Source organism: Xanthomonas sp. 60, assembly GCF_011761925.1.
Genome location: NZ_JAASQW010000001.1, coordinates 171,701 through 287,043, shown reverse-complemented (window position 1 = coordinate 287,043; position 115,343 = coordinate 171,701). Strand labels below are relative to the sequence as shown.

The window sequence follows — 115,343 nt, the reverse complement described above, 5'->3', positions numbered from 1 at the left end:
GATGGTGCCGAGCACGGCGCCCAGCGCCAGCGCGCCGATGTCACCCATGAACACCATCGCCGGGTACGTGTTGAACCACAAAAAGCCCAGCCCTGCACCGGCGATGGCCGCGCAGATGATGACCAGCTCGCCCGCGCCCGGAATCTGGGGGATCTGCAGGTAGTTGGCGAACACTGCATTGCCCGAGGCATAGGCGAACACGCCCAGGCCGCAGGCCACCAGCACGGTGGGCATGATGGCCAGGCCATCCAGGCCGTCGGTCAGGTTGACGGCGTTGGAGAAGCCCACGATCCAGAAATAGGCGATGGCCACGAAACTGATGCCGGCCAGCGGCAGCGCCACCGATTTGAACATCGGGATGTAGAAGGTGACCGCGGCGGGCACGTCGGCGGTGTAGAGCAGGAACAGGCCGGCGGCCAGGCCGAAGATCGACTGCAGCAGGTACTTCCAGCGCGACTTCAGGCCGTTCGGGTCGCGCCGCACGATCTTGATCCAGTCGTCGTACCAGCCGATGGCGCCGAAGCACAGCATGACCGCCAGCACCAGCCACACGTAGCGGTTCCCCAGATCGGCCCAGAGCAGCACCGAAAGGGTCACTGCCAGCAGGATCAGCGAGCCGCCCATGGTCGGCGTGCCGGCCTTGGCGAAGTGGGTCTGCGGACCGTCGGTACGGATCGGCTGGCCGCCCTTGAACTGGGCCAGCCGGCGGATCACCGCCGGCCCCATCCACAGCGACAGGAACAGCGCCGTCAGCGCCGCCAGGATCGCGCGGAACGTCTGGTAGTTGAAGAGGCCGAAGGCGCTCTCCAGCTGCTGCAACCATCGCGCCAGTTCATACAACATGCGGGGATTCCTCTCCTTGCGCGAGCAGCGCTTTCACGATCTTGTCCATGGCGCTGCCACGGGAACCCTTGACCAGGCAGCGCACACCGGCATGCAGGTCGGCCTGCAGTGCCTGCGCAAGCGCGTCATGGTCGGAAAAATGCCGGCCACCCTCGCCGAATGCCGCCGCTGCGGCGGCGCTGAGCGGCCCCAGCGCGTACAGCCGCTTGATGCCTGCCGCGCGCGCACGACGTCCGGCCTCGGCATGCAGCGCCTGGCCACCGTCGCCGAGTTCGCGCATGTCACCCAGGACCAGCCAGCCTTCGCCGGCGGCGGCCAGGGTGTCGATGGCCGACGCCAGCGAGCCCGGATTGGCGTTGTAGCTGTCGTCCACCAGCACCGCGCCATTGGGCAGGCGATGGGCGATCTGCCGACCCGGCACCGGCACCGCGGCACCAAGCCCGGCGACCACATGCGCCAGCGCGATGCCGGCAGCCAGCGCCAGCGCCGTGGCCGCCAGCGCATTGGCCACGTTGTGCCGGCCTGGCAGCGGCAACGACACGGCCGCTTCCGCGCCGGGCACGTGCAGCGTGAAATGACTGCCGCTGTCATCCAGGCGCACGTGGGTGGCGCGGATGTCGGCGCTGTGTTCAAGCCCGAAGCGGAGCACGCCACAACGCGGCGGCCGGCCGATGACATGCTGTTCGAAATAGGCCGCGAACGCATCGTCGGCGTTGATCACCGCCACCCCGTCGTGGGGCAGCGCGGCGTAGATGGCGCCCTTGGTCTCGGCCACGCCGAGCAGGCTGCCCATGCGCTCCAGGTGGGCGGCGGCGATGTTGTTCACCAGCGCCCAGCGCGGGCGCGCCACCGCCGTCAGGTACGCGATGTCGCCCGGCTTTCCAGCGCCCATCTCGTAGACCGCGAAGTCTGCATCCTCGGGCGCATCGATCACCGCCAGCGGCAGGCCGATCTCGTTGTTGCGGTTGCCCGGGTTGGCATACACCACCGCGCCGGTGGCCTGTGCGTGCTGCTGCAGGATGCCCAGCAGCAGCGCCTTGACGCTGGTCTTGCCGTTGCTGCCGGTGAGCGCGAACACGCCGGTACGGCGGTCGCGCTGCATGCCCGCCGCGATGCGCGACAGCGCCAGTTCGGCGTCGGCCACCAGGACCTGCGGCAGCTCCAGCGGCAGCAGCCGTTCCACCAGCAGCGCGCAGGCGCCACGGGCCTGTGCGTCGGCCGCGAAGTCATGACCGTCGAAGCGCTCGCCGCGCAGCGCGACATACAGGCTGCCGGTCTCGATCTGGCGGGTGTCGTTGTGGATGGCATCGATGGCCACATCGTCGCCGTGGATCTCGCCACCGGCCCAGTGGGCGATCAGTGACAGCAGGGTGCGCTTCATCGGGCGCCCTCCGCTGCCGGCGCCTGGACCGGACGCAATGCCAGCGCGGCCTCGGCCACGGCGGTATCGTCGAAGGCATGGCGGACGCCATCGATCTCCTGGTAGGGCTCGTGACCCTTGCCTGCGATCAGCACGATGTCACCTGCGCCAGCGGCCTTGATGGCGGCTTGGATCGCCGCGGCCCGGTCACGCTGCACGTGCGCGGCGGCGGGCTGCTGCAGACCGGCCACGATGTCGGCCACGATCTGGTCGCCGTCCTCGCAGCGCGGGTTGTCATCGGTCACGATCACGCGGTCGGCCAGGCGCTCGGCGATGGCCGCCATCTGCGGGCGCTTGCCCCGGTCGCGCTCACCACCGCAGCCGAAGACACACCAGAGCGTTCCGTCCACATGCCCGCGCAGGCTGGAAAGTGCCTGCTCCAGCGCATCAGGCGTATGTGCGTAATCCACGACAACGGTGGGCTGGCCAGCGCCGCCCAGGCGGTTCATCCGCCCATGGATCGGTTGCAGGCGCGAAAGCACCTCGGCGATGGTCTGCAGCGGATGGCCCAGCGCATGCAGGGTGCCGGCCACGGCCAGCAGGTTGTCCACGTTGAAGCGGCCCAGCAGCGGCGAGCGCACGGCGATGGCCGCCTCATCGATGACCAGGGTGAAGTGGAGGCCCTGCCCGTCCAGCACGATATCGCGGGCCTGTACGCGTGCCGCGGGGTTGCCGCGCGAGCTGACGCCCACCGCCAGCTGGCGCGCCGGCAGCCGGGCCAGCAGTTCGCGACCGAAGGCATCGTCGAGGTTCAGCACCGAGGCCTGCAGGCCCGGACGGTGGAACAGGCGCTCCTTGGCCGCCCCATAGGCGCCCATGTCCCCGTGGTAGTCCAGGTGGTCGCGGGTGAGGTTGGTGAACACCGCCACGTCGTAGTGGACCGCGTCCACGCGGCCCTGGTCGAGGGCGTGCGAGCTCACCTCCATGGCCACTGCGCGCGCGCCTGCGTCACGCAGTTGCGCCAGCAGGGCATGCATCTGCAACACCAGCGGCGTGGTGAATCCGGTCGGCTGCACGTTTCCGGTCAATCCGGCGCCGAGCGTTCCGATGCTGCCACTGCGCAGGCCCAGCAGCTCCCAGGCCTGGGCCAGCAGCTGCACGGTGGAGGTCTTGCCGTTGGTGCCGGTCACCCCGACCATCGTCATCGCACGCGAGGGCGCGCCATGGAACTGGTCGGCCAGTGCGCCCAGGCGCGCGCGCAGCTGCGGCACCGCGATCGCGTCGGCGGGTGCGGGCAGATCCTGCGGCGCCGGTGCCTCGAACAGGACCACCGCCGCCCCGGCCGCACGCGCCTGCGGCACGAAGCCCAAGCCATGCGCACCGAACCCGGAGATCGCCACGAAGGCGTTGCCGGGCTGCACGTCGCGGCTGTCCAGCACCAGGCCGGTCACCAGCGGATCATGGCCCGCCAGGGCCACATCGGGAATCAGGCGCGAAAGTCGCATGGCCGAACTCATTGCGTGCCTCCCGCCGGCGCGGGCGGCGGCGTTGCGGCGGAAGGCGCCGGCGCGCTCGGCAGCGCGGCATCGAACTCGGCGGCCGCGTCCGTCGGCAGCACCGTGTCGGCCGGCGGCATCGGCAGCACCGAAGGGGCCACGCCGGTCTTGCCGGCCTGCTGCGCCACCAGCCACGATTGGATGTCGTCCGGCGGCACGTCCATCAGGCGCAGCGCGCCGTCCATGACGTTGTGGAAAACCGGTGCGGCCACCAGGCCGCCGTAGTATTTGCCCGCCTGCGGATCATTGATGACGATCACCGTGGCGAAGCGGGGATTGGTCGCAGGCACGACGCCGGCGAACAGCGCGTTGTAATGCCCGCGCTCGTAACCGCCCGGCCCCGCCTTGCGCGCCGTACCGGTCTTGCCCGCCACGTGGTACCCCAGCACCGCGGCCTGCTTGGCACCGCCCTGGGTCACCACCGTTTCCATCATCGCCACGACATCGGTGGCGATGTTGGGCGCGATCACCTGGCGCGCCTCGTTGTGCTGGCCCTTGATGAAGGTCGGGGGGATGAGCTTGCCGCCGTTGCCCAGCGCCGAGTACGCCGTGGCGATCTGCAGCGGCGTGACGGACAGCCCGTAGCCGTAGGACATGGTGGTCTTGGTCGAGCCGCTCCAGCGCGCCGGCGACACCAGCACGCCACCGGACTCACCGGGGAAACCGCTGCCCGGACGCGTGCCGTAACCGAAGTTGTGCACCGAATCGTAGAAGACCTGGTTGGGCATCTTCTCGGCGATCTTTGCCGCACCGATGTTCGAGCTGCGGGTGATCACTCCGGTCACGTTGAGCACGCCGTTGTTGCGCGGCACGTCCTTGATGGTGAACCGCCCCACCGACATGTAGCCGGGATTGGTGTCCACGATGGTGTCCTTGGTCACCACCCCGGCCTGCAGCGCCGAGGCGATGGTCAGCGGCTTCATCGTCGAGCCCGGCTCGACCAGGTCGGTGACCGCGCGGTTGCGCCGCGTGTCCGGTACCGCGCCGGTCAGCGAATTGGGGTTGTAGGTCGGCAGGTTGACCATGGCGAGGATCTCGCCGGTGGCCACATCCATGATCACGATCGAGCCACCGGCGGCCTTGTTGGCCACCAGCGCGTTGCGCAGCTCCTTGTAGGCCAGGAACTGGATGCGCCGATCAATGCTGAGCGTGAGGTCCTTGCCCGGCGTTGCCGCGCGCACCAGGTCACTTTCGACGGTTTCGCCCTTGCGGTTGCGGATCACGCGCTTGGCACCCGGCTCGCCCCGCAGCCACTCGTCGAAGGCCAGCTCCAGCCCCTCCTGCCCGCGGTCGTCGATGTTGGTGAAGCCGAGCACGTGTGCCATCGCCTCACCCTGCGGGTAGAAGCGGCGGAACTCGCGCTGCGAGGCCACGCCCGGAATCCTGAGCGCCACCACTTTCTCCGCATCGTCCGGATTGATGCGGCGGCGCAGGTACATGAACTCCTTGTCCGCCTTCTGCGTCAGGCGGCTGGCCAGGTCATCCACTGACAGCCCGAGGGCCGTGGCCAGTTCCGGAATGCGGTCCGGCGAGCGCAGCAGTTCCTGCGGGTTGACCCAGATCGAGGCCACCGGCGTGGACACGGCCACCGGCTCGCCATTGCGGTCGGTGATCATGCCGCGTGAGGTCTTGATCGGCAGTTCGCGCAGGTAGCGCGCCTCGCCCTGGCGCTGGTAGAACTCGGCATTGACGAGCTGCACATAGGCCGCGCGGCCAACCAGCGACACCGAGCACAGGCCAAGGGCCAGCGCGACCCAGCGCAGGCGCTGGCGCAGGTTGAAACTGTTGCGCGTGCGGTTGCGGCCGGTCTTGCTCACGGGCGCACCACCACGACATCCGCCGCTTCGGGGAACTTCATGCCCAGCTTTTCACGGGCAACGCGATCAACGCGGTTGGCTTCGGCCAGCGTGGCCTGCTCCAGCTGCAGGCGGCCGAACTCGATGTTCAGCTCATCGCGCACCCGCTCGGCACGAGCCAGTTCGATGAAGGTCTGGCGATGGCGATGACGCACGAACACGACGCCGATCGCCGAGGCGATCGTGCAGGCCAGCAGCACCACCAGGATCAACCGGCTCATCCGGCCTCTCCGCATTTTTCAGCCACGCGCAGCACCGCACTGCGGGCACGCGGGTTGACCGCCAGCTCGTCGTCCTCGGCCTTGACCGCACCGGTCACGAGGTCCAGCGTGGGGACGAACGGCTGCTGCTCGGGCAGGCGCCGATTGCCGGGAGGTGCCTTGGCCAGACGGTTCATGAACTGCTTGACGATGCGGTCCTCCAGCGAATGGAAGCTGATCACCGCCAGCCGCCCGCCCGGCCTGAGCCGCTGCACCGCCGCCTCGAGCCCGGCTTCGAGATCGGCCAGCTCGCGGTTGATGTGGATGCGGATGGCCTGGAAGCTGCGTGTCGCCGGGTGGATCCGGCTCTTGTCGGATCCGGGCTTGGCGCGCGGCATCACCGCTGCGATCAGTTCGGCCAGTTCGCCGGTGCGCGTCAGCGGCGCCTTCTCGCGGCGCGCCACGATGGCCCGCGCGATACGGCGACTCTGACGCTCGTCACCATAGGTGAACAGAACGTTGGCGATCTCGGTATCGTCGGCGCGTGCCAGCCATTGCGCCGCGCTCTCGCCACTGTCTGGATCCATGCGCATGTCCAGCGGGCCGTCCTTGCCGAAGCTGAAGCCACGCTCGGCGACGTCCAGCTGCGGCGAGGACACACCGAGATCGAGCAGGATGCCGTCCAGCCCGGAGGCCGTGGCCTCCCACTGCAGCATCTGCGCGAAGCTCCCGCGGAAGATGGAGACCCGGGCATCGGGCGCGAAATCGCGCTCGGCGACTGCGATCGCCTCCGGATCCTTGTCCATCACCAGCAGGCGCCCCTCGGCGCCGAGCTGCGACAGCACGCCGCGCGCATGGCCGCCACGGCCGAATGTACCGTCCAGATAGGTTCCGTTTTCGATCACCCTCAGGCCGTGGAGGACCTGGGTGTACAGAACCGGCAGGTGCCCCGCCGGCGACTGCGACACCGGGAGGTGACCGGCCTGCGCTTCACCGCGCACCCGGGCACCCCGGCTCACAATTTCAGGTCGAGCAACCCATCGCCCAGATCCTCGTCAGACAACGTCTGCTGGATCAGTGCGCGATGTGCCTGCTCGCTCCACAGTTCAAATTTGTCGCCCATGCCGAGCAGTACCGCCTTCTTTTCGATGCCCACCGCACCGCGATGGCTGGCGGGAATGCTGATACGGCCGTTGCCGTCGAGCTCCAGATGGGCGGCGGAGCCGACCAGCTTCTGCTGCAGCAGGCGGACCACGCGCTGGGTGTTGGGCTTGGCCATGACGTCGTCGCGGACCCGTTCCCACTCGCTCTCGGCATACAGCCACAGGCAGCCGGACTCGAACGGGTTGTAGGTCAGCACAAGGCGATTGCGACTCACGCGCGCGACAAGTTCGCGGTACGCGGTCGGAACCGCCATGCGCCCTTTGTCGTCAACTGTGATGGCTGTCTCGCCCTGGAACACGGCTTCTGCACCTTTCCTTCAGCTCGGTGAAACATTGAACCACGAAAAACCACTAAACACCCGGTTTTCCCTCTGTTGCCCACCTTAGCAGCGGGTGATGGGTTGTCAACATCTTTTCAACGCCAAAATCATGTGCGGCATCAATGGCTTGCGGCGTTCTTTAGAGACTTGTTCAAGGTTTATCCACAAGTTGCTGTTCCGTCTCAAAATTTGAGATTGAGGGGAAGTTCAGTGGCGTGTAGGCCGCGTGAAGCTTCACATCCGCATTCATGGATGTAGGGGTCATGCCTACAAGTGAGTGCGCAAAACGACACGGCCGTTCTGATGGACCTGCAGACGGTCGTCGCACCAGCAGGTGCCGAAGATCGGTTCTTGACGGCACGCGCGCCGCATGTCATGGCCGTCCTGAAAGTGAAAGGGCGCGGAGACGCCTCCGACCTGCATAGGCGGTCGTAACAGCGTGTCGGAGTTGACACGCCGGGCGGGGCTCACGCCCGGCGCCATGAACGCTCCATGACGTTTGCCAAGGCGTTCCCGACACGTTGCGTGATTGGCTCTGGGGTGCCTTCCTGAATCCCTACAGGATGGTCACAGCGCCAATCGGGCGCGCTGATGTTCCCCCGGGAAATCCATGATCCGACGAATCTTTCTTCTATTGGGCACCCACGTCCTCGTGGGCGCGCTGGGCTTCGCACTGGGCATCTACATCCTGCCCATCCTCACCGCGCCGGACTCTCCCCCTGCGGCCCAGGTCACTGCGGCGCTTGATTCGGCCACCTACACAACGACCTTCAAGCGGAACCTGAAAGGCAGCGATGCCTTCCACTGGGGCGAGGGGCGCGTGGGCGTGTCCAAGACGCAGATCGCCTTTGACGGCGAGATGGCCCCGGGCCCCAACTATCAGGTGTACCTGACCAAGGAGTTCGTCGATGACAACGCATCGTTCGAGCGCATCAAGAAAGACTCGCTGCGGGTGGGCGAGGTGAAGACCTTCGACCGCTTCCTGGTTGACCTGCCCGGCAAGGTGGATGTGGATGAATACACCACGGTGGTGGTGTGGTGCGAGCGCTTCTCGCAGTTCATCTCGGCCGGGCAGTACCGCAGCCCCGCCATGGAACAGGCCAGCCACAACTGACCCGTCTGCGCCCCTGCACCGTCATGGATGCAGGGGCGCGTTGAACAGGGGCGGAGCGGGCCGATAAGCCGGGTTCTGTCGTGGACAGTCATTCCTCTAGGCGCCACGTCACCGTGACGCTCAAGCAACCTACCCGGACCCGACGCGGGCCGCGTCATGAGGTCCCTATTTGGTCTTGCTCCAGGTGGGGTTTGCCGTACCGGTCTGTTGCCAGACTCGCGGTGCGCTCTTACCGCACCATTTCACCCTTGCCACGCGCCCGGAAGGCCGTTCGGCGGTATCTTTCTGTTGCACTTTCCGTCGGCTTGCGCCGCCCAGGCGTTACCTGGCACCTTGCCCTGTGGAGCCCGGACTTTCCTCGGCATCCCGAAGGATGACGCGACTGTCTGGCCTGCTCCGCCGCGCGCAGTCTACCACTGTCACGCCAGCGCCGGTCGGCGTGTTTCCGCTCAGGCGCCGTAGAGCGCCTTGCGCGACGCGCCGGTGAGTTCAGCGGCAAGCTTGGCCGCCGTAGAGGGTGGCAGGTGCTGGGCAAGCAACGCATAGACCCGGCGCCCCTGCGCAAGCTGCGCCTGCTCGTTGTCCCCGGCCCCCTGCACCATCACCACGAACTCGCCCTTGCGCTGGTTGTCGTCGGCCTCCACCTGCCGCAGCAGCGCCCGCAGATCACCGTCCAGCACGGTCTCGAACAGCTTGGTCAACTCGCGGGCCAGCACCGCCGGCCGGTCACCGCCAAACACCGTCGCCATGTCGGCCAGGGACTCGGCGATCCGGTGGGAGGACTCATAGAACACCATCGTGCGCACTTCGCCGGCCAGGGTCTGCAGCCGTTCGCGGCGGCCGCTGCCCTTGGCGGGCAGGAAGCCCTCGAAACTGAAACGGTCACTCGGCAGACCGGCCACGCTCAACGCGGCGATCGCGGCACAGGCGCCAGGCACCGGGCTCACCCTGATGCCCGCGGCGCGGGCCGCGCGGACGAGGCGGAAGCCGGGATCGCTGACCAGCGGCGTGCCGGCGTCGCTGACCAGCGCCATCGACTCGCCCGCCTGCAGTCGCGTGACGATGCGCTCGGCCATCGCCTCTTCATTATGGTCATGCAGCGCGATCAAGGGCCGGGAGATGCCGAAGTGCGACAGCAGTTGGCTGGTGTGACGGGTGTCCTCGGCGCAGATCGCGGCCACCGTGCGCAACACGTCCTGGCCGCGCGGGCTCAGGTCGGCCAGATTGCCGATCGGGGTGGCGACGACATAAAGCGTGGCAACGGTCATTTCAACAGCACTCCAAGGTCAAGGGTAGAATCCTAGCGTGTACCCGGCCACGGCCGTTGACCTTCCTGCCTGGATCCCTCTCATGAACAAGCCTGTCGCCCGCATCTCCGCCCTGTCGCTGTCCCTGATGCTGCTGGCCGGCTGCGCCACCACGAGCCTGGTCAGCACCCCCGACTCGCCCGCGCAGAACCAGGCGCTGCAGCTCATCGAGCAGGGCCAGCCACGTGACGCCGCCCTGCAGCTGGAGGCGCTGGCCGCGACCCTGCGCGGCGGCGCGCGTGCCAACGCGTTGGCCGACGCCGCCTTTGCCTGGCATGAGGCCGGCGATGCCACGCGCGCCCGAAGCCTGCAGGCGCAGACCACGCTGCGCCAGCTCACCGGCGCCAGCCGCATCCGTTTCCAGCTCACCAGCGCGGAGATCGCACTGGCCGACAAACAGCCGGCGCAGGCCCTGGCCGCCTTGTCCGAACCCACGCCCGAGCTGCTTCCCGCGCTGGCCCCGCGCTGGCACCTGGCGCGCGCGGCCGCGCTGCAGGCCACCGGTGACAGCTTCGCCGCTGCGCAGGAGCGGGCGCGGGCCCACGCCGCCCTGAGTGGCAAGCCGCGCAGCGACAACCAGGCCGCCATCGCCGGCCTGCTCGGCACGCTGGACGATGCAACGCTGCGCGCCCGCGCCGCCGCGCTGCCGGCCAACGACCCGCTGTACAACTTCGCCGGCCGGGCCCTGATTGCGCGCGGCATCGCGCTGCCGCGACCGTTCGACCGCGGCGAGACCACCCAGTTCGATACCAGCAAGCGCCCCCCCGCGATGAGCGATGGCTACCGCCCACCGGTGAAGCTGGCCGTACTGCTGCCGCTGACCGGTCGCCTCGCCGTGGCTGCCCAGCCGGTTCGCGACGGCCTGCTGACGGGTTACTACGGTGAGAGCCGCCGCAAGCCGGAGATCGAGTTCCTCGATACGGCCGGCACCCCGGCCGGCGCCCTGTCGGCGTATGACCGTGCGGTCAGCGCAGGGGCGGATTTCATCATCGGACCGCTGGGGCGCGATGAAGTGGACGCCGTCTACGGCCGCACGCAGCTGCCGGTACCGGTGCTGGCACTGAACCGCGGCAAGGACGCGCCGCCGGCCGGCAGCGTGGGCTTCTCGCTGGCGCCGGAGGACGACGGCATCATCGCGGCCGAGTACCTGCGCGGGCGTGAGCGCGGCAAGGTACTGGTGCTGCACAGCGGCGACGATACCGGTCGCCGTGCTGCCAGCGCGTTCAGCGCGCGCTTCGCCGAGCGCGGTGGCCAGGTGGTGGCCACGCTGCCGGTGGCCGATACGGTGGGCGACATCAGCGCGCGCCTGCGTGCGGCCGGCCCGGTGGATGCCGTGCTGCTGGCCGTGCGGGCACCGCAGGCGCGCCAGCTTGCCCCCCAGCTGGCGCTCGCCGGCCTGGGCGGCAGCACCCGCGTGGGCACCTCGCAGCTGACCATCGGCACCGGCAAGCCGGAAGAAGACATGGCCCTGGACGGCATCATCTATCCCAACGAAGCGTGGAACGTGCGCAGCGTTGCAGGACTGCCCAATGCCGCCAGCGCGGGCCAGCTGCTGCCCTCCGCACGCGGCGCGTCCGGGCGCCTGTTCGCCTTCGGCTTCGATGCCTGGAAGATCACCACGTACCTGGAACCGCTGGCGCAGCAGGGTGGCCTGTCCGGCGCCACCGGTTCGCTGTACCTGGATGGTGCCGGCAACATCCTGCGCGTACCGGCCTGGTCCACCTTCAGTGGTGGGCGCCCGCAGCCCATCGCCAGTGCCAACTGACAGGGCCACGCGCGGCGCGGCCGTGGAAGCGGCCGCCGAGCGCCTGCTGTGCGAGGCCGGGCTGCGCGTGCTCGCCCGCAACGCGCGTTACCGCGGCGGGGAGCTGGACCGGGTGATGGATGACGCCGGCACGGTGGTGTTCGTGGAGGTGCGCTATCGCGCCGGCACCCGCTTCGGCGGTGGCGCGACCTCGGTGGATGCGCGCAAACAGGCGCGCCTGGTGCTCGCCGCGCAGCTGTTCCTGCAGGCCCACGCTGAGCTTGCCGCGTGCCCCTGCCGCTTCGATGTGGTGGAGGCCAGCGGCGAGCCACCGCAGTTGAACTGGCTGCGCGACGCGTTCCGCCCGGACGTTTGAGCGCGATCACGGGCCGTTGCCCTGAAGATGGAATCACGATGAACGATGCTCTGCCCGCTGCCCTGGTTGCCGAACTGTCCGCCCTGCTGGGTCCGGAGGGTTGGCGCACGGATGAGGGCGCACTGCAGTCCCACGCGCAGGATTATTCATGGCGACGGCAGCCGCCTGCCGCCATCGCGCTGCCGGCCGATCGCACGCAGGTGCAGGCACTGGTGCGCGCCTGCGCCCAGCACTCGGTCGCGCTGGTAGCGCGCGGTGCCGGCACCGGCACCACCGGCGCGGCAGTCCCCCTGCCGGGCAGCATCGTCCTGTCATTGGCGCGCATGAATCGCCTCCTGGCCATCCGCGCCGGTGACCGCTGCGCCATCGTGGAGCCGGGCCTGCTCAATGGCGAACTGCAACAGGCATTGGCGCCACACGGGCTGTTCTGGGCGCCGGACCCGTCCAGCGCGGACATCTGCAGCATCGGTGGCAATCTGGCCTGCAATGCCGGCGGCCCGCGCGCGGTGAAGTACGGTACCAGCCGCGACAATGTCCTTGGCCTGGTCGCGGTGACCGGCACCGGCGCGCTGGTCCACTGCGGAGGCGCCTACACCAAGGACGCCACCGGCTACGACCTGACCCACCTGCTGGTGGGCAGTGAAGGCACGCTCGCGGTGATCGTGGAAGCAACCCTCAAGCTCACCCCGCTGCCGGTGGCGCAGGCCGGGCTGCGGGTGCTCTACCGGGACGCCGATGCCGCCGCGGCTGCCGTCTCACGTTTGATGTCACAGCCGGTGGTCCCGACGCGCCTGGAGTTCATGGACGCGCGCAGCCTGGACCTGCTGCGCCTCAACGGCGCCGACGTGCCGGACGCCGGCGCGATGCTGCTCATCGAAGCCGATGGTGACAATGACACGCTGCCCTACCTGCTGCAGGCCCTGGCGGCGGCAGCCGAAGGTGACGGCATGCTGGCCCTGGACGTGGCCATGGAGGGCGCGGCCCGTGAGAAGCTCTGGGCCGCCCGGCGGGCGCTGTCACCTGCGCTGCGCAGCATCGCCCCCGGCAAGATCAATGAAGATGTGGTGGTGCCGGTATCCCGCATTCCCGAGCTGGTGGCCGGCGTGCAGGCGCTGGCACGCGAGTTCGCGCTGACCATCGTGACATTCGGTCATGCCGGCAACGGCAATCTGCACGTCAACATCCTCTACCACCCGGATGACGCCGACGAGAACGCCCGCGCCCACGCGGCGCTGCCGCGGATCTTCGAACTCACCCTCGCACTCGAAGGCACGCTCTCAGGCGAGCACGGGATCGGGCTGGCCAAACGTGATTTCATGGTGCAGGCCTTCAGCGGTGACACGCTCGATACCATGCGCGCGATCAAGGCCGTGCTGGATCCCCAGGGAATCCTCAATCCCGGCAAGGTGCTGCCGCCACGCTGATGATCGGTGAGGTGTCATTGATACGTCGCCGTGATGGTGATTTCGGCGCGCAGCGCACCCGCTTTGACGCCAGCGCCGGCGGCCTTGAAGTAACCCACGCGGATGGCCTTGGTGGCACTCGCGCCTGACACCGTCACCCTGAGTGTGGACCCTTTCCTGACGAACGTTGTCCCACTTGTACCGTCCAGGATGGCAAACGCCACGCCCGTTGCCGCACCGGACGCCGCGGTGTTCTTCCATACGTCCTGGTTCCCGGGTTCCTCAGTGCCGTCAAAGTCGAGCGACGCCCGGCTGACGCCGGCGCAGGCGTCCATCCGGAGCGTCACCGTCTGCAGCTTGCTGCTGCCATCGGTGAGATCGTTGGCCTTGATATCCGGCAGTGCCGTTGCCGGAGCCGTCAGTACACAGGTGCCGGGCAGCACCCGCCCGGAAAGCGTCAGCGTCGCCTGATCCGCGTGGGCGACCGGGATGGCGACCGTCATGATCAGTACGGCAGCCGCGCAGGTTCTGCAGAGCGTCATGGTATTCCTCGATTCTGTTGGCATTTGAAGGTCAGGGCGCAGGCGCACGCGTTGCAGCAGGTGCCGCGTCCTCGTCCACCTGCAGGCTGTCGGGGAGCGGCGCAGTGCAGTGGGCCTGCGTCCAGTGCAGGCCATTGGCGTCGGCCATCTCCGGCATCTGGTAGCTCAGCCGACACAGCACACCGGGCGTGAGCTGGACATCCAGCACGCCGTCCGCTGACGCACCGCGGAGCTGGATCACGCTTCCTTGTCCGACCGCTCCCACGGAGGTGCCCTGCGGGTCCAGCACGGGGGCGGCGAACGGCAAGGGTCTGCCATGGGCATCACTGGCCTCGATGAACAGCGTGCGCTCGCGACGCACCGGGAAGGCGACCCGCACGATGCTCCCTGCCGTCGGCGCCACGCGCCGGGAGCTCTGCAGCAGCTCCACATCGATCGGCAGACCTGAGGGATCCAGTTCGATCCGGTTCCAGCGGTAGGCGCTGACATGGGGCAATACCGCGTGGCCGTTGCGGCCGATGCGGATGTCACGCCCCGCGCCAACGCGTGCTCCTTCAGCGCCGGGCGCCTGCACGAGCACGGCGCTCTCGCCCATGGGCTGTCCGAACGTCAGTCCGCCTCCGTGCAGCACGGCACTGCCGGACACGCTTGCATTGCTGGCGTGGCTGCGGGTGCTGTGCGTGTATCCGGCGGTCGCGTTGAACAGCGGTCCCTGGTAGTTGAGATAGCCGGCCTGGGTGGCGTGCGAGGAAGCCTCGCTGGCTGACAGGCTGTAACTGAGGTTGCGGCGCTCTCCCAGGCTGCCGTTGAGACCCAGTTGCCCCTGCTGGTGGCCGGCAGCCTGGCTTGCCTGCACATGCAGGCGCGCTCCGGCCACGCTGCGCCCCAGCGGGATGCTGACGTTGAGCGCGACGCGGGTGTCGGCCTTCCCATCGCCCTGCCGGTAACGTGTGGCGGACAGCCCGTAACTGGCCCGCTGCCAGCTGCTCTGGAAACTCACCTGGAGGTCGTTGCGACGACGCTGTGCGTTCCAGTAAGCCACATGACCCGCCGTCAGGGAGAGTGCGCTGCGCATGCCGAGCCGCTGTGACAGGTTCATTTCGTAGCGTTGCCGCGCCTGCCATGCGGCACTCCAGCCATCGCGCGCGGGGTGTGCGGCCTGGGCCAGGGTCAGGAAGTTGCGCGTGCTGTAGCGATAGGCCGCCAGGCCCACATGGGTGGCACTGGCGTTGAGGAAACGCTGGTAGTTCAGGCGCAGGCTGTTGCCGCTGGCGTGGCGGCCCTTGTCGAACGTGGTGCGTGCATGGGTGATATCCACACCGAAGGCACCGGCTGGCGTGTTGATCGCCGCGCCACCCAAGGTCGAGCGGTAGTGTTCGGCGATCTGGGCGCCGCCGATCAGGGTCATGAAATCGTCGAGGCCGCGGGCATAGGTCGCTTCGATGAAACGCAGAGGCAGCTGGCTGCCTTCGATGGCGTGCAATCGGCCGGCGGTGGCGCTGGAACGCGAAGCGCCGGCACGCAGCGCCTGGGGCACGGCGGAAAAGCCGAGGGTCGAGCGCCGTTCCCGGCCATCGGCCTCGGTCACCGTGATCTCCAGGTCGCCGCCGTAATTGGTGGGATACAGGTCCTCGATGAGGAACGGGCCAGGGGCAACGTTCGACTGGTGGATGATGTTGCCGTTCTGGCGCACCGTCACCACCGCATTGCTATCGGCGATACCCTGCACCCGAGGGGCATACCCGCGCAGTGAATCGGGCAGCATGCGTTCGTCCGTCTCGATGCGCAGCCCGGTGAATGCGACCGACGGGAACAGGTCGCCACGCGTATCCGCTTCGCCCAACAGCAGCTGGCTGTCCCATGCGGGGAGGTCGCGCTGCAGCAGTGTGCCGATGCGCTGGTATCGGCGTCCCTGCCCGGCATCAAGGAATGAGCCCCGGTGGCGCAGCCGCCATGCGCCCAGGTTGAGGCCCGCCGTCGCCCCGAAATAGGTGCTGCGGAGGGAAGGGAAACGCGCGTGGTTGAGCGTGTAATCCAGGAAAGCGGCGGTGATGCCGTCATCGCGCTCCGAACGCGGCACCTGTCCACGGGCGGAGGCCTGCCGCGACGCCTGCGGAATCGAGATCGCTACCCGCAGGGCGCTGGTGTCCACCTCGACCCGGGCGCCATCCACCAGCGACGGCAGATCGACGCACTCGCCGGGGCGTGCAAGCAACGCTTCCTGCAGCGCGGTCCTGAGGTCCATCAGGGGGACCAGGTCCGTGGGCAGGCACAGCACCCCCCGGTCCGGATCGGCACTCCCCTGCGCCGGCGTGAAGCGCAGGTCACGGCTGCCGATCCCTTCCCCGTTGAGCGTGATGTCAAGGGTGTGGAGCCCGGGTGCAAGGGCGCTACCGTCACCTGCGAGCGCACGTGCCATGGCGCCTGCACCGATGAGGAAGCCTTCGCTGAACTCGAGCGGGGCGGCGTCCGCCGAAGGCGTGCCCAGAGCGTCTGTGGCAGACAATGCCAGGACGATGCCCACGCCAAGACGTGCGGGGTGGACGCGGCGGCACCAGGCCACGCGGGAGCATGAAGAGCGCATGGGACGGTCTACTGGTCGACGTGATGCGCTTGCGCGCTGACGAGACTGCGCAGGCTAGGGACTTGGATGAGGTGCAGCTATGGGCGGATCTTCAATTCACCGCCTCGGCCCCTGCGCGTCCGCGGAACCTGCCGCCATGCACGTTCTTTGAAGATTTCCGCATGGCCGCGTACAGACGCGGCCTGAATAATCCGCCCCGTCACGACGCCTCCGGGCCGCGTGATTCATTCTCAGGAGAAATTGGATGCGCAACACTCGCTTTTGCGCCGCCCTGTGCGCGGCGCTCGCTTCCGGCCCCGCCCTGGCGGAGACCCTGGAAATCACCGGGGAGCTGGTCACTTCAACCTGCAATGTGGGCACCACCAGCGGCGCGGTGACGGTACCGATGGGCAAGGTCGATCTGGCGAGCGTCAACGCCGCCGAGCGCGCCGGCCAGAAGAACTTCACCATCAGCCTGGACTGCACCGGCTCGGGTGCGGCGCAGGAAGTGGGTATCCGCTTCGGTGGGGCTCCCTTCGGCAGCACCGGCTTTCTTGCCCTGAATGCTGGTTCGACCGCCGCAAACGTGGGCGTGGCGATCTACGACGCCAACGGTCGTCTGCAGAAGATCGGCGACGATCCGGCAAGCTTCGTCAACATCCCGGCCAACGGCACCGAGAGCCTCCGCTTCAGCGCGTGGTACGCCTCGCCGGGCAAGAACGCCACTGCGGGTGCCGCAAACGCCACGGGCGATTTCGTGGTCGTCTACAAGTAAATCGTTGCGGCGCGTGGCCCAGCCATGCGCCGCCTGCATCGGGGGCAACCGCATGAAACGCCATATCCTCCGCGCCGGCGTGCTCGCCTGTGCTTTGAGCAGCATGGCCGCGCAGTCCGCCGTCGTGCTGGAAGGCACGCGGATCGTGCATGACGCGGGCAAGGGCCGCGACGTCACCCTGCGTTCCACCAATCAGGGAGATCAACCTGCGCTGACACAGGTCTGGATCGATGATGGCGATGGCAACGCCCGCCCGGAAGAGGTGGTCACTCCCTTCCGGCTGACACCGTCCGAACCGCGCCTGCTCAAGCCCGGGGAGGGACAGGCCTGGCGCATCACCTACGCACCCCGACCTTCGGACGCGCCGGTGCCTCCGGATCGGGAATCGGTGTTCTACCTCAACCTGCTGGATATCCCGCCGAAACCGCGCAACGCGCAGGACAGCAACCTTCTGCAGTTCGCCGTACGCACCCGGATAAAGCTGTTCCACCGGCCTGCGGGCCTGCAGGGCAACCCTGCGCACGCCGCCCTGCAGCTTGTCTGGCGCCAGGCAGGCCATTGCCTTGACGTGGCCAACCCGAGCGCCTACCACGTGACACTGGGCTCGGTGACGTTGGGTGATGGCGTACGCGTGGACGCCGACATGGTCCCCCCCGGCGGACGCATCGAGCTGCCGCTGCCGCAGGGGCAGGCCATGCCCGCCACCGTGGCCTTCACCTGGCTCGATGACTACGGCGCGATGCGCGAAGCGCGCGCGACCGTCCAGGCGCCCACGCCGGCATCGACCGAAGGGTCCCTGCAGGCAGGGCAGTAAGCCCTCCTTACCGGCCATCACCGTCGAGCACGGCGTGCGGTCATCATCGGTGCACAGCGCCGGTACGCGCCACTGCCACGCATCTGCCGGACTACGGCGTGAAGTGCTGATAGCCGCCGCGCGCCGCGGTGCCGTCCACATGGACGCCCTGGCCGGCGGCGATGCGTCCGATGCGGGTGAGCGGCAGTTGCAGCTCGTCTGCCACCGCGTGGATCGCCTCCGTGTGCGAGGCGGGGGCGGTGAAACAGAGCTCGTAATCATCACCGCCACGCATCGCCGCCTCGCACACGAGCGCCTCGCCCAGCACCTGCCGCGCGGACGAAGAGGTCGGCAGCAGATGTGTCTCCACGTGCGCTGAAACACAGCTGCGCGTTGCGATGTGTCCCAGATCAGCCAGCAGCCCATCAGAAAGATCCACGGCGGCATGGGCGAGGCCGCGCAGCGCGATGCCCAGCGCCACCCGTGGCGTGGGACGCAGCAGCCGTTGACGGAGGAACTCATGCTCCGGATCGTGCGCTGGACGGGATACGTCCAGCCGCCCCCGCTGCCAGAGTTGCAGCGCACCCGCCGCATCGCCCAGCGTGCCACTGACCCACACCTCATCACCGACGTTCGCGCCATCGCGGCGCAGCGCCTGACCGTGCGGCACCTGTCCAAAGGCCGTCACCGAGAGCGACAGCGGCCCCCGGGTGGTGTCTCCTCCAATCAGCCGCCAGTCGTGTGCGTCGGCCAAGGCGAAGAAGCCCTCGGCGAAGCCATCGATCCACGCGGTTTCGGCCTGGGGCAGCGACAGCGCCAGCGTGCCCCAGGCCGGGGCCGCCCCCATCGCGGCGAGGTCGGACAGGTTCACTGCCAGCGTCTTCCAGCCGATATCGGCCGCGGGGGTTTCCGGCGGGAAATGCACGCCTTCGTTGAGCGTGTCCGCGGTCACCGCAAGCCAGTGGCCGGCCTGCGGTTGCAGCAGGGCGGCATCGTCGCCGATCCCCAGCACGATGTCCTCGCGGCCCCGCGTCCGGGCACGGATGCGGTCGATCAGGGCGAACTCGGCCAGTGACATTCCGTGCTCCTGCAATCAGGTGACGCCGGGCACGACCCGGCGCCCTGCGGGCTCAGTGGCCGGATTCGACCTTGCGCCATTCAACGGCGGCATGGTCCAGCACGCCGTTGACGTAGGTATGGCCGTGCTCGGAGCCGAACCGCTTGGCGGACTCGATTGCTTCGTTGATCACCACGCGGTACGGCACATCCGCGCGGAAGCGGAGCTCGTAGGCCGCCAGGCGCAGCACCGCGCGCTCAATGGCGTCCACCTCTTCGATGGGGCGATCCAGGAACGGCACCAGCGCTTCGTCCACGTCGCGGCGGTTGTCCAGCACGCCATGCACCAGGGCTTCGAAGTACGCCAGATCGGCGATCTCGCGCGCCTGCTCGTGGGCGAACTGGGCGACCAGCGACTGGCCGTTGCCACCGGAGATCTGCCACGCGTACAGCGCCTGCACGGCACGGCGCCGCGCACGCGAGCGCAGCACGGGATCCACGCCATCGCGGCGCACGGGCCGTCCGGACGGCCGGCCCTGGGGAGTCTTGTTCATGGCAGCTGCTCCAGAAGATTGATCATTTCCAATGCCGCCAGCGCGGCCTCCTCCCCCTTGTTGCCATGGCTGCCGCCGGCACGCGCTTCGGCGTCCTCGGCCCGCTCCACGGCCAGCACGCCGTTGAGCACCGGCACGCCGAAATCCAGCTGCACGCGCATCAGTCCTTCGGCGCAGCGATCGGCAACGTGCTCGTAATGGCGGGTATCGCCCCGGATCACGCAGCCCAGCGTGATGATCGCCGCGTGCTGGTGCGCGGCCGCCAGGCGGGCGGCAACCAGCGGAATCTCCCACGCGCCGGGCACGCGGACGACATCGATGGCCTCTTCGCTGATGCCGTTGCCGGCCAGGCTCGTCCGCGCGCCGGTGACCAGCGCGTCAGTGATGCGGGCGTTCCAGCGGCTGGCCACGATGGCGAAGCGCGCCGATCCGGGAGAGCGAAGATCGCCTTCGAAATGGCTCATATGCGGGGTACGGAATACGTGTGAGGGCGCCAAGTCTAACGTGCGCGGGCCCATCGCGGGCCCACGCACGGGCAATGGGGGCTCAGCAGGTCAGGGTTTCAACCACTTCCAGCCCATAACCGGCCAGCCCGACCTGGCGCCGCGGCGTGCCCAGCACGCGCAGCTTGCCCAGCCCGAGGTCGGACAGGATCTGCGCACCGGCCCCGTTGCGCCGCCACTGGCCCACGTCCTTGTCCTTGCCCGGTGGCCGCACCACCGCCTGCTGGCGCAGGCGTGCGAGCAGGGCGTCGCTGTCGCGCGGAGCGGACAGCACCACCATCACCCCACTTTCCGCAGCGGCGATGGCCCGCAGCGCATCGGTCGCGGCGACGCCGAAGTCATCGCGCCGCCAGTGCAGGAGATCGGCGAGCGGATTTTCCACCTGCACGCGCACCAGCGTGGGCACCGCCGGATCCGGGATGCCCCGCACCAGCGCGAAGTGCAGATCATGGGCGATGCGGTCACGGTAGGTGACCAGCGTGAAGGCACCGAATTCCGTATCGATGGCCCGCTCGTCCACGCGCTCCACCGTCTTCTCGGTGGCAAGGCGATAGGCGATGAGGTCGGCGATGGAGCCCATCTTCAGGCCGTGCTCGCGCGCGAATACCTCCAGCTCCGGGCGCCGCGCCATGCTGCCGTCAGGATTGAGGATTTCCACCAGCACGCCGGCCGGCTCCAGTCCGGCCAGCATTGCCAGGTCGACGCCGGCCTCGGTGTGGCCTGCACGGGTGAGCACGCCACCGGGCTGGGCGATCAGCGGGAAGATGTGGCCCGGCTGGTGCAGATCGGTGGCCTTGGCATCCGGGCGCACGGCGGTGCGGATGGTGAGCGCGCGGTCATAGGCGGAGATGCCGGTGGTCACGCCCTCGGCCGCCTCGATGCTCACCGTGAAGTTGGTCTGGAACTGTGCGGTATTGGACTGCACCATCGGCGCCAGGCCGAGCTGGGCGGCCCGTTCACGGGTCAGCGGCAGGCAGACCAGTCCTCGGCCGTGGGTGACCATGAAGTTGATGTCGCTGGGCTTGACCAGCTCGGCGGCCATGATCAGGTCGCCCTCGTTCTCGCGGTCCTCGTCGTCGACGATGACGACCATGCGGCCGAGGCGGATGTCTTCGAGGATCTCCGGGATCGGGGCGAAGTTCATGCCCGCGCTCCCTGCCCGAGCAGGCGCTCGACATAGCGCGCCACCAGGTCGATCTCCAGGTTCACCGTACTGCCCACGCCGGTGGTGGCGAACGCCGTGTGGGCGACCGTGTGCGGGATCAGGGCCACGTCGAAGCCTTCGTCATCCACGGCGTTGACCGTGAGGCTGACACCGTCGACGCAGATCGAGCCCTTCTGCGCGATGTAACGGCGCAACCCGGCCGGCGCGGCGAAGCGCCAGCGCTGCGCACGCGCGTCGTCTTGGATGGAAACGACCTGCCCCAGCCCGTCCACGTGGCCACTGACCAGATGACCGCCGAGGCGATCGGTCGGGCGCATGGCGCGCTCCAGATTGAGCATCGCACCTTCGGCCAGGCCGCCCAGCGTAGTGAGGCTCAGCGTCTCGTTGGAGGCATCGGCCTGGAAACACTGCGCATCGTAGGCGATGACCGTGAGGCAGACGCCGTTCACGGCGATGCTCTCGCCGAGCTCGACCGCTTCGAACGGCAACGTGCCGACGTTGAAGGTGAAGCGGACATCGCCGCCGATGGGTTCGCGTGCGGCCAGGTGGCCGACGCCTTCGATGATTCCAGTGAACACGAAACGTTCTCCGCGGAAAGTGAGCGAAAAACGCCGCAAGGCAAACAGGCGGGCACAGGGTCACAGGGGCCCTGCGACACCGTCTTCTTTCATCCGGACTATCACCGTCGGCTCCGGCATTGGACCGGATCTGCTGACCCCCGGCACAGGCCGGGGCGCTCGCGGGCTCATGCCTGCCTCCCTCACCGGGACGCCGCACCTACCGCCGGTGGGGAATCGCACCCCGCCCTGAAGACGTTTGTATACCGGCGAACCGGCCTGTGCAGTGTACCAGCCGGACCTGAAGACTCGCTTTTTGTGAAGAGTTCGTTAAAATGCGCGCCGAGTGCGACAACGACGTCGCCCCCGGGCGGCGCCTCCGCCGCCTGCAATGGAACGCAACTCAAGGAGTTTCCATGCGCAAGATGCTGCTCGCCACCGCCCTGCTGTCCCTGTCACCGCTGACGGCTGTCGCCGCTGACACGCTGAGCTACACCTACGTGGAAGCAGGTTGGACGCAGGTCAAGGTCAACGATGATGCACTGGACGACCCGAAGCTCGACGGGGGCTACGTGCGCGGTGCCTTCGCCATCGCCCCGCAGGTGCATCTGTTCGGTGCGTGGTCGCAGGTCTCCAAGCGCTACGGTTTCCCGGGCGGCAGCATCAAGCTGGAGCTGGCGCAGCCGGAACTCGGCATCGGTTACCACATGACCATGAGCGAGCGCGTGGACTTCACCGCCGATGTGGCCTGGACCCGCCAGAACGTGGAGCTCACGCTGAAGGAAGACGGCTACGCCGATTACCGCCAGAAGGACCACCTCAATGCCGCCCGTGGCACGCTGGGCGTGCGTGGCAAGCCCTCGCCCCGCACCGAGGCCTGGATCAAGGCCGGCTACATGGACGGCAGCGACATGGACGGTACCTGGGTCGGCAACGTCGGCGGCCAGGTCAACCTGACGCCGATGTGGGGCGTGGTGGGCGAAGTGCAGGTGATCGAGGACGTGACGCAGTACTCGGCCGGCGTTCGCCTGAGCTTCTGATCCCTGCGTTGTGCGTACCGTGGAACGGGTCCCTTCGGGGGCCCGTTTCCGTTACGGCGCCGGCCGCAGCAGCAGGCGCAGATCCTCGCCGACAACGCGCTGGTCGCGTACCTGCAGGCGGCGCTGCCCCTCCATGTGGGTGATGCCCAGGCCGGCCAGCAGCGGCATGCCGTGCTCGCCCAGCAAGGTCGGTGCCTGGTACAGCAGCAGTTCGTCAAGCAGGCCCTGGCACACGAGCGCACCGGCCAGAGTCGCGCCGGCTTCGGTATGCACCTCGTTGATGCCGCGATCCGCCAGCATTGCCAGCACGGCGTGCAGGTCCAGGTGTCGCCCGGCCACTGGCACGGCAGCGAAGGCCGCATCCGCCAGCGTCGGCGCGGTCACGTTCGGCCCGTGCAGGTACAGGGTCGGCGCGCCGCCCTGGCGGACCCGTTCGCAGTGCAGCGAACGCAGCTGCGCATCCAGCACCACGCGCAGCGGCGGCTGCACGTCCGTATCGGCCAGGCGCACGGTCAGCATCGGGTCGTCGGCGAGCACCGTACCGGCGCCGGTAAGGATCGCCCCCGCCCTTGCCCGCCAGTGCTGTACGTCTTCCCGGGCCGCGGCACCGGTGATCCACTTCGAGGTGCCATCGGGCATGCCTGTGCGTCCATCCAGGCTGGCCGCCAGCTTGACCCGCACCCACGGGCGGCCGCGCTCCATCCGCGACAGGAAACCGCGGTTGAGCTCGCGTGCCGGTGCGGCCATCAGCCCTTCGGCCACGGCGATGCCGGCCGCGCGCAGCAGATCGAAGCCGCCGCCATCGACCTGTGGGAATGGGTCGCGCATGGCGGCGACCACGCGCGCCACGCCCGCTTCGATCAGCGCCAGCGCGCACGGCGGCGTGCGCCCGAAATGCGCGCACGGCTCCAGGGTGACGTAGGCCGTGGCACCGCGTGCGGCCTCACCGGCCTCGCGCAGCGCGAACACTTCCGCATGCGGACCGCCTGCCCGCTGATGCCAGCCGCGGCCCACCACCCGATCACCGTGGGCGATGACGCAGCCCACCATGGGATTGGGGCGGGTGGTGTAGGCGGCGCGCTCGGCCAACTGCAGCGCCATCGCCATGTGCCGGTGGTCGTGTGCCGTGAATCCGCTCATGCGTACTCCGTGGGACGCTGCCGCGCCGGGCTCAGCCCTTCTGTTTCTTGGTCAGCGCCATGACACCGTCGAGCAGTTGCAGCTGGCCCGTGCTCGGCGGCAGGTCGCGTTCGAGCTTCTCGATTTCCTCGCGGAAATCGGCGACATCCTGGAAGCTGCGGTACACCGATGCGAAGCGGACGTAGCCGACATGATCAAGCTTGCGCAGTTCTTCCATGACGAACTCGCCGACACGGATCGAGGGCACTTCGCGCTCGCCGGAGATCCGCAACTGGTGCACCACCGCGCGCACGGCCGCCTCGATCTTTTCCTCCGGCACCGGACGCTTCTGCAAGGCGCGGTCGAAGCCGGCGCGCACCTTGCGGACTTCGAACGCCTCGCGGTTGCCATCGCCCTTGATGATGGCCGGCAGCTTCAGCTCGATGGTCTCCAGCGTGCTGAACCGTTCATTGCAGGCCTCGCAACCCCGCCGTCGCCGGATGGTCGCGCCGTCTTCAGAGACGCGCGAATCGATGACACGGGTGTCGGCATGTTGGCAGAACGGACAGTGCATGGAGCGCCTTGCGTCGCAGAAACGTCATGCCGTAGCCACGGCAGCGTCGCAACGGTACCTGAGCGGACGGTCTTACAGCAAATCACGGGCTCGCCGGGCACCCGCACGGGACAGGCCGCCACGCCGCCGGCGTTCCGGCGGCGCGTTCTGCATGAGCGGGTGGATCAGCCGTAGACCGGATACGCGCGGCACTGCGCGCTGACCGCGTCACGCACACGGGCGATCACCGCTTCGTCGGCGGGGGCGTCCAGCACATCGGCGATCCAGTTCGCCAGCTCGACGCAGTCCTGCTCGGTGTAGCCGCGCGTGGTCACTGCCGGGGTGCCCAGGCGCAGGCCCGACGTCACGAACGGCGAACGCGGATCGTTCGGCACCGAGTTCTTGTTGACCGTGATGTGGGCCTTGCCCAGCGCCGCTTCGGCGTCCTTGCCCGACACCTCGCGGCCGATCATGTCCACCAGCATCAGATGGTTCTGCGTGCCGCCGGAAACGATCTTGTAGCCACGGGCGATCAGCGTTTCCGCCATGGCCTGCGCATTCTTAACGACCTGCTGCTGGTAGGTCCTGAACCCCGGTTCCAGCGCCTCCTTGAAGGCCACGGCCTTGCCGGCGATGACGTGCATCAGCGGACCGCCCTGGATGCCCGGGAATACGATCGACTGCAGCTTCTTCTGCAGGTCCTCGCTGGCGCCCTTGGCAAGGATGATGCCGCCACGCGGACCGCGCAGCGTCTTGTGGGTGGTGGAGGTGACCACGTGGGCATGCGGCAGCGGGCTCGGATACACGCCGGCGGCGACCAGGCCAGCCACGTGCGCCATGTCCACGAACAGGTACGCCCCGACCTTGTCGGCGATGGCGCGGAAGCGTGCCCAGTCGACGACCTGCGAATACGCGGAGAAGCCGGCCACGACCATCTTCGGCTTGTGCTCCAGCGCCAAGCGCTCGACTTCGTCGTAATCGATCAGGCCCTGCTCGTTGACGCCGTACTGCACGGCGTTGAACAGCTTGCCGGAGGCGTTGACCTTGGCGCCGTGGGTGAGGTGGCCACCGTGGGCCAGGCTCATGCCGAGGAGGGTGTCACCCGGCTGCAGCAGCGCGAAGTACACCGCCTGGTTGGCCTGCGACCCACTGTGCGGCTGCACGTTGGCATAGTCCGCGTCGAACAGCTGCTTGAGGCGGTCGATCGCCAGCTGCTCGGCGATATCCACGTACTCGCAGCCACCGTAGTAACGCTTGCCCGGATAGCCCTCGGCGTACTTGTTGGTCAGCTGGCTGCCCTGGGCTTCCATCACCGCCGGGCTGGTGTAGTTCTCGCTGGCGATCAGCTCGACGTGGTCTTCCTGGCGCTGGGTTTCGGCGGCGATGGCCTTGGCCAGTTCGGGATCGTAGGTTTCGATGCGGACGTCACGCGGGAACATCTGGCACTCCGGCAGTCAGGAAAAGGGCGGCAGGCAGCCATTGTAGTCCCTGTGCCCGGACCTCGCCCATGACCTGCCTGCGTGCCGCCGCAGCAATGCAGGCGGCGCCGGTGAGGCGCCGCCTGCAGACCGTGGGCGGGCCTCAGCGTCCGTTGATCACGAAGTCGGCCAGGATGCCGGTGGCAATGGCCACCAGCAGCAGATTGCCGCGGTCATCGCGGACCCACTGGTGGCCGCGGGGCGGGCGGCGCACGTGGTAACGCGGATAATCATTCACGACGTAGACCGGACCCCGGTAATAATCGCGATAACGATGCCCGACCTTCCAGCCGTAACCGGGCCCGTGCGCGTAGGCGGGGCGGTAGACGACGCGGGGCGGCGGACCGGGGCGGTACGGCCCATGATGGCGACGATCGTCGTGCCAGGCACGGCGATCATGGCGGTCATGCCGCCCATGGTGGCGCGCCTCGCGTCGATCGTGGTGGCCATGGCCGCGGCGATCGTCACGCCATTCGCGACGGTCCCCGCCGCGGTGACGGTCCGGATCGGCGAAGGCCGGTGAGATGGCCCCCAGAGCAATCACCGAGGCAATGGCCCCAGCCAGAAATCGATTCATGCGCATGAGCACCTCGGCGTGATGGACAGTGACCTCATCTTGCCGATGGCAACTGAATGATTTCTCGCTGGAACCGCTTTCCGTCGACGCTTCTGCCCCGCTATTCAGCTGATGGCTGGGTAGGCCCCGCAACCGGGCTCCAGGTGGCAAGGAGATTCAACGGGTTGCCCTTGACTGTGACGACCACTTGGTAGCTGCCGGCCTCCAGCGCCGGCAGGGTGCAACGACGCCAGGCATCGCCCGCGCTTTCGCAGCGCGCCACCGGGAATCCCCCATTGGCCAAGGGAGCCGTCACCCGGAGCGTCGCCGTCGCATCGCCGCCCCACGTGATCACCTCGACATCGGACGCCTTGGTCAGTCGCAGCTCGAAGCGCTCGTTGAAGGCGTCACTGCCGCTACGGCGCGCGAACACCGGCACGACCTGCCCGGTCTTGAGCTGTGCCTGCTTCGGCAGCAGCGTCATGTTGGCCCGCATGCCGGCCGGCCCGCCTCGAAGGCTGATGCGCAGCCTCCGCTTCGTCGTCGAGGGCGCCAACGGGATCAGCCCGCCGAGCAGCGGCAGCCTCTCCAGGGACCGGTCATACAGCGGCCGCCCGTCACCGGCATCGGTGATGAGCAGGCTGCCGGACAGCAGGCTGTCGGCTTCAGCGCTCTTCAGGTCAAACGCCAGGTACTTTTCGGTGCGGGCCAGTTCGACATCGAACTCGCGCAGGCTGTTGGCCGGCACCGGCAGATTCTCGAACGAGGCAGTGGCGGGCAGCAGCGGGGGGGCATCGGCGGCGGTGGCGAGCGCCGGCAGCAGGGCCAGGGCGAGCAATGCGGTTGGAGCAGAGGTCATGGCGGATGGTCCAGGGTCTGGGTGGACCTTCATGCTGGCCGCTGGCGCGGCCCCGGACTGTCGGCGCACCACGCACCGGACGGCGTCCCCCCGACCGTTGGCACGTAAGGCGAGCCGATCCCGCTGAACCCGGCCGCGCCTGCCATGGAAGTGACCCGGCCTATGGGCGATAATGACAGGTCATCACTTCGCTTAGCGCCGGCCAGGCCTCTGGACACCGGTGGCTCGACCCTCTGGGAGACTCCATGTCCTCGCAATACATCTACACCATGAACCGCGTGTCCAAGGTGGTCCCGCCCAAGCGGCAGATCATCAAGGACATCTCGTTGTCCTTCTTCCCGGGGGCGAAGATCGGCCTGCTGGGCCTCAACGGCGCCGGCAAGTCGACCGTGCTCAAGATCATGGCCGGCGTGGACACCGATTTCGAAGGCGAAGCGCGCCCGCAGCCGGGCATCAAGGTCGGCTACCTGGCCCAGGAACCGGAACTGGACCCCACCAAGACGGTGCGTGAGGCGGTCGAGGAAGGCGTGGGCGAAGTGCTGCAGGCCCAGGCTGCGCTGGATGCGGTGTACCTGGCCTATGCCGAAGAAGGCGCCGACTTCGACAAGCTCGCCAAGGAACAGGAGCGCCTGGAGGCGATCCTCGCTGCCGGCGATGCACACACCCTGGAAAACCAGCTGGACGTGGCCGCCGATGCGCTGCGCCTGCCGCCGTGGGAGGCCATCGTGGGCACCCTGTCCGGCGGTGAGAAGCGCCGCGTCGCGCTGTGCCGCCTGCTGCTGCAGAAGCCGGACATGCTGCTGCTCGATGAGCCGACCAACCATCTCGACGCCGAGTCGGTGGAGTGGCTGGAGCAGTTCCTGGCCCGCTACACCGGCACCGTGGTGGCGGTCACCCATGACCGTTACTTCCTGGACAACGCCGCCGAGTGGATCCTGGAACTCGACCGTGGCCGCGGCATTCCGTGGAAGGGCAACTACACCGACTGGCTGACCCAGAAGGACGAGCGCCTGAAGCAGGAAGACAACCAGGAGAAGTCGCGCCAGAAGGCGATCCAGAAGGAACTGGAATGGTCGCGGCAGAATGCCAAGGGCGGCCGCACCAAGGGCAAGGCCCGTCTGGCGCGCCTGGAAGAACTGCAGTCGGTCGATTACCAGAAGCGCAACGAGACCAATGAGATCTTCATTCCGCCGGGCGAGCGCCTGGGCAATGCGGTGATGGAGTTCAAGAATGTCTCGAAGAAGTTCGGCGACCGGTTGCTGTTCGACAACCTGAATTTCCTGGTGCCCGCCGGTGCGATCGTCGGCATCATCGGCCCCAACGGCGCCGGCAAGTCGACCCTGTTCAAGATGATCACCGGCCAGGAGAAGCCCGACAGCGGCGAGATCGTGGTCGGCCCGACCGTCAAGCTCTCCTACGTGGACCAGAGCCGCGATGCGCTGGAGGGCAACCACAACGTCTTCCAGGAAATCGCCGGCGGCCTGGACATCCTCAACATCAACGGTATCGAGATCCAGTCGCGCGCCTACATCGGCCGCTTCAACTTCAAGGGCCAGGACCAGCAGAAGCTGGTCGGCTCGCTCTCCGGTGGTGAGCGTGGCCGGCTGCACATGGCCAAGACGCTGCTGCAGGGCGGCAACGTGCTGCTGCTCGATGAACCGTCCAACGATCTGGACATCGAAACCCTGCGTGCGCTGGAAGATGCGCTGCTGGAGTTCCCGGGCAACACCTTCGTCATCTCGCATGACCGCTGGTTCCTGGATCGCATCGCGACCCACATCCTGGCCTTCGAAGGTGATTCGCACGTGGAGTTCTTCCAGGGCAACTACCGCGAGTACGAGGAAGACAAGCGCCGCCGCATGGGCGACGACGCTGCGCCCAAGCGCCTGCGCTTCAAGGCGCTGAAGTAAGACCTCCGGACGGCCGCCCAGTGCGGCCGTCCTCTTTCATGCGGCAAGGGCGTGTCGTGTTCCGCCCCGTCACCAGGACCCTGACATGTCCCTGTTCGAACGTCTGTTCCAGCTGCGCGAGCACGGCACCACCGTGCGCACCGAACTGCTGGCAGGCATCACCACCTTCCTGACGATGTCCTACATCGTCTTCGTCAATCCCGAAATCCTCGGCACCACCGGCATGGACACCGGCGCGGTGTTCGTGGCCACCTGCCTGGCCGCCGCGCTGGGTTCGGTGGTGATGGCGCTGGCCGCCAATTTCCCGGTGGGCATGGCGCCCGGCATGGGCCTGAACGCCTTCTTCGCCTTCACCGTGGTGGGGGCGGCGGGGCTGCCCTGGCAACAGGCGCTGGCGGCGGTGTTCATCAGTGGCCTGGTGTTCCTGGTGCTGTCGCTGACCGGCGTGCGCGCCTGGCTGGTGGCAGGCATCCCGGCGTCGTTGCGCTCGGCGATCGTGGCCGGCATCGGCCTGTTCCTGGCGATCATCGCGCTGCAGACCTCGGGGGTGATCATCGGCAACGAGGACACACTGGTCACGCTGGGACCACTGGACACCGCGCCGCCGCTGCTGGCGCTGGCCGGATTCCTGCTGATCGCGGTGCTGGAGGCGCGGCGGGTGCGAGGGGCGATACTGATCGGCATCCTCGCCGTCACGGCGGCCGGCTGGGCACTGGGCGATGTGCAGTTCCGCGGGCTGGTCTCGCTGCCGCCGAGCCTGGCGCCGACCTTCCTGCAGCTCGACCTCCCCGGCCTGCTGCATCACGACGGCGGTGCGCCGATCGCGGTCCTGCTGCAGGTGGTGCTGGTGTTCGTGCTGGTGGAAGTCTTCGATGCCACCGGCACGCTGTACGGCGTGGTCGGCCGCGCGGGCCTGCTCACGCTGCCCGGCGCCTCGAAGCGTTTCGGCCGCGCACTGCTGGCTGACAGCACGGCCATCGTCGCCGGGTCGATGCTCGGCACCAGCAGCACCACGGCGTTCGCCGAGAGCGCCTCCGGTGTGCAGGTGGGTGGACGCACCGGTCTGACCGCGCTGGTGGTCGCCGCGCTGTTCCTGGCGGCCCTGCTGTTCTCGCCGCTGGCGGCGATGGTGCCGGCGTATGCGACCGCGCCGGCGCTGCTGTTCGTGGCCGGGCTGATGCTGCGCGAGCTGGTGGACGTGGACTGGAGCGACCTCACCGAATCGGTGCCTGCCGCGCTGTGTGCGCTGGCGATGCCGTTCACCTACTCCATCGCCAATGGCCTGGCGTTCGGGTTCATCGCCTACGCGGCGTTGAAGGCGGGCACCGGTCGCTGGCGCGAGGTGCACCCGGCCGTGTGGCTGGTGGCCGGGCTGTTCGTGCTGCGCTACGTGCTGGAATAGCGGATCAGCGAACGGCCCCGCCGCGCTCAGAACCCGCGGCTGTAGGGCGAACGCAGCACCTGCGGCGAAGTACCCAGCCCTGCCCCCAGGCGATCGAGCAGGAAGCGCAGGTACAGGCTGGTGCCGAACTGGCGGTAGTCGCGCGCGTTGTTGAACTCCATGCGTCCGCCCAGGAACAGCTGGCTGGAAAGCTGCCATTCCGCCGCCGCACTCAGGTTGTACGACACGCCGGTCTTGGTCTGGCCGTCATACACCGGCGCCACGTACTCCGGCACCAGGCCCAGCAGCGCCGCCATGGAGGCCGCCTCGTAGGCCGCCTGCTGCAGCGCCGGGTTGTCCGGGAAGTAGTCGGACGCGCGCTCCTCGAAGTGCTGCACGCCTACGCTCGCATCCACCTGCCAGGTCAGTCCGGCGCGGGTGTTGCGACCGTTCCAGTGCACCGGGAAGCCGACGTCCACGTAGCGCTGCGGACTGAAGTAACCGCCGTGCCCGTAGGTGAAACCGCTGAGATTGCGGTCGTACTGCAGCGCGGTGACATTCAGGCCCGCGGTCAGCGACTGATCGTCGTTGCGCACGGCGTGTACATAGACACCCATGCCGAGTTCCTGGCGCTCGTTGTCGGCCACGTTCTCGCCTTCCAGCCGGTGCCACGACGCGGTGGCATAGCCGCCGAGCACCCCGTTGTCGAGCGTGCCGCCAATCTTCGCACCCGTCGCGGCCACGCCGCCCCAGCGCTGGCCGGTACGGCTGTCTTCCACACCGGCGAAGGACAGCACGCTGTCGGTGACCGCACGCCGCGAGGCCTCGGCCGAGAAGCTCAGCGTGTCGCCCGCGCGGCCCTGGTAGCCGATGCCGCCCACCACCTGCGTTTCATCGAAACCCAGCGGCGAACTGCCCACGTCGACCGCGAACCCACCACGCTGGTACCCCACCGACACGCCCACGCCGCTGGCATCCTGCGGCGACATCCGTCGCGCGCCTGCCGCGTTGGCAACCATGGCGTAGAGCGTGTCCTGGAACGCCAGCGGACTCTGCCCGGCGCTGCCGCCGGTGGACAGTGCCTGCAGCTGTGCCTGTTCGGCCGGCGTCAGGCCACGCGCGAGGCTGGCATTGCCGAGCACCTGCCGCGCGATGTCGCTGATCGGCGTGTTGGCCAGATCCCGCGACAGCACGAAGCTGGGCAGCGGATCGGCGAACAGCTGCTGCAACGTGGCCGCGCGACGCTCGGCAGCGGTCAGCGAGCCGTCGGTCTGGTTGAACAGTTCCTGGTAACGGCCACTGTCCAGCGCGCGCTCTTCGATGAGGTTGCGCGTGGCGTTGGTGGCACCCCGGGTCAGCAGGGTCTGGTAGAGCGACGAACCGACCAGACTGTCGACCGGACTGCGGTCGGCCGCAAGCGCACCGGCCAGCGCCGCCTGGGGACCGCCGCCGAAGCGACTGGCCACACCATAGTCGAGCGATGGGCTGCCCGAGTCGAGCAGGGTCGGGGTCACGCCGACGATCAATTTGCCGTCGCCCACCGCGAAGCGGCCTTCCATCGGCACCTGCAGGTCGTCCAATCCGCCCTGCCCCGGCTCGCCATCGCGGCTGCGGTAGCCTGCGCCAACGGCCAGGCTGCTACTGCTTTCCGCACGGAGTTCGCGCAGCTCGCCGAGCACGCCCTGGCTGGCCGACGCCGGTCGCGCTGGTCCGTCGGCAGCGTGCGTGCTGCGCGCGACCGATGCACGGCGCGAGCCCACGGGCACCACCATCGCGCCGGCATCGCGCTCCGCGCCGACCGGCGCAGGCAGTCCGTCCTCGTCGATCAGCGGCGTCGGCGCATAGCCAGCGTAAGCCTCACTGCCGGCATTGAGGCCCACTGCATCGTCCTCGCCGGCCAATGCGGCCACGGCGGGCGGCAGGCCACGCGACGCATTGCCCAGCCCGCCCTGCGGCGCACCCCGGTTCATGCCCGCGAACGGATTGAAGGTGCCCGCGCCGGCCGCCAAGCGCGCGCCCGGCGCGGCCGGCAGGCCGTTGTCGAGATGACCGGACTGGCGCGCAGCGGCGGCCAGCGAAGCCTTGAAGTAACTTTCCGCGCGGCGGTTCTTGCCTGCCGCACGGTACACGCGGCCTGCCGCAGCCAGTACGTCCGGCGACTGCGGCGACTGCGCCAGTGCGGCCTGCAGGTAACGCTCGGCCAGATCCAGATCACGCAGGGCCGCGGCACTGCCGGCGGCGGCGACCAGCGCATCGGTGTCCCCCGGCGTGCGCTGCAGCTGCTGCTGGTACAGCGCAAGTGCCTGGCCGTGGTCACCGGCAGCGGCGTAGAGGCGCGCGAGCGCGGCGATGTTGAGCGGATCGTCGGGACGTTCGGCCAGCGTCGGGGCAAGCACCGCATAGGCGCCTTCCAGGTTGCCGCGCTCGCGCAGCGCATCGACCTGGCGCAGCACGTAGCCGCTGCGCAGGTCCTGCAGCGTGGCCTGCTGGGCCGCGCTCAGGCGTGCATCGTCGAGCTGGCGCAGCAGCGCGGCCACCTCGCCATCGCGGCCGGCACGCAGCATCACGCTGGCGTACTGCAGGCGCGCGTCCACACTCGGCGAATCTCCTTCCACCAGCTGCCGTGCCAGCACCATCGCGCGCTGCTGGCTGCCGATGTCCGCGTACGCGCCAGCGAGAGCGGAAATGGCCTGCGGATCACGCGCGCGCTCGCCCAGTCCCGCCTCGGTCCGCGCCAGCAGCAGCTGTGCTTCGCCCCCGCGCTGCTGCTGCATCAGCAGCCGTGCCTGCGTGGCCTGGGCCTGCACCCAGGCCAGGTTGCGCAGTGCCGTGATGGCCGGATCGCGCGAGCCTTCGGGGATGCGGTCCAGCAGCGCCTGCACCTGCGGCCACTGGCCACGCTCCTGCGCATACAACGCCTGTGCATGCAGCGAAGCCACCGAGGCGTCGTCCAGACCGCGCAGGTCGGCCATCACCTGGTCGGCTTCATCGGCACGGCCCATGCGCCGGTACAGCCGCGCCGCTTCCAGGCGCAGCCACGGATCGGAAGGCTGCGCCAGCAACGCGTCCTCCAGCTCCACCTGGGCCATCTGCAGGCTGCCCGACGCCAGTGCTTCCTGCGCCCGTGCGCGCGCCACGCTGGCACGCAGCGCGGACTCGCCGCCGGCGCGCTCGCGCTGCTGCGGGGTCATGCGTTCGAACATCACCGCCGCTTCCTCGGCACGTCCCTGGCGCCCGAGCAGGCCCACCAGGCCCTGCAACGCACCGGCGTTGCCAGCGTCGAGTTCAAGCGCGCGCCGGTAACCCCGCTCGGCAGCCGCCGGATCGCTGGTTTCCTGCAGCTGCGCCAGCGCGACGTGGCCGGCGGGCTCCTTCGGCAGCAGCGCGACCGCCTCCTTCAGGCGGGCCTCGGCCTCCGGCGTCGATTGGCCGCCGACCTGCTTCAGGGTCAGCCAGTAGCGCGCCGAGTTGGCGGCCGAACGCCACTTTCCATCGCGTGCCACCGCCTGCCGGAGCAGTTCGTTGGCTTCATCGAAACGCTGCTGACGCAGGCGCACCGAGCCCAGGCCACCGAGGGCTTCGGCGTCGCGCGGGCGTGCGCGCAGGACCTGCGCGAAGCGCGCTTCAGCCTGGGCGAGCTGGTTGTTGTCCAGAGCGCGGAAGCCTTCACCAAGCAGGCGCAGGTTCGGATCGGCCGCCGGTGCGGCAGCGGCAGCGGCCGCCTGCTCGCGCAGCTGCGCCTGCTTTGCGGCGATCTCGCGGTCGTTCGGCTGCGCCGCCAGGTAGGCCTGGAAGAGCGGGGCGTCGGCCGTGCTCGCTCCCAGCCACAGCAGCGCCTGTCGCCAGGCCGCGCGTGCCGGTCCTGCCGTGTCCTGGCGCTGGCTCAGCGCGCTGAGCTGGGCGATGCCCTCGCGACGGCTCGGCTCGCGGTAGGTCAGCACCTGTGCCAGGGCCAGGCGCGCGGACGGGCTGTCCTGGCGGGCGACCAGCTGGCGCAGGCCGTCGCGCGCACGCGTCCAGCCTTCCGGCGTGCCGGCCAGCACCTGGTAATACTCAAGCGCCAGGTCCGCCGGCGGACCGCCAGCGCCGAACGCTTCGTCATAGCCGCGTGCTGCTTCCACGTAGCGGCCGGCCGCCGCCGCGCGTCGGGCGCCCTGCAGTGCGGCGTTGCCACCGCCACTGCCACCGCCCGCACCGCCCAACGCCAGGCGCAGGCGCGTGGTCTGCGGCGAGGAAGGATGCCGTGCCTGCAGCGTCTGCAGGCGCTTCTGAGCGTCCGCGCGACGGCCCTGGTTGAGGTCGATCAACCCCAGCCCGAGCAGCGCGTCGGGCTGGTTGGCATCGGTGGCCAGCAACTTGCGCCAGGCATCGGCGGCAAGATCGTCACGGCCCTGGTCCTGCCAGTAGTTGCCCTGGCTGACCAGCTGCTGCACCGAAGCGCTCTGCGCCCAGGCCGGGGTGGTCAATACGCACAGGCCGGCCAGGCCGACCAGGTACAGCGGCTTCAGGTGTTTGCGGAACATGTGGAACTCCACGCGGGCAGCACGCGCCCGTCGGCAGAAAAACGATAACGGCGGTCCAGCCAGCCCTTGCCGAACAGGATCAGGACGCGGTCGTAGTAGTTGAGGTTGCCATCGGCGGGAATGCGCGCCTGTTCGGCACGCAGCAGCGCAGGCTGGTTCAGAGCGGACAGGTACGGCAGCAGCGCGCCGGCGTAGCCGACCGGCGTGGCACCGCTGCCCACGCCCTGGCGGACGTCCACCTTCTCCGACAGCCGGCCCTGCGTACGCAGCATCGACGCTGGCCCGGACAGCGCCTGCAGCAGCTCGCGACGCAACGGATCAGCGGCGTCGGTCATGCCCGCCCAGAGGTAGCAGCGGATCGCATCGTAGCTGCCCAGCGCGCCCTTCTCCGGATCGGTCACGAACGCCTTGCCGTTCCACGCGATCCAGTCCGGCGCGAAGCCGACCGGCGCGCTGTCGCGCACCATCGCCACGCTGCGCCCGGCCAGCCGCGCCCACGGGCCCTTCGGATCAACCGCGGCGAAACGACGCAGCACGAACAGCGGCAGGTAGCAGGGATTGAGCGTCCAGCGATCGGCTTTGACAAAGCCGCGCTTGCCCGGCAGCAGCATCGGCCCGAAGCCGGGCAGATCGACGATCTCTTCCTTCTGCATCATCGCCATGATCTGCCGCGCCGAGGCGACCAGCCCCGGACGCTTCCACAGGCGGCCCGCCTCAAGCAGCGCGTAGGCGATCCACAGTTCGCCATCGGAAGCGGTGTTGTCGTCCAGCACGCGCCAGTTGCCCTGCGCATCCTTGCCCCACAGCCACGCCGGCAGGTTCTGGTCCGGGCGACCGGCGCTGAGGTTGCGGCGGGTCCACGCCAGCACGCGGTCGAACAGCACCTGGTCGTTGTCGACCAGGGCGAAGAACAGCGCGTAGGACTGCGATTCGGAGGTGCTGCGCAGGTCCGTGTTGAGGAAGTCCACCGCACGTCCGTTGGATTCGATATGGCGCTGCACGAAGCTGCGCCACTCAGGCCACGGACCACCGCAGCGTGGCGTGGCGGCCAGACCAGGGGGCGGCAGTGCCGCCGACGCCATGGCGCCGGCGAGGGCCTGCAGGAAGCGGCGCCGCGCCGCACCGTTGAACGGAACCTCATGCATCGGGCGTTCCCCCTTCGATCAGGCGGCGACGGGTATGCCGGCGCAGCAGGCCGCGGGCCAGCAGCGCCAGCAGCAGGCTGCCGATGCCCACGAGCAGGCCGAGCAGCAGCGGGCTGTGCGAGAAATACCACCGCAGCATCGTCAGCGGCGGCAAGGTGCCCACGTAATAGGTCTGGTTGCCGGCCAGGCTGCGCACGCGGCCGTCCTGCAGCAGCACGACGCTGCCCTGGAACTCGCGCAGGGATTCGGGCTTGAACCACGCATCGAACAACCGGCCTACCTGCGCCGGGTCGTCGGCAAGGATCGCCACCACGCTGCGCTTGGGATCCAGCGGTGACTGGAAACCCATCATCACCACGTCGCCGGCATCGGGCCGCACGGCGACTTCGGCCGTAGTGGGCAGATCGGTACGCTGGCCTTCGCTGGAGAACAGCCGCGGCAGCTGCCGCGGCACCCAGTCCGACAGTGCGAAGCGCCGCTGCGCGCCTTCGCCGATCGGCAGGCTGGCGGCCCACTGGCCATACAGCGGCTGGTTGCGCTTGGACCCCAGCACCAGCAGATCCAGGCCCGCGTGTGCAGCGACCTCCGAGGCACGCAGCACGCGGTTTCCCAGGGCCGGGTACCCGGTGGAAGCGCCCATGCGGCCGAAGAGTGTCAGCGCGTTGCCGAGGTCATCGACGTTGGCGTTGTCCGGCAGTACCAGACCGGTTTCGGAGAGGTCGGCCATGCGCGTGAACGGGAAGCCTGCATTGCCGAACGCGGCGAGGTTGGGCATCGCCATGTAGTGGTGGAAGCCGGACAGATCGATGCTGGAGTCCTCATCGATGGCGGCCGAGACATCCGGGAAGGTGTTCTTGCACTCGCCGGCCTGCGGGCGGTCGAAGAAGAAGTGGAAGCGCAGCTGGCTGTTGGACGAAAACGGACCTGTCGGCAGCAGGATCTGCTGTTCGATGGGCATCGCACCGCGCACGCGGAACTGGTTGAACAGCATGTCCTTGGCCGTGCCGGCGCGTGGCAGGCCATTCAACGGCAGCGTGGTGACGAAGGCATCGTTGATGCTGACGTTCAGCGCCGACTTGTCCGCACCTTCCGGCAGCGTGTAGCGGTAACGCAGGTTGAGCGGGATGCCCTCCTGGTTCCAGGCGAACAGATCCGGCGGCAGCTGCAGGCCGATGCGGATGAGGTCCGGGTTGTAGCCGCGCACGGTCAGTTCACCCGGACGCTGGACCAGCTCGGAGAAACGCACCGGGCGATCGCTGGCCACCCAGTTCGGCGCATCGTACGGCTTGCGTGCCGTGCTCTGGGTGAGCGCACCGACCGTGGCCGTCGGCCCGGACAACGGAGTGCCCAGCGTCAGGGCCGTGGCCGCCGTGCGCAGTTCGGCGTCGTCGCGGCCGAGGACCAGCAGCAGCTTGCCATCAGGGTCGTTAGGATTGGTGACCACCGACAGCGTGGGGCCGCTGATCTCCGGCAGCGCCACCCCCTGCAGCACGCTGCGCGGCGTGGCCAGTACCACGGCATTGCCTTCCAGCGGCACGCCATCGGTCGCCGCGCTGAAACGCGCGCCGCGGTAGCCGGCCAGCGCGCCGAACCACGAGGAGACGATGCCCGCTGCCTCCAGCGTGCTGCCGGACGGCGACCCGGCGAACACGAACGGCAGTTCCAGCGTGCGGGTATCGCGGGCATCGAAGAACGGCACCGGCAGCAGCGACAGATCATTGTTCAGCTGCAGCGGCACCCAGCCCAGCTCCAGCGCACTGCCGCTGTCGATGTTCGCCCACAGGCTGGTGTGGTCGGGATCTTCGCACTCGCGGGTGTAGTGGCCGATCAGCTGCAGGTTGATCCGGTTGTAGTCGATGATCATGCGCGGATCGATATCGATCTCGCGCTCGATCACCTTGCCGGCGTCTTCGGTGGGCACCGGCAGCGTGGCCACGGTGACATCGTTCACGGTCACTTTGAGGTGCGACAGGTCGGGCAGCAGCGCCGGCGAGTAGCTGTACTTCAGGTGCAGCGCGGCACGGTCGACCACCTGGTCGTTGCGCACGGAAAAGGGAATGCCGGCCACGCCCTGCACGCCGCGCAGGGTGATTTCGTAATCGATGCCAAGCTCGCGCAGCGTCGTGCGGCTCTGCCGCGTGGAGGTCGGCGCCAGCGCACCGCTGGCGGGCGCCGCAGGCGCTGCCGGGTCGCCGGCCGCGCTGACTGCCGGCGCCGCGGCCGGGGGGGCCGGCTGCGCCTGCACGCTGCCCCACGCCAGGGTCAGTGCGAAGGCCAGCGTGGCGCTGCGCAGCTGCGGGCACGCCTGCAGCAGGCGGCTGCGGGGCCTTTGCGCCTGCGGACGGACGGAACGAGGGATCATGCGGATTCTCCGGAACGCGGGGCCGCGCCGCTGCTGCGGCGCCCGCCGGTGATGATGAAATGGCCGAGCACCCGGAAGCCGCGCAGGCTGGCCCGGGTGACGTCGGCGAAGGAGCGCAGGAAGGTGTCGTTGTCGTGGCGACCCCACAGCTTCACCCAGATATCGGCGCGTGCGAAGGTGGAGGTGACCAGCCAGCGTTCTTCTTCCAGCCCGAGCTCGCGGAACTGCAGGCTTACGCCCTGGCCGTCGCGGTCGTGGCGGATGGTCGCCGGCAGCCGCTTGCTGCGGTTGCGGTTGGTGAGTTCGATCTCGATCTCACTGCCCGGCTGCAGCGGCTCCGGCGTGACCAGTTGCACGGCCATGCCGCCGGTGGAGAAGTTCAAGGTCCGGCACGGCAATGCACGCCCATCGCCCAGGTGCAGGGTGGCGGGCATCGACAGCGGTACGCGGTGCGAACGACGGATCTGCCGTTGCTCGCTCGACGTAGCGATGACCGCGCCGAGCATGATCATGTTGTAGGCCGTCCATCCCAGGTTCAACCAGATCGTATTGGCCTCGCCGGTGGTGTCGGCCATCACCAGCCGCACGATGCCCGCCACCACACCGGCCACGTTCAACAGCAGCAGCAGCAGGTAGGGCCGCGCGATCTGCGCGTCGAAGTAGCTCTTTTCGACCAGGCCGCCCTTGGCGGTGACGTTGAACTTGCCCAGCTTGGGGTTGATCACCGCCATCATCGTGGGCAGCAGGATGTACCAGGCCAGGGTGGTCTCGTAGACCTCGTTCCACAGCAGGTGGCGGTGCTTGCCCTGCACGCGGATGTTGGTCAGGTTGGCCTGCAGGATGTGCGGCAGCGCGTAGGCCAGGATCATCAGCGCGGAGGCATGGATGACATGCGCGCCGAAGAACAGGAACGCCAGCGGCGCGGTGAGGAACACGATGCGCGGCAGCCCGTAGAAGAAGTGCAGCATCGCGTTGGTGTAGCACAGGCGCTGTGCCAGGCCGAGCCCCCTGGCCAGCATCGGATTGTCCACGCGCAGGATCTGCGCCATGCCCCGCGCCCAGCGGATGCGCTGGCCCACGTGCGCCGAGAGGCTTTCGGTGGCCAGTCCGGCCGCCTGCGGTACGGGAATGTAGGCGCTGCGGTAGCCGGCCTTGTGCAGCCGGATCGCAGTGTGCGCATCCTCGGTGACGGTCTCCACGGCGACGCCGCCGATCTCCTCCAGCGGCGCGCGGCGGATCACCGTGCACGAGCCACAGAAGAACGTGGCGTTCCACTGGTCGTTGCCATCCTGCAGCAGGCCGTAGAAGAGTTCGCCCTCGTTGGGCACCTTGCCGAACGTGCCGAGGTTGCGCTCGAACGGATCGGCCGAAAAGAAGTAATGGGGCGTCTGCACGACGGCCAGCTTCGGGTCCTTCAGGAAGCCGCCCACGGACATCTGCAGGAACGAGCGCGTGGGCACGTGGTCGCAGTCGAACACCGCCACGAACTCGGCGTCGGTCTTTTTCAACGCCGCGTTGATGTTGCCGGCCTTGGCGTGGTTGTTGTTGGTGCGGGTGACATAGTTCACGCCCACCGCTTCGCAGAACGCGCGGAACTCATCGCGGCGGCCGTCATCGAGCAGATGGATGCGCAGCTTGTCGGCCGGCCAGTCCAGCACGGTGGCGGCCAACACGGTGGTGCGCACCACCGCGAGCGGCTCGTTGTATGTGGGGATCAGCACATCGACGGTCGGCCACTGCGCGCGGTCCTCCGGCAGCGGCACGGGCGCGCGGTTCAGCGGCCAGGCCACCTGGAAGTAGCCCAGCACCAGCACCACGTAGGCATACACCTCGGCAGCGACCAGGCCCATGCCCAGCGCGAGATCGACGAAATTGCCGAAACCAAGGGTCTCGGTGAGGCGCCAGTACATGTAACGCGAGGACATCACCAGCGACAGGCCCATCAGGACCAACGGCACCAGACGACCTTCGCGCCGGCGCAGCAGCAACGCGATCACGAACACCACCGCAGAGAACAGCATCTGCTGGGTGACATCCAGCGGCACGGTCGCCACGAAGGCGATGAGGGCGATGGCCAGCGCCACCAGCAGGGGCAGGGCCAGGCGTGCAGGCAAGGCGGCACGCGCCGGGGTCGGGGGCTTTGTCATGGAGACTTCCGTTGCGGCCGCCGTGGCGACCAGGCACAAGGGGATGACAGCGACCGGCAGACGGTTGGGCGCACCGGAAACCGCAGCGGGTCAGCGGGCGCGCAGGCGGGCCAACGGGCTCTGCGCCGAAGCACGCAGCGGCGCCTCGAGCAGGCGCTGGAAAAGCGCCTGCAAGGACGATGCCGGTGCCGCCTGCACGGGCTGTGCGGCGGGTGCAGTGTCCAACGTCCTGGCCTCCGCTTCCCTCGCAGCCGCGACGGGCGCGGCTGCCGCAGGCATCGGCGGCGGATTCACCGTCTCCGGTGGATCCAGCGGCACGGCATCAGCTGCCTGCTTTCCGGGCAGCGCCGGCGTGCCGGAAAAATCATGGTACTGGCGGGTATCGTCGCGACGGCCCAGGCGCTTGAACAGACCGGCGACGTCATCATGGCTTTCTGCATCAGCGGACATCGTAGGGGCTCTCACGGTCGCGACCTGTTGGACGGAAGAAGGGACAACGGGGATCAGGCCATGCGGGCCAGGACATAGCGGGAAACATCGGCCGAGGCGCCCGGGAGGTGCTGCACATCCAACCCGGGGAGCATGCCGGCCGCCTGGAACCAGCCACGGTAGACACCTTCCAGGAAACCACCGGCCCAGCCCGCCCCGCCACCCAGCAGCGCCGTCAACGGCGCGCCCAGGTGGTCGATGGTCACCTCGCCGGGATGCTCGCTGAACTGGGCACTGCCCCATTCGAGGTTCCGCCAGATACCGTTGCAGGCCTCCTGCAGGACGGCCAGGTCCTGTGCCGGCGCGAGCGGATGGGCCAGGGCGAAGCGCTCGCCCATCCGTGCCATCAGCCGGGCCAGCTCGGCGTCGGGCAGCGCATCGGCGAACTCGTCGGCCATGGCCTGCAGGAAACCGCGCCACTGCCGCGAACAGGCCTGCAGCCGGTAGTGGTCCAACAGTAAGGAAGAATCCATCCCCGAATCCCTTTAAACCCCCGGCGGGCGGGTGCGCACAAGGCTCCCCGCCCCGCTCCTGGTCAGAAATGAGAACTGCGTCTCTTATAAGTGTGGCACATTCCGGCCTTTGGCGATGTTAACTGACGCCTCCGGACCACCAGACTGTGACGTACCACGCCGAGCCCCAGTGTCGGCCGTCACACCCTGGCGCAGGGCGAAACGCTCAGACCTCCGGAGCCAGCTCGAAGACCTGCCGCAGGTAGGACAGATAGCCCGGGTCGTCGCACATGCTCTTGCCCGGTGAGTCGCTCAGCTTGGCCACCGGCTGGCCGTTGCAGCGGACCATCTTGATGACGATGTTCAGCGGCGTTGGACCGAGGTCGTTGGTCAGGTGGGTGCCGACCCCGAACGCCACCTGGCAGCGCCCACGGAAATAATCGAACAGGCGCATCACCTTGGCGATGTCCAGGCCGTCGCTGAACACCAGCACCTTGCTGCGCGGGTCCACGCGGCGGTGCTGGAAATGGGCGAGCATGCGGTCGCCCCAGTCGAAGGGATCACCCGAGTCGTGGCGCACGCCATCGAACAGCTTGCAGAAGTACATGTCGAAATCGCGCAGGAAGGCCTCCAGACCCACCACGTCCGAGAGCGCGATGCCGAGATCGCCGCGGTACTCGCGCGCCCAGGATTCCAGTGCCGCCACCTGCGAATCCCGCAGCCGCGGGCCAAGCGCCTGGAATGCCTGGAGGTATTCGTGGGCCATCGTGCCGTGCGGGGTCATGCCGTACAGGCGCGCGAAATGCACGTTGCTGGTGCCGACCAGCTGGCCGCCCAGCGCATCGCGCAGCAGCGGCAACAGGCGCGCATGCCAATCCCGGGAGTAGCGGCGGCGGGTGCCATAGTCGGCGATGCGGCACTGCTCGAAGCCGGGCGTGTCACGCAGCAGGGCCGCCTTGGCCTGGAGCCGGCGCTCGCCCTCGGCGATATCGGCGGTGCCGGTGTTGCGGAACCAGACCTCGTTGATGATCGCCAGCAGCGGCACTTCGAACATGATGGTGTGCAGCCACGGCCCGGTGATGTCCAGGTCCAGTTCGCCCGGCACGGTGGCCGAAGGCTGCAGGCGGATGTACTTGCGGTCCAGATGGAACAGGCCGAGGAAATCGGCAAAATCCGGTTTGACGAAGCGCAGCGAACGCATGTAGTCCAGTTCGGCGTCGCTGAAGCGCAGTGTGCAGAGGTGATCGATCTCCGCGTTGATCTGATCGATGTAACGGGCCAGGTCGATGCCGGGCGTGCGGCACTTGAACCGGTACTGGACCTGGGCGCCGGGGTGCTGGTGCAGCACCGCCTGCATCATGGTGAATTTGTACAGGTCGGTGTCGAGCAGGGACTGGATGATCATGGGCCGATTATGCGCCCGTGCGCTGCGGTGTGGCGTGTAGCCCCGGCGCTACCTCGCGCGCAGCAGCCGCGGGAGCTGCAGCACGGCATGGGCCCAGATCGCGCCCCATACCGCCGCGCGCACCGGCAGGCTGCGCTGGCGCGCTTCGAATTTGCCGAAGTAGCGCCACAATCCACGGTGCTTGTGCCATTCCACGAAGAACGGGCGCGACCGGCTGGAGACGCCGCGCACATGCACCACCTGCAGATCATTGGCGACCGCCACGCGGCCGCCGGCCAGGCGCACGCGCCGGCACAGGTCCAGGTCTTCGGCGTGCAGACGGTAACCCGCGTCCCAGCCCCCTACCCGCTCGAACAGCGTGCGCGCCATCAGCATCACCGCCCCGGACAGCGCGGGCACCGGCTGCAATGCCTGCGAGGCATCGCGCGCGATGGCCAGTTTCGATCCCCGCCCCGGCGAACGCAGCATGGCCAGGAAATCCGGATCGCGGCGACGCACGGCCGCATCCGGCCGCCCCTGCTCATCGACCTGCTCCACCCCCAGCAGCGCTTCCCCGAGTGCGGCCGCACGCTCGCGCAGCGCCGCCAGCGTGTCCACTTCCACCATCACATCGGGATTGATGAACGCCACCCATGGGCTGGCCGACGCCCCGACGCCCTGGTTGTTGGCCGCCGCGAAACCCGGGTTGTCCGGATTGGCGATGAAGCGCACGCGCGGATCGTGGCTGGCATGGCGCTGCACCACCTCCATGGTGTCATCGTGCGAACCGTTGTCCACGACGCGGATCTCGGCGATGTCACGCGCCGCCCGCAGCCGCTGCAGGCAGGCATCGATGGTGCTCCCGCTCTGGAAGGTGACGACGACCGCGACGATATCGATATTCACGCAACAGACTCCTGCCCGGTGGCGGCACCGAACAGATCGCCCTGCGCCTGCGGCATTATCGCCCGCCGGTAGCGCGCGTGCAGGTCCTGCCGCGCACCGTGCAGCGGATCGTGCATCAGGAAATCGGCAAGCCGGGGCGCCCAGCCCGGCCAGCGGTTGGCCAGTGCCTCCAGATCGCCCGGCTGCAGCGCGGCCTCGCCCGCGCGGCCCACGAAGGCGGTCTCGCACAGCACGTTGCGCCATCCGAGGCCGGCCATGCGCAGGCTGAGGTCCACCAGCGCAGCGCTCCACGAACCGAAACTCTGCGTATCCAGTCCACCGGCGCGGCGCAACGCGTTGCCGCGGATCAGCACCGCGTGGGACACCGCCGACGGCAGCTCGGCGTGCTGCGGGGCAAGACCCGCGCAGGCCTCTGCCATCGCCTGCAACGCCGGTGGCAGCGGCGCGGTTTCACCCAGCCGCGGCCACGCGACAGTCTCGCCGGCATTGCTCCAGGGCGTGGCCGTGGCAATGGCCGCGTCACGCGCAAAGCAGGCCTGCAACTGCGCAAGCCAGCCCGGCGTCGGCACGCTGCCGGTAGCCAGGATGGCCACATCATGACCTGCGCAGGCGCGCAGCATTTCATCCAGGTGCGCGCACTCGCCCAGCGGCCGCGTGCGCCGCGTGTACTCGGCCTGCAAGCGCGTGCGGGCCAGCCAGTTGTCGATCACCCCCTGCGCCCGGGGTCCGGCCTGGGCATCATCGGCCAGCCATACCGGGGTCCCCGCCGGGGTACCTGCATCCAGGGCGGCCAGGCACTGGTCCAGCGCCACATCGTCCACGCCCAATGGCAACAGCACGATCGCCCCCATCCCGCCTCCGCTCGTGGTCGGCGCGCCGGCGCAAGCGGCCGGGCGCAGTGGCCCAAGCCTAGCAAGGTCAGCGGTCAGGAACGACCGCCGGCGACGATCAGCGCTTGGGCGCCTTGCCGTTGATCGGCTCCATCGCGCGGAAGCGACGGCTGTATTCGTCGGTGAGGTCGCGCGATTCCTGGCCGTTGCGCACGATCGTGGGGGTCAGCAGCACGATGACTTCAGACCGCGTGGTATTGCGGGACTTCCTGCCAAACAGCGCGCCGACCACCGGAATACGGCTCAGGCCGGGAATACCGTCATGGGTATCGGTGCCGCGGTCGGTGATCAGGCCGGCCAGCATGATGGTGTCCCCGCTCTGGATGGCGGCCTCGGTGGCGAGTTTGCGGGAGGAAATACGCGGGTTGCAGTTGCTTGTCTGCGCATTGCAGTTGGCCGGCACATCGCTGGCGCTGCTCACTTCCTGCACGATGTCCATGAACACCGTGCCATCGCGGGTCACCCGCGGACGCACCTTCAGGATCACGCCGGTGTCGATGTACTGCACCTGCCCATACGTGCCGCCGCCGACGCCCGTATTGACGGTGGTGGACACCACCGGGACGCGGTCGCCCACATTGAGTGTGGCCTCGGCATTGTTGCGGACGAAAATGGACGGGGTCTGCAACAGGCGCAGGTCGGTCACCTTGTCCAGCGCGCTGACCACGGCCGCCGCGTTGCGGCCGAGGAACGTCCAGCCCAGTCCGTTGGTACCGGTGATGGCGCCCGCGTAGGTACCCCAGATATCGCGCCCGGCAGCGTTCGGCAGCAGCGCCCCGCTGGCGGCACCGGGATAGCTGGCGCCCTGCACGGCGTTCTCGAAGTACCAGTTCACGCCATAGGAAAGCTCGCCCGTCAGCGCGACCTCGGCGACCTGCGCTTCGATGTGCACCTGCATCGGCATGACATCAAGCTTGTCGATCACCTCCCGGATGGAGCGCCATGCCTGCGGCGTGGCCCGCACCAGAAGCGCGTTGGTTTCCTCCACGGCCGAAACACCGACTGTGTCACCCTCCACTTCCAGGCTGACGCTGGTATTGCCTGCCTGACGCTGCGGCAGGTTGAGGCTGGGTCCGCCGGTGCCCGCAGCGCCCCCGCCCCCGCCCTGGCCTGCGTCCGTGCGATTGCCGAACTCGCCACTCGGACCGGCGTCCAGCTGCGTGGTTTCGGCACCCGGCGCCAGCGACGTGCCACCGCCGCCGCCGCCGCTGCGGCTGCTGCCGAAGGTCTCGGCCAGGCGCTCGGCCAGATCGCGTGCCTTGATGTAGCGCAGCTCGTAGGAGAACAGGCGCGGCGTGCCACCGGCCGTGTCGATGCGGTCCAGCCACTCCTGGATCTGGTCCAGGTAGCGCGCCTGCGGGGTGATCACCAGCACCGCATTGGCATTCTCCAGCGGCAGGAACCGCAGCATGCCGGCGCTGGGCGTCTTGCTGTCCTCGCCGAAGATCTTTTCCAGGTCCGCCGCCACCTGCTCGGCCTTGCCGGACTGGATGGGGAACACGCCCACGGACATGCCCGAGAGCCAGTCGACATCGAAGATCTCCACCGTGCGCAGGTAGTTCTCCAGCTCCGAACGCGTGCCGCCCAGCGTGATCACGTTGCGCCCGCTGTCCACGTTGACGATGGCGTTGGGGCGCGCGTACGGCTCGAGCACCTTCTTCATCTCGCTGGCGGAGATGAACTGCAGGGGCACCACACGCACTTCGAAGCCGCGCGCGCTGGCCGCCGGCGCGGTACTCGGTGCCACCGTGCCGGCCAGGGCCTGGTCGGCGGCGACGATGTTGTAGCGGCCGCCACTGTAGACCATGCGCGCGTTGTTCCAGCCCAGCACCATCTCCAGCAGGTTCAATGCCTGCGCCGATGACACCGGCTTGGGCGTGGCGAGGGTCACCGTGCCCTGCACGCCCGGTGCGATCACGTAGTTCTGACCCAGCATGTCACCGAGGATGGCCTTGACCACCGCGTGCACCGACTCGCCCTCGAAGTTGAACGTCGCGTTGCCGGTGCTGGCCTGTGACAGCGCCGGCGATGGCGCAGCCGCCGCGCTGCGGTTGATCACTGTGCCGCTGCCACGCCGGATGACGGCCCGCGGCGCACCGACCGCCTCGGCTTCGGCCGCCGCATCGGCGGCCACCTCACCGGCCGGGGCGCCGGACTGCGCGGTGCGTCGCACCTCGGGCGCAGGCACGGTGGTGCAGCCGACCAGCAGGGCGACGACGAAGGAGCAGGAAACAAGACGAAGGCTCATGCGGACACTCTAGTTGTTGGCAGCGCCACCGCCGGTGGGCGGGGCGGGTTGTCGCTGTTGCTGTTGCTGCTGGAGCTGCTGGCGACGGGCCCTGATGCGTTCACGGATCGCCTCCATCTGTTCCTGGCTGGGCCCGGTGGTGGCCGGCGTGCCGGCCGGTGCCTCCGCCGGCACCGGACGCGGCGGGGCGGCTTCGGCCGCCGGCGCGGCGCGTTCGGTCGTCTGGGGCGGCTGCGAAGGCGGGGCGGCCCTGCCCTGCACGCGCCCTTGCAGATCCACCGGACGCAGCTGGGTCGGCGGCTCGCCGCCCTGCCCGTCGAACACCGCCAGCTCGAGGACCTGGGCCCCCTCCGGGCCCAGCACGGTGGCGCGGCGGGGCTCCAGGGCGAGCAGCTGCCACCCGTCCACGACGTCACCGTTGAGACGCAGGCGCAGTGAACGGTTCTCGTCGCTGGTCAGCGTGGCCATGCCGAACTCACCGGCCAGGACCACGCCGGTGAGCTTCACGGTGCGGGTGGTGCTGGCCGCGCCTCCGCCCAGGCGGAAGGGATGCGGGCGACGGTCCTCGCTGAAGACGGGGCGTTCATTGATCACCGACGCGCTCCCCAGGTCACGCATCGGGTCGTCCGCCATCGCCGGCAGCACCGGCAATGGGGGGGGCGTGGCCGCTTCGGTGTCCGGCACACCGGGACGCCCGCCGAAACCAAGCAGCGCGGCCAGCCACAGCGCACCGGCGGCTCCGACCAGGCCAAGCAGCAGGCCGCTGCGCAGGTCGAGGCGTTCAAGGGCCATCGCGTACCTCCGGCGCATCCTGCGCGGGCTCTGCCGGGAGCGTCTCGACGGCCTCCACCGGCGCGGCGGCCGGCATCGCATCGGCGGATGCGTCCACAGGCGCGGCCACCTCCGGGGTGCCTGCAATGGCAGCCGCGTCCGGCAGCAGATAACCCACCAGCTCGAACGACACGTCCAGCCCCGTCCCGGTTTCGTCCGGCGACTGCTGGTAACGCTGCGCGAGCAGGTTGAGATTCTCCACGAACAGGCGGGGCGTGCCCGTCTCCAGCCCATGCAGGACCGTGGCCATCTCCTCGACACCACAGCGCAGGCGCACCTGCATCGCCACGCGTGGGTAGTCACCAGCCGCGCGGTTGTCCGGCAACGGCGTGCGGTTGCTGATGGTGCACGCGCGGTGTTCGGGGCTGGCCGCCGTGACGACCTCCTGCAGCCGGTTGCCCAGCGAGGCCGCGGCAGCTTCGGCGGTGGCGTCGGTGAGGAAACCCGGGCGCCCGGCAAGCCCTGCGCGTACCTCACGCAGTGCGGCCTCGACCTGGGGTTGCTGGGCCAGCTGCGCATCCACGCGCTGGCCGCGCTCGTGCAGTCCGGCGATGTCCTGGTTGATCACCTGCAGCGGCGCGGTGAACCAGGGATGCACCAGCAGCAGGTACACCAGCGCCACCACCGCCAGCAGCAGGGCCAGCGCGAGGGTGCGGTCACGGACGCTGGGCTGCATCGCGCACCTCCGTGGCCGAGGTTGCGGGGGTGGCCGCAGGCGTCGGCACCAGTTCGGCGGTGAGCGTGAACCGGTCGCGGCCCGACGCCGTGCCATCGGCCTGCAGCACGCCGGTCTGGTAGACCCGCCGCCACAGCGCGGACGCCTGCAGCAGCGGCACCAGCTGGTTCGCCTCGCGGCTGAGGCCGATCAACTGCAGCTGGTCGTTTTCAATGCCCAGCTTCTCCAGATAGGTGCCGTCAGGCAGCAACCGGGTGAGTTCGGCCCACACCTGCAGGGTGCCTGCGCGGCGCGCACGCTGCGCTTCCAGGAACGCCGCACCATCCACCAGGGCCTGCAGCCGCGCACGTTCGGTGGCCACGCTCCGTGCCTGGTCCGCGCGCTGCTGGACATCGGCACGCAGCACGTCGGCCGCCTGCTGCCGGTTATCGAGAATCCGGTTGCCTGCGAGCACGAGCAGCGCCAACGCCGCGGCGATCAACAGCAGATCGCGGCGCAGGCTCGATGCACCGCCGCGCCGGCGCTGTTCCAGCGGCAACAGATTGACCTGGAGCGGGCGGCCGTCCTCATCGAGCACATCGATCCCGGACATCGCATCCGCCCACGAACCCATCGCAGCGCGCCAGTCTTCCAGCTGCTTGCGCGACATCACCACCAGCTCGGCCTCTACCTGGTCACCGTCGCGGGCGCCCAGCAGGCGTGCATCCCAGGTGACCTGGTCAGCGGTGAACGGGGTCTGGCGATCGATCTCGAAACCGAGGACGTCGCGCAGGCGATCGGCCGCACGCGCTGGCAGGCGCAGCGTGCGCCGCAGCACCCCGGCCGAGGGCAGCAGCCAGCTGCGGGGCAGCTGACGCAGCCGCGGCTCGCGCAGGACGGCGTCCAGCGCGGTGACTTCGCAGGGCCAGGGCAGGCGTCCCACGTCCGTGCGTTCGCTGCCGATCTCGCGCTGCAGGATCAGCGCATCCCCGCGCTGTTGCAGCAGCAGGCGGGCCGGCGCCCAGCCCAGCGCCCAGCGCCAGCGCATCGGCAGCCACGCCAGGAGCGATTCGCGCCACCAGCGTACGAACGACGCCACGCGCGGCGCGAACTGCGCTGCCACCTGCCTGAAGCCCTGCTGCAATGCTGTCATTGCCCTGCCATGCCCTGTTCCCTCAGAAGGACGGTGTACGCCTGCCCCAGTGCCGGCGCAGGCGTGTTCCTCACGATCGTGCGAGCGGCCACGACCCGCCCCCCCGGCGCAGTGACTCGGCACTCGATACTATAGGTGCCGCTGCCGCTGGCAAGAGGCGTTTGCGCACCAAGGTCGTCCGGCTGCACCTGTTCCTGTCGCCGCTTGTCCAGGATCAGTGCCGCATCCAGCCCGAGGGCGGTGAGCACCGGCGCCTCGGCGAAACGCGGATCCGGCCGTGCCTGGCGGCTGTAGAGGGTGAGCATCGGCTGCATGCGGCGGAACAGATCGCCCCGCATGCCCAGTACGCGCTGCAGTTCACCCAGTGTCTCGAAATTCGCGTTGCGCGGCCCGTACGGACGCCCGTCAGCGGCGTAGTCCTGCGCCTCGGCGCCACCACCGGGGGGACTCAGGTCGTCGGCATCGCGCCAGTCGATGATCGCACCAGCCAGGCGGGTGGCGCTTTCCGGTGGTTCATCCAGGGCGCGCAGGAACGCGTCCAGCAACGCGAGGTCGGCCAGGTTGGGATTGATCTTGCCGCCCTCGTCATGGATGCGGATATCAGCCTGCATGCCGTCGAACTGCCATCGGTAGAGGCGTCCATCGGGCTGCCACACCGGGCGCAGGGGATCGGCCCGCAGGCGTGAAACGGTGTAGGCGGTGGCCGCACGGACCACTTCCTGCGCGCGGGCGGCATCGTCCTGCACCCGTTGCTGCAGGCGCTCCACGCGGGCAGAGAGGGCGAATGCGCCGACCAGCGCCGTCAGCAGGGCGACCAGCCACAGCACCAGCACGAGGGCTGCACCGTGCTGCGGGCATCGGGAGCGCTCATGCGAGGGGTTTGCCACGTGGCAGCGACGGCTCATGGCGGCGCCCGTGCGGGACCGCCACCGTTGTCCAGCGCCACCACCAGCTCCGGCCAGGGCGCGCCCTGCACCGGTTCCACGCGGACGGCGACCAGCACGGGCAGGCGCCGGGTGTCTTCCCAGTCCGTGGACCAGTCTCCGAGCTGGCCGGTGCTGGCGTCGATGCCGCGGTAGCGCAGTTCAACGCGCTTCAGGCCATCGACGAGCACCTCCGGCGCGCGTGGCGGACGCTCGGGCAGCTGTTCGCCGGCCTGCACCATGACCAGACCCAGCTGCAGGCGAACGCCTTCGCGCTGGGTCACTACCTCAAGCACGTGCACGTAGGGCCCGCCACGGCCAAGGTAACCGGGCACTTCGGACACGAAGCGCATGCGCTGGGGCTCGCCGACAAAATGCAGCGGCTCCTGCGTGGGATCGGGACGCTCGATCGGGCTGCGCAGCGCCTGGCCCAGCTGCCGCCGCAGCAGGTCCTGCACGGCGCGCATGCGCTCATTGGCCACGGCGATCGCCTCTCCGCGCTGGCTGATCGCCATCGCCGAACGCACGGTGGTGAAGGCAAGCGCCAGCCCGCCAGCCAGCAGCGCCGTCGCCAGCAGCACTTCGATCAGGGTGAAACCACGGCTGCGTCCGCGTGCGCCGGCAGTGATCATCCGCCACGCTCCAGCGCCGCCGGCACCAGCCGCAGCGTGCGCCACCGCAGCACATCGCGCGGCGCCTCGGACCAACGTACCTGCAGCTGCAGTTCGAGCAGGCGCGGGCCACCGACCGTGCCGGCGGACGCCGCGCCAACGGTGGCCCCGGCCCGGGGCTCGGCATAGGGCGCAACCTCCAGCGTCCAGCTGTAAGCCCCATCGTCCCAACGCCCTTCACGCGTGCCTTCCTGCAGCGGCGCTTCCACGCCCAGACCGGCCATCAGCGATTGCGCGAGCAGCACGGCGCGGGTGCGCTGATCGGCCTCGGCCACCTGCCGCGCGGCACCGGATAATGTTCCCAGCAGCAACGTCAGCGCGAGTGCCAGCAGCGCGAACGCGACCAGGACCTCAAGCAGGGTGAAGCCGCGGACAGCGCGCCTCACGGCGTCCGCTCCGGGCCGGAGACCACATCGCCGGTCAGCCAGCCCACCCGGATCGTCCAGCGCGCCTCGCCCTGGCGCAATGCGATCATGCCGCCGCTGGAGCCGCCATCCGGGTGGAACTCGATGACACCCTCGCCGGTTTTCTCCTGCAGCTGCGCGGCGCCTTCGAAGCGCACCTGCAGTTGCGGCGGCACGTTCCCCGTGCGGCCGCCGGCGCCCTGCCAGCGGTGATGCGCCGGCTCCACGATGAAGCGTTGCGGCTGACCGCTGGCGATCGCCTGCGTACGTGCGAGCCGCAGCTGGCTGGCGATCTCCTTGCCGGCCCCGCGCAGCTGCATGCCCGCCGTGCCTCGGCTGAACATGCCGACCGTGAGCAGCCCCACCAGAGCGATCAATGCCACGACCAGCAGCATTTCCAGCAACGACATTCCGGCCACGCGCGCGCCCGCACCAGGGTGCGGCCGGCGTGCAGCGTACGGAGGCGCCACGGTCACCATCGCGGCTTACTGCTCGTAGCGGATGTCCGCATCGAAACTGCTACCGCCGGCCTTGCCGTCCTTGCCGAGACTGATCAGGTCGTAGTCCTGGGTTTCGCCCGGCGCACGGTATTCCAGCGGGTGGCCCCACGGGTCGTTGAAATCGGACGCCTTGGCATAGGGACCCAGCCAGCCGTTCACGCCGGCGGGCTGGGCGACCAGGTCGTCCAGCTTGCCCGGCAGGCGGTTGGTGTCGAGCCGGTAGTTGTCCACCTTGCTCGCGACGGTCTGCACCTGGGCCTTGGCGATGTTCGCCTTGCCGCGGTCGGCGCCGCCGAGGACGCGGCTGGCCACGAGGGTCAGCACCGCGCCGATCAGCACGATCACGATGATGATTTCCAGCAGGCTCATGCCGGCCTGGCGGGCGGGGGAGCGGAAGGTCCTGCGATGACGTCGTTGCATTGAGCGGTTTCCTTTTCCGGGATGAGACACAGGTCAGCCGATGGCGTTGGTCAGGTCGTACAGGGGCACCAGCACCGCGATGATCACCACACCGACCAGCGAGGCCAGTACCAGCGTGATGGCCGGCACCATGGCCGACAACAGGCGATCGATGCTGCGTGCCGTTTCCTGCTCGAAGGTATCGGCGGTCTTCAGCAGCATGCCATCCAGCGCACCGGATTCCTCGCCCACCTGGATCATCTGAAGCGCCAGGCGGGGAAAGCGCCTGCCACGCGCGAGCGCGGTGGCCAGGCCGTTGCCGTTCTTGACCTCGTCACTGGCGACGTCGATGTCGGCGGCGAGCGCGCGGTTGCCAAGCACGTTGCGCGCGATGCCCAGCGCGGCGAGCAGCGGCACGCCATTGCGCAGCAGCGTGCCGAGCGTGCGCGCCAGGCGTGCGGTTTCGAGCTTGCCGAGCAGCGCGCCGATGCCCTTGCGCTGCAGCAGCCACGCATCGAGGGCGAGGCGGAAGGCCGGATCGCGCGCCTTGCGTTCCAGCAACCCTGCCAGCACGGCGGGCACCACGATGAAGAACACCCAGCCATCGCGCACCACGCTGCCGAGCTGCAGCACCAGCTGGGTGAACCAGGGCAGTTGCACGTCCAGGCTCTCGTACATCACGGCGAACTGCGGGACCACGTAGCCGAGCAGGAACAGCAGAGCACCGCCGACCACCAGCAGCAGGATGGCCGGATAGATCAGCGCGTTGATCACCCGCCCCTGCAGTTCACGGCTGCGCTCGAGGTAATCGGCAAGCCGCTGCAGCGTGTCGTGCAGGCTGCCACCGGCTTCACCGGCCCGCACCATGTTGATATAGAGGCGGGAGAACAGGCCGTGCTGGCGTTCCAGCGCAGAGGACAGCGACGCGCCACCGCGCACGGCATCGCGCAGCTCCTGCACCACACGCCGTGAACGGTCGTCCTCGGGCAGCGAAAGCAGGATCGACAGCGCCCGATCCAGGGGTTGCCCGGCGCCCAGCAGGGTGGCCAGCTGCTGGGTGAACTGCAGCAGCGCGGCGCCCTGCAGCGGCCGTTGCTTCAGCATCCCGCGCAGGCGCCCCGCCTCCATGCCGCCTTCGCTGGCCGGCCGGGCCTCTACCGGCAGGTGGCCCTGCTCCTGCAGGCGCATGGCGACCTCGGCTTCGCTGCCGGCCTCCATCTGCCCGTCAACCAGTTCGCCGCGACCATCGAGCGCCTTGTAGCGGTACACCGGCATGCTCAGCTGTCCTCGGTGACGCGCAGGACTTCCTCGAGCGTGGTGTGCCCGGCGAGGGCCTTGAGCAGGCCATCCTCGTACATGGTGCGCATGCCGCGGCTGCGCGCCAGCCGCTCGATGTCGGCCATGCCGTCCCGACGCATCACCGCGCGGCGAAGCTCGTCATCCATGACCAGCAGTTCCACGATGGTGGTGCGGCCCAGGTAGCCGGTCGGCGCCAGTGCCGAGGGCCGCGGGCGGAACAGGAAAATGCGGCCTTCCGGCTGCAGCCGGCGCAGCCCGAAGCGTTCGATCTCCTCGTCGGAGGCTTCATAGCGCTCGGCGTGGGTCGGCTCGAGCCTGCGCACCAGGCGCTGGCCGAGGATGCCGTTGATGGTGGAGGTCAGCAGGTAATCCTCCACGCCCATGTCGAGCAGCCGCGTGATGCCGCCCGCTGCGGTGTTGGTGTGCAGCGTGGACAGCACCAGATGGCCGGTCAGCGCGGACTGGATCGCGATGCGCGCGGTTTCCAGGTCGCGCATCTCGCCGATCATGATGACGTCTGGATCCTGGCGCACGATGCTGCGCAGCGCGTTGGCGAAATCCAGCCCGATCTGCGGCCTGGCCTGGATCTGGTTGATGCCTTCGATCTGGTACTCGACCGGATCTTCGACGGTGATGATCTTGACGTCTTCGGTGTTGAGCTGGCTCAGCGCGGTGTAAAGCGTGGTGGTCTTGCCCGAGCCGGTCGGACCGGTGACCAGCACGATGCCATGCGGCTGCTCCAGCACGCGACGGAACGCGGGCAGGAACTGGTCGGTGAAGCCCAGGTTATGGAAATCCAGCACCACGGTCTCGCGGTCCAGCAGGCGCATGACCACGCTCTCGCCGTGCGCGGTGGGCACGGTGCTCACGCGCAGGTCCAGTTCCTTGCCCTGCACGCGCAGCATGATGCGGCCGTCCTGCGGCAGGCGGCGCTCGGCGATGTTCAGCCGTGCCATGATCTTGATGCGGCTGATCACTGCGGCGGTGAGATTGGAGGGCGGACTCTCGCCCTCGATCAGCACGCCGTCCACGCGGTAACGCACCTTCAGGCGGGTTTCGAACGGCTCCACGTGGATGTCCGAGGCGCGCAGTTCCACCGCACGCTGGATCACCAGGTTCACCAGCCGGATCACCGGGGCCTCGGATGCCAGGTCACGCAGGTGTTCGATGTCATCGACCGCGACACTGTCGCCGTCGGCGGTTTCAACGATCGCGCCCATCGCGCTGCGGCCCTGGCCGAACCAGCGCTCGACGACATCATCGATCTCGGCGCGCTGGCCGATGCAGCTGCGCACCGGCAGCCCGGTGGCCAGGGCCACGGCCTGCGCTGCGTAGGGATCGTGCGCATCGGCCTGCCACAGCTGGATGCCCTGTTCATCCAGGGCGATCGGACAGACGTGGAACTGTTTGAGGAAGCGCAGCGACACCGGCAGGGTGTCGGCAAGCGCTGGCGGGGGAGCATCGGGCAGGTGGCGGGCATCCAGCAGCGGCAGGCCCAGCACATCGGCGCTCACCTGTGCCTGGTCACGCTCGGAAACCATGCCAAGGCGTACCAGCAGCGCCAGCTGGCTGCCACCGGCTTCGGCGTGCAGCGTGCGGGCGCGGGCCAGATCGGCTTCCTTGAGCCGGCCACGGGCGACGAGCGCGTCGATCAACGGCGCGTCGGTTGTCCGGTCTCCTGCTGGCTCAGCAACCGCGTTCACGCACACCCTCCTCCATTCCCGCACGACTGTAGCAGCTTGCCTGCGCGCCGCGCTGCCCGTCGCGCACCACAGCGGACGTCGTCTTTGTCCGACCTCCACGAAAACGGCCCGCCGGCCTGCGCCGACGAGCCGTATCCGTCACACCACAGGCTTACTGCGTGGCCAGCAGACTCACGCCGGAGAAGGCGGCCTCACCCACGACTTTGACGTAGTACGTGCCGGAAACCGGCGCGGTCACACGTACCGTTTCCGCATTGCCCGCGCGCGTGGACTTGCCCTTGAACGCGGTGCTGGTCGGCTCGCTGCCCTCGCCCACGTACAGTGAGATGTTGCCGGTGCCGCCGTAGGTGACGAAGCTCACTGTCTTGCCGGCCGTGGCTTCGAAGCTGTACAGCGTCTCCGTCCCCGACGCGCCGCTGATGCCGCCCACCGCGACCTTGTTGGTCAGCGGAATCGCGCTCGGGCCGCAGTCCTCGGTGCACGGCTCCTGCAGTGCCAGATCGAGCGCGGCCTTGGCATCGACGATGCCGGTGCCGATGGGCTTGGCCGGGTTGATGGCGACCGGGAAGCTCCGTGCGCTCTGCTTCAGCAGCGTTTCCATCGCCGCCGGCGCCAGCGGATCCTTGCCGGCCGTACTGAGGGCGCTCTGTACCAGCGCGGCGACGGCGGCCACGTGCGGAGCGGCCATCGAGGTACCGGCCTTGCCACCGTAGGTGTAGGTGCCGTTCGGTGCGGTGGTGCTGTTGGCGATGGCCTGCCACACGTAACCGTTCGGATTGCCATCGGTCACCCCGCCACCCGGGCCGGACAGATCGACGAGCGTGCCGAAGTTGGAGTAGTAGGCCATCTGGCCGGTGATGCCGGTAGCGCCCACCGAGACCACGTTGTTGCAGTTGGCCGGACGCGCGCCGGAGACATTGATCTCATCGTTGCCCGCCGCCACCACCACCAGCGTGCCACGCGAGACTGCACCGTTGATGGCGTCCTGGTACACGGCGTCGCAGGCACCGCCGCCGCCCAGACTCATGTTGATGATGTCGGCCGGGTTCTGGTTTGCCGGAACGCCGGCGACGGTGCCACCGGAGGCCCAGGTGATCGCATCGGCGATGTCGGACAGGGTGCCGCCGCAGCGGCCGAGCACACGGACCGGAAGCACTGTGGATTCGAACGCCAGGCCTGCCATGCCCACGCCGTTGTTGGTGGCTTCGGCCACGGTGCCGGCCACGTGCGTGCCGTGCCAGGAACTGTCGGTCTTGGGCGAACCGGTGTAGCAGAGGTTGGCGGCCTCCACCCAGTCACCCTGGTCCAGGGCGCCGGGCACACGGTCATTGGTGGGGCGGCGCGAGCGCTCGGCGTTGCTGATGAAATCGTAGCCTTCCAGCACCGTGCCCGCAGCGAAATCCGGGTGCGGCACGATGCCGGTATCCAGTACGGCCACCACCACGCCAGCACCACGCGAGACGTCCCACGCCGCCGGTGCGTTGACGCCGCCGGTCGGGCTGAAGAAGTGCCAGTTGTAGGCAGCATAGTTGGGGTCGTTCGGCACCAGGTTCGGCGCGGCATCGCCCAGGGCCGCGGCGCGGCGGCGGACCGGGTTGGCATCCACCGGGTACATCACTGCATCGGCCACGGCATATTCCACGGTGGGATCGGCCTGGAGCTCGGCCAGCACCTTGGCCAGTTCGGCGCCGCCGAGGCGGCTCTTGAGGCGGATCAGGTCCGCGCCGACGCCAAGCCGGCGTTCAACCTGCGGACCGAAGGCCGCCACGCGCGCCGCGCTGGCACCTGCAGTGGCGCCGCCCAGCGACGCGCGCGTCAGCGCCGAGTTCACCACGGCCAGCTTGGCCGTGCTGCTGCTGGCGGCCGCGCTGCCGGCGCGGTATTTGACGATGATGCCTTCCACCGCCTGCTGCTGCGCTGCGGTCGATCTCTGCGGCGCGCTGACCTTCAGGTCGGCGGCCTGCGCGATGCCCACGCTGGTGAGCGAAAGCACGGCGGCGGCGAGTACGTTGGTGCGGAGGTTCTGCTTCTTGATCACGTCGAAATCCTCTTCTGTGTCGTTGATGGAACCAAACCTGCGGCCTTCAATCCTTGCGACGACCCCCGGTCGGCCTCGCCGGGGTTGCCGTGACCCGCCCCCTCAGGCCCCACTGGCAGGCGGCGACCGCAGGGCCGCCGCCGGGTGTTCGACGCGGGCCACGGTCAGCGGCCCGCGCGTGCTGCATGCCTCACCAACCGAAGCCGGCACCGACACCGACGGAGGTGTCATCACTGCTCATGGCGCCACCGAAGGTGACCGTGGCGCGGTCGCTGAGCGCGCGCTGGTAGCCCAGCGACAGCGCCGATTCGCCGCCTTGGAAGCCGACACCGACACCGACGCGGTTCTGCGTGCGGATGCCCGCCGCGCTGGTGGCCATGTTGAGCATCGCCGAGCTCATCGCACCCTGCCGGTCGATGCGGCGATCCATGTTGCGCAGCCGGCCGTCCACCTCTCCCTTGAAGATGTCGAAGCTGTCGGCCACCGACTGGAACTTGGTGTCGGTATAGCTGTTGGCGCGGGCCACGCCGTTGTCGAGCTGGGCCACGTTGACGGCGTCGGTGGACTGGGTGCCTGCCGCGACATTGGTGACCTGGCGCTCGTTGCCGGCGCTGCCGACCGACACCGTATTGGCGCGGTTGGCGACCGAGTTCTCGCCAAGTGCCACCGAGTTCGCCGCCGTGGCCGTCGCGTTCTGGCCAAGCGCGGTGGACGCTGCGCCACTGGCCACCGCCCCTGCCCCGACCACCGCCGCCGCGCTGGCGCCCTCCGGTGCTGCGACGGCAGCCGTGCCGGCCGATGCCGCCGTGGGCGTGCCATGCAGCGCGGCCGACGCTGTACTGCTGGCCGCGGTTGCCTCGGGCGCGGCGGTTTCAGTGGCCGCCGAAGCGATTTGCGCGCTGTCCGTGGTGGCGCTGTCCGCCACGGTCCCGGCGTCAGCGGTCGGGCTGGCCATGCGCACGCTGCGGGCCGTGCTGGCCGAAGCCACCTGCGCCGTGCCTGCGGTGGCTTCGGCGGTCCCGCCACCGAGCTCGGTGACGCGACGGTCAAGGGCACCGAGTGCATCGCCCACGTTGCTGTAGCTGTTGCCCTGGATGACGTAGTTGGGCGCGACGAACACGCCCTGCAGGCCGACGCTGGCACCGCCGCCGAGGAAGCTGGCGATATCGGTCAGCGACTGGAACATCTGGCCACCGTTGATCGCCTGTCGGCTGCCGCTGGCGATGCTGCCGGACGCCACGTTGTCGATCGTGGTGCCCTCCAGTCCGGACAGGGTGAGCGTTTCCCGGTTCGCATCGTCATAGGCGACTGCACCGGCAGCGGCGGTTTCCACCGTGCCGATGCGGCTGTCGATGTCACCCACACGCGTCTCCACCGCACCCACGCGCTGGTTGGTCACGTTGAGCTGTGAGCCGGTGACCGCATCGCTGCTGCCCGCCACCAGGCGCCCATCGGCGACATTGACGATGCGGCGCGTGGCCGGCCCATTGCTGCCGTTGCCGCCGCCCACCGACACCACGTTGGCCTCCAGCGCGCGCGCGCCGGCGCCCAGGGCCACCGAACTGGCGCCGGAGACACCGGCGCCGGCGCCGATGGCGATGCTGTTGGCTCCGTTGCTGGCGAACGCACCATTGCCGATCGCCACGCCATTGACGGCGGTGGTCGCGGCCGAGCGGCCGATGGCGGTGCTGTTGCTGCCGCGCGCCGAAGCATCTGCGCCAACCGCGGTGGCGCCGGCCGTATTGGCCACGCTGTTGGCCCCCAGCGCGGTACTGCGGGCCCCGCTGGCCGACGCGCTCGAACCGGCCGCCACGGCGTCGCTGCCGGTGGCGCTGGCCTGGCCGGCACCGGTGCCGCTGAAGTACTGGCCGACCGCTTCCGCACTGGCGGCCACTTCCTTCAGCTGCGCCACGTTGGCGGCATCGGTGTCTTCGGTACCGGCTGCGACCTGGGTGATCTGCCGCTGCGTGGCGGCGTTGCCGACCGAGACCGTATTGGCACGCGACGCCTGCGAGCCGGTGCCGAGGGCCACGCTGTTGGCCGCGCTTGCCGTGGTGTTGGCGCCAAGCGCGGTGGCATCGGTGGCGTTGGCCCACGAATTCCAGCCGATGGCCGTGCCGTAGTCCTGCGTCGCCCAGGCCCCCGCACCGAGCGCGGAGCTGCCGGTGCCGCTGGCACGCGAGGCGATGATGCCGCCCGCCGCGCCGCCGACCGCCACGCTCTCCGCGCCACTGGCATCGCTGTTCAGGCCCACCGCGACGGCCGAGGTTCCCGCTGCGATGGACCCGAAGCCGACCGCCGTGGTGCTGGTGCCCGTGGCGGCGGCGCCATAGCCGAGCGCCGTGGACAGGCGTCCGCTCGCTTCGCTGTAGCCACCGTAGGCGGCCGTGCCATCGCCCGAGGCGATCGCGCGGAAGCCGGTGCTGGTGGACTGCGCGCCGCTGGCCGCCGCTTCGGCCCCGAGGGCGCTGCTGTAGACCCCGGTGGCCTGTGCGGCGGTACCGACGGCGGTGCTGCCGACCTCGCTGGCCACCGCATTGCTGCCGAGCGCCGCACTGTCGGCCCCGCCGGCCTGGCTGTTGCTGCCCAGCGCCGCGCTGTTGCTGCCGGTGGCCTGGGCGTTGGTGCCCACTGCCGCCGCTGCCGTGCCGGTCGCAACGCTGTCCAGGCCCACCGCGGTGGCCGCGTCCGCCAGCGCCGTCGCGCCGCTGCCGAGCGCGGTGGCGCCGGCACCGATCGCGTTGCTGGCTTCGCCGGCCGCCAGTGCGTTGTCACCTTCCACATAGGCGCCGGCATCGCTGTCGGCGCTGCCGCTGGCCTGGAAGTACTTGCTGGTGGCTGCCGCCGCATCAGCGACGTCGTTGAGCTGGTCCAGGTTCACCGCGTCGGTACCCTGGGTGCCGGCGGCCACGTTGGTGATCTGGCGCTGGCTGTCCGCGCTGCCGACAGACACCGTGTTGGCGCGGTCGGCGATCGAGTCCGCGCCGAGGGCCACGCTGTCCTCGGCCTCGGCCGTGGCCGCGTTGCCCAGCGCGGTGCTGTTCACCCCGGGCGACCACGCACCGCCACCGAGTGCGGTGGAGTAGTTTCCGGAGGCTTCGGTGGGCAGCAGGCCGAACAACGACCCGCCGACGGCCACGCTGTTGATGCCGGTGGCCAGGCTGCCCTGTCCGCTGGCCGTGCTGTACGCGCCGCTGGCCACTGAATCGCCACCGAGGGCCACACTGTTTGAACCGGATGCGTTGGCGAAGCTGCCCACTGCGGTGGCGTTGAACGCCGTAGCGGTGGCATAGCCGCCCAGTGCGGTGCTGTAGCCGGCCGTGGCTTCGGCGGCGAAGCCGAAGCTTGCCGCGGTCACGCCTGTGGCCACGCTTTCCCCGCCCACCGCGGTGGCGCCCTCGCCATCGGCCGTACTGAAGTAACCCACTGCCACCGATTCGGTTCCTGCCGCACTCGACAGCGCGCCGGTGGCGGTGCTGCCATCACCACTGGCCAGGCTGGCCGCACCGAAGGCGGCACTCTGCTCGCCGCTGGCCTGGCTTTCAGCACCGCTGGCCGTCGCGTACTCCGCCGTGGCCTGTGCATTGGCGCCACTTGCGGTGGCGTTGGCGGCCGACGCCAGCGCATTGAAACCGACCGCCGCCGCCTGCGTGCCCGCCGCTGTCGCGCCGCTGCCCAGGGCCACGGTGCCGTCACCGAGTGCGTTGCTGGCCTCGCCTGCGGCCAGCGCGTTGTCACCGTCCACATAGGCACCGGCATCGCTGTCGGCGCTGCCACTGGCCTGGAAGTAGGTGCTGGTGTTGGCGGCCACGTCGGCCACGGCCTGGAGCTGATCGAGGTTCACCGCATCGGTGCCTTCGGTACCGGCCGCGACGTGGGTGATCTGACGTTCCGCCCCGCTGCTGCCGACCGACACGGTGTCGGCACGGTCGGCCACCGCATTGGCACCGAGCGCAACGCTGTTGGCCGCCTCGGCACTGGAGAAATAGCCGATGGCGGTGCTGTCCTCGGCGGTGGCGAAGGCCAGCGTGCCGACGGCGCTGCTGTTGTCGCCGGTGGCGTTGGCACCGGCACCCACGGCCGTGGCGGCTTCGCCGGTGGCCTCGGTCCCGATGAAGAAGCCGAACCCCGGGATCAGGTCGACCGGCCCACCGATGGCGGTGCTGCTGGTGCCGGTGGCGACGGTCTGCGTGCCCACCGCGGTGGAGTAATCACCGAGCGCGTTGGAGACGGCACCGAACGCCGAGGACTGCGCGCCGGAGGCATACGCGCCGACGCCGTACGACGCCGCCGCGAAGCCGCTGGCCACCGCACTTGCACCGACGGCGGTACCGCCCACGCCGGCGCTGGTGGCCCCGGTGTCCACGGCCACGCCGCCGTTGGTGATGAGCGGATTGCCGTCCTCATCCACCGCAACGCCACCGACCGCAACGGCCGCAGGGCCCGTGGCCTGCGCGTTGTTGCCGAAGGCGGCGCTGTTCTGGCCACTGGCCAGGGCATTGAAGCCGACGGCCGTGGCCTGCTGCCCCACCGCTGTCGCACCGGCACCGAGCGCCGACGCGCCGTCGGCCAGGGCATTGGCCGCTTCGCCGATGGCGGTGGCGTTGGCGCCGGAGGCCAGCGCCCCGGCATCGCTGTCGTCGCTGCCGGTGGCCTGGAAGTAGGTGCTGGTCGCGGCCGCCGCATCGGCAACCTCGTTGAGCTGGTCCAGGTTCACCGCATCGGTGCCCTCGGTACCGGCCGCCACCTGGGTGATCTGGCGTTCGCTGCCCTCGCTGCCCACGGCCACGCTGCGCTCGCGCGTGGCGACCGAGCCCGCGCCCAGGGCGACGCTGTTGTCACCACTGGCACTGGCGCCGGCGCCCAGTGCGATCGAACTCTCCGCCAGGGCCTCGGAATTGGTGCCGATGGCGATGCTGTTGACCGTGTTTCCCAGCGCCTGGAAGCCCAGCGCCACGCTGTAGTCCCCATAGCCGAAGGCACCACGGCCCACTGCGGTGGAACTGGTGCCATCGGCCCAGCTGTTGTAGCCCAGCGCCGTGGCGCCACTGGCACTGGCCCAGGCGGCCGGGCCGAAGGCCGTGGCGTTGGTGGCGGTGGCCCAGGCGCCGGCGCCGAAGGCCGTCGCCCCGTCTGCCGTCGCCCAGCTGTAGCCGCCCACGGCGGTGCTGTCGGCGCTGCTGGCGAAGGCGCTGTCTCCCAGCGCGACGCTGTAGCCCCCGGTCGCGCGCGATTTCACGCCGCCGGCGAAGCTGTTGTCACCGGTCGCCTGCGCGCCGGCACCGAAGGCGTTGCTGTCCACGCCGGTGGCCTGCGCGGCGTTGCCCACCGCCGTGGCATTGGCCACTGCCGACGTACCGGTCAGCACCGGGTTGCCGTCCGCATCCACCAGCGGCTGGTTGTATTCGTCGAACGCCTGGCCCAGGCCACCGATGGCCACGCTGCCGGAACCGTCGGCGAACGTGTTGCGACCGAGTGCGATGGCATCGTTGCCCAGCGCCGAAGCGCCGGCCCCCTGGGCCAGTGCCCCCGCACCGATCGCGTTGCTGGCCGAGCCGGCGGCCAGGGCGCCTTCGCCTTCAGAATAGGCGCCGGTATCGGTGCCTGCCTCGCCCTGCGCGGAGAAATATTTCGCTGCACCTGCGGCGCTGTCGGCCACGGCATCCAGCTGTGCCTTGTTCACCGCATCGGTGGCTTCGCTGCCTGCGGCCACGCGCGTGATCTGACGCTCGGCACCGGCGCTGCCGACGGACACCGTGTTGGCGCGCACGGCTTCGGAGTTCGCGCCGATGGCCACGCTGTTGGCACCGCGCGCGGTGGCGTAATAGCCAACGGCCGTGCTCAGTTCACCGCTGGCCCAGGTCTGTGCGCCCACCGCACTGGCGCCGTCGCCGGGTGCGTAGGCGAAGTAACCGATCGCGGTGCTTTCCTCGCCCGAGGCCTCGGTCAGCGTGCCGGTCGCGGTGGCATAGGTGCCGGCGGCAATCGCGCCGGCGCCGACCGCGGTGGCGGCTTCACCGCTGGCCTGGGTCTGCACGAAGAAGCCGAGCCCCGGAATCAGGTCGGCCGGCCCGCCGATGGCGGTGCTGCTGGTGCCGGTCGCCACGGTCTGCGTGCCCACCGCCGTGGCGTAATCGCCGACCGCGTTGGACACCGCGCCGAAGGCGGAGGACTGGGCGCCACCGGCATACGCGCCGACGCCATACGACGATGCCGCGAAACCGCTGGCTTCGGCGCTGGCGCCGACGGCGGTGCCGCCCACGCCGGCGCTGGTGGCGCCGGTGTCCACGGCCACGCCCCCGTTGGTGATGAGCGGGTTGCCGGCCGCGTCCACGGCCACCCCGCCGACGGCCACCGCGGCCGGACCCGTCGCCTGTGCGTTGTTGCCGAACGCGGCACTGTTCTGGCCTGCGGCGAGGGCATTGAAGCCCACCGCGGTGGCGTTCTGGCCCGCTGCGGTGGCGCCGCTGCCGAGCGCCGAGCCGCCGTCGGCCAGCGCATTGGCGGCCTCGCCGATGGCGGTGGCATTGGCACCCGCCGCCAGCGCGCCCGCATCGCTGTCATCGCTGCCGGTGGCCTGCACGTACTTGGCGGTGGTTGCGCCGGCGTCGGCCACCGCAGCCAGCTGGCCCACGGTGGCTGCATCGGAGGCTTCCGTGCCATCGGCCACGTTGGTGATCTGCCGCGCCAGCCCGTTGTCGGCATTGCCGACCGAGACGGTATCGACGCGATCAGCGTATGACCCTGCACCAAGCGCCACGCTGCCGACGGCAACGGCGGCCGAGTTCGAGCCGATCGCGCTGCTGAAATCGGCCGTGGCGATGCTGAACGCACCGACCGCCACCGAAGCTTCGCCGCCGCTGCCGGCACCGCGTCCCACCGAGGTGCTGCCATCGGCGATCGCCAGCGCACCTGCGCCGACGGCGGTGGCGCCATCAGCGGTGGCTTCGGACAGCGCCCCCAGCGCAGTGGCTGCGCCGTTGGTGCTCTCCGCGTACGCCGAGGCGCCGACCGCTGTATCGCCCAGACCCCACGCCGAAGCGCTCTGGCCCACCGCGACGGCGGCATCGCCGAAGGCGATGGCGTTCTGGCCGAAGGCGCTCGCGCCCAGCCCTGCGGCGATCGACTGGCTGCCGACGGCGGTGGTCGCATTCGCCGTGGCCTGGGCATTGCTGCCCGCCGCCAACGCGCCCTGGCCGTCGATGCGGGCGGCATCGCTGTCATCACCCGCGCCGCCGACCTTGAAGTAGCGTTCGGCATCGGCGGCGGCCCGCGCCATCGCCTGTGCCTGCGCGGCGTTGGCCGCATCCAGCTGCGCCTTGTTGACCGCATCGGTGGCGGCCACGCCGGCGGCCACGTCGGTGATCTGGCGTTCGCTGCCCGCCCGGCCGACCGACACCGTGTTGGCCCGCGTCGCGCGCGAACCGGCACCGAGCGCCACGCTGTTGGCGGCGCTGGCGGTGCTGCCGCTGCCGATGGCTACCGCGTTGCTGCCGGTGGCTGCGGCGCTGCCATCGACAACGCACTGGTCGATCACCCCGCTGTTGAGCACGACGCAGTTCGCATTGCCGCCGATTTCCACCGATTGCGCCGCGACCGGCGATGCCGCTGCCAATCCGAGGGCCAGCAGGAGTCCGCTGCCAAGCAGGGAGGGGGCGAGCGTCTCGCCGCGCCGGCGCCGATCGATGACGTGGCCGGGCTGGTCGGACGATGCCAGCTCCGAGGCGACGACCATTTGACCGAGCGCTTTATTCCAGACCTTGCGATAAATCCGATTCATCGATACGGCTCCTGATTGGCTGGTTTTTGGGCAAAGCAACGCCATCGCCGGGTCAACGGACCCAACGTCCCCTGGGGGCGTTTTCAGTGAGATTTGCGGCAGTGCGGGGGGACGCGCGTGGTGCGGACGACGGTGCGCGGAACCCGGGGGAAACGACTGGCTGAACGATGTCCTAATGGACTTGAAGTGTTAACGTGAACGAATCATAACGTCAAGACTTTGACGAACAAAAACCCGGTGGTGTGACGTACTTCGCACTTGCGCCTGTTCATTGGGTGATCTTGTTATGTATGCGTGATGGCAGCGTTTTCACCACATGCGGCGCGCAAGTGCTTGGCAGGTAAGCTTTTCCTTAAGAGAGGCAAAGAAAAACCCGCCAACTGAGTGACGGGTTTTTGCTGAAGCCGTTACAGAAGCGAACGCGGTGTGCGCAGTATCACCCGCACCATACGCGTGCGTTCCGGAACATCCGCATCCACGGTGAGTCACCCTGCCAGTTTTCTGGCGCCCAGCTGAGGTTGAGCGCACGCGGGGTACGCTCCGGGTGCGGCATCATGATCGTCACCCGGCCATCGGTGCTGGTCAGCCCGGTGATACCGTCCGGCGACCCGTTCGGGTTCAACGGATACTGCCCGGCGGCCTGGCCGTCGCCATCGATGAAGCGCAGCGATACCCGTGCGGCCGCCTGGTCGACGGCGGTTTCAAACACCGCCCGGCCCTCGCCATGCGCCACCGCCACCGGCAGGCGTGAACCGGCCATGCCCCGCAGCAGGATCGACGGCGATTCCACCACTTCCAGCAGCGACGTACGGGCTTCGAACTGCTCGCTGGCGTTGCGGCGGAACTGCGGCCAGTGCCCGGCACCGGGGATGATGTCCTTGAGCTGGCTCATCATCTGGCAACCGTTGCACACCCCCAGAGCGAAGCTGTCCTGGCGTTCGAAGAAGGCCGCGAACGCATCCCGCAGCGCGCTGCGCTCCAGGATCGAGGTGGCCCAGCCACGTCCGGCACCCAGCACGTCGCCATAGCTGAACCCGCCGCAGGCCACCAGGCCGCGGAAGTCCGCAAGGTCCACGCGACCGTCGATGAGGTCGCTCATGTGCACGTCGAAGGCGCGGAAACCCGCACGTTCGAAGGCGTTGGCCATTTCGATCTGGCCATTGACGCCCTGTTCGCGCAGGATCGCGATCTTCGGCCGGGCACCGGTGGCGATGAACGGCGCACCGATGTCCTCATTGAGGTCGAAGGTCAGCTTCGGCTTCAGGCCCGGTGCGGTGAACGCACGGGCCACGGCGTGCTCCTGGTCGGCGTTGTCCGGGTTGTCGCGGCGCTTCTGCATGGCGTGGGTTACCGCCCACCAGGCGTCGAACAGCGCTTCCCAGCGCCACTCCACCAGGTTTTCGCCCTGCAGCGACACCCGCACCACCGGAGCCGTGGTCGGCCGCGCGATGCGCTGCGCGCACTCGGTGAGCGCATGGCGCTCCACCAGGTCGGCGAAGGCGGCACGGTCCTCGCGCGCCACCTGCACCACCGCGCCCAGCTCTTCGTTGAACAGGCTGCGGAACGGATCATCGCCCCAGGCATCGAGCAGGATGTCCAGGCCCATGCGCGAGGCGAAGGCCATCTCGCACAGCGCCGCAAAGGCGCCCCCATCGCTGCGGTCGTGGTACGCCCGCAGCAGGCCGGCCTGGCGCGCATCGCGGATCATCTCGAAGAACGCGCGCAGCCGCTGCGCATCTTCCAGGTCCGGGCTGGCGCCGCCGAACGCCGGCAGCGCGGCATGGTCGCCATGGACCTGCGCGAAGATCGAACCGCCCATGCGCTGCCTGCCACCGCCGAGCCCGATCAGCCACAGCTCGCTGTCCACGTCGCGGTCCATCAGCGGGGTCAGCTGCTGCCGCACATCGGTCACCGGCGCGAAGGCGGTGATGACCAGCGAGACCGGCGAAACACTCTTGTGCGCCACGCCATCGGCCTGCCACTGGGCCTGCATGGACAACGAATCCTTGCCCACCGGAATACTGATGTCCAGCTGCGGGCACAGCTCCATGCCCACCGCACGCACGGCGTCGTACAGCAGCGCGTCTTCGCCCGGATGACCTGCCGCGGCCATCCAGTTCGCGGAGAGCTTCACTTCCTCCAGCGAATCCACCGGCGCGGCACACAGGTTGGTGATCGCCTCACCCACCGCCATGCGCGCCGAAGCCGCTGCATCGAGCAGGGCCAGTGGCGTGCGTTCGCCGACCGACATCGCCTCCCCGGCCACGCCCTCGAACCCGGCCAGGGTGATCGCCACATCCGAGACCGGCACCTGCCACGGGCCGATCATCTGCTCGCGCGCGGTGAGCCCACCCACGCTGCGGTCGCCGATGGTGACCAGGAAGTTCTTGGAGGCCACCGTCGGGTGGGCCAGCACGCGCAGGCCCGCCTCGTGCAGGTCCAGCCCGGCCGTCTTCAGCGCCGGCCAGCGCGGTGCCGGCGGGCGCACGGCATCGCGGTGCATCTTCGGCGCCTTGCCGAACAGCACGTCCATCGGCAGGTCGATCGGCGCATCGGCCGGAATGTTGCCCGGGGTGGCACCGTAGGCCACCACCAGACGCTCCTCGGCGGTGGCCACGCCGACGGCCGCGAACGGGCAGCGCTCGCGCGCGCACAGCGCCGCGAACTCGGCCAGGCGCGCCTGCGCCACGCCGAGCACATAGCGTTCCTGGGATTCGTTGCACCACAGCTGCATCGGCGAGAGCGAGGGATCATCGGTGGGCACCTTGCCCAGGTCGATCACACCGCCCACGTCCGAATCGTGCAGCAGTTCGGGGATCGCGTTGGACAGGCCACCCGCGCCGACATCGTGGAAGAACTTGATGGGGTTGTCCGCGCCCATCGCCACGCAGCGGTCGATCACCTCCTGGCAGCGGCGTTCCATCTCGGGGTTGTCGCGCTGCACGCTGGCAAAGTCCAGGTCCTCGGCACTCTCGCCCGAAGCCACCGACGAAGCCGCGCCACCGCCCAGTCCGATCAGCATCGCCGGGCCGCCGAGCACGATCACCGCATCGCCTTCCTGCAGGCGGATCTTGTCCACCTGCACGCGGTCGATGGCACCGAGCCCGCCGGCCAGCATGATCGGCTTGTCGTAAGCGCGGGTCAGGCCACCCTCGGCCAATTCGAAACTGCGGAAGTAGCCCACCAGGTTCGGACGGCCGAATTCATTGTTGAACGCGGCGCCGCCGAGCGGGCCCTCGGTCATGATCTCCAGGGCCGGGGCCATGCGCGGGTTGAGCGCGCGCGGCGCCTCCCACGGCTGCTCCAAGCCGGGGATGCGCAGGTGCGAAACGGAAAACCCGGTCAGGCCGGCCTTCGGTTTGCCGCCGCGACCGGTTGCGCCTTCGTCGCGGATCTCCCCGCCTGCCCCGGTGGAAGCCCCCGGGAACGGCGCGATCGCCGTGGGGTGGTTATGCGTTTCCACCTTGATCTGGAAGGCACTGGGCACCACCGCCTCGCTGCGGTATTCACCCGTGGCCGGGTCCGGACGGTACCGCGCGGACGGACGGCCTTCGATCACCGCGGCATTGTCGCTGTACGCGCTGAGCGTGTTCTGCGGGGTCTGCTGGTGGGTGTTCTTGATCATGCGGAACAGCGAGCGCTCCTGCGCCTCGCCGTCCACGCTCCAGCTGGCGTTGAAGATCTTGTGCCGGCAGTGCTCGGAGTTGGCCTGCGCGAACATCATCAGTTCCACGTCCGATGGCAACCGGCCGAGCTGGCCGAAGCGCTCGCGCAGGTAGTCGATCTCATCCTGCGCCATGGCCAGGCCCAGGCGCTGGTTGGCCGCTTCCAGATCGTCCAGCGCGATGCGCTCCAGTACCCCGCGCGCCGGCGTGGCGAACAGGGCCTGGCCCTGCTGCACATCCTCCAGCACGGACTGGGTCATCGGGTCATGCAGGGCCTTGACCAGTGCCTGCACGGCCGCCGCGTCCCCGGGCCAGCCCTGGACATCCAGGCGCAGCCCCCGTTCCACCCGGCTGACCGGCTGCCCGGCGCCACGCACCAGTTCGGTGGCCTTGCTCGACCACGGTGACAACGTGCCCAGGCGCGGCACCACATAGCGCGTCACCGCGCCGGCTTCTGCGGCGCTGGACTGCGGTGCCGCTTCGAGGATGCGGCCCAGCGTGGCCAGTTCCAGATCGCCCTGCGCTTGGGGCTGCACGAAGTACACGTGCCAGGCACCGCTGATGCGCAGCGACGGCGCGATGGACTGGAGGCGGGATTCAAGACGTTCGCGGCGGAACGCCGACAGGGCGGGCGCGCCCTCGAGGACCATCATGTCCGGGGAACCGTAGGTGGGAAACGGCCCATCATTCTACCGGAAGCGGTGGCGGGGGCCGGGCAGGCGGCGAAAACCGGGCGCTGGAGTGATGCGCGAAATATTGCGGTGCGGGGGGAATCCGTACGGGAGACTGCGCTGACCCTTCTTCCTGGCGCATCTCCCATGCCCGTCATCTCTTCGCCGATCGCTACCGCCCGCCACCTGTTCATGGAGGGGATGCTGCAACCTCTCGTCGCTGGCACCAAGGCATCGGGCGAGGCCGCCCGCGCGACCGGATTCTCCTCCCTCAAGCTGGGCAACGCCCCGCGGCCCGGTCGCGTCCCCAGTGGGCCGGCGAGCCCTTCGGGCAGTGGCATCGCGGCAAGGCCTTCGGTGTGCGCGCCGACGCCGCCCCAGCCGGAGCGCATGACGCTTCCGGCGGGAGCATCGCAGACGAGCCCCATCGCCACGTACCTGCACACCGTGCGCTGCGCCCGAAAGTTCTGGCAGGCCAGAGAAGTCGAGTCGACTGTGGCGCGCCCTGCGCTGGAGTCGACGCGTGCTGACGAAATTCTCCCGGCCCTGCCTACCGGCCTGGCTGACGCGATGCGCGCAAATCGCCTTCGTACACCGGAGCCGGCACGCCTGGGGGACCTCGTGCGAGGACAACTGCCCAAGCGCGTGCCTCACTTCCAGCAATCCTACCCCCTGCCGCAGAAGAATGAGCTGCACCCCGCCGGCCTCTACCACCGGCTTGTCGCCTCCAGGGGCTGAGACGGCACGGGGACACTCACCTCGCAGAAGGAGCAGAAATGATCACCACCGGGCTTTCACACGCGACTTTCAAAGCTCGCCAAGCGTTCATCGGGGCTGCTCTCGGCGGGACGGGGCCTGCTGCTAAGCCAGCGGGTATCGCCGGCGCGCCGCGTGCTTTCCCGCTGCGAACCCTTCACAACAGCAACATGGAGGCGCGCGCCGCCACGCTGCCCCTCGAGCGCTGGAAAGATCCGACGGTCAAACGCCCGTGCGCGCTGCCTTTCCCTCCGCCCTGCCGGGTCAGCAGCCCGTCGACGTCCCGTCTGTGGCGCACCGTGCCGGCCCCGGCAATGAAGGCTCCGTTGGCGGCGCAGCTTCATCAGCGGCAGCAGGAGGCCGCGGCGCTCGAGAACATCAAGCGGCCCGGTTACTGGAACAGCGCCACCGGGGACATGTTCTCCCAGCTCATCACCCGCACCGACCTGTGGCCGGCCGATCGTTGCCTGCGCATCATCGACTGCGCGCGCGACACCATTACGCTCATCGCGCCGGACGGCACGCTGCGGACGCACCACGGTCGTTCGGCGGCGCTGCTGCCCGAGCCGGCCGCCAATGAAGTGGTGCTCATGCGCACCGGGGCGCACTACGTACGCCTGTGCCCCGATGAGGACGTCGTCGTCCGCGATGTTCCCGCAGACGGTGACTGTTTCTTTTCCTGCATCTCCGATGCGTTCGGCGTGCCGCCGGAGGGACGGCACGCCCACAACCTGCGGCTGCGCGAATCGATCGCGCGGCTTGTCGCAAGTGATCCGGCCCTTCTGATGATCGCCTGCGTCAGCGACCAACCGCTGCCGAACGACGCTCCAAGGCGGCCTTGAGCTGGGCCGGCGGCAGGTAGCCGCCAAGCTGCGTGCCGTCGGCAGCGAAGATCGCCGGTGTACCGTTCACACCCAGCTGCTGGCCAAGGGCGTACTGCATCGCCACCGGGTTGGTGCAGTTCTTGGCCGGCACGGCCTTGCCCTGCTTGGCCGCGGTCAACGCCGCACGGCGGTCGCTTGCACACCAGACCGAAATCATGTCGGTGTAATCCTTGCTGCCCAGACCCATGCGCGGGAATGCCAGGTATTCGACCGTGATGCCGTTGCGGTTGAGTTCGGCGATGTCCTGATGCAGCTTGCGGCAGTAGCCGCATTCGATGTCCGTGAACACGGTGATGGTGTGCTTGGCATTGGGCGCGGCGAACACGATGCGATCGCCATGGTTCGCCTTTTCAAGCAGGCTGCGCCGGTAGGCCAGCAGACCATCGCTGTTGACCAGCGCCTTGGCCTGGATATCGTACGGCTGGGACTGCATCAGATAGCGCCCGTCGTCTGAGACGTACATCACCTGGCCGGACACCACGACCTCGCGGAAGCCCGGGAACGGGGCCGCGCCGATGTAGTCCGGGTTGAAGTTGGGATCCAGCGTCTGCAGGGCACTGCGTACGCGCTGGTCCGCACCGCTGGCGGAGGCCGCCGGAGCCGGCGCGGGAGACGTTCCGGCCGCCTTGGGCGGCGCCGGCTGGGCACAGGCGGTCAGGCTGAGCGAAGCCAGCAGGGCAGCAGCAAGGAGACGGCGCATGGCGGATCTACTGTGGATGATCGAAGCGCCGATTCTCGCATAGTCTCCCTGAGGCGCGCGTTCGCGGATTGATCGCTACTTGCAAGCGCAATAGGAGGTGTCGATTCCATTATGCGGACCGCTCCGCATCAGCACTCTCTGCCATGTCCCTCATTTCCCAAGCGGGCCTGATGGTACGCGCCAGTCTCTTCCGCCAGACCGGCGCGAAAGTGGAACTCGCTGCACGCCACTACTCCCCTGCGCGATTTGCCTCAGCGCTGAAGGCCTTGTCCAACAAAGAGACGCGGTTTGCTGCTGCCTGCTGCTCCCGCGAAGTCTCCATCAGTGAAGCCGCTGGCTGGGCTGCACGCATGGGGAACCTGAGGCTGATGTTGAACCCGGCGATACCCCGCGCAGAGCGCGACGATCTCGACAGGCAACGCATCGACCAGGCCTGTAGAGCGCTGGCGACCATCGCCAACCTGGTGAGGGACCGGGGCCGGGTCGACAACCTCAGGCTGCTCGCAGCGCTGCGCGGGGAATGCATGGCGGTCGTGAGCGAGTCCGGAGGTTCTCCCCTGATTCGCAGAGCGCAGGTCGTCCCGAGCCCGCTCTTCCGATCATTCACCTACCCGCTTACGAACCCCTGCACCGCACGGCATCAGGACATGACGCGCGAAGCGGAGGGTGACTGGGCTGTGGCACCGCGTCGCGACCGTATCGGTTCGGTCGATTCGAACGATTCGGCGACATGGCCCGACGGCAGCGATGTCCAGGATGATGTCGTTGCAGATTCGACCGTTGCAGTAAGCGCATCGCCCGCCCTCGACCTCCGCAGGCCTGTCTGGGTCTGACCCGCCGTAGAGCCCACGCTCATCCCCGCGGATGATGCGCCGCGTGCAGCTTCTGCAGGTGCTCCCGTGCCACCAGGGTGTAGATCTGCGTGGTGGACAGCGAGCTGTGGCCCAGCAGCATCTGCAGCGCGCGCAGGTCCGCGCCGTGGTTGAGCAGGTGGGTGGCGAAACTGTGCCGCAGGCCGTGGGGGCTGATGCGCGCCGGATCGATGCCGGCCACCGCGGCGTACCGCTTGACCACATGCCAGAACGCCTGCCGGGTCAGTGGGCGCAGGCTCGGCTCGACGAACAGCGGCACCTGGCCGCTGCCATCGGCGGGCACGCTGCGTCCGCCGGCGATCTGCGGGCGCGCCTGCTGCAGGTAGCGCTCGATCCAGTGCTGTGATTCCTCGCCCAGCGGCACCAGCCGCTCCTTGCTGCCCTTGCCGGTGACCCGCAGTGCGCCCTGGCGCAGGTTGATCGCCGCAGCGGGCAGGCCAACCAGTTCACTGACACGCAGCCCCGCGGCGTACATCAACTCGAGCATGGCGCGGTCGCGCAGGCCGATCGGCGTGTCCACATCAGGCGCGGCCAACAGCGCGTCGATCTGGCTTTCCGCCAGCGCCTTGGGCAGCAGGCGCGGCAGCTTCGGGGGTTCCAGCAGCGCCGTGGGGTCATCCGTGCGGGCGCCACGCCGCAGCGCATCGGCGAAGAACAGGCGCAGCGCGGACAGCAGGCGTGCCGTGCTGCGCGGCGACCAGCCATTGCGCGTGCGCCAGGACAGGTAATCGAACAGGCCTGCACGGTCGATCGCAATCAGCCCGCCGCCGCGTCCGTCGCGCCATCGCGCCAGTCCTTCCAGATCACGCCGGTAGCTGTCCATCGTGGCCCGTGCCAGGCCGTGTTCGGCCCACGCCGCATCAAGGAACCGGCCTATGGCGTGGGCGTCACCGGCCTGGAGGGGGGGCAAGGACTGGGTAAGCTGGCGGCGCTCTGCCGGAGTGTGGTGGACGGGCATGCGGGAAGCATACGCCGGACGCGCGTGTCGCCTATGCTCGGCGCATGCCTGACATCAACCTGCCACCCACGCCACATCCGCGCGAGTCCCTCCTCGGATGGCGACTGCTCGCGCTGTTCTATGACCTCTGGCCGGCGCTGGCGCTGTGGATGCTGCTCGGGACCGGGTTTGTCATCGCATTCACCGTGGCCGGACACGACACCCATGAAAACATCGCCCCCTTCAGCCGCTGGCAGTGGGCGCTGTGGACCGCCTGCTGGGGGCTGACGGGAGGGTATGCCACGGTGAGCTGGCGGCGCGGCGGGCAGACGCTTGGAATGCGTCCGTGGCGGCTCAGGCTGGTCGCGGCGGACGCGGCATCTGCGCCCTCGTGGGCCGCGCTGTGGGTCCGCTATGCAGTTGGAACCGTGTCCCTTCTCGCCGGGGGACTGGGCTTCTGGTGGGCCCTCTGGGACAGGGACAGGCTGGGCTGGCATGACCGCGCCAGCGGCACGCGCCTGCATCGCACCCCCAAACTTGAAAGAAGCCGCCGCTAGGAGCCGCGCCGGCCCGACGCCTGTCGCCTGAATGGTTCCCGCATTGTCATCAGGCCGTCATCCACGCGCGGTAGTTGGGCCAGCGCGCGCCCGCTAGCCTGTCCGGCCATTCTGAACCTACCGGACTGCCATGCGCCTGCTGCTGGCCTGGGCCTGCCTGTGGCTGGCTGCCTGCTCTTCGCCTTCCGCCTCCCTCGCCGAGCGCCTGATCGCACCCGGCGGCACCTCGCCCCTGCTGGACCAGGCCCAGATCGCTGCGACCATCGCCACGGTGCCCAACCGCAGCGGCAAGGTCACCGCGCGCACCGGCGTGCCGCTGTTCTGGCGCGCCTTCGATCCCGGTGATTATGGCCTGCGCTTCCACTACCGGGTGCCGGACCATGGCCGGGGAACCGCGCTGGACCTGGACCTGGAGCGGCTGCCGCCGCGCCCGTTCCGCCCGCGCACCCCGCGTGGCACCGTCGTGCTGCTGCACGGCTGGATGATGAGCGGTGATTCGATGCTGCCGTGGTCACTGCAGTTGGCGCAGGCGGGGTATCGCGTGGTCACCATCGACCTGCGCAACCATGGCCATTCTGGCAATGGTCCGGCCGGCTACGGGACGGTGGAGTCGGACGAAGTCAGCGATGTCATCGCCGCGCTGCGTCGTCGCGGTGAAGTGCAGGGTCCGCTGTACCTGTTCGGCGTGTCCTACGGCGCCGCCACGGCGGTGTTCACGGCCGAGAAGCTCGGCACCGACGTGGCCGGGGTGGTGGCCATGGAGTCCTTCGCCAATGCCGGCGATGCGATCCGTACGATGGTTCCGCACATGCTGGCCCTGCGGCCGCACGGCTGGCAGGCCCGGGCGATGAGCCTGTATGCGCGGTGGCGCTACGGCGCACTGGACATGGATGAGGTGATCGCAGCCGCCAACGACCGCCTGGGCCTGGACCTGGACCATGTCGACGTGGTGCAGGCGCTGGCGGCGACCCGCGCCTGCGTCCTGGTCCTGCATGGCGACGGCGATGAGCATATTCCCGTCAGCCAGGGGCGCCGCCTGGGCCGGGCGAGCGCACGCACGCATTACCTCGAGGTCCGCGGTGAAGACCACATCACCCTGCCGATGCGCCTGGACCTGCTCGGCACGGTGGTGGACACGTGGCTGGCCGACGAGGCCCAGGCACCGGCGGCCCTGTGCCCGGCGCCGCAGCTGCGGACCGGACTGGCGGCGTTGGGTAGGTAAACAGAAGACGGGGCGGTAAGGGCGTGCCTTCCGTGTACGAAACATGCGCTGGTTCACGGAATCGCGCGGCCATTGATGACAACGTTGTCTCCGACGGGTGGGAAGTGTCGTTTCCAGCCCGCCGCGTCCTACCGTCCGTCCCCCTCCAGCGCCTTGTGCAGGCGCTGTCCGGACCTGCGTCACGCGCGTGGCCACGAGGCCCGCGCGCCCTCTGATCGGAGACACACCATGCATTACCCGATTGTGCGCAGTTCCGAATCATGTCCCTCCCTTCCGCACCGGCTGCCCTGGCTGCTCGCCATGGCATTGAGCTCGCTGGCCCTGCCTGGCCTGGCCCAGGCCGCCAGCTGCGCGGGCGTGGCCCAGTGGGACCAGGCAAAGATCTACCGGGCGGGCGATACCCTGCAGAAGGGCGGCATCCTGTACCGGGCCAACCAGGATATCTGGAACGCCCAACCCGACCATCCCGCCGGCGCGCCGTACTACACCAACCTCGGCGCCTGTGATGGGACCGGCGCCAACCAGCCGCCGGTGGTCAGCCTGACCTCGCCTGCGAACGGTGCAACGTTCAGCGCCGGCAGCACCATCACCGTCAATGCCACCGCCAGCGATGCCGACGGCAGCATCAGCCGGGTCGAGTTCTTCCGCGGGGGCACCTCGCTCGGGGTGGATACCACCGCCCCGTACAGCGCGAGCTGGGCCAACGCGAGCGCCGGCAGCCACACCCTGCGTGCGGTGGCAACGGACAACAACAACGCCACCACCAGCACCGCCACGGTCACCATCACCGTCAACGCAGCCAGCGGCGATACCACCGCGCCCAGTGTCCCCGGCGGACTGGCCGCCGGTACCCGTACCGCCAACAGCGTGGCCCTGAGCTGGAACCCGTCCACCGACAACAGTGGTGGCAGCGGCGTCGCCGGCTATGACGTCTACCGCAATGGCAGCCTGGTGGGCTCACCCTCCAGCGCCAGTTATGTCGATGGCGGGCTCACCGCCGCCACCACCTACAGTTACCGCGTGCGGGCCCGTGACAACGCTGGCAATGCCTCCGCGCAGGGCACGGCGATCAGCGCCACCACGCTGGCCGGAAGCACGCCGGGCACGGGCAAGCGGGTGATCGGCTACTTCACGCAATGGGGCATCTATGGCCGCAACTACCGCGTCAAGAACATCGACACCAGCGGTGCCGCCGCACGCCTGACCCACATCAACTACGCGTTCGGCAACGTGCGCAACAACCGCTGCGAGGTCGGTGTCACCCAGCCTTCGGACCCGAACACCGGGGCCGGCGGTGATGCCTTTGCCGATTACAGCAAGTCCTTCAACGCCACCGAGAGCGTCAGCGGCAGCGCCGACACCTGGGACCAGCCGCTGCGCGGCAACTGGAACCAGCTCAAGCAGCTCAAGGCCAAGTATCCGGGCATGAAAGTGCTGATCTCGCTGGGTGGCTGGACCTGGTCGCGGGGCTTCTCCAGCGCGGCGCAGCCGGCCAACCGCCAGGCCTTCGTCGCTTCGTGCATCGACGCGTACATCAAGGGCAACCTGCCCGTCACCGACGGCGCCGGCGGCGCAGGTGCGGCACTGGGCGTGTTCGATGGCATCGATATCGACTGGGAATACCCCGTGGCCTGCGGGATCGCCTGCGGCCAGCCCGAGGACAACGCCAACTTCACCGCACTGATGGCCGAATTCCGCCGCCAGCTCGACGCGGTGCGGCCGGGGCTGCTGCTGACCGTGGCGGTGGGCGCAGGCATCGACAAGATCCGTGTGACCAATCCGGCGGCGTACCACCCGTACCTGGACTACATCAACGTGATGACCTACGACTTCCACGGTGCGTGGGATCCGAAGACCAATCACCAGTCCGCGCTGTTCGATTCACCCAACGATCCCTCCACTGGCGACCAGAAGCTCTACAACAGCAACGATGCCATCGAGGCGTTCATCAGCCGCGGCGTGCCCGCCGCCAAGCTCAACCTGGGCATCGGGTATTACGGGCGTGGCTGGACCGGCGTGGCCAGCGGCAACAACGGCATGTACCAGACCGCGGGCGGCGCCGCACCAGGTACCTACGAGGCCGGCATCGAAGACTGGAAGGTGCTGAAGACGCTGGCCTGGCCGGGCTACACCGACGCAACGGCCGGGGCTACCTGGATCTACAACGGCAGCACGCTGTGGAGCTTCGACACCCCGGCCAACATCACCCGCAAGATGGGTTATGTGAAAGCCCAGGGGTTGGGCGGTGCGTTCGTCTGGGAGTTCAGCGGTGACGATGCGCAGGGCACACTGACCAAGGCCGTCAGTGATGGCCTGAAGTAAGAAAAAAAGCGGGGACGCCCGGCGTCCCCGCTTTTTCAACCCGGGATGGCAGGGCACGTTGCCCGCGGCCCGCTAGCCGGACTTGCGCCGGAACAGCAGTGCCGAAGCCCCCAGCATGACGATCGGAGGCAAGGCGTAGGCGATGCGGTAATCAAACCGCAACGCGCCGGCCATGCGGCCGAAGAACAGCTGCAGGAGCCAGAAGCCCAGCGCGAACAGGATGCCGAGGAACAGGCGCTTGCCCATGCCCCCGCTGCGCAGCGAACCAAATGCGAACGGCACGGCCGCCATGCACAGCGCCAGCACGTTCAGCGCGTAGAACCAGCGGCCCCAGTACACGTCCTCGTATTCGCGCGCTTCAAGGCCGTTGCGCTCACGGTACTCGATGCTGTTGCGCAGCTCGGCGGCGGTCAGGTTGCGTGGCCGTGCGATGCCTGCCGCCAGCGCACCGGCGTCCAGCTTTGACTCCCATGCCTGGGTGGGCAGCTGCTCGCGCTGCACCGACCGCTCGCCGAAGGTATCGCGACGGACGCCATTGAGCGTCCAGCCCTTCTGGTCGTGCTCGACCGTCGCCGCGTGCGTGATCGAGACCACATCGCCGTTGGCGGGCGCGATCTGATACAGCCGCACGTCACGCAGCACCAGCCGCGTGCCCCCCCCGTCGAGCAGCTGTTCCTCTCCACTCTGCGCGTTGAGGAACGTGTCGCCTTCACGGGCCCACAGCCCTGCATAACGCGAAGCGTCGGCACCGGCACCCCAGCGGGCGGTGGCCTTCACCGAATCGGCGCGCTGCTGCGCCCACGGCGCCAGGGTTTCACCGTTGACCACCATCAGCCCGGTGAGCAGGGAAAGCGCCACCACCACCGAGATGCTGAGGCGCCGGCGCGACAGGCCCAGCGCGCGCAGCGCGGTCAGCTCCGAGGTCGCCGCAAGCTGGCCCAGGCCCATCAGCGAGCCGATCACCGCCGCGGTCGGGAAATAGGTGTAGGCCCGGCGTGGCAGGGTGTACATCACCCAGGCCGCCGCATGACCAATGGTGTAGTCGCCCTTGCCGATGTCCTTGAACTCACCGGAGAAGGCCATCACCACGTCCAGGCCGAGCAGCACGGCCCAGGTCAGCAACACCGTGCCGAACACCGCACGGCCGAGGTAATAATCGAAACGCATCGGGCGCAGCTTCATGCGCGTGCTCCCTTCGGGCGCGAGAGGCGGCCATCACGTGCGTACACCCAGCACGCCAGCGCAAGCAGCGGCAGGGTCAGCCACCACAGGCCCACGGCCCCGGGGATGCGGCCGTCGGCAATCCAGCCGGTACCGATGAACATCAGGTTCATGCCCACCATGTAGGCCAGGAACGCCAGCATCATGCGGCCATAGCGCTGCTGGCGCGGCGAACTGCGCGCCAGTGGCACGGCCAGCAATGCAAATGCCAGGGCGATCAGCGGCGGCGCGAGGCGCGAGTGCAGCTGCGCCTGCGCACCCGGGCGCTTGTCGCCGAACAGCGCGCCGGTCGGCAGCAGTTCCGGATCATCGTCCTTGCGGGTCTGGGCACCGTCCGGCATGGCCACATCGTTGCGGGCGAACGTGGCCAGGCGGTAATCCAGGCCATCGGCTGGCGGACCTTCGATCTGGTGGCCGTCATTGAGCTGCAGGTAACGCTGCTTGTCGCCCTCGAAATACATCCGCCCGCTGGCGGCCGACACCACTTCGATCCGGCCCTCGCGCTCGCGCTGCATGAAGACCTTGCCCAGCTGGGTGCCGTCGGGGGAAACCGCGGACAGGTACACCACGCCGCCATTGGGCAGCGAGGTGAAGCGCCCGGCCTCCAGGCCTGCCAGCAGCACGCTGCGGTTGGCCTCGTCGATGAGCCGCTCGCTGGTCCTGTCCGCCCAGGGACCCAGCCACATGGAGCAGGCCCCGATCAGCACCACCACCGGAATGACCAGCATCAGCAGGGGGCGCAGCAGGCGCTTCGGCCCCACCCCCACCGACGTCAGCACCGACATTTCCGAATCGCGGTACAGCCGCGCCACGGCCAGCAGCAGACCGAGCAGCAGGGCGAGCGGCAGGATCAGCGGCAGGTAGACCACGAACTGCAGGCCCAGCTGCGAGAACAGCAGCCGCGCAGGCAGCCCGCCATCGGCGATGCGACCGAGGATGTCCACCATCACGCCGCCCATGCTGACCACCAGCAGGACGATCAGGGTAGCCAGAAAGCTTTGGACGAAGTCGCCCAGCAGGTATCTATCGAGCTTCAACATGGGGCGGTGGTTTAAACTCTCGGATTCGTTCGCGGTACCGCCCAGTCTACTGGCTGAGCGTAAACGGTCCGCGATTGTACGTATTTGCCAACGGAATCTGCTCAATGGCCCTCGAATTTACCCTGAACCACCTCGCGCCGGCCTCGGCCGAGGTCGACTGTCTGGTCGTCGGCGCCTTTGCTGACCACACCCTTTCCCCCGCCGCGCAGGCACTCGACGCCGCCAGCGGCGGGCACCTGAGCCGTCTGGCGCAGCGTGGCGACGTGGCCGGCAAGACCGGTGCCACCACCCTGCTGCATGACCTGCCGGGCGTCACCGCCCCGCGCGTGCTGGTGGTTGGCCTGGGTGACGCCGCCCGTTTCGGCGTGCCGCAGTTCCTCAAGGCCATCGGCGATGCCATCCGCGCCCTCAGGACTGGCGCCACCCGCAGCGCCCTGCTGACCCTGGTCGACCTGCCGCTGAAGGACCGCGATGCGGCCTGGGCGATCCGCCAGGCGATCATCGCCGCCGACCACGCCAGCTACCGCTACACCGCCACCTTCGGCAAGAAGAAGGCCGAGGACGCAGGCCTGCAGCAGCTGGCCATCGCCGGCAGCGACGAGCAGGCCCTGCTGCAGGGCCGTGCGATCGCCGCTGGCGTCGAGTTCGCCCGCGAGCTGGGCAACCTGCCGCCGAACATCTGCAACCCGGCCTACCTGGGCGAGGTGGCACAGACCTTCGCCGCCCAGCATGACGGGGCCGAGGCGGAGGTGCTGGATGAAACGCAGATGGAGGCACTGGGCATGGGCTCGCTGCTGTCGGTCGCGCGCGGCTCGGCCAACCGCCCGAAGCTGGTGGTGCTGAAGTGGCACAACGGCGGTGACGCCAAGCCGTACGTGCTGGTCGGCAAGGGCATCACCTTCGACACCGGCGGCGTGAACCTGAAGACCCAAGGCGGCATCGAGGAGATGAAGTTCGACATGTGCGGTGGCGCCAACGTCATCGGCACGTTCGTCGCCGCGGTCACCGCGAAGCTGCCGCTGAACCTGGTGGTGGTGGTGCCGGCCGTCGAGAACGCCATCGATGGCAACGCCTACCGCCCGTCCGATGTCATCACCTCGATGTCCGGCAAGACCATCGAAGTCGGCAACACCGATGCCGAGGGCCGCCTGATCCTGTGCGATGCGCTGACCTACGCGCAGCGCTTCGAGCCGCAGGCGCTGGTCGATGTGGCCACGCTGACCGGCGCCTGCATGGTTGCCCTGGGCCACCAGACCGCTGGCCTGATGACCAAGCATGACGACCTGGCCAACGAGCTGCTGGCCGCCGGCGAGCACGTCTTCGACCGCGCCTGGCGCCTGCCGCTGTGGGATGAATACCAGCCGATGCTGGACTCGACCTTCGCCGACGTCTACAACATCGGCGGCCGCTGGGCCGGCGCGATCACGGCGGGCTGCTTCCTGTCGCGCTTCACCGAAGGCCAGCGCTGGGCGCACCTGGACATCGCCGGCGTGGCCAGCGACGAAGGCAAGCGCGGCATGGCCACCGGCCGCCCGGTCGGCCTGCTGAGCCAGTGGCTGCTGGACCAGACCGTCCGCGGCTGATCCACTGCCCCGATCCGGGCCGGCCCGCGTGCCGTCCCGGACCTCGCCCGGGCTGCCCGGGCACCGCCCCACCGGATTCCGCCATGCCCCGCGCCGACTTCTACCTGATCGCCAAGCCCCGCTTCCTGACCGAGCCGTTGCGGCTGGTCTGCGAGCTGGCCCGCAAGGCCAACGACGCCGGGCTGTTCACCCTGGTGCTGGCGCGCGACCAGGCCCAGGCCGAAGCGCTGGATGAGCTGCTGTGGGCCTTCGATGACGATGCCTACATTCCGCACCAGATCGCCGGCGAAGATGCCGACGAAGAAGAAGCGCTGGTGCTGATCGCCGCGCCGGGCACCGAGGCACCGGTGCGCCCGCTGGTGATCAACCTGCGCGATGAACCCTGGATGGGCGAATGCGACCGGGTCCTGGAAGTGGTGCCGGCCGACCCCGACGCGCGCGAACCGCTGCGCGAACGCTGGCGACAGTACAAGGACGCCGGTTACGAGCTGTCCAAGCACGACATGTAAACCGCGCTCGCGGCGAATCCCCGCCGCCGCAGCGCCTGATCCTCCCCGATACCCAGCCCGGTTGCCCCGCATGACCCAACTCGACTCCAGCTACGATCCGACGTCCTTCGAAAAGGCCACCTACGACGCCTGGGAGACGGCCGGTCATTTCAAGCCCTCCGGCAAGGGCGAGCCCTACACCATCCTGCTGCCGCCGCCGAATGTCACCGGCACGCTGCACATGGGCCATGCCTTCCAGCAGACCCTGATGGATGCTCTGGTGCGTTACCACCGCATGCGCGGCTACGACACGCTGTGGCAGGTGGGCACCGACCATGCCGGCATCGCCACCGAGATGGTGGTCAGCCGCAACCTGGCGCTGGCCGGCAAGGGCGAGACGCGTGATTCGCTGGGCCGCGAAGGCTTCATCGGCAAGGTGTGGGAGTGGAAGCAGGAATCGGGCGACATCATCGAGCGCCAGATGCGCCGCCTCGGCACATCGGCCGACTGGTCGCGCAGCACGTTCACGATGGATCCGCAGCCCTCGCAGGCGGTGATCGAAGCCTTCGTGCGCTGGCACGAGCAGGGCCTGATCTACCGCGGCCAGCGTCTGGTCAACTGGGACCCGGTGCTGAAGACGGCGATTTCCGACCTGGAAGTGGAGAGTGCCGAGGAAGACGGGTTCCTGTGGTCCATCGCCTACACGCTCGCCGATGGCCGTACCTACGAGCATGTGGAGCACGACGCCGACGGCGTGGAGACGCTGCGCGAAACCCGCGACTACCTGGTCGTGGCGACCACGCGCCCGGAAACCCTGCTCGGCGATACCGCCGTCATGGTGCACCCGGAGGACACGCGCTACGCCGCGCTGATCGGTACGCAGGTGACCCTGCCGCTGACCGGCCGCACGGTGCCGGTGATCGGCGATGCGTATGTCGACCGCGCGTTCGGCACCGGCGTGGTCAAGGTCACGCCCGCGCACGATTTCAACGATTACCAGGTGGGCGTGCGCCACGGCCTGCCGATGATCAACCTGTTCACGCCGGTGGCCGCGCTCAACGAGAACGCACCCGAACGCTTCCAGGGCATGGACCGCTACGAGGCACGCAAGGCCGTGCTGGCCGAACTGGAAGCCCTCGGCGTGCTGGTGGAAACCCGCGCGCACAAACTGCAGGTGCCGCGCGGCGACCGTACCGGCCAGGTGATCGAGCCCTACCTGACCGACCAGTGGTTCGTGAAGATGGATGAGCTGGCGCGTCGTGGCCTGGCGCTGGTCGAAGGTACCGATGGAAAGCCGGGCTCGATCTCGTTCGTACCGCCGAACTGGATCAACACCTACCGCCACTGGATGACCAACATCCAGGATTGGTGCATCAGCCGCCAGCTGTGGTGGGGCCACCGCATTCCGGCGTGGTTCGACGACGCCACCGGCACCTGCTACGTCGGCCGCGATGAAGCCGACGTGCGGGCCAGGAACGGACTCGGCAGCGAGGTGGTGCTGCGCCAGGAAAGTGACGTGCTGGAAACCTGGTTCTCCTCGCAGATCTGGCCGTTCTCCACGCTGGGCTGGCCCAACGAACAGGCCATGGCCGAGCGCGGTTTCGACCGCTACCTGCCCTCCTCCGTCCTGGTCACCGGCTTTGACATCATTTTCTTCTGGGTGGCCCGCATGATCATGGCCACTGACAACCTGACAGGCAAAGTGCCGTTCAAGGATGTCTATTTCACCGGCCTGATCCGCGACGGCCAGGGCCAGAAGATGTCCAAGTCCAAGGGCAATGTCCTGGACCCGCTGGACATCATCGACGGCATTTCCATCGAGGACCTGGTGGCCAAGCGCACCAGCGGGCTGATGCAGCCGCGCGCGGCCGAGAAGATCGAGAAAGCCACGCGCAAGGAGTTCCCGGACGGCATCGCCGCGCACGGGGCCGATGCGCTGCGCTTCACCATCGCCGCGCTGGCCACCCACGGCCGCGACATCAAGTTCGACATGAGCCGCGCCGAAGGCTACAAGAACTTCTGCAACAAGCTCTGGAACGCCAGCCGCTTCGCCTTGATGAACACCGAGGGCGCGACGTTCCAGGGTGCGCCGAAGCCGCGCACCGACGCCGAACGCTGGATCCTCGCACGCCTGGCAGCGACCACCGCCGAGGCCCACGGACACTTCGCCGCGTACCGGTTCGACCTCCTCGCGCAGTGCCTGTACGAGTTCGCCTGGAACGCGTTCTGCGACTGGTTCCTGGAACTGAGCAAGCCGGCCCTCAACGGCAGCGATGCCGCCGACGCCCAGAGTACGCGCCACACCGTGCTGTATGTGCTGGAAGCGCTGCTGCGCCTGCTGCACCCGCTCACCCCCTTCATCACCGAACGCCTGTGGCAGCAGGTAGCCCCGCGCCTGGGCCTGACCGAAGACTCGCTGTCGCTGCGGCCGTACCCCACGGCGGACGAGTTCGCCGGTGATTACGCCCAGGCCGAGGCAGACGTGGAGTGGCTGAAGCTGGTGATCAGTGCGGTGCGCCGCGTGCGCAGCGAGCTCAACGTGGCCCCGTCGCGGCTGGTGCCGCTGCGTCTGCAGGCGGGGCTGGCACAGGACCGCGTGCGCGTGGACCGCTTCGCCGCCTCGCTGTCGTTCCTGCTGAAGCTGGAAAGCATCCAGTGGTTGGCCGAGGGCGAATCCGCGCCGCCGGCGGCCGCGGCGATCGTGGGCGAGCTGAAGTTGCTGGTGCCGCTGGAAGGCCTGGTCGACCTGGACGCCGAACGCGTGCGCCTGGACAAGGAAATCGCGCGCGTACAGGGCGAAAAGGAAAAGAGCGAGACCAAGCTGTCGAAGTTCACCGAGAAGGTGCCGGCAGCGGTGGTCGAGCAGGAGCGCGTGCGGCTGGTGGAATGGACCACGCAGCTGAGCGGCCTGCAGGAACAGCGCGCCAAGCTGTAACCGCCGGTGGCCGGGTCGTGCCGGGGCGCGCCCGGCCGGCCCCGGCTTACAACGGCGGCATCGTCTGGATGTCGCCGTCCACCAGCTCCATCGCCATCACCAGCGCATCCTCCCGCCCGACGGCCGCAGGGTAGTAGCGGGGACGGCGGCCGATCTCGTTGAAGCCTTCGCTGTGGTACAGCGCCAATGCAGGGGCATTGGATGGCCGCACTTCGAGGAAAACGCGCTGCGCACGATGATCCCGCGCCAGCTGCACCATCGCCCGCAACAGGCGGCGGCCCAGGCCGCGCGTCTGCGCCAGCGGGTCGATGCAGATGTTCAATAGATGCGCCTCGTCGGCCGCGATGCTCAACACCGCGTAGCCGACCAGGGCACCGGCCTCCTCCATTGCCAGCGCCGGGTATCCGGCGCGCAGGCAGTCCACGAAAATCCCACGGGTCCAGGGGAACGGGTAACCCCGTAGTTCGATCGCCATCACCGCATCGAGATCCTGCTCATGCAGGGCACGCAGCACCGGCCTGGTGGCATGGCGCTGCGCGCTCACGGCGCGGCCCCTTTGCGCCGCAACGCACGCAGCGTCGGCCACAACGCACGTTTTGCGGCGGCATTGCCACGCAGCGTGTCCAGCGGCCAGCTTTCCATCAGTGCGCGCGTGGCCGCGTCGTTCGGATTGCACCCCGATGCCCGCAGCAACGCCATCTGCAGCCGGTCGGGCAGGCGCACGGAGGGCTGGCGACCGCCATTGCCCACCGCCCTGCGTGCCACTGCCGGCGTCGGCTGTACGGCCGGCGGCGCCTGCGGTGCAGCGCTGCGCGGCACGGGCCGGTCGTCTGCCCGGGGTCGTTCAGGGGCAGCGGCCGCGGGCGCTTCGCTGCGCGCCTGGTCCACGGCTGCAACGCCGGTTGTGGGCGCTTGCTCCGTCTCACGCGCCACGCTCACCTGCAGCGCAGCGGCCATCTCCGTTGCCAGTGCACTGTCGTGATACACGGTGTAGCCCATGGCCTGCAGCCAGGCCTGCTGGGCCGGCGACCACAACACGGGCAGGTCGGTGCTCACGCGGCCTCTGTTTTCCTGCGCATGCGCTGCCAGGCCCACATGCCCGGGCCGGACAGCGCGTAGATCACACCCACCCCCAGCAGCACGCGCGGCAGGTCGATCACCGCGATCGCGATCCCGATCGGCAGCAGGGCCAGCACCAGGAACGGCACCCGGTCAGCGCGCGGCCCCTTTTCGCCGCCTCCCTTGAAGCTGGAAAAGCGGATGCGGCTGACCATCAGCAGTGCGGACACCAGGGTCACGCCGAGCGCCACATACCGCAGCTGCTCGCCGCTCCAGCCCAGGTCGCCATCGGCGAAGGCCCACACGAAGGACATCATCAAGCCGGCCGCCGCCGGGCTGGCCAGGCCGATGAACCAGCGCTTGTCGACCACCCCCACCTGCGTGTTGAAGCGGGCCAGGCGCAGTGCGGCGCAGGCGGCATACAGGAAGGCCACCGCCCAGCCCACGCGGCCGAACAGTTCGCCATCGAACTTCAGCGAGGCCAGTGCCCAGTGGTACATCACCAGCGCCGGCGCCATGCCGAAGCTCACCAGATCAGCCAGCGAGTCGTACTGCACGCCGAACTCGCTGCTGGTGCCGGTGAGCCGGGCCACGCGACCGTCCAGCCCGTCCATGACCGCGGCCACGAACACCGCGATGCTGGCATTGACGAACTGCCCGTTGGCCGCGGCGATGATCGCGTAGAAGCCGGCAAACAGGCCCGCCGTGGTGAACAGGTTGGGCAGCAGGTAAATCGTGCGCGAGCGCGCTGGCGGTTTGATCGGATCCATGCGGGCAGTTTAATCGACTTGCCAGCCGCCGACTGCAATGCTGCAATCCAGCTTTCCGCCTGACCGGCCCGGAGCCCTGAAATGCGCGCACTGACCTGCCTCGCCTGCCTGCTGCTGGCCGCTACCGCCCACGCCGCCCCTGTCTACAAGTGGAAAGACGCCAACGGGGTCACCCAGTACTCGCAGAGCCCGCCTGCCGGCAAGGTGTTTGAAACCCGGCAGCAGGCCCGTGAACCGGGCAGCAGCGCACCCGCAGCGCCGGGCACTGCGGCAGAATCCGCGCAGTGCACGACCGCCCGTGCGAACCTGGTCCTGCTTGCCGGCACGGGTCCGCTGATGCAGGACACCGACGGCGACGGCAAGCCGGATGCGCCGCTGCCCGAGGCCGATCGGGCCAACCAGCGCACGCTCGCCGAAACCGCCGTCAAGGCGTGGTGCCCGGCGGCCACGGGCTGAAAAGCGCGCCCGCGCACGGCAGGCCCCGGGCTGGCAGAATAGAGGCCTTCTGCCGTTTGACGATGCCGACGATGCGCCTGTCCAAGTTCCACCTGCACACCACCAAGGAAACCCCCAGCGACGCCGAGCTGACCAGTCACCGGCTGATGCTGCGCGCGGGCATGATCCGCAAGCTGGCCTCCGGCCTGTACACCTGGTCGCCGCTGGGCCTGCGCGTGCTGCGCAAGGTCGAGCGCGTGGTGCGCGAGGAAATGGAGCGTGCCGGCGCGGTGGAGCTGCAGATTCCCACCATCCAGCCGCAGGAACTGTGGGAAGCCACCGGGCGCTGGGAAAAGTTCGGCGCGCAGCTGCTGAAAATCCGCGACCGCAAGGACCAGGGTTTCTGTTACAGCCCCACCGCCGAAGAGGCGGTGACGGATTTCGCCCGCCAGGAGCTGTCCAGCTACAAACAGCTGCCGGTCAATTTCTTCCAGATCCAGACCAAGTTCCGCGATGAGATCCGGCCGCGCTTCGGCGTGATGCGTGCCCGCGAGTTCCTGATGAAGGATGCCTATTCCTTCCATCTGCACGATGCCGACCTGGTGCGCGAGTACGAGAACATGAAGGCCGCCTACAGCCGCGTGTTCACCCGTCTGGGACTGGAATTCCGCATGGTCCAGGCCGATTCCGGTGCGATCGGCGGCGACGCCTCGCAGGAATTCCATGTCATCGCCGACTCCGGCGAAGACGCCCTGGTGTTTTCCACCGGGTCGGATTATGCGGCCAACATGGAGGCCGCCGTGGCCGCCGAGCCCGCACCGCGCGCAGCGGCCGGCGAGCCCATGCGCCGGGTTGAAACCCCCACGCAGAAAACCTGCGATGAGGTGGCCGCCCTGCTGGAAATCCCGTTGCAGCGCACGGTGAAGTCGGTTGCGCTGATGACCGCCGAAGGCTTCGTACTGGCCCTGGTGCGGGGCGACCACGAGGTCAATGAAATCAAACTGGAGAAAGTGCCCGGCCTGGCCGGCCAGCGCTTTGCCAACGAGGCCGAGATCGCCGACCACCTGGGCAGCATCCCGGGTTTCCTCGGCCCCGTGGCGCCGCTCAAGGCCATCCGCGTGGTGGCCGACCGTGAAGTGGCCGCCCTTTCCGATTTTGTCGTCGGTGCGAATGCAGCCGGATACCACCTGGCCGGCGTCAACTGGGGCCGTGACCTGCCTGAGCCGGAAGTGGCCGACATCCGCAACGTCCGCGCGGGTGACCGTGCCAGCGATGGCGGCGAGCTGAAGATCGCCCGTGGCATCGAGGTTGGCCACGTGTTCCAGCTCGGCCGCACGTATGCCCGATCGCTGCAGGCCACCGTGCTCGATGAAAACGGCAAGGCCGCCGTGCTCAGCATGGGCTGCTACGGCATCGGCATCTCGCGCATTGTCGCCGCCGCCATCGAACAGAACCACGACGACGCCGGCATCATCTGGCCGGACGCCATGGCACCGTGGCAGGTGGTGGTATGCGTGATCAATCCGAAAGGCGACGCGTCCGTGTCCGCCGCGGCGACAGAACTGCTGGAAACCCTGCAGGCCTCCGGCGTCGACGCGGCGCTGGACGACCGTGGGCTGCGCCCCGGCGCGATGTTCGCCGACATGGAACTGATCGGCATTCCGCACCGCGTGGTGGTGTCCGAACGCGGGCTGGCCGCCGGCACGTACGAGTATCGCGCGCGCCGCGCGAGCGAGGCGGAAAGTCTCGATCGCGACACCCTGCTGCGAAAGCTGCTGGGTTAATGGCGAAGGGCCGGGATTATTCCCGGCCATTCCATGAAAATCTTCGGCAGGGCGGGGCGATTTTGTTGTACTTGTTCCGGATGCGCATTACGCTTGGGCTCCGGCCAAGGAATGGCAGACCCTTCCCTTATTATCCGGAGTATTGAATGAGCATTGACCTGAGCGGTCTGTCGGCCCGTGAACTGGGTGCCCTGATCCGCACCGCGAAGAAGCAGCAGACCATCGTCGCCAAGCGCCGCCCGATCACCAAGGTGCGCGCCCAGCTGACCAAGCTGGCCAAGGTCGAAGGTTATTCCATCGAGGAACTGTTCGGCGCAGCGCCGGCGCCGCGTGCCCGCAAGGCTGCCACCAAGGCGCCGTCCAAGACCGCCGGCCGCAAGCTGGGCAAGGTCGCGCCGAAATACCGCAACCCGGCCAATGCCAAGGAAACCTGGACCGGCCGTGGCAAGCAGCCGCGCTGGCTGGCCGAGTTGACCAGCAAGGGCAAGAAGGTCGAAGAGTTCCTGATCAAGAAGGCCTGAGCGGCCTTTGCGATGAAGACAGGACGCCGGCTGCGAAGCCGGCGTTTTTTTTCTGCCGCCGATACGCGCTCACAGCGTCTTGCGGGCCGGTATCAGCAGGTTGCCGAACAGCAGACCGGCCACCAGCGCCATCACCACGTTGGTCACCGTCAGCAGCACGCTCTGGCCCGCGCCGACATCCTGCTGCTGCACCAGGGTCAGTACCCCCCGCAGGCTGGTGCTGCCGGGCACCATCATGATGAAGCCGGGCAGCCTGATGATCGCGCCCGGTCGCTGCGCCACGCGCCCGAACAGGTTGCCGGCGGCGGTCAGCAGCATCGCCGAAAGGAACACGCCGGCCGGTGCACCCCAGGCATGGCCGGCGAACTTGGAGATCGCATAGCCGGCGATCGAGGCCGCCATCACCCAGGCAAAATCGCGGCGGTGTGCCTTGAACAGCATCGCAAAGGCGAAGGCGGCGGTGACCAGGGCCGCCCATTCCACCCAGGCCGCCTGCGGGCGCGAGGCGCGCACCAGTGGCTCCAGGCCGAGGATGTTGCCCAGAGTGACCGCGATCATCGCGCCCACCGTGAGTTTCATGATGGTGGTCAGTGCGCCGGCCAACCGTGCCGTGCCGGATACCCAGTGCTGGCTGGCCAGTTCGTTGACGGCGTTGGTCAGCGCCATGCCGGGCAGCAGCACCACCAGCGAGGCGATGATCACCGTGTTGAGATTCAACGCGCCCACGAAACTGGCCACCAGCGTGGCCACCAGGCCCGCCAGCAGCGCGGCCAAGGCTTCACCGGCCTCGCGCGTGGCAGCGCGCTTGCCGGTGAAGCGCCCGAGGAAACCGATCAGCAGCCCGATCACGCCGGCGGTGGCGATATCCAGCCACGGCAGTTTCCAGAGTCCGGCCACGCCGGCCGCGCCGAGCGCATAGGACAGGACTTCGCGCACCTTTCCCGCCCGCCCGGGATCCTGGTCCAGCTGCCGCAGCGCGGTGTGGCCTTGGGCAAGGCTCATCCGGCCGTTGGACACCTGGTCGACGATATGGTCGGCCACGCTGAGTTTATGCAGGTCATTCTCGCCCGGCGCCAGGCGGATCACGCGGGTGATGTCGCTCGAACCGATGGCCTTGGCCGGATCGCTGAAACTCAGGATGATGCCTGTCGGATTCGACCAGGGTTCGCAATCCAGGTCCAACTGCTGGGCCAGCGCCACCACGGCCGCCTCGAGGCGCTGCGCGGTCGTGCCGTAACTGTGCAGGCGCCCGGCGATCTCGCTGACGAAGGCGACCCGCTGTGCATAGGTGGCCTGGGGTGTAGCGATGGGGGCGGTATCGACGGGCATGCGCGGTAGTATCACCCACGCCCCGCCGCCGCAGAAGGGCGGGGCGGAATCAGAACCGTCCGGCCGCTGCATACGACATGCACACGGTATGCTGCATCATTGATGCCGACCATGACCTCAGACCATTCCCCCCACCTCGAACAGGATGCCGGAGATTCCGGTCGCGTCCTGCTGTCCGGTCACTGGACCCTGCGCACTGCCCTGCAATCGGCGGACGTGCTGCGGGGGATGCCGGAAACCCTGACCGCGATCGATGCCACGGGCATCGAGCAGCTTGACTCGGCCGGCGTGCTGCAGATCCTGCGGGTCGCCCACCGGGCCGATCTGGGCGAGGACACGCTGCGGTTCCGCGAAGACCATCGCGCACTGGTATCCACCATTGAAGAGGTCGCCGATGACCGCCCTAAGGCCAAACGCGACTTCGGCGTGCTGGCCGCGCTGGAGCGCCTGGGCCGGAGCATGCATGCCACCGGCCGCAACATCGTGGCCCTGGCAAGCTTCCTCGGCGAGAGCCTGGTCAAGGGCGCGCGGCTGATCAAGGAGCCGCGGCGCTTCCGCCTGACCGCCACGGTGCACCAGATGGAGCAGGTCGGGCTGGACGCCGTGCCGCTGGTGGCGCTGCTGTCCTACCTCGTCGGCGCGGTCATCGCCTTCCTCGGCTCCACGATCCTGCGCGACTTCGGTGCGGAGATCTACGTCGTCGAGCTGGTCAGCATCGCGTTCCTGCGCGAATTCGCCGTCCTGCTGACTGCCATCGTGCTGGCCGGCCGTACCGCCAGCGCCTTCACCGCGCAGATCGGCGCGATGAAGGCACGCGAGGAGATCGATGCGATGCAGACCCTCGGACTGGATCCGATGGACCTGCTGGTGCTGCCGCGCATCGTTGCCCTGCTGATCACCCTGCCCCTGTTGACCTTCATCGCGATGGCCGCCGGCCTGGCGGGGGGCGTCACGGTGGGCGCTTTCGATCTGGGCATCCCGCCGCAGATGTACCTGGCGCGCATGCATGAAACGATGGAAGTGCGGAACATGCTGGTCGGCCTGGTCAAGGCGCCGGTGTTCGCGCTGGTGATCGGCCTGATCGGCTGCCTGGAGGGCCTGAAGGTGGAAGGCACTGCGCAGTCGGTGGGCGAGCGCACGACCTCCAGCGTGGTGCAGACCATTTCGCTGGTGATCATCCTCGATGCCTTCGCGGCATTGTGGTTCATGCAGGTGGGCTGGTGACCATGGATACGATGACCGCCACGAACGCGGCGCACGAGGCGCAGGACGACGACACGCTGGCCATCCGCGTGCGCGGCCTGGTCAACCGGTTCGGCAGCCAGACCGTGCATGACGGCCTGGACCTGGATGTACGGCGCGGCGAGATCCTCGGCGTGGTCGGCGGCTCGGGCACCGGCAAATCGGTGCTGATGCGCTCCATCCTCGGCCTGCGCACGCCGGACGAAGGGCAGGTGCACGTGCTCGGCCGCGATGCGCGCGCCGAAGACTACGAAAGCCGTATGCACATCAAGCGCAACACCGGCGTGCTGTTCCAGGACGGTGCCCTGTTCTCTTCACTGACCGTGGGCGAGAACGTGCAGGTGCCGCTGAAGGAGCACCACGCAGAACTGCCGGACCGCTGGCATTACGAGCTTGCGCTGCTGAAGGTGAAACTCGCCGGGCTGCCGGCCGATGCGCTGGATAAACTGCCTTCGCAGCTTTCCGGCGGCATGCGGAAGCGTGCGGGCCTGGCCCGGGCGCTGGCGCTGGACCCGCCGCTGCTGTTCCTGGACGAGCCGACGGCGGGCCTGGATCCCATCGGCGCGGCGGCCTTCGACCGGCTCATCAAGACCCTGCAGGAAGCCCTGGGCCTGACCGTGTTCCTGATCACCCATGATCTGGACACCCTGTACGCCATCTGCGACCGCGTTGCGGTGCTGGCCGACCGCAAGGTCATCGCCAACGCCCCGTTGCCGGAAATCGAGAAACTGGATCATCCATGGATCCAGGAATACTTCCACGGACCCCGCGCGCGTGCCGCCCGGGGCGAACAGATCGAGAGTGCCTGAGCCATGGAAACCAAAGCCAATTACGTGCTGATCGGCGCGTTCACCCTGATCACCGGACTGGCGCTGCTGGCGTTCGGTCTGTGGGCGGCCAAATACTCGTCTGACCGCACCTGGCAGGAATACCGCGTGGTGTTCCGCGAGGCGGTGACCGGCCTGTCGGTGGGCAGCCCGGTGCAGTACAACGGCATCGCGGTGGGTTCGATCACCGAGCTCAACCTGGTGCCGGATGATCCGCGCCAGGTCGTGGCGCGCATCCGCCTGAACTCGAATACCCCGGTCAAGACCGATACCCGCGCCAAGCTGGCCATCACCAGCCTGACCGGTCCGTCGATCATCCAGCTCAGCGGCGGTACGCCGCAGTCGCCGGCGCTGACGGCCGTCAACAACGAGCCGGCACCGATCATCCCAACCACGCCTTCGGCGCTGCAGAACATCACCGACGTGGCCAACCGCATCGTTGAGCGCATGGACCAGGTCCTGAGCGATCGCAACGTGGCCTCCATCAACGCGACACTGGCCAACCTGGAAACCATCAGCGGCGGCCTGGCTGATCGGGATTCGGGTACGCAGGCGCTGCTGCTCAGCGCGCGCGACGCCGCGCGCAGCCTGGATACCACGCTGAAGACCACCAACGGCACCATCAACCGGCTGGACCAGAACCTGGTGCAGCAGCTGCCGGGCATCATCGAGAAGCTGGACCGCACCATGAGCCAGCTCGACCTGGCCACCGGCAATGCCAACGCCATCCTTGGCGAGAACCGCGCGGCGATCAACAGCTTCGCCAGCGATGGCCTGGGCCAGCTCGGCCCGACATTGACCGAACTGCGCGGCCTGATCCGGGACCTGCGCCGTGTCAGTGACCGCCTGGAGAACAATCCCGCGCGCTACCTGCTGGGTCGCGACGCACCGAAGGAGTTCGATCCCAATGAATGATGCCCGCACCCTGATCCCGCGCGCCGCGCGCGTGGCACTGCCGCTTGCCCTGCTGGTGGCGCTGTCCGGCTGCTCGATCCTGGCCAGCGGTGACCGTGACAAAGTCACCATCTACGCCCCTGCGGTGCAGACCAAGGTCGACCCGGCATGGCCCACCGTGACCTGGCAGCTGGTGCTGTCCAAGCCGAGTGCCGCGCGCCTGGTAGACAGTCCGCGCATCAACGTACGGCCCAGTCCTTCCGAGCTTGAGGTGTACCGCAGCGCCACGTGGGCACAGCCGGCGACCGACATGATCGAGGATGCCGTGCTGCGTGGCTTCGAGGATTCCGGCAAGCTCGGCGGCGTGGCCCGCTCGGCCACCGGCATCCGCGCCGATTACCGGCTGGCACTGGATATCCGGCGCTTCGAATCGGATTACCGCGGCCAGGCCACGCCGACGGTGGTGATCGACGTCAATGCCAAGCTGATCCACGTGGTCGACCAGCGCGTGGTGTCCAGCCGGACGTTCCGCGAAGAACAGCCGGTGGCCAGTACGGACGTGCCGGCCGTCACTGCAGCGTTCGAGCGTGGCCTGAACGAAGTGACAGGGCAGATCGTGGGCTGGACGCTGACCTCCGGCCAGCAGGACCATGCGGACCTCAACCCGGGCCGATGAAGCGGGTGTGCTGGGCGGGACGCTGACCCGGCGGCGACCCTAGCGGGCGGCGATCTGCCGGAAGGTCAGGTTGATGCGTTCCCCCGCCACCTTCGCGGTCTTCGGCACGGCATGCTGGTAGTGGCGCTGCGTGGCACGGGCCATCACCAGCAGGTCGCCAGGGCCGAGCAGGAACTCCGCTTTCAGCGCGGGATCGTCGCGCCGCCTGAGCAGGAACCGTCGCGCGGCCCCCAGCGTGAGCGAGGCGATCACCGGGTTCTCGCCGAGTTCTGCCTCATCGTCGCTGTGCCAACCCATGCTGTCGGCGCCACTGCGGTAGCGGTTCACCAGTACGCTGTTGAAGGGCGCGCCCAGTGCGTCCTGCAGGCGCTCGCGCATCCGTTGCAGTTCGGGCGTCCAGGGGTGCGGGAGGAAGTCCGCACCCGAGTAGCGGTAGCGCGCGCCAAGGTCGCCGATCCAGCAGCTCAGCCGCGGCGAATCCACCCAGCGTCCGAACATGCGGATGCGATGGGTTTCCCAGGGAATCCCGGCCTGGAGATGAGTCTGCAGGGCATCTGCCGCAGCGTGGTCGAGCCAGCCGGCGTGGTGGTGGATGTCAGCGTCGGGGAGTGGAGTCGGGAAGAGCATGCATCTCCTCGGAAGTGGGGGCGCCGAGCCCCCGTCATCAGCCGCGCTTGAACGCCACGCCCGTCTTTTCGACCAGCTCTTCCTCGCTGACACCCGGCGCCGACTCAACAAGCACCAGGCCCTCCGCGCCGACATCGAACACCGCCAGATCGGTGATGATCCGGTCCACCACCCCCACCCCTGTCAGTGGCAGCGTGCACTGCTTGAGGATCTTGTGCTCGCCGCCCTTGGCGGTGTGCTCCATCAGCACGACCACGCGCTGTACGCCGGCCACCAGGTCCATCGCACCGCCCATGCCCTTGACCATTTTCCCGGGCACCATCCAGTTCGCCAGGTCACCCGTATCGGTCACCTGCATGGCGCCCAGGATGGCCAGGTTGACGTGGCCACCGCGGATCATCGCGAAGCTGTCATCGCTGCCGAAATAACTGGCACCGGCACGTGCGGTGACGGTTTGCTTGCCGGCATTGATCAGGTCCGGATCCAGCTCGGCTTCGGTGGGGAACGGTCCGATGCCCAGCAGCCCGTTCTCGGACTGCAGCCAGACATCCACGCCTTCTGGAATGTGGTTGGCAACCAGCGTCGGCAGGCCGATGCCCAGGTTCACGTACGCACCGTCGGTCAGTTCACGCGCTGCGCGTGCCGCCATTTCGTCTCGGGTCCAGGCCATCTCAGTTGCTCTCCGCGCGCACGGTGCGCTGTTCAACGCGCTTTTCAGGGGTCGGGTTGTGCACGATGCGGTGCACATAGATGCCCGGCAGGTGGACCTGGTCCGGATCGATGCTGCCCACCGGCACCACCTCCTCCACCTCGGCGATGCAGACCTTGCCGGCCATCGCACAGGCCGGGTTGAAATTGCGCGCGGTCCTGCGGAACACCAGGTTACCGGCTTCGTCGGCCTTCCACGCCTTGACCAGGGCCACGTCGGCGCGCAGCGCGGTTTCCATGACGTAATGCTTGCCATCGAACTCCCGCGTCTCCTTGCCCTCGGCCACCACCGTGCCGTAGCCGGTCGCGGTGTAGAACGCGGGAATGCCGGCACCCCCGGCGCGCAGACGTTCGGCAAGCGTGCCCTGCGGATTGAACTCAAGTTCCAGTTCCCCGGCCAGATACTGCCGTTCGAACTCCTTGTTCTCTCCCACGTAGGAGGAAATCATCTTGCGGATCTGCCGGGTCGCCAGCAGCTGGCCAAGGCCGAAACCGTCCACGCCCGCATTGTTTGAAATGGCCGTGAGGTCCTTGACCCCGCTGTCGCGCAGGGCCGCGATCAACGCTTCCGGAATGCCACACAGGCCGAACCCGCCCACCGCCAGCGTCTGGCCATCGGCCACCACGCCCCGCAGGGCCTCCGCGGCGCTGGCGAAGCGCTTGCTGCGCTTGCCGCCGGTCGTTTCGGGAATGCTCATCCAGGCCCTCACCTTGCTGATGTAATCCCCCCATTCTAGGCGACCCCACGGCGGGGTCACGTGGCGTTGCGGCATGGAAACGCTTCCCACACAGGCCAGCGATTACACTGGTCCACTGCACTCACAAAGGATCTGACCGATGCCCCTGCCCGCCTTCAAGGCCTACGACATCCGCGGCCGCGTGCCGGACGAACTGAATGAAGATCTCGCACGCCGGATCGGCGTTGCCCTGTCGGCCCAGCTGAAGCCGGGTACGGTGGTCGTGGGTCACGACGTCCGCCTCACCAGTGCTGGCCTGCAGGACGCCCTGACCGACGGCCTGCGCGGTGCCGGCCGCGAAGTCATCGACATCGGCCTGTGCGGCACCGAGGAAGTCTATTTCCAGACCGACTTCCTCAAGGCAGCCGGCGGCGTGATGGTTACCGCCAGCCACAATCCCATGGACTACAACGGCATGAAGCTGGTCCATGAAAACGCCCGTCCGATCAGCTCTGACACCGGCCTGTTCGCCATTTCCGACGCCGTGGCCGCCGATACCGCGCCGCCGGCCTCGCCGGCTGCCGGTATCACCGCGCAGCACGACAAGTCCGCCTATATCGAGCACTTGCTGTCCTACGTGGATGCCGCGGCGCTGAAGCCGCTGAAGATCGTGGTCAATGCAGGTAACGGCGGCGCTGGCGCGATCGTCGACCTGCTCGCCCCGCACCTGCCGCTGCAGTTCATCCGGATCAACCACGAACCGGACGGCAACTTCCCCAACGGCATTCCCAACCCGCTGCTGCAGGAGAACCGCGCGGCCACGGCCGAGGCGGTCATCCAGCACGGCGCGGACTTCGGTATTGCCTGGGACGGTGACTTCGACCGCTGCTTCTTCTTCGATCACACCGGCCGTTTCATCGAGGGCTACTACCTGGTCGGCCTGTTGGCCCAGGCCGCGCTCAAGCGCCACCCGGGCGGCAAGATCGTTCACGATCCGCGCCTGGTCTGGAACACCGTGGAGATGGTCGAGCAGGCCGGCGGCGTTCCGGTGCTCTGCAAGAGCGGCCATGCGTTCATCAAGGAAAAGATGCGTGCCGAAGATGCGGTCTACGGCGGTGAGATGAGTGCGCACCACTATTTCCGCGAGTTCGCCTATGCGGACTCGGGCATGATCCCGTGGCTGCTGATTGCCGCGCTGGTTTCGGAAAGTGGCCGCTCGCTGGCGGACTGGGTCGAAGACCGCATGGCGGCCTTCCCCTGCAGTGGCGAAATCAACTTCAAGGTGACCGATGCCAAGGCGTCCGTGGCCCGCGTAATGGAGCACTTCGCCTCGCATGCGCCGGCGCTGGACCATACCGACGGCATCAGTGCGGACTTCGGCGACTGGCGCTTCAACCTGAGAAGTTCAAATACCGAGCCGCTGCTGCGTTTGAATGTAGAATCGCGTGGCGACGCCGGGCTGCTGAAGGCACGGACGGACGAAATCGCGGCAATTATCAAACAGTGAATTCTAGGGTGACCATGAGCAATATCCAGCCTGTCATACTTTCCGGCGGCTCCGGCACGCGGCTTTGGCCGCTTTCCCGCGAAGCCTACCCGAAACAGTTTCTGCCGCTGGCTGGCGAGTTGACCATGCTGCAGGCAACATGGAGCCGGGTTGCAGCGATTGCGGCACACGGCCCCATCGTTGTTGCGAATGAAGATCATCGTTTCGTCGCGGCCGAACAACTGGCCCGACTGAACGTCCTCCCGACTGCCATCATCCTTGAGCCGATAGGGCGTAACACGGCACCGGCAATCGCAGTAGCGGCTCTCGAAGCGATGAAGGACGGCGGCGATGCAACACTCCTTGTGCTGCCGTCAGACCACGTAATTGTCGATGAGAAAGCGTTCCACACGGCGGTCCACGTTGCTGCGGAAGCAGCCGACCAAGGCAAGCTCGTGACCTTCGGCATCCGCCCATCCGGGCCAGAGACGGGTTATGGCTACATCAAGGCAGCGGGCACTGGGGCGGTCAAGCCGGTAGACCGCTTCGTGGAAAAGCCCGACCTGGAAACTGCGGCCCGCTATGTGGCCAGCGGGGAGTTCTTCTGGAACAGTGGCATGTTCCTCTTCAAAGCCTCACGCTACCTGGACGAACTGCAACGTTGGCATCCTGAGATGCTGGCGGCCAGCCGCATAGCGTGGGAAAAGGGAAGTCGCGACGCGGACTTTACCCGACTGGAAAAGGCAAGCTTCGCCGCAGTGCCGTCTGATTCAATTGACTATGCAGTAATGGAAAAAACCCTCGATGCGGTCGTCGTGCCGCTCGATGCGGGCTGGAATGACGTGGGATCATGGACTGCGCTCCGCGATGTGTCGGAGCAGGACGGCAGCGGCAATGCTCACCACGGCGATGTGATCGCGATCGACTGCCGCAACACATACGCCTATGGCGAGCGCCTCGTCGCGCTGGTCGGGCTCGATGACGTGATCGTAGTCGAGACCGATGACGCCGTGCTGGTCGGCAAGGCCGACCGCATGCAGGAGGTCAAGGAAGTGGTAGCACGACTGAAAGCAGAGGGCCGCAGCGAGGCCACCTGGCACCGCAAGGTCTACCGACCGTGGGGCGCTTATGATTCCATCGACAACGGCGAGCGGTTCCAGGTCAAGCGGATCACCGTAAAGCCAGGTGGTACGCTGAGCCTGCAGATGCACCACCACCGGGCCGAACACTGGATCGTGGTGAGCGGCACCGCGGAAGTCACCCGCGGCGACGAAGTGCTGCTGCTGAGCGAAAACCAGAGCACCTATATTCCACTGGGCGTGACCCACCGACTGCGTAACCCGGGCAAGCTGCCGCTGGAGCTGATCGAAGTGCAATCCGGCAGTTATCTGGGCGAGGACGATATCGTCCGTTTCGAGGATACCTACGGCCGCAGTTGAGGCCAGCCACAAAAGCGCCGGGCTCACCCGGCGCTTCGGGGTCTCAGCGGTCCGCTGCGATCTCCGCCATGACCCGCTTCAGGCCGTCCTGCCAGGCAGGGAGTTCAATCCCGAAGTCCTGCTGGAGCTTGCGGTTGTCCAGTACGGACCACGACGGACGCTTGGCCGGCGTCGGGTACTCCGTGCTCGGAATCGCTTCCACCAAGGGCACCTTCGCCAGCACCCCGGCGTGCAGGGCCTCGGCGAAAATCGCTTCGGCGAAGCCATTCCAGCTGGTCTGGCCCGAGGCCGTCAGATGCCACGTACCCGACAGCTCGTCGCCGTGCTGCAGGGCCAGTGTGGTGACGTCCGCGATCAGTGCCGCAGGCGTCGGCGTACCGATCTGGTCCCCGACCACCCGCAACTGGTCGCGCTCTGCGCCCACCCGCAGCATCGTGCGAAGGAAGTTCGCCCCGTGCGACGCGTAGACCCAAGCCGTACGGAAGATCAGATGACGGCCGCCGGCCGCGCGTACGGCGTCTTCGCCGTCGCGCTTGCTGGTGCCGTACACACCCAGAGGTGCCGTTGGCTCGTCTTCGAGGTAGGGCGAAGTGCCCGCGCCGTCAAAGACATAATCGGTGGAGTAATGGACGAACGGCACATCATGTGCGGCGCACCAGCGGGCAATCACGCCAGGCGAGACCGCATTGGCACGGAAGGCCGCTTCGGCATCCTGCTCGGCCTTGTCCACTGCGGTATAGGCCGCTGCATTGACGACGATCGAGGGCTGCACGCGGTCAAGCAGGGCGGCAAGATGTTCCGGGTGGTTGAGATCCGCTGCCTCGCAGGCCGTGCCATCGGGCAGCGCGCCACTGCGCGTGGTGGCCACCACCGTGCCCAGCGGTGCCAGGGCACGCAGCAGTTCCTGCCCGACCTGGCCGTTGCCACCCAACACCAGCACAGTCATGGCAGGAACACCGGGAGACGCTCTTCAGCGATGTCCTTGAGGAACGGCGCGTTTTCATCCTTGGCGGAGAGCGTCGGCGCGCTGATCGGCCAATCCACGGCGATGTCAGCGTCATTCCAGCGCACGCCAGCGTCTGCCTCTTTCACGTAAACGTCCGTGCACAGGTAACTGAAGACCGCCCGTTCAGAGAGCACGGCAAAGCCATGCGCGAACCCTTCCGGAATCCAGAACTGCTTCTTGTTCTCCGCGCTCAGGATCACCGCTTCCCACTGTCCGAACGTCGGCGAGCCCCGGCGGATATCCAGGGCGACGTCGTAGACCTCGCCCTCCAGCACGCTGACCAGCTTACCCTGCGGGCGCGGCCACTGGTAATGCAGGCCGCGCAGAACGCCCTTGGCCGAGGTTGAAACATTGCTCTGCACGAATCGGTCAGGTAGGCCAAGCGCCTTGAAGCGCTCGGCATTCCAGGTTTCGAAGAAGTAACCGCGCTCGTCGCCGAAGACGGCCGGCTCGACGACAGCACAGCCTTGGAGCCGGGTCTGGATGACCTTCACCGCACAACACCTCGGGCTGCCAGAGCGTGCAGGTACTGGCCGTATCCATTCTTGATCAGCGGAGCCGCCAGCGCCTCCAGCTGCTCTGCGGTGACCCATCCGTTACCGAACGCGATCTCTTCCGGACAGCACACCTGCAGACCCTGACGGGTCTGGATGGTCTCGATGAAGTTGGACGCCTCCAGCAGCGACTGGTGCGTACCGGTGTCCAGCCACGCATAGCCTCGGCCCAGCGGCTCCAGATGCAGCGCGCCTTCGTCCAGGTAACGCTGGTTGAGATCGGTGATTTCCAGCTCGCCACGCGGCGAGGGCTTCAGTTCAGCCGCGTAGTCGCTAGCCTTGCCGTCGTAGAAATACAATCCGGTCACCGCGTAGTTGGAACGCGGATGCGTCGGCTTTTCGACCAGGCCGATCACCTTGCCGTCCTTGTCGAACTCGGCGACGCCGTAACGTTCCGGATCATTGACCCAGTAGCCGAACACCGTGGCGCCCTCCTCGCGCGCATCGGCGCGCTTGAGCACCTCGGTCAGGCCATGGCCGTGGAACACGTTGTCACCCAGCACCAGGCAGCTTGGCGAGCCGTTCAGGAATTCTCGACCGATCAGGTACGCCTGCGCCAGGCCATCCGGACTCGGCTGCGCCGCGTACTGGATATCCATGCCCCACTGCGAGCCGTCGCCCAGCAGCTGCTGGAACAGCGCCTGCTCGTGCGGAGTGTTGATGATCAGTACTTCGCGGATGCCCGCCAGCATCAGCACGCTGAGCGGGTAATAGATCATTGGTTTGTCGTACACCGGCAGCAGCTGCTTGCTGACGCCCTTGGTGATCGGATACAGCCGCGTGCCGGAGCCGCCGGCCAGAATGATGCCTTTACGCTGGGTCATGGACAGATTCCTTGGTGATCAGGCAGTGGTGCCGATGCGCTGCAGCCGGTAGCTGCCATCAAGCACGCCGTTGACCCATTCCTGGTTCTGCAGGTACCAGTCCACCGTGTACTCGATTCCCTGCTCGAAGGTGTACGCCGGCTCCCAGCCGAGTTCATCCTTCAGCTTCGACGCGTCGATCGCGTAGCGGCGGTCGTGGCCCGGACGGTCGGTCACATAGGTGATCTGGCTGCTGCGCGGCTGGCCGTCTTCGCGCGGACGGCGGGCGTCGAGCAGCGCGCAGATCGCATGCACCACTTCGATGTTTTCCTTTTCGGAATTGCCGCCCACGTTGTAGGTCTCGCCCACGCGGCCCTTGGCCAGCACCGTGCGGATCGCCTCGCAGTGATCGGTCACGAACAGCCAGTCGCGCACCTGCTTGCCGTCGCCGTAGACCGGCAGCGGCTCACCGGCGAGGGCCTTGGCGATCACCAGCGGGATGAGCTTTTCGGGGAAGTGGTACGGGCCGTAATTGTTCGAGCAGTTCGTGGTCAGCACCGGCAGCCCGTAGGTGTGGTGGAACGCGCGCACCAGGTGGTCCGACGCCGCCTTTGACGCCGAGTACGGCGAATTGGGCGCGTACGGGGTGGTTTCGGTGAACTTGCCTGTCTCGCCCAGCGTGCCGTACACCTCGTCCGTGGAGACATGCAGGAAGCGGAACGCGTCGCGCTTGTCCGACGGCAGGGCCTTCCAATAGTCACGGACGGCTTCGAGCAGGCCCAGCGTGCCCACCACGTTGGTCTGGATGAAGGCACCCGGACCGTCGATGGAGCGGTCGACATGGCTTTCGGCAGCGAAGTTCAGCACCGCGTCGGGCTGGTGCTCGGCCAGCAGCCGGGAAACCAGCGCGCTGTCACCGATGTCGCCTTCCACGAACACGTGGTTCGGGTTGCCTTCCAGGCTGGCGAGGGTCTTCAGGTTCCCCGCGTAGGTCAGGGCATCCAGGTTGATGACCTTCACACCGCGAGCGGCGGCCTCCAGAACGAAATTACCGCCAATGAACCCGGCGCCGCCGGTGACAAGCCATGTAGCCACTAATCAGTCTCCTAGAAAAATCAAATAATTAAGCCCGGACCATCCTGATCCTGGCGTTGGCGGACTCGCCGCCGAAGTACGCGACAGGATACAGCGCCACGGCGAGACCCGCTCCAACTGGAGAGGCGCGGCATCATTCTGATGGCAATCGCGACAGTATGGAGGATCACGGCGTCCAGACAATTCACGAACGCTACACATCCTTTCAGCCACCGACCGCCGGTCGCGAAAAGTTCAGCTCAGGGTCCGCGCCACACCATACGCATTCGCATGGTTGGGTGGCTGGCGCTAGAATCAGGAGCCCACCTACGAACCGGCTGCATTGCGGCCGGCGTCCCTGATCATTGAAGGACCCCGTACCAGATGAAGATTCTCGTCGCGTACAAGCGCGTGGTGGACTACAACGTCCGCATTCAGGTCAAGCCCGACGGCTCCGGCGTGGTGACCGACGGCGTCAAGCTGTCCCCGAATCCGTTCGATGAAATCGCCCTGGAAGAAGCCCTGCGCCTGCGCGACAAGGGCATCGCCAGCGAAGTGGTCGTGGCGACCATCGCCCCGGCCGATGCACAGGCGCACCTGCGCAACGGACTGGCCATGGGCGCCAACCGTGCAATCCACGTCGTCACCGACCAGGCCATCCAGCCGCTGACCGCCGCGCGAACCCTGCTCAAGCTGATCGAGAAGGAGCAGCCCGACCTGGTGATCCTCGGCAAGCAGGCGATCGACGACGACGCCAACCAGACCGGCCAGATGCTCGCCACGATCTGGGGCCGCCCGCAGGCAACCTTCGCCGGTAAGCTGGACATCGCTGATGGCAAGGCCACGGTGGTGCGTGAAGTCGACGCCGGCCTGGAAACCCTGGAAGTCGACCTCCCGGCCGTGGTGACCACCGACCTGCGCCTGAACGAGCCGCGCTTCATCAAGCTGCCGGACATCATGAAAGCCAAGGCCAAACCACTGGAAACCCTGCAGTTCGCTGACCTGGGCGTGGACGCAGTGGATACGCTCAAGACCACCCACTATGCCGCCCCGGGCAAGCGCAGCAAGGGCGTAATGGTCAAGGATGCCGCCGAACTGGTGGCCGCACTCAAGCAGAAGGGGTTGCTGTAATGAGCCAGATTCTCGTCATCGCCGAACACCTCGACGGCAAGCTCAATGCCGCCACCGCCAAGACGGTCAGCGCGGCCGCGGCCATCAGTGGCGCCGACATCCACGTGCTGGTGCTTGCGGCCGATCCAGGCGCCGTCGCGGCCGAAGCTGCCGCCATCAGCGGTGTTTCGAAGGTCCTGACTATCACCAACGCGGCCAATGCCGCCCCGATCGCGCAGGTGCTCGCGCCGCAGATCGCCAAGGTGGCGACCGGATACTCACACGTGTTCGGACCCTCCACCACTTTCGGCAAGGACCTGATGCCCTGCGTGGCTGCCCTGCTCGGCGTGGCCCAGGTATCCGACCTGATGAGCGTTGAAGGCAGCCACGCCTTCAAGCGTCCGATCTATGCGGGCAACGCGATCATCACCGTGGAAGCGCCTGCCGACCAGATCGTGGTTGCGACGGTGCGCAGCGCGTCCTGGCCGGAAGCCGCACAGGGTGGGAGTGCAAGCATCGAGGCGGTGGAGGTTGAGGCGACCCTGCCGACCCATACGCGCTTCATCAACCTGGCGGCCGCCAGCAGCGACCGCCCGGACCTGCAGAGCGCCAAGCGCGTGGTGTCCGGTGGCCGCGGCGTCGGTTCGGAAGAGAACTTCAAGATCATCTTCCAGCTGGCCGACAAGCTCGGCGCGGCGGTGGGTGCATCGCGCGCGGCCGTGGATGCGGGGTATGTCCCCAATGAACTCCAGGTTGGCCAGACCGGCAAGATCATCGCCCCGGAACTGTATGTGGCGGTGGGTATCAGCGGTGCGATCCAACATCTGACGGGGATCAAGGATGCTGGTACCATCGTCGCGATTAACAAGGACCCGGACTCTCCGATTTTTGAAATCGCTGACATTGGACTGGTCGGTGACCTGTTCACCTTGCTGCCAGAACTGGAAGCTGTGCTTTGACTTAGCTTTCCGCTTAGCCACCAGACAGGTGGTACTTAATCACAAAGTGAACCAACGGCGGAATCAGGGGTCCTTATGAAACGGGTAGTATCCATCTTCATGTGTCTGGCAGGGCTAAGTGCCTGCCAGCAGGAGAGCAACCTTCCGCCAGCAGCAGCGCCTACACTTGCGTCGGCACCTGCGGGCACCCCATCCCGCGCTGATACGACGGATGACCACAGCATCATGCTTGAACCGTCCTCACTCCCGGCGTGCGAGCCGGGGAGCATCGTGAAGGTTCAATGGGATACACATAACCTGACGACCAGTACGGATTTGCAACTGTGGGTCATCGAAGCGGGCAAGGAGAAGCTATTTGCCAGCGGAGGCGTCAGAGGTGAGGCTAGCACGGGCGCGTGGACCCGGCCTGGGACCATTTTTTTGCTCAAAGCCGCAGGTGACGGCGTAGTTGTAGCGAAAGCAATAGTGGGTGGCCCCGACTGCTGACCCTCGTTGTCTGCAGATTGACTCACTTATGCAAGGCCATTTCACACAACAGGAGTTCCGGCGATCTTCGATTGGTCGCCAAACAAGTTTCCTCACGGCTAGAATCGGTGGTCAGCGGACCCCGCACTGGCTAAGGATAGCAATTACGTGTTCGCCAGCTCTAATTTAATCCAGGAAGATCCATGATCCGCACCCATTGTCTCGTCATCGCAGCCTGCCTAGCAGTCGCCGCCTGCACTTCGGAAACTCCGTCGCCCGCTGAAGGGAAGCCGCCTAGTAGCGACAACCAAGCTGCGCCTGCACCACCAGTCGAGATTATCGAAGCGGTGTCGTCAGAAAAGCTCTCGATCACCCCGCGTTCCGTCCCGGCGTGTGACCCGGGAAGCGAGGTCACTGTCAGCTGGAATTACTCTGAACTGCCAGCGGAGTCCAAGCTCGAGCTGTACGTCGTGGGTGACGGTAGTGAGAAGCTCTTTGTTGCGTCAAACAATGTGAACTCAGCGAAAACTGGCCCTTGGGCCCGCCCCGGCACCAAGTTCGTGCTTAAGGCTGAGAGCGCCAGTCAAGTGCTAGCAGAAGCCGTCGTGGGCGGACCACGTTGCCAAGAATGAATAGGCGGTATCTTCGGCTGGTGCCCGCGATTCCGTTCCAACGCCGCTGATTCGCGCTCCGCGCTTGCTCAGGAAGAGTGCGTGCTCGCAGTAGTTACTCAAAAAGAAATCATTTAATGACGCCCAAAGCCATCCCCGTCAACTCTCTTTCACGGCACATTGAGCCGCTGCAGGACGCGCTTGCGTCCGCAGCAACCTCCGTTGTGCACAGCGGTTACTTCGTACTAGGGCCGTCGGTTCGTGCATTCGAAGACGCCTTCGCCGACTACTGCGGTGTAGCGCACTGCATCGGCGTGGCAAATGGCACGGACGCACTGGAGCTTTCACTCCGCGCGGTTAATGTTGCACCCGGCGATCGCGTAGCTGTCGTTGCCAATGCAGCCATGTATGGGACTTCTACCGTCCTTGCATGCGGGGCCGAGCCCATTTTCGTGGATGTACTCGTTGGAAACGCGACGATGGACCCTGCGAAACTCCGGACAGTCTTAGAGGCCCAACCTGTCAAGGCTGTCATCGTGACGCATTTGTATGGCCAATTGTCCCGCATCGAGGAAATCGCAGCGATCTGCGGTGAGTTTGGCGCTTCGCTCATTGAGGATTGCGCGCAGGCACACGGCGCGCGAAATGCGCAGGGTCTTGCGGGGTCCTTTGGAGATATTGCCAGCTTTAGCTTTTACCCGACTAAGAATCTCGGTGCACTGGGTGACGGCGGTGCGGTGACCACGAACAGCCCGCAGTTGGCAGAACGTGTTCGTCAATTACGGCAGTACGGATGGACGCAGAAGTACACCAACGGTATTGCGGGCGGACGGAACAGTCGTCTTGATGAAATCCAGGCAAGCATGCTCTCAGTGATGCTTCCTAAGCTTGATGCTTGGAATAGCCGGCGCCGTGCCATTGCGGCAAGGTATTCCCAAGAAATCAGAAATTCTCAGATCATTACCCACGCCTGCGGGGGCGATGATTATGTCGCCCATCTGTATGTAATCCGCACCCAGAACCGCGACATGCTGAAGGCCCATCTGGACAATGCTGGCGTGCAGACCGATGTGCACTACCCGCTTCCCGACTACAAACAGCCTTGTCATGGCGGACGATTCGATGATGTCACACTCCCGGTAACAGAAGTGGAGGCAGCAACTGTTCTTACTCTGCCGTGTTTCCCCGAGCTCACTGACGCCGAAGTTGACCGGGTCATCGCTGCATGCAACAGCTTCTAACTCCCGCACTCTCGATTGTCGTACCTGTCTACGGCAATGAAGGATCGATCCAGCAGCTGATCGATGCATTGAATTCCATCCGCCAGCGAGTTGATGGGGAGTTCGAGGTTGTCTTTGTCGTGGACGGAAGTCCCGACAAAAGCTATGCGCGTCTACGAGAACTTTTGCCAACGAGTGGATTCAACTCACAACTGCTTGCGCTGTCGCGGAACTTCGGCGCCTTCCAGGCGATTCGCACTGGTCTGGAACATGCCAAAGGGTCCGTGATCGCAGTCATGGCCGCCGACCTCCAGGAACCTCCCGAGCTAGCACTGAAATTTCTGGCGGCACTGTCAGGTGGACAATATGACCTGGCAATGGGTGTTCGCGAGGCCCGCGCTGATCCAGGCGCATCAAAGCTGGCGTCAGCCATGTTTTGGGAGCTTTATCGGCGGTTCGTGATGCCAGATATTCCGAAAGGGGGTGTCGACATCTTCGCAGTCACGCGCCAGACACGCGACCGCCTCCTGCTGCTGAAAGAAAGCAATACAAGCCTTCTCGCCCAGCTGTTCTGGATTGGCGGCAGGCGCGCGTTCGTTCCCTATGAGCGCCAGCGGCGCGAGCACGGAAAGAGCGCTTGGACATTCAAGAAAAAGCTCAGATATCTGTCCGACAGCGTCTTCGCCTTTACTGATCTACCGGTTCGGGCACTGATGGCTCTGGGGTCCCTTTCACTCATTGCGGCAGTCGGCCTTTCCATCCTCATTCTCGCAGCAAAGTTCTCCGGGTGGGTCCAAGTGCCCGGGTACGCCGGAACTATGGTGACGATCCTTTTCTTTGGCGCATTGAACTCTTTGGGCTTGGGCGTCGTGGGTGCGTACGCTTGGCGTACTTTCGAGAATACCAAGGCGCGGCCCTTATCTATTATTCAGTCTCTAGAGCACTTCAAGGAAAGCAGCGCATGAGCTTCTTTTGCCACCCAAACGCCCTTTGTGAATCCACGCAAATTGGCGCTGGGACCAAAATCTGGGCATTTGCACATATTCTTCCTGGCGCGGTCATCGGCAGCGACTGTAACATCTGTGACGGCGTCTTCATAGAAAATACAGTCAGCGTAGGCGACCGTGTCACGGTGAAATGCGGCGTGCAGTTGTGGGATGGTGTACGTCTGGGAAACGACGTGTTCGTTGGCCCGAATGCTACATTTACGAATGACATGTTTCCACGTAGTCGCCAGCATCTCGCCGAGTACCCGGAAACAGTAGTGGAAAACGGGGCTTCCATCGGAGCGAACGCGACCCTTCTACCCGGCATACGTGTCGGAAGCGGCGCGATGGTTGGGGCGGGCGCGGTGGTCACCAGGTCAGTACCGCCGAATGCAATTGTCGTTGGAAACCCAGCGCGCATCATTGGTTATACCGACACGCGCCGAACCTTGAGCAAGAGTTCCAGCAACGCTACCGAAGTGAGGGCAGACCCCGTTGACAGCACCGTCCGCGGGGTTAAGTCCTACACGCTTTCCTCGATTCCAGACATGCGTGGGAGCTTATCCGTCGGGGAATTTGATAGAGAGATTCCGTTCACACCCAAGAGGTACTTTATTGTATTCGGCGTACCTACAGCGGAAACGAGGGGTGAACACGCGCACTGGCAATGCCACCAATTCTTGGTCGCCGTTAAGGGATCAGTGCACGTAGTAGCAGACGACGGATTCAACCGCCAGGAGTTCATCCTGGATAAGCCAAACAGCGGGCTTTACCTGCCTCCGATGACTTGGGGAATTCAATATAAATACTCAGAAGATGCTGTGCTTTTGGTATTTGCATCTGACTATTATGATTCCAGCGACTATATCAGGGATTATGGGCAGTTTCTAGCAGCAACGCAGACATCCGCGCCTGCCTGAACGCCATGCAGCTATCGCGCACAACCAAGTCGTCCATCCTCAGATTTCTCGCATCCGGCGCGGCGAACACTGCGTGCACTTATGTGCTTTACTTAGCCTTGCTTCGCTTCGTCGACTATAGGATTTCTTACACGACCTCCTACCTAGCAGGAATCGTATTGGCCTATGTTCTCAACAGGTTCTTCGTTTTTAGGTCGAGTAAGGGATGGCGGTCCGTTGCGCTATTCCCGCTAGTATACGCCGCACAATACATCGCCGGTATTCTCATTACTTCGTTCTGGGTAGAGGCAGCTGATCTCCCTCGTGAACTAGCGCCTTTAGCAGCGATTTTTATAACGATCCCGATGACCTTTTTGATGTCACGACTTGTTTTTGGGAACCGGCTGAAAGAAGTAAAAGAAGCCAGTAAACGACACGTTGAATCCACTAAACCTGACTGATCTATGACACCACCGCACTTTGCTCTAACTCCGCGCGTAACCGCCCTGTTGGTAATCGGCGCTGTGTTGCTGCTCAGCGTGGCGACCTATCAGCCTGGATTTTTCGGCGATGAGCTCTTTCCCAATTATGTTGCTTCCACCAGTAACTCTTTAGCCGAAACGTTCCTGCGAATAAACGAATATAAAGCGAGACTGGTTTTCAACGGCGTATGGGCCCTGGCGACGTGGAACCAGCTACCAAGGGCGGCCTTTGCCGCACTTAACTCCCTCGCTATGATATGGGCCGCATTACTGTCGTATCAAATCTCAACACGTCTGCTTAAGGCGGGATCCCTCCTTGCAACCTTGGTCGCGCTGGCTGTTGTCATTTCGAGGTTTGGCCTTGTTTTTTATTATGACTACCTTTCCGGAACTATCGGCACGCTGGGACTCGCACTGTTTCTGACTACGGCCTATGTTCTCTGCAAGAGCTTAATCAACCGCGACTTGAACTTGATACGCGGAACAACAGTCATCGCGCTAAGCACTGCTACGGTGCTGACATACGAAACATACATTGCGGGGCTAGCCGCACTTGGCGCATGCACCTTTGTAACCACTGCGTTTCAGTGTAGGCGCACATCCGCTGGCGGCACCGCGGCGATCACATTCGCTACGAGCGTCCTTATGGTTGTCGTGCCCCTGTTGACCTTCGTTGCGGCAACGCGACTTATGTCGACTTTATCGGTTATGACGGGGACAGCGGGCCAAACAATTGCCGTTGACTACGGCACCGTAAAAACGTTCACTCAGTTTTTCTCTAACTCCTTTTTGGGAACCAATATTGGTAATGATTGGTTTGTCGGAAAATTGGTTTCAACCACATCGTTCGGTTGGTATCTTGGCGTCATCTCGTCGATACTTGTGATTTGTCTCTGGATTTGGGCGTTGAGCTCTTCAAGAGGCCGGTGGGACCGACAGAAGCTTACATGCGCAGCATTTGCGCTAAGCGTCGCCTTTGCCACTTTGGCCATCTCCAGTCTCCCGGGTTTATCGCGGGCGGACGCACGTTGGCTTTTTCCTCTCAGCGCTTTGGTCCCTCTCTTGGTGCTGACACTCCCCGTGTCGCTACCACGCAACCTCTTGCTTGTTTCGGGGTTGGGTATCAGTCTGGTACATCTCGCTGCCGGGAATGTGCAAGGTATCTATAATACGCGCGCCTCCGTCGCCGCCGGCGACATCACACGCGCAATGCAAAGTATGAGCCCCGTTGCTTCAAGGGGTCTTGTCTATGGACTGCCTGACAACGAGCTTGAGTGGATACTGGGTGGCGATGCACTTCAGGGCAACGATGTCCGCAGCGGTCAGATATTTTGCCGCGTTAGTTTGCGTAAGCTGCCATGCGTCGACCCGAAATCTGCGTTAGCCTCGAACGCTGCCAGCTCCTATGATTTTTCGCTCATCCTTTCAAATGACGGTTCCAGAAATCACGTCTACCTTGCTTCAGACCGGCTGACAAGGAGTTTGTCGCTCAACGATAAACATTCAGCCAAGTCAATTACGGTGCTTGGTGGCAAGAGCAACGGATGGCCCGATTGGCGCTGGACTGGTGACCGTGCTACCACGGGCGATAGTGTGATAGTTACTGATTTATCCGCCCACGCAACAACTCTTCTTGACGCAGAGCATCTTCGAGGTAAAGCGATTGGATACGAGGTTGCGTCTGCTAATGGCGAGGCAGCTTCATTTCGAATGCAAGTGAATTGGCTTAATGCCGATAACACCCTTATTGCACCGCAGATCGAGGTAGTTCAACTTGGCGGCGTTAAGCCAGAAACTCATATGATGTTGCTTCTACCCCCTCCAGACGCGCGAATGGGCGAAATTTACATCACTACGCATACTCCGGACTCAGCACCCGTCGCTTTCAATGAAGTCTTTCTTGCATCGTTTTGAGCATCATCGGGCTAGGCAATGGATTGCCGCCAGCCGTCTGCTTGCGATGCGCTCCCAAAGTGGGTAACGGTCAGGTCTGGCATTCAGTTTCTCTGCTGGCGCGTCCGACGGAACTGGGGGACCTGTCTGCATCGCGGCTCCCCTCAGCCCAATACTCCAAGCTACTGAAGTGTGTCGTTGGCAAGGAAATCGTTTCGCGCCCCCGAGAAGGCAGGGTTTAGCTCGCCAACCAATGTATTCCGCAAATGTTCGGCCGCCTCGTAATTTTTGTCGAGCATATTACTTCGGGCGACTCGTCTTGCGACACTGATCACTCCAGGCTCAATCGGGCTGGGTGCCAGGCGAGCTTACAGGCGCGCGGTAACTCAAGCTATCGTTGCTGCTAACTGCTCGGCATGATCAGCGGTATCAGCCAACAAAGGCTCGTTTGCGTCCTTCGTCGTCGTAGGAGTGCCGCGAACTGTCCATGCTGATTCGGGCACGGAGCAAGGCGGGACGACACTCTCGCTGAAGCTTTCATCGCATTCCCCCTCCTCGACTGACTAGAAGTAAAAGTTCTAGCGGGGTCGTTGGGCTAGATCGTGCAAATGGCTATTGATTTTTTTTCGTGAGCCGACGCCACTACCGCCCTGCGACGGCGAACTCGTTGCCATTGCCGATCTCATGACCCGCGGCAATTGCCGCGGAGCGGCCAACCTCCCAGGCACCTGAACACTTCCTAGTCGAATCAGGTGTCCAATTTCGATGGTCAGAGCTCCCAGATCCTAAGCTCCCCCGATAGCCTGGCACCCGATAAGTAGAACTTTCTGGCATCTTTAAATAGCCAGGAGGCTGCATGCGCACATCAAAGTTCAGCGAGACGCAGATCATCACGAGCCTCAACCAGTGCGATGCCGGGCTTGCGGTGAAGGATCTATGTCGATAAGCCGGCGTCAGCACGGCGACGTATTACCAGTGGAGGAGCACGTACGGCGGCCTTGATGCATCCGAACTTCGTCGGGTGAAGGACCTTGAAGCTGAGAACGCCAAGCTCAAACGGATGTACGCGGAAATGGCGCTGGACAACGCGGTGCTGAAGGACCTGATCGCAAAAAAACTGTAGGGCCGGGTCAGAAGCGTGAGGCGGTGCGTTTCCTCACCGAGGTGCACGCGCGTTCCCTGAGCCGGTCCTGCGGTGAGGTGGGCTTGTCTCGTGCGGCAAGGTATGCGCCGCCACTGGACTGGACCGTGCGCGATTCGGAGTGGATCTCGGCTTTGGCCAAGCTAGTCGAGGAGCGGCCAAGTCGAGGTTTCTGGAAGTGCAGTGATCAACTGCGCAAGAAGCGGCCAGATTGGAACCTGAAGCGGATCTGTCGTGTGTATGAGGCGATGAAGCTCAACCTGAGAAGGGCCGCCAAGCTCCGCCTACCAAAGCGCGAGCGGGTGCCGCTGTATGTTCCCAGGCACCCCGATACCGTTTGGTCCATGGACTTCATGAGTGACGCGCCGGCCTGCGGCAAACGATTTCGAACATCCAATGTGGTCGATGACTTCAACCGCGAGGTGCTGCACATTGAGGTAGATACCTCGCTCAGCTCCGGCCGCCTGGTGCGCGTGTTCGAGCAGCTCAAACGTGATCACGGATTGCCGCAGGTTCTACGATCGGACAACGCCCCTGAGTTTCTGGGCGAAGCATTCACCCAGTGGGCCAAACTCAGCGGCGTGGCGCTGCACTACATCCAACCTGGCAAGCCCAACCAAAACGCCTTCATCGAACGCTTCAACCGCACCTTCCGCGAGGAGATGCTAGACCAGCACCTCTTCGCTCGCCTCGAGGACGTGCGCGAGGCAGCGCATTGGCGGATGATCGATTACAACGAGATTCTTCAACATGACTCACTCAGCGGCATGAACCCGTGTAGCACCGTATCGCCTACGCCAGAAGCTCTACTTTAGAAATGTCTGCTTGACGGGGGAGCTTACGCGATCCCAAGCTCCTCGAATCTCCAGGCAGCTTTACTAATAATACTCAGGCACCTGATTACGCTGCCTTAGACGAAGGGGCCAGATGGCGAATCTGTCAAACATACCTAATTGGCGGCGGCCGGCCGTGTTGCCAATTGGCGTTCGCCATGGACGCTTCCTCCGCTTCGTGCGGCACATTTGCAGCGCAGATTTTCCATAAAGTCGCCCTTAGTTCATTTAGAATGCCGGCGCAAGATGCTTGCGGCGGCGCCCCCATGTATCCACATTTCTCGCGCCGGATATTACCGCTCCGTCTTAAATGTGACCGCTCTGGACAAAACACCCCACAGCGCCTTTCGCGAGTAATACTGTGAAATGAACACTCGTTCTTGCACAGAAAGATTGCTCCAGCGATCGTCGCTTCTCAGGATTTCCACAATCTCTGCAGCCATCTCTCGCGGGTCGTCACTAACTGACATGAAGTCTGCCGCGTCTCCCAGACCCTGCATCCCAACCGAGGTTGTAACGCACGGCGTGCCATAGCGCATGCTCTCCAGGACTTTGCCCTTTACCCCTCCGCCGAAACGCAAAGGCGCGACCGATACCCGCGCTCTGCGGTAGTAGCCCTCTAGCGCTTCGTCGGTGACGTAGCCGGTGACTTGAATACTCCCGGAAGCGAGTTCCAGAACCTCCGGCCGTGGGTTGGAGCCAACGAGGGTCACCGCCACTTCGCCCACCTCGTTTTTCACCAAGGGGAGTACCTCCCGGACGAACCATGTGGCGGCATCGACATTAGGGGCATGCGCGAAGCCTGCGACGAAAAGGATTCCGGAGCGCTCGCTTGGCCCCGGAACCTCGTTGTCGGGAACAGGCTCGTAAGCGTAGAGAGGTATGGTCTCCGCGCGCGCGGTAGCGTCAGGAGCATTGGTTGCCAACCATTGACTCACGTGCGACGTCTCGTCCGTGGACGGGTAGAGGATCACATCCGACTGCTGCCACAGCGCGTGCTCGTAGGAACGGAACCGGCGCATTTCAACTTCGAGCTCCTGATCCGGCTGAAGTTGGAGCTGCTGCTGCATTCGCAGGTGGTGGATGTCGTGACCATAGTAAACAAGTGCGGCGTTCGAGTGTTCACGAACGCTCTTCACCAGATCGAACGAGATGTGAGGCCGGTTAAGAATGACCGCCTCGAAATACTGTCCGTGCTCGCTCATCCACGAATCAAAGCGGCCTACGTATTCCGATCCGTACAGCACCTCCACTCCGATCGCTTGGAGCGCTGGTGTGTATGCGAGATCGTGATAGGCATTCGCCGGCCAGAACGTGACCTGCAGCCCTTTGCGCACAAGCATTTCAATGACTTGCCATGTTGCGCGGGACCCGGCGTCCCGATCTGGTTGCGGAACGTAATGATCTACGACGAGCACGCGCCGACGATCAC

General features: G+C 67.2%; 93 protein-coding genes, 1 other RNA gene, 4 pseudogenes and 1 riboswitch (2 of these 99 running past the window's edge). Of the genes and pseudogenes, 38 read left to right on the top strand and 60 right to left on the bottom strand.

The window, feature by feature from the left end; genetic code table 11:
- The 7 genes in view from mraY to mraZ are tightly spaced (at most 14 nt apart) and all read right to left on the bottom strand, a layout consistent with a single transcriptional unit that may run on beyond the window.
- Window positions 1-843 carry the 5' portion of a phospho-N-acetylmuramoyl-pentapeptide-transferase gene (gene mraY / locus FHY09_RS01260; RefSeq protein WP_166923394.1) on the bottom strand. The gene continues 243 nt to the left of window position 1, outside the view, so only the first 843 of its 1,086 coding nucleotides appear in the window; its start codon is at window positions 841-843; the stop codon falls past the left edge of the window.
- Window positions 833-2,224, bottom strand: a complete 1,392-nt coding sequence (locus FHY09_RS01255; protein ID WP_166923392.1) for a UDP-N-acetylmuramoyl-tripeptide--D-alanyl-D-alanine ligase — start codon at window positions 2,222-2,224, stop codon at window positions 833-835. Before FHY09_RS01255 ends, mraY begins: the two co-directional genes overlap by 11 nt.
- Window positions 2,221-3,720 carry a UDP-N-acetylmuramoyl-L-alanyl-D-glutamate--2,6-diaminopimelate ligase gene (locus tag FHY09_RS01250; protein WP_166923390.1) on the bottom strand — a complete coding sequence of 500 codons (1,500 nt, stop codon included), beginning with the start codon at window positions 3,718-3,720 and terminating at the stop codon, window positions 2,221-2,223. The genes FHY09_RS01255 and FHY09_RS01250 overlap by 4 nt, the downstream gene beginning before the upstream one ends.
- On the bottom strand, window positions 3,717-5,576 hold the full coding sequence (locus FHY09_RS01245; protein WP_166923388.1) for a peptidoglycan D,D-transpeptidase FtsI family protein: 1,860 nt from the start codon (window positions 5,574-5,576) through the stop codon (window positions 3,717-3,719). The genes FHY09_RS01250 and FHY09_RS01245 overlap by 4 nt, the downstream gene beginning before the upstream one ends.
- Window positions 5,573-5,836 carry a cell division protein FtsL gene (gene ftsL / locus FHY09_RS01240; RefSeq protein ID WP_166923386.1) on the bottom strand — a complete coding sequence of 88 codons (264 nt, stop codon included), beginning with the start codon at window positions 5,834-5,836 and terminating at the stop codon, window positions 5,573-5,575. Before ftsL ends, FHY09_RS01245 begins: the two co-directional genes overlap by 4 nt.
- Window positions 5,833-6,816 carry a 16S rRNA (cytosine(1402)-N(4))-methyltransferase RsmH gene (gene rsmH, locus FHY09_RS01235; protein WP_166924321.1) on the bottom strand — a complete coding sequence of 328 codons (984 nt, stop codon included), beginning with the start codon at window positions 6,814-6,816 and terminating at the stop codon, window positions 5,833-5,835. The genes ftsL and rsmH overlap by 4 nt, the downstream gene beginning before the upstream one ends.
- A 14-nt stretch (window positions 6,817-6,830) precedes the next feature.
- On the bottom strand, window positions 6,831-7,277 hold the full coding sequence (gene mraZ, locus FHY09_RS01230; protein WP_166923384.1) for a division/cell wall cluster transcriptional repressor MraZ: 447 nt from the start codon (window positions 7,275-7,277) through the stop codon (window positions 6,831-6,833).
- 631 nt (window positions 7,278-7,908) lie between these two features.
- On the opposite strand from mraZ, the gene FHY09_RS01225 reads away from it, so the two are divergent.
- Window positions 7,909-8,412: a DM13 domain-containing protein gene (locus FHY09_RS01225; protein WP_208407437.1), complete on the top strand. Its 504-nt coding sequence runs from the start codon at window positions 7,909-7,911 to the stop codon at window positions 8,410-8,412.
- A gap of 48 nt (window positions 8,413-8,460) precedes the next feature.
- Here the strand turns inward: FHY09_RS01225 and rnpB are convergent.
- Together rnpB and rsmI are read right to left on the bottom strand one after the other, a co-directional pair.
- Window positions 8,461-8,810: RNase P RNA component class A (rnpB, locus tag FHY09_RS01220), an RNA gene on the bottom strand.
- A gap of 51 nt (window positions 8,811-8,861) precedes the next feature.
- On the bottom strand, window positions 8,862-9,680 hold the full coding sequence (gene rsmI, locus FHY09_RS01215; RefSeq protein WP_166923381.1) for a 16S rRNA (cytidine(1402)-2'-O)-methyltransferase: 819 nt from the start codon (window positions 9,678-9,680) through the stop codon (window positions 8,862-8,864).
- Between the two features lie 82 nt (window positions 9,681-9,762).
- On the opposite strand from rsmI, the gene FHY09_RS01210 reads away from it, so the two are divergent.
- The 3 genes from FHY09_RS01210 to FHY09_RS01200 are packed head-to-tail and all read left to right on the top strand — an operon-like array spanning window position 9,763 to window position 13,263.
- Window positions 9,763-11,484, top strand: coding sequence for a penicillin-binding protein activator (locus tag FHY09_RS01210; protein ID WP_166923379.1), 1,722 nt, complete (start codon window positions 9,763-9,765; stop codon window positions 11,482-11,484).
- Complete coding sequence (locus FHY09_RS01205) at window positions 11,474-11,839, top strand: YraN family protein (RefSeq protein WP_456362673.1); 366 nt, start codon at window positions 11,474-11,476, stop codon at window positions 11,837-11,839. The genes FHY09_RS01210 and FHY09_RS01205 overlap by 11 nt, the downstream gene beginning before the upstream one ends.
- A gap of 38 nt (window positions 11,840-11,877) precedes the next feature.
- Window positions 11,878-13,263, top strand: a complete 1,386-nt coding sequence (locus FHY09_RS01200; protein ID WP_166923376.1) for an FAD-linked oxidase C-terminal domain-containing protein — start codon at window positions 11,878-11,880, stop codon at window positions 13,261-13,263.
- Window positions 13,264-13,277: 14 nt separating this feature from the next.
- Here FHY09_RS01200 and FHY09_RS01195 read toward each other — a convergent pair whose 3' ends face one another.
- Together FHY09_RS01195 and FHY09_RS01190 are read right to left on the bottom strand one after the other, a co-directional pair.
- A complete protein-coding gene (locus tag FHY09_RS01195) occupies window positions 13,278-13,784 on the bottom strand; it encodes a fimbrial protein (protein ID WP_166923374.1) in 507 nt (168 codons plus the stop codon).
- A gap of 31 nt (window positions 13,785-13,815) precedes the next feature.
- Complete coding sequence (locus FHY09_RS01190; protein WP_166923372.1) at window positions 13,816-16,368, bottom strand: fimbria/pilus outer membrane usher protein; 2,553 nt, start codon at window positions 16,366-16,368, stop codon at window positions 13,816-13,818.
- A 244-nt stretch (window positions 16,369-16,612) separates the two neighbouring features.
- On the opposite strand from FHY09_RS01190, the gene FHY09_RS01185 reads away from it, so the two are divergent.
- Window positions 16,613-17,122 carry a fimbrial protein gene (locus tag FHY09_RS01185; RefSeq protein WP_166923370.1) on the top strand — a complete coding sequence of 170 codons (510 nt, stop codon included), beginning with the start codon at window positions 16,613-16,615 and terminating at the stop codon, window positions 17,120-17,122.
- A gap of 52 nt (window positions 17,123-17,174) precedes the next feature.
- Window positions 17,175-17,936: a fimbria/pilus periplasmic chaperone gene (locus tag FHY09_RS01180; RefSeq protein WP_166923368.1), complete on the top strand. Its 762-nt coding sequence runs from the start codon at window positions 17,175-17,177 to the stop codon at window positions 17,934-17,936.
- 91 nt (window positions 17,937-18,027) lie between these two features.
- Here FHY09_RS01180 and thiL read toward each other — a convergent pair whose 3' ends face one another.
- The 5 genes from thiL to FHY09_RS01155 form a co-directional block, all read right to left on the bottom strand.
- Window positions 18,028-18,987 carry a thiamine-phosphate kinase gene (gene thiL, locus FHY09_RS01175; RefSeq protein WP_208407495.1) on the bottom strand — a complete coding sequence of 320 codons (960 nt, stop codon included), beginning with the start codon at window positions 18,985-18,987 and terminating at the stop codon, window positions 18,028-18,030.
- Window positions 18,988-19,045: 58 nt separating this feature from the next.
- Entirely contained in the window at window positions 19,046-19,525 is a 480-nt protein-coding gene (gene nusB / locus FHY09_RS01170; RefSeq protein ID WP_166923364.1) for a transcription antitermination factor NusB, read from the bottom strand.
- Window positions 19,522-19,989, bottom strand: coding sequence for a 6,7-dimethyl-8-ribityllumazine synthase (gene ribH, locus FHY09_RS01165; protein WP_166923362.1), 468 nt, complete (start codon window positions 19,987-19,989; stop codon window positions 19,522-19,524). Before ribH ends, nusB begins: the two co-directional genes overlap by 4 nt.
- Before the next feature lie 82 nt (window positions 19,990-20,071).
- On the bottom strand, window positions 20,072-21,172 hold the full coding sequence (gene ribB / locus FHY09_RS01160) for a 3,4-dihydroxy-2-butanone-4-phosphate synthase (RefSeq protein ID WP_166923360.1): 1,101 nt from the start codon (window positions 21,170-21,172) through the stop codon (window positions 20,072-20,074).
- Window positions 21,169-21,771: a riboflavin synthase gene (locus FHY09_RS01155; RefSeq protein ID WP_166923358.1), complete on the bottom strand. Its 603-nt coding sequence runs from the start codon at window positions 21,769-21,771 to the stop codon at window positions 21,169-21,171. Before FHY09_RS01155 ends, ribB begins: the two co-directional genes overlap by 4 nt.
- A gap of 77 nt (window positions 21,772-21,848) precedes the next feature.
- Window positions 21,849-22,011: riboswitch (FMN riboswitch) on the bottom strand.
- 155 nt (window positions 22,012-22,166) lie between these two features.
- On the opposite strand from FHY09_RS01155, the gene FHY09_RS01150 reads away from it, so the two are divergent.
- Window positions 22,167-22,790, top strand: coding sequence for a hypothetical protein (locus FHY09_RS01150; protein WP_166923356.1), 624 nt, complete (start codon window positions 22,167-22,169; stop codon window positions 22,788-22,790).
- Between the two features lie 51 nt (window positions 22,791-22,841).
- On the opposite strand, the gene ribD is transcribed toward FHY09_RS01150, so the two are convergent.
- The 5 genes from ribD to FHY09_RS01125 form a co-directional block, all read right to left on the bottom strand.
- Window positions 22,842-23,930: a bifunctional diaminohydroxyphosphoribosylaminopyrimidine deaminase/5-amino-6-(5-phosphoribosylamino)uracil reductase RibD gene (gene ribD, locus FHY09_RS01145; protein WP_166923354.1), complete on the bottom strand. Its 1,089-nt coding sequence runs from the start codon at window positions 23,928-23,930 to the stop codon at window positions 22,842-22,844.
- A 31-nt stretch (window positions 23,931-23,961) separates the two neighbouring features.
- On the bottom strand, window positions 23,962-24,483 hold the full coding sequence (gene nrdR / locus FHY09_RS01140) for a transcriptional regulator NrdR (RefSeq protein WP_166923352.1): 522 nt from the start codon (window positions 24,481-24,483) through the stop codon (window positions 23,962-23,964).
- A 164-nt stretch (window positions 24,484-24,647) separates the two neighbouring features.
- Complete coding sequence (gene glyA, locus FHY09_RS01135; protein WP_166923349.1) at window positions 24,648-25,901, bottom strand: serine hydroxymethyltransferase; 1,254 nt, start codon at window positions 25,899-25,901, stop codon at window positions 24,648-24,650.
- 142 nt (window positions 25,902-26,043) lie between these two features.
- A complete protein-coding gene (locus FHY09_RS01130; RefSeq protein ID WP_166923347.1) occupies window positions 26,044-26,523 on the bottom strand; it encodes an RcnB family protein in 480 nt (159 codons plus the stop codon).
- Between the two features lie 94 nt (window positions 26,524-26,617).
- Window positions 26,618-27,334 (bottom strand): hypothetical protein, encoded by a 717-nt coding sequence (locus tag FHY09_RS01125; RefSeq protein ID WP_166923345.1) that lies wholly within the window; start codon window positions 27,332-27,334, stop codon window positions 26,618-26,620.
- A gap of 266 nt (window positions 27,335-27,600) precedes the next feature.
- Here FHY09_RS01125 and ettA point away from each other — a divergent pair, with 266 nt between their 5' ends.
- Both ettA and FHY09_RS01115 read left to right on the top strand, forming a co-directional pair.
- Entirely contained in the window at window positions 27,601-29,265 is a 1,665-nt protein-coding gene (ettA, locus tag FHY09_RS01120) for an energy-dependent translational throttle protein EttA (RefSeq protein WP_166923342.1), read from the top strand.
- An 85-nt stretch (window positions 29,266-29,350) separates the two neighbouring features.
- Window positions 29,351-30,667, top strand: coding sequence for an NCS2 family permease (locus FHY09_RS01115; protein WP_166923340.1), 1,317 nt, complete (start codon window positions 29,351-29,353; stop codon window positions 30,665-30,667).
- A 26-nt stretch (window positions 30,668-30,693) separates the two neighbouring features.
- On the opposite strand, the gene FHY09_RS01110 is transcribed toward FHY09_RS01115, so the two are convergent.
- The 23 genes from FHY09_RS01110 to purL all read right to left on the bottom strand — a co-directional run bounded on the left by FHY09_RS01110 (window position 30,694) and on the right by purL (window position 69,866).
- A complete protein-coding gene (locus FHY09_RS01110) occupies window positions 30,694-35,169 on the bottom strand; it encodes a cellulose biosynthesis protein BcsC (RefSeq protein ID WP_166923338.1) in 4,476 nt (1,491 codons plus the stop codon).
- Window positions 35,151-36,314 carry a cellulose synthase complex periplasmic endoglucanase BcsZ gene (gene bcsZ, locus FHY09_RS01105; RefSeq protein ID WP_166923336.1) on the bottom strand — a complete coding sequence of 388 codons (1,164 nt, stop codon included), beginning with the start codon at window positions 36,312-36,314 and terminating at the stop codon, window positions 35,151-35,153. Before bcsZ ends, FHY09_RS01110 begins: the two co-directional genes overlap by 19 nt.
- The gene (gene bcsB / locus FHY09_RS01100; protein WP_166923334.1) at window positions 36,307-38,676 is read right to left on the bottom strand and encodes a cellulose biosynthesis cyclic di-GMP-binding regulatory protein BcsB; all 2,370 of its coding nucleotides are present in this window, start codon (window positions 38,674-38,676) and stop codon (window positions 36,307-36,309) included. The genes bcsZ and bcsB overlap by 8 nt, the downstream gene beginning before the upstream one ends.
- Window positions 38,673-40,823 (bottom strand): UDP-forming cellulose synthase catalytic subunit, encoded by a 2,151-nt coding sequence (gene bcsA / locus FHY09_RS01095; protein ID WP_166923333.1) that lies wholly within the window; start codon window positions 40,821-40,823, stop codon window positions 38,673-38,675. Before bcsA ends, bcsB begins: the two co-directional genes overlap by 4 nt.
- A gap of 90 nt (window positions 40,824-40,913) precedes the next feature.
- Entirely contained in the window at window positions 40,914-41,273 is a 360-nt protein-coding gene (locus FHY09_RS01090) for a hypothetical protein (RefSeq protein ID WP_166923332.1), read from the bottom strand.
- Window positions 41,274-41,326: 53 nt separating this feature from the next.
- The gene (gene bcsD, locus FHY09_RS01085; RefSeq protein WP_166923331.1) at window positions 41,327-41,785 is read right to left on the bottom strand and encodes a cellulose biosynthesis protein BcsD; all 459 of its coding nucleotides are present in this window, start codon (window positions 41,783-41,785) and stop codon (window positions 41,327-41,329) included.
- A gap of 205 nt (window positions 41,786-41,990) precedes the next feature.
- Window positions 41,991-43,169, bottom strand: coding sequence for a nicotinate phosphoribosyltransferase (pncB, locus tag FHY09_RS01080; protein ID WP_166923330.1), 1,179 nt, complete (start codon window positions 43,167-43,169; stop codon window positions 41,991-41,993).
- 48 nt (window positions 43,170-43,217) lie between these two features.
- A complete protein-coding gene (locus FHY09_RS01075) occupies window positions 43,218-44,054 on the bottom strand; it encodes a glycosyltransferase family 2 protein (RefSeq protein ID WP_166923329.1) in 837 nt (278 codons plus the stop codon).
- Complete coding sequence (locus tag FHY09_RS01070) at window positions 44,051-44,905, bottom strand: glycosyltransferase family 2 protein (protein ID WP_166923328.1); 855 nt, start codon at window positions 44,903-44,905, stop codon at window positions 44,051-44,053. The genes FHY09_RS01075 and FHY09_RS01070 overlap by 4 nt, the downstream gene beginning before the upstream one ends.
- Window positions 44,906-45,002: 97 nt before the next feature.
- Complete coding sequence (gene gspD / locus FHY09_RS01065; protein ID WP_166923327.1) at window positions 45,003-47,192, bottom strand: type II secretion system secretin GspD; 2,190 nt, start codon at window positions 47,190-47,192, stop codon at window positions 45,003-45,005.
- Between the two features lie 9 nt (window positions 47,193-47,201).
- Window positions 47,202-47,984 carry a general secretion pathway protein GspN gene (locus FHY09_RS01060; protein WP_166923325.1) on the bottom strand — a complete coding sequence of 261 codons (783 nt, stop codon included), beginning with the start codon at window positions 47,982-47,984 and terminating at the stop codon, window positions 47,202-47,204.
- A complete protein-coding gene (gene gspM, locus FHY09_RS01055; protein WP_166923323.1) occupies window positions 47,974-48,699 on the bottom strand; it encodes a type II secretion system protein GspM in 726 nt (241 codons plus the stop codon). The genes FHY09_RS01060 and gspM overlap by 11 nt, the downstream gene beginning before the upstream one ends.
- Window positions 48,680-49,831 (bottom strand): PilN domain-containing protein, encoded by a 1,152-nt coding sequence (locus FHY09_RS01050; RefSeq protein ID WP_166923321.1) that lies wholly within the window; start codon window positions 49,829-49,831, stop codon window positions 48,680-48,682. The genes gspM and FHY09_RS01050 overlap by 20 nt, the downstream gene beginning before the upstream one ends.
- Window positions 49,828-50,736, bottom strand: coding sequence for a type II secretion system protein GspK (locus FHY09_RS01045; RefSeq protein WP_166923319.1), 909 nt, complete (start codon window positions 50,734-50,736; stop codon window positions 49,828-49,830). Before FHY09_RS01045 ends, FHY09_RS01050 begins: the two co-directional genes overlap by 4 nt.
- Entirely contained in the window at window positions 50,733-51,386 is a 654-nt protein-coding gene (locus FHY09_RS01040; RefSeq protein ID WP_166923317.1) for a prepilin-type N-terminal cleavage/methylation domain-containing protein, read from the bottom strand. Before FHY09_RS01040 ends, FHY09_RS01045 begins: the two co-directional genes overlap by 4 nt.
- The gene (gene xpsI, locus FHY09_RS01035) at window positions 51,383-51,811 is read right to left on the bottom strand and encodes a type II secretion system protein XpsI (RefSeq protein ID WP_166923315.1); all 429 of its coding nucleotides are present in this window, start codon (window positions 51,809-51,811) and stop codon (window positions 51,383-51,385) included. Before xpsI ends, FHY09_RS01040 begins: the two co-directional genes overlap by 4 nt.
- Entirely contained in the window at window positions 51,808-52,308 is a 501-nt protein-coding gene (gene xpsH / locus FHY09_RS01030) for a type II secretion system protein XpsH (protein WP_166923313.1), read from the bottom strand. Before xpsH ends, xpsI begins: the two co-directional genes overlap by 4 nt.
- Window positions 52,309-52,314: 6 nt before the next feature.
- Window positions 52,315-52,749 (bottom strand): type II secretion system major pseudopilin GspG, encoded by a 435-nt coding sequence (gene gspG, locus FHY09_RS01025; RefSeq protein ID WP_208407434.1) that lies wholly within the window; start codon window positions 52,747-52,749, stop codon window positions 52,315-52,317.
- Between the two features lie 33 nt (window positions 52,750-52,782).
- Entirely contained in the window at window positions 52,783-54,003 is a 1,221-nt protein-coding gene (xpsF, locus tag FHY09_RS01020; RefSeq protein ID WP_166923311.1) for a type II secretion system protein XpsF, read from the bottom strand.
- 2 nt (window positions 54,004-54,005) lie between these two features.
- Window positions 54,006-55,730 (bottom strand): type II secretion system ATPase GspE, encoded by a 1,725-nt coding sequence (gene gspE, locus FHY09_RS01015; protein WP_166923309.1) that lies wholly within the window; start codon window positions 55,728-55,730, stop codon window positions 54,006-54,008.
- A 151-nt stretch (window positions 55,731-55,881) separates the two neighbouring features.
- A complete protein-coding gene (locus FHY09_RS01010) occupies window positions 55,882-57,768 on the bottom strand; it encodes a S8 family peptidase (protein WP_166923307.1) in 1,887 nt (628 codons plus the stop codon).
- Between the two features lie 190 nt (window positions 57,769-57,958).
- On the bottom strand, window positions 57,959-65,548 hold the full coding sequence (locus tag FHY09_RS01005) for an ESPR-type extended signal peptide-containing protein (protein WP_166923305.1): 7,590 nt from the start codon (window positions 65,546-65,548) through the stop codon (window positions 57,959-57,961).
- 436 nt (window positions 65,549-65,984) lie between these two features.
- Window positions 65,985-69,866: a phosphoribosylformylglycinamidine synthase gene (purL, locus tag FHY09_RS01000; protein ID WP_166923303.1), complete on the bottom strand. Its 3,882-nt coding sequence runs from the start codon at window positions 69,864-69,866 to the stop codon at window positions 65,985-65,987.
- 165 nt (window positions 69,867-70,031) lie between these two features.
- Between purL and FHY09_RS00995 the strand changes: the two genes are divergently transcribed.
- Together FHY09_RS00995 and FHY09_RS00990 are read left to right on the top strand one after the other, a co-directional pair.
- Window positions 70,032-70,622, top strand: coding sequence for a hypothetical protein (locus FHY09_RS00995; protein ID WP_166923301.1), 591 nt, complete (start codon window positions 70,032-70,034; stop codon window positions 70,620-70,622).
- Window positions 70,623-70,660: 38 nt separating this feature from the next.
- Window positions 70,661-71,482: a hypothetical protein gene (locus FHY09_RS00990; RefSeq protein ID WP_166923299.1), complete on the top strand. Its 822-nt coding sequence runs from the start codon at window positions 70,661-70,663 to the stop codon at window positions 71,480-71,482.
- On the opposite strand, the gene FHY09_RS00985 is transcribed toward FHY09_RS00990, so the two are convergent.
- Complete coding sequence (locus FHY09_RS00985) at window positions 71,439-72,224, bottom strand: thioredoxin fold domain-containing protein (RefSeq protein WP_166923297.1); 786 nt, start codon at window positions 72,222-72,224, stop codon at window positions 71,439-71,441. The two genes, FHY09_RS00990 and FHY09_RS00985, sit on opposite strands and share 44 nt — an antisense overlap.
- A 143-nt stretch (window positions 72,225-72,367) precedes the next feature.
- On the opposite strand from FHY09_RS00985, the gene FHY09_RS00980 reads away from it, so the two are divergent.
- The gene (locus tag FHY09_RS00980; RefSeq protein WP_166923295.1) at window positions 72,368-73,057 is read left to right on the top strand and encodes a hypothetical protein; all 690 of its coding nucleotides are present in this window, start codon (window positions 72,368-72,370) and stop codon (window positions 73,055-73,057) included.
- A 19-nt stretch (window positions 73,058-73,076) separates the two neighbouring features.
- Here the strand turns inward: FHY09_RS00980 and xerD are convergent, their stop codons facing one another.
- The gene (gene xerD / locus FHY09_RS00975; RefSeq protein WP_166923293.1) at window positions 73,077-74,054 is read right to left on the bottom strand and encodes a site-specific tyrosine recombinase XerD; all 978 of its coding nucleotides are present in this window, start codon (window positions 74,052-74,054) and stop codon (window positions 73,077-73,079) included.
- 44 nt (window positions 74,055-74,098) lie between these two features.
- On the opposite strand from xerD, the gene FHY09_RS00970 reads away from it, so the two are divergent.
- The 3 genes from FHY09_RS00970 (at window position 74,099) to FHY09_RS00960 (ending at window position 78,134) form a co-directional block, all read left to right on the top strand.
- On the top strand, window positions 74,099-74,590 hold the full coding sequence (locus FHY09_RS00970) for an RDD family protein (protein ID WP_166923291.1): 492 nt from the start codon (window positions 74,099-74,101) through the stop codon (window positions 74,588-74,590).
- A 130-nt stretch (window positions 74,591-74,720) separates the two neighbouring features.
- A complete protein-coding gene (locus FHY09_RS00965) occupies window positions 74,721-75,812 on the top strand; it encodes an alpha/beta fold hydrolase (RefSeq protein WP_166923289.1) in 1,092 nt (363 codons plus the stop codon).
- Between the two features lie 228 nt (window positions 75,813-76,040).
- Window positions 76,041-78,134, top strand: coding sequence for a glycosyl hydrolase family 18 protein (locus FHY09_RS00960; RefSeq protein WP_166923287.1), 2,094 nt, complete (start codon window positions 76,041-76,043; stop codon window positions 78,132-78,134).
- Between the two features lie 72 nt (window positions 78,135-78,206).
- On the opposite strand, the gene lptG is transcribed toward FHY09_RS00960, so the two are convergent.
- The gene (gene lptG, locus FHY09_RS00955) at window positions 78,207-79,316 is read right to left on the bottom strand and encodes an LPS export ABC transporter permease LptG (protein ID WP_166923285.1); all 1,110 of its coding nucleotides are present in this window, start codon (window positions 79,314-79,316) and stop codon (window positions 78,207-78,209) included.
- Window positions 79,313-80,395 (bottom strand): LPS export ABC transporter permease LptF, encoded by a 1,083-nt coding sequence (lptF, locus tag FHY09_RS00950; RefSeq protein WP_166923283.1) that lies wholly within the window; start codon window positions 80,393-80,395, stop codon window positions 79,313-79,315. Before lptF ends, lptG begins: the two co-directional genes overlap by 4 nt.
- A gap of 104 nt (window positions 80,396-80,499) precedes the next feature.
- Between lptF and FHY09_RS00945 the strand changes: the two genes are divergently transcribed.
- The 3 genes from FHY09_RS00945 (at window position 80,500) to FHY09_RS00935 (ending at window position 85,401) form a co-directional block, all read left to right on the top strand.
- A complete protein-coding gene (locus tag FHY09_RS00945; RefSeq protein WP_166923281.1) occupies window positions 80,500-81,978 on the top strand; it encodes a leucyl aminopeptidase in 1,479 nt (492 codons plus the stop codon).
- Window positions 81,979-82,061: 83 nt separating this feature from the next.
- A complete protein-coding gene (locus FHY09_RS00940) occupies window positions 82,062-82,487 on the top strand; it encodes a DNA polymerase III subunit chi (protein WP_166923279.1) in 426 nt (141 codons plus the stop codon).
- A 70-nt stretch (window positions 82,488-82,557) separates the two neighbouring features.
- The gene (locus tag FHY09_RS00935; protein WP_166923277.1) at window positions 82,558-85,401 is read left to right on the top strand and encodes a valine--tRNA ligase; all 2,844 of its coding nucleotides are present in this window, start codon (window positions 82,558-82,560) and stop codon (window positions 85,399-85,401) included.
- Window positions 85,402-85,447: 46 nt separating this feature from the next.
- On the opposite strand, the gene rimI is transcribed toward FHY09_RS00935, so the two are convergent.
- Genes rimI through pssA form a run of 3 tightly spaced genes read right to left on the bottom strand, consistent with a single transcriptional unit; the run spans window position 85,448 to window position 87,230 of the window.
- Window positions 85,448-85,945, bottom strand: coding sequence for a ribosomal protein S18-alanine N-acetyltransferase (gene rimI / locus FHY09_RS00930; RefSeq protein WP_456362672.1), 498 nt, complete (start codon window positions 85,943-85,945; stop codon window positions 85,448-85,450).
- On the bottom strand, window positions 85,942-86,400 hold the full coding sequence (locus FHY09_RS00925) for a hypothetical protein (protein ID WP_166924315.1): 459 nt from the start codon (window positions 86,398-86,400) through the stop codon (window positions 85,942-85,944). The genes rimI and FHY09_RS00925 overlap by 4 nt, the downstream gene beginning before the upstream one ends.
- A 53-nt stretch (window positions 86,401-86,453) precedes the next feature.
- Entirely contained in the window at window positions 86,454-87,230 is a 777-nt protein-coding gene (pssA, locus tag FHY09_RS00920; RefSeq protein WP_166923264.1) for a CDP-diacylglycerol--serine O-phosphatidyltransferase, read from the bottom strand.
- A gap of 81 nt (window positions 87,231-87,311) precedes the next feature.
- On the opposite strand from pssA, the gene FHY09_RS00915 reads away from it, so the two are divergent.
- From FHY09_RS00915 to FHY09_RS00905, 3 genes and pseudogenes are all read left to right on the top strand, one after another.
- Window positions 87,312-87,686, top strand: a complete 375-nt coding sequence (locus FHY09_RS00915; RefSeq protein ID WP_166923262.1) for a DUF4124 domain-containing protein — start codon at window positions 87,312-87,314, stop codon at window positions 87,684-87,686.
- Window positions 87,687-87,757: 71 nt separating this feature from the next.
- Window positions 87,758-89,449 (top strand): proline--tRNA ligase, encoded by a 1,692-nt coding sequence (locus FHY09_RS00910; protein ID WP_166923261.1) that lies wholly within the window; start codon window positions 87,758-87,760, stop codon window positions 89,447-89,449.
- A gap of 146 nt (window positions 89,450-89,595) precedes the next feature.
- A pseudogene (locus FHY09_RS00905) lies at window positions 89,596-89,964 on the top strand (H-NS histone family protein); the annotation flags it as partial.
- Window positions 89,965-90,039: 75 nt separating this feature from the next.
- On the opposite strand, the gene FHY09_RS00900 reads toward FHY09_RS00905, so the two are convergent.
- Entirely contained in the window at window positions 90,040-91,299 is a 1,260-nt protein-coding gene (locus tag FHY09_RS00900; RefSeq protein WP_166923257.1) for a threonine/serine exporter family protein, read from the bottom strand.
- A gap of 111 nt (window positions 91,300-91,410) precedes the next feature.
- On the opposite strand from FHY09_RS00900, the gene FHY09_RS00895 reads away from it, so the two are divergent.
- Genes FHY09_RS00895 through FHY09_RS00880 form a run of 4 tightly spaced genes read left to right on the top strand, consistent with a single transcriptional unit; the run spans window position 91,411 to window position 94,938 of the window.
- The gene (locus tag FHY09_RS00895; protein ID WP_166923255.1) at window positions 91,411-92,523 is read left to right on the top strand and encodes an MlaE family ABC transporter permease; all 1,113 of its coding nucleotides are present in this window, start codon (window positions 91,411-91,413) and stop codon (window positions 92,521-92,523) included.
- Window positions 92,524-92,525: 2 nt separating this feature from the next.
- Entirely contained in the window at window positions 92,526-93,350 is an 825-nt protein-coding gene (locus FHY09_RS00890) for an ABC transporter ATP-binding protein (protein WP_208407430.1), read from the top strand.
- Between the two features lie 3 nt (window positions 93,351-93,353).
- Window positions 93,354-94,283, top strand: coding sequence for an MlaD family protein (locus FHY09_RS00885; RefSeq protein ID WP_166923251.1), 930 nt, complete (start codon window positions 93,354-93,356; stop codon window positions 94,281-94,283).
- Window positions 94,276-94,938 carry an ABC-type transport auxiliary lipoprotein family protein gene (locus FHY09_RS00880; RefSeq protein WP_166923249.1) on the top strand — a complete coding sequence of 221 codons (663 nt, stop codon included), beginning with the start codon at window positions 94,276-94,278 and terminating at the stop codon, window positions 94,936-94,938. The genes FHY09_RS00885 and FHY09_RS00880 overlap by 8 nt, the downstream gene beginning before the upstream one ends.
- A gap of 39 nt (window positions 94,939-94,977) precedes the next feature.
- Here the strand turns inward: FHY09_RS00880 and FHY09_RS00875 are convergent, their stop codons facing one another.
- Genes FHY09_RS00875 through FHY09_RS00865 form a run of 3 tightly spaced genes read right to left on the bottom strand, consistent with a single transcriptional unit; the run spans window position 94,978 to window position 96,971 of the window.
- Window positions 94,978-95,565: an alpha-ketoglutarate-dependent dioxygenase AlkB gene (locus tag FHY09_RS00875; RefSeq protein WP_166923247.1), complete on the bottom strand. Its 588-nt coding sequence runs from the start codon at window positions 95,563-95,565 to the stop codon at window positions 94,978-94,980.
- 37 nt (window positions 95,566-95,602) lie between these two features.
- Entirely contained in the window at window positions 95,603-96,235 is a 633-nt protein-coding gene (locus tag FHY09_RS00870; RefSeq protein WP_166923245.1) for a CoA transferase subunit B, read from the bottom strand.
- A 1-nt stretch (window position 96,236) separates the two neighbouring features.
- Window positions 96,237-96,971, bottom strand: coding sequence for a CoA transferase subunit A (locus FHY09_RS00865; RefSeq protein ID WP_166923243.1), 735 nt, complete (start codon window positions 96,969-96,971; stop codon window positions 96,237-96,239).
- A gap of 139 nt (window positions 96,972-97,110) precedes the next feature.
- Between FHY09_RS00865 and FHY09_RS00860 the strand changes: the two genes are divergently transcribed.
- Together FHY09_RS00860 and FHY09_RS00855 are read left to right on the top strand one after the other, a co-directional pair.
- Window positions 97,111-98,457 (top strand): phosphohexomutase domain-containing protein, encoded by a 1,347-nt coding sequence (locus FHY09_RS00860; RefSeq protein WP_166923241.1) that lies wholly within the window; start codon window positions 97,111-97,113, stop codon window positions 98,455-98,457.
- Window positions 98,458-98,471: 14 nt separating this feature from the next.
- On the top strand, window positions 98,472-99,875 hold the full coding sequence (locus FHY09_RS00855; RefSeq protein WP_166923239.1) for a mannose-1-phosphate guanylyltransferase/mannose-6-phosphate isomerase: 1,404 nt from the start codon (window positions 98,472-98,474) through the stop codon (window positions 99,873-99,875).
- Between the two features lie 43 nt (window positions 99,876-99,918).
- Here FHY09_RS00855 and rfbD read toward each other — a convergent pair whose 3' ends face one another.
- The 4 genes from rfbD to rfbB are packed head-to-tail and all read right to left on the bottom strand — an operon-like array spanning window position 99,919 to window position 103,333.
- Complete coding sequence (rfbD, locus tag FHY09_RS00850) at window positions 99,919-100,821, bottom strand: dTDP-4-dehydrorhamnose reductase (RefSeq protein WP_166923237.1); 903 nt, start codon at window positions 100,819-100,821, stop codon at window positions 99,919-99,921.
- Entirely contained in the window at window positions 100,818-101,375 is a 558-nt protein-coding gene (gene rfbC / locus FHY09_RS00845; protein WP_166923235.1) for a dTDP-4-dehydrorhamnose 3,5-epimerase, read from the bottom strand. The genes rfbD and rfbC overlap by 4 nt, the downstream gene beginning before the upstream one ends.
- Complete coding sequence (gene rfbA, locus FHY09_RS00840; protein WP_166923233.1) at window positions 101,372-102,259, bottom strand: glucose-1-phosphate thymidylyltransferase RfbA; 888 nt, start codon at window positions 102,257-102,259, stop codon at window positions 101,372-101,374. The genes rfbC and rfbA overlap by 4 nt, the downstream gene beginning before the upstream one ends.
- Window positions 102,260-102,277: 18 nt before the next feature.
- A complete protein-coding gene (gene rfbB, locus FHY09_RS00835; protein ID WP_166923231.1) occupies window positions 102,278-103,333 on the bottom strand; it encodes a dTDP-glucose 4,6-dehydratase in 1,056 nt (351 codons plus the stop codon).
- Window positions 103,334-103,696: 363 nt separating this feature from the next.
- Between rfbB and FHY09_RS00830 the strand changes: the two genes are divergently transcribed.
- The 11 genes and pseudogenes from FHY09_RS00830 to FHY09_RS00790 all read left to right on the top strand — a co-directional run bounded on the left by FHY09_RS00830 (window position 103,697) and on the right by FHY09_RS00790 (window position 113,893).
- Window positions 103,697-104,443, top strand: a complete 747-nt coding sequence (locus FHY09_RS00830) for an electron transfer flavoprotein subunit beta/FixA family protein (protein WP_166923229.1) — start codon at window positions 103,697-103,699, stop codon at window positions 104,441-104,443.
- On the top strand, window positions 104,443-105,381 hold the full coding sequence (locus FHY09_RS00825; RefSeq protein ID WP_166923227.1) for an electron transfer flavoprotein subunit alpha/FixB family protein: 939 nt from the start codon (window positions 104,443-104,445) through the stop codon (window positions 105,379-105,381). The genes FHY09_RS00830 and FHY09_RS00825 overlap by 1 nt, the downstream gene beginning before the upstream one ends.
- 668 nt (window positions 105,382-106,049) lie before the next feature.
- Entirely contained in the window at window positions 106,050-106,478 is a 429-nt protein-coding gene (locus FHY09_RS00820; protein WP_166923225.1) for a hypothetical protein, read from the top strand.
- 116 nt (window positions 106,479-106,594) lie between these two features.
- Window positions 106,595-107,698: a DegT/DnrJ/EryC1/StrS aminotransferase family protein gene (locus tag FHY09_RS00815; protein WP_166923223.1), complete on the top strand. Its 1,104-nt coding sequence runs from the start codon at window positions 106,595-106,597 to the stop codon at window positions 107,696-107,698.
- Window positions 107,683-108,642: a glycosyltransferase family 2 protein gene (locus FHY09_RS00810; protein WP_166923221.1), complete on the top strand. Its 960-nt coding sequence runs from the start codon at window positions 107,683-107,685 to the stop codon at window positions 108,640-108,642. The genes FHY09_RS00815 and FHY09_RS00810 overlap by 16 nt, the downstream gene beginning before the upstream one ends.
- Window positions 108,639-108,995 (top strand): annotated as a pseudogene (locus tag FHY09_RS16400) (acyltransferase); the annotation flags it as partial. The gene FHY09_RS00810 and the pseudogene FHY09_RS16400, both read left to right, overlap by 4 nt.
- A 3-nt stretch (window positions 108,996-108,998) precedes the next feature.
- Window positions 108,999-109,094, top strand: a pseudogene (locus tag FHY09_RS16395) (WxcM-like domain-containing protein); the annotation flags it as partial.
- Window positions 109,095-109,142: 48 nt separating this feature from the next.
- Window positions 109,143-109,583: a sugar 3,4-ketoisomerase gene (locus FHY09_RS16390; RefSeq protein ID WP_456362697.1), complete on the top strand. Its 441-nt coding sequence runs from the start codon at window positions 109,143-109,145 to the stop codon at window positions 109,581-109,583.
- Window positions 109,584-109,588: 5 nt separating this feature from the next.
- Entirely contained in the window at window positions 109,589-110,023 is a 435-nt protein-coding gene (locus FHY09_RS00800; RefSeq protein WP_166923217.1) for a GtrA family protein, read from the top strand.
- Window positions 110,024-110,026: 3 nt separating this feature from the next.
- Window positions 110,027-111,958, top strand: coding sequence for a hypothetical protein (locus FHY09_RS00795; protein WP_166923215.1), 1,932 nt, complete (start codon window positions 110,027-110,029; stop codon window positions 111,956-111,958).
- An 835-nt stretch (window positions 111,959-112,793) separates the two neighbouring features.
- Window positions 112,794-113,893, top strand: a pseudogene (locus tag FHY09_RS00790) (IS3 family transposase).
- Window positions 113,894-114,204: 311 nt separating this feature from the next.
- Here FHY09_RS00790 and FHY09_RS00785 read toward each other — a convergent pair.
- On the bottom strand, window positions 114,205-115,343 hold the 3' end of the coding sequence (locus FHY09_RS00785) for a glycosyltransferase (RefSeq protein ID WP_456362671.1). Its footprint extends 2,941 nt past the window's final position; only the last 1,139 of its 4,080 coding nucleotides appear in the window; its start codon lies off the right edge, out of view — the gene reads right to left on this strand; it ends in the stop codon at window positions 114,205-114,207.

Coding starts and splice junctions, on each gene's coding strand:
- FHY09_RS01255 (WP_166923392.1), bottom strand. CDS start 2,224: ATGAAGCGCACCCTGCTGTCACTGATCGCCCACTGGGCCGGTGGCGAG.
- FHY09_RS01250 (WP_166923390.1), bottom strand. CDS start 3,720: ATGAGTTCGGCCATGCGACTTTCGCGCCTGATTCCCGATGTGGCCCTG.
- ftsL (WP_166923386.1), bottom strand. CDS start 5,836: ATGAGCCGGTTGATCCTGGTGGTGCTGCTGGCCTGCACGATCGCCTCG.
- FHY09_RS01225 (WP_208407437.1), top strand. CDS start 7,909: ATGATCCGACGAATCTTTCTTCTATTGGGCACCCACGTCCTCGTGGGC.
- rsmI (WP_166923381.1), bottom strand. CDS start 9,680: ATGACCGTTGCCACGCTTTATGTCGTCGCCACCCCGATCGGCAATCTG.
- FHY09_RS01210 (WP_166923379.1), top strand. CDS start 9,763: ATGAACAAGCCTGTCGCCCGCATCTCCGCCCTGTCGCTGTCCCTGATG.
- FHY09_RS01200 (WP_166923376.1), top strand. CDS start 11,878: ATGAACGATGCTCTGCCCGCTGCCCTGGTTGCCGAACTGTCCGCCCTG.
- FHY09_RS01195 (WP_166923374.1), bottom strand. CDS start 13,784: ATGACGCTCTGCAGAACCTGCGCGGCTGCCGTACTGATCATGACGGTC.
- FHY09_RS01190 (WP_166923372.1), bottom strand. CDS start 16,368: ATGCGCTCTTCATGCTCCCGCGTGGCCTGGTGCCGCCGCGTCCACCCC.
- FHY09_RS01185 (WP_166923370.1), top strand. CDS start 16,613: ATGCGCAACACTCGCTTTTGCGCCGCCCTGTGCGCGGCGCTCGCTTCC.
- FHY09_RS01180 (WP_166923368.1), top strand. CDS start 17,175: ATGAAACGCCATATCCTCCGCGCCGGCGTGCTCGCCTGTGCTTTGAGC.
- nusB (WP_166923364.1), bottom strand. CDS start 19,525: ATGAACAAGACTCCCCAGGGCCGGCCGTCCGGACGGCCCGTGCGCCGC.
- ribH (WP_166923362.1), bottom strand. CDS start 19,989: ATGAGCCATTTCGAAGGCGATCTTCGCTCTCCCGGATCGGCGCGCTTC.
- ribB (WP_166923360.1), bottom strand. CDS start 21,172: ATGAACTTCGCCCCGATCCCGGAGATCCTCGAAGACATCCGCCTCGGC.
- FHY09_RS01150 (WP_166923356.1), top strand. CDS start 22,167: ATGCGCAAGATGCTGCTCGCCACCGCCCTGCTGTCCCTGTCACCGCTG.
- ribD (WP_166923354.1), bottom strand. CDS start 23,930: ATGAGCGGATTCACGGCACACGACCACCGGCACATGGCGATGGCGCTG.
- nrdR (WP_166923352.1), bottom strand. CDS start 24,483: ATGCACTGTCCGTTCTGCCAACATGCCGACACCCGTGTCATCGATTCG.
- glyA (WP_166923349.1), bottom strand. CDS start 25,901: ATGTTCCCGCGTGACGTCCGCATCGAAACCTACGATCCCGAACTGGCC.
- FHY09_RS01130 (WP_166923347.1), bottom strand. CDS start 26,523: ATGCGCATGAATCGATTTCTGGCTGGGGCCATTGCCTCGGTGATTGCT.
- ettA (WP_166923342.1), top strand. CDS start 27,601: ATGTCCTCGCAATACATCTACACCATGAACCGCGTGTCCAAGGTGGTC.
- FHY09_RS01115 (WP_166923340.1), top strand. CDS start 29,351: ATGTCCCTGTTCGAACGTCTGTTCCAGCTGCGCGAGCACGGCACCACC.
- FHY09_RS01110 (WP_166923338.1), bottom strand. CDS start 35,169: ATGTTCCGCAAACACCTGAAGCCGCTGTACCTGGTCGGCCTGGCCGGC.
- bcsZ (WP_166923336.1), bottom strand. CDS start 36,314: ATGCATGAGGTTCCGTTCAACGGTGCGGCGCGGCGCCGCTTCCTGCAG.
- bcsB (WP_166923334.1), bottom strand. CDS start 38,676: ATGATCCCTCGTTCCGTCCGTCCGCAGGCGCAAAGGCCCCGCAGCCGC.
- bcsA (WP_166923333.1), bottom strand. CDS start 40,823: ATGACAAAGCCCCCGACCCCGGCGCGTGCCGCCTTGCCTGCACGCCTG.
- FHY09_RS01090 (WP_166923332.1), bottom strand. CDS start 41,273: ATGTCCGCTGATGCAGAAAGCCATGATGACGTCGCCGGTCTGTTCAAG.
- bcsD (WP_166923331.1), bottom strand. CDS start 41,785: ATGGATTCTTCCTTACTGTTGGACCACTACCGGCTGCAGGCCTGTTCG.
- pncB (WP_166923330.1), bottom strand. CDS start 43,169: ATGATCATCCAGTCCCTGCTCGACACCGACCTGTACAAATTCACCATG.
- FHY09_RS01070 (WP_166923328.1), bottom strand. CDS start 44,905: ATGGGGGCGATCGTGCTGTTGCCATTGGGCGTGGACGATGTGGCGCTG.
- gspD (WP_166923327.1), bottom strand. CDS start 47,192: ATGAGCCTTCGTCTTGTTTCCTGCTCCTTCGTCGTCGCCCTGCTGGTC.
- FHY09_RS01060 (WP_166923325.1), bottom strand. CDS start 47,984: ATGGCCCTTGAACGCCTCGACCTGCGCAGCGGCCTGCTGCTTGGCCTG.
- gspM (WP_166923323.1), bottom strand. CDS start 48,699: ATGCAGCCCAGCGTCCGTGACCGCACCCTCGCGCTGGCCCTGCTGCTG.
- FHY09_RS01050 (WP_166923321.1), bottom strand. CDS start 49,831: ATGACAGCATTGCAGCAGGGCTTCAGGCAGGTGGCAGCGCAGTTCGCG.
- FHY09_RS01045 (WP_166923319.1), bottom strand. CDS start 50,736: ATGAGCCGTCGCTGCCACGTGGCAAACCCCTCGCATGAGCGCTCCCGA.
- FHY09_RS01040 (WP_166923317.1), bottom strand. CDS start 51,386: ATGATCACTGCCGGCGCACGCGGACGCAGCCGTGGTTTCACCCTGATC.
- xpsH (WP_166923313.1), bottom strand. CDS start 52,308: ATGGTGACCGTGGCGCCTCCGTACGCTGCACGCCGGCCGCACCCTGGT.
- gspG (WP_208407434.1), bottom strand. CDS start 52,749: ATGCAACGACGTCATCGCAGGACCTTCCGCTCCCCCGCCCGCCAGGCC.
- xpsF (WP_166923311.1), bottom strand. CDS start 54,003: ATGCCGGTGTACCGCTACAAGGCGCTCGATGGTCGCGGCGAACTGGTT.
- FHY09_RS01005 (WP_166923305.1), bottom strand. CDS start 65,548: ATGAATCGGATTTATCGCAAGGTCTGGAATAAAGCGCTCGGTCAAATG.
- purL (WP_166923303.1), bottom strand. CDS start 69,866: ATGATGGTCCTCGAGGGCGCGCCCGCCCTGTCGGCGTTCCGCCGCGAA.
- FHY09_RS00995 (WP_166923301.1), top strand. CDS start 70,032: ATGCCCGTCATCTCTTCGCCGATCGCTACCGCCCGCCACCTGTTCATG.
- FHY09_RS00990 (WP_166923299.1), top strand. CDS start 70,661: ATGATCACCACCGGGCTTTCACACGCGACTTTCAAAGCTCGCCAAGCG.
- FHY09_RS00985 (WP_166923297.1), bottom strand. CDS start 72,224: ATGCGCCGTCTCCTTGCTGCTGCCCTGCTGGCTTCGCTCAGCCTGACC.
- FHY09_RS00980 (WP_166923295.1), top strand. CDS start 72,368: ATGTCCCTCATTTCCCAAGCGGGCCTGATGGTACGCGCCAGTCTCTTC.
- xerD (WP_166923293.1), bottom strand. CDS start 74,054: ATGCCCGTCCACCACACTCCGGCAGAGCGCCGCCAGCTTACCCAGTCC.
- FHY09_RS00970 (WP_166923291.1), top strand. CDS start 74,099: ATGCCTGACATCAACCTGCCACCCACGCCACATCCGCGCGAGTCCCTC.
- FHY09_RS00965 (WP_166923289.1), top strand. CDS start 74,721: ATGCGCCTGCTGCTGGCCTGGGCCTGCCTGTGGCTGGCTGCCTGCTCT.
- FHY09_RS00960 (WP_166923287.1), top strand. CDS start 76,041: ATGCATTACCCGATTGTGCGCAGTTCCGAATCATGTCCCTCCCTTCCG.
- lptG (WP_166923285.1), bottom strand. CDS start 79,316: ATGAAGCTGCGCCCGATGCGTTTCGATTATTACCTCGGCCGTGCGGTG.
- lptF (WP_166923283.1), bottom strand. CDS start 80,395: ATGTTGAAGCTCGATAGATACCTGCTGGGCGACTTCGTCCAAAGCTTT.
- FHY09_RS00945 (WP_166923281.1), top strand. CDS start 80,500: ATGGCCCTCGAATTTACCCTGAACCACCTCGCGCCGGCCTCGGCCGAG.
- FHY09_RS00940 (WP_166923279.1), top strand. CDS start 82,062: ATGCCCCGCGCCGACTTCTACCTGATCGCCAAGCCCCGCTTCCTGACC.
- FHY09_RS00935 (WP_166923277.1), top strand. CDS start 82,558: ATGACCCAACTCGACTCCAGCTACGATCCGACGTCCTTCGAAAAGGCC.
- FHY09_RS00925 (WP_166924315.1), bottom strand. CDS start 86,400: ATGGGCTACACCGTGTATCACGACAGTGCACTGGCAACGGAGATGGCC.
- pssA (WP_166923264.1), bottom strand. CDS start 87,230: ATGGATCCGATCAAACCGCCAGCGCGCTCGCGCACGATTTACCTGCTG.
- FHY09_RS00915 (WP_166923262.1), top strand. CDS start 87,312: ATGCGCGCACTGACCTGCCTCGCCTGCCTGCTGCTGGCCGCTACCGCC.
- FHY09_RS00910 (WP_166923261.1), top strand. CDS start 87,758: ATGCGCCTGTCCAAGTTCCACCTGCACACCACCAAGGAAACCCCCAGC.
- FHY09_RS00900 (WP_166923257.1), bottom strand. CDS start 91,299: ATGCCCGTCGATACCGCCCCCATCGCTACACCCCAGGCCACCTATGCA.
- FHY09_RS00895 (WP_166923255.1), top strand. CDS start 91,411: ATGACCTCAGACCATTCCCCCCACCTCGAACAGGATGCCGGAGATTCC.
- FHY09_RS00890 (WP_208407430.1), top strand. CDS start 92,526: ATGGATACGATGACCGCCACGAACGCGGCGCACGAGGCGCAGGACGAC.
- FHY09_RS00885 (WP_166923251.1), top strand. CDS start 93,354: ATGGAAACCAAAGCCAATTACGTGCTGATCGGCGCGTTCACCCTGATC.
- FHY09_RS00880 (WP_166923249.1), top strand. CDS start 94,276: ATGAATGATGCCCGCACCCTGATCCCGCGCGCCGCGCGCGTGGCACTG.
- FHY09_RS00875 (WP_166923247.1), bottom strand. CDS start 95,565: ATGCTCTTCCCGACTCCACTCCCCGACGCTGACATCCACCACCACGCC.
- FHY09_RS00870 (WP_166923245.1), bottom strand. CDS start 96,235: ATGGCCTGGACCCGAGACGAAATGGCGGCACGCGCAGCGCGTGAACTG.
- FHY09_RS00865 (WP_166923243.1), bottom strand. CDS start 96,971: ATGAGCATTCCCGAAACGACCGGCGGCAAGCGCAGCAAGCGCTTCGCC.
- FHY09_RS00860 (WP_166923241.1), top strand. CDS start 97,111: ATGCCCCTGCCCGCCTTCAAGGCCTACGACATCCGCGGCCGCGTGCCG.
- FHY09_RS00855 (WP_166923239.1), top strand. CDS start 98,472: ATGAGCAATATCCAGCCTGTCATACTTTCCGGCGGCTCCGGCACGCGG.
- rfbD (WP_166923237.1), bottom strand. CDS start 100,821: ATGACTGTGCTGGTGTTGGGTGGCAACGGCCAGGTCGGGCAGGAACTG.
- rfbA (WP_166923233.1), bottom strand. CDS start 102,259: ATGACCCAGCGTAAAGGCATCATTCTGGCCGGCGGCTCCGGCACGCGG.
- FHY09_RS00830 (WP_166923229.1), top strand. CDS start 103,697: ATGAAGATTCTCGTCGCGTACAAGCGCGTGGTGGACTACAACGTCCGC.
- FHY09_RS00825 (WP_166923227.1), top strand. CDS start 104,443: ATGAGCCAGATTCTCGTCATCGCCGAACACCTCGACGGCAAGCTCAAT.
- FHY09_RS00820 (WP_166923225.1), top strand. CDS start 106,050: ATGATCCGCACCCATTGTCTCGTCATCGCAGCCTGCCTAGCAGTCGCC.
- FHY09_RS00815 (WP_166923223.1), top strand. CDS start 106,595: ATGACGCCCAAAGCCATCCCCGTCAACTCTCTTTCACGGCACATTGAG.
- FHY09_RS00810 (WP_166923221.1), top strand. CDS start 107,683: ATGCAACAGCTTCTAACTCCCGCACTCTCGATTGTCGTACCTGTCTAC.
- FHY09_RS00800 (WP_166923217.1), top strand. CDS start 109,589: ATGCAGCTATCGCGCACAACCAAGTCGTCCATCCTCAGATTTCTCGCA.
- FHY09_RS00795 (WP_166923215.1), top strand. CDS start 110,027: ATGACACCACCGCACTTTGCTCTAACTCCGCGCGTAACCGCCCTGTTG.